The sequence below is a fragment of the Colwellia sp. SU-HH01217 genome, assembly GCF_057543495.1.
Genome location: NZ_BAAJLX010000001.1, coordinates 115,343 through 230,685, shown reverse-complemented (window position 1 = coordinate 230,685; position 115,343 = coordinate 115,343). Strand labels below are relative to the sequence as shown.

Annotated in this window: 100 protein-coding genes, 2 tRNA genes, 3 pseudogenes and 1 riboswitch (1 of these 106 cut by a window edge); of the genes and pseudogenes, 51 read left to right on the top strand and 54 right to left on the bottom strand. The window is 37.3% G+C overall.

The annotated features are described in order from the left end of the window. Window positions 1-620: 620 nt before the first annotated feature. From AC27G3_RS00925 to AC27G3_RS00890, 8 genes and pseudogenes are all read right to left on the bottom strand, one after another. On the bottom strand, window positions 621-1,427 hold the full coding sequence (locus tag AC27G3_RS00925) for an alpha/beta hydrolase (protein WP_487117942.1): 807 nt from the start codon (window positions 1,425-1,427) through the stop codon (window positions 621-623). Further along, window positions 1,428-2,570 (bottom strand): zinc metalloprotease, encoded by a 1,143-nt coding sequence (locus AC27G3_RS00920; RefSeq protein ID WP_487117941.1) that lies wholly within the window; start codon window positions 2,568-2,570, stop codon window positions 1,428-1,430. It lies immediately after the preceding gene. Continuing rightward, window positions 2,533-3,450: a hypothetical protein gene (locus tag AC27G3_RS00915; RefSeq protein ID WP_487117940.1), complete on the bottom strand. Its 918-nt coding sequence runs from the start codon at window positions 3,448-3,450 to the stop codon at window positions 2,533-2,535. The genes AC27G3_RS00920 and AC27G3_RS00915 overlap by 38 nt, the downstream gene beginning before the upstream one ends. Before the next feature lie 46 nt (window positions 3,451-3,496). After that, a complete protein-coding gene (locus tag AC27G3_RS00910) occupies window positions 3,497-3,631 on the bottom strand; it encodes a hypothetical protein (RefSeq protein ID WP_487117939.1) in 135 nt (44 codons plus the stop codon). Between the two features lie 14 nt (window positions 3,632-3,645). Further along, window positions 3,646-3,792: a hypothetical protein gene (locus AC27G3_RS00905; RefSeq protein WP_487117938.1), complete on the bottom strand. Its 147-nt coding sequence runs from the start codon at window positions 3,790-3,792 to the stop codon at window positions 3,646-3,648. A 621-nt stretch (window positions 3,793-4,413) separates the two neighbouring features. Then, window positions 4,414-4,485: pseudogene (locus AC27G3_RS00900) on the bottom strand (MYG1 family protein); the annotation flags it as partial. 93 nt (window positions 4,486-4,578) lie between these two features. Further along, window positions 4,579-5,094 (bottom strand): GNAT family N-acetyltransferase, encoded by a 516-nt coding sequence (locus tag AC27G3_RS00895; protein ID WP_487117937.1) that lies wholly within the window; start codon window positions 5,092-5,094, stop codon window positions 4,579-4,581. 94 nt (window positions 5,095-5,188) lie between these two features. Then, window positions 5,189-8,662 (bottom strand): hybrid sensor histidine kinase/response regulator, encoded by a 3,474-nt coding sequence (locus tag AC27G3_RS00890; RefSeq protein ID WP_487117936.1) that lies wholly within the window; start codon window positions 8,660-8,662, stop codon window positions 5,189-5,191. A 147-nt stretch (window positions 8,663-8,809) separates the two neighbouring features. On the opposite strand from AC27G3_RS00890, the gene AC27G3_RS00885 reads away from it, so the two are divergent. The 4 genes from AC27G3_RS00885 to AC27G3_RS00870 all read left to right on the top strand — a co-directional run bounded on the left by AC27G3_RS00885 (window position 8,810) and on the right by AC27G3_RS00870 (window position 15,014). Continuing rightward, entirely contained in the window at window positions 8,810-10,072 is a 1,263-nt protein-coding gene (locus AC27G3_RS00885; protein WP_487117935.1) for an MFS transporter, read from the top strand. After that, window positions 10,060-11,010 carry an alpha/beta hydrolase gene (locus AC27G3_RS00880; RefSeq protein WP_487117934.1) on the top strand — a complete coding sequence of 317 codons (951 nt, stop codon included), beginning with the start codon at window positions 10,060-10,062 and terminating at the stop codon, window positions 11,008-11,010. The genes AC27G3_RS00885 and AC27G3_RS00880 overlap by 13 nt, the downstream gene beginning before the upstream one ends. A 498-nt stretch (window positions 11,011-11,508) precedes the next feature. Continuing rightward, window positions 11,509-13,929, top strand: coding sequence for a thrombospondin type 3 repeat-containing protein (locus AC27G3_RS00875; RefSeq protein ID WP_487117933.1), 2,421 nt, complete (start codon window positions 11,509-11,511; stop codon window positions 13,927-13,929). A 5-nt stretch (window positions 13,930-13,934) separates the two neighbouring features. Continuing rightward, a complete protein-coding gene (locus tag AC27G3_RS00870; RefSeq protein ID WP_487117932.1) occupies window positions 13,935-15,014 on the top strand; it encodes a hypothetical protein in 1,080 nt (359 codons plus the stop codon). Between the two features lie 579 nt (window positions 15,015-15,593). On the opposite strand, the gene AC27G3_RS00865 is transcribed toward AC27G3_RS00870, so the two are convergent. The 4 genes from AC27G3_RS00865 to AC27G3_RS00850 form a co-directional block, all read right to left on the bottom strand. Next, entirely contained in the window at window positions 15,594-17,780 is a 2,187-nt protein-coding gene (locus tag AC27G3_RS00865; RefSeq protein WP_487117931.1) for an extracellular catalytic domain type 1 short-chain-length polyhydroxyalkanoate depolymerase, read from the bottom strand. 181 nt (window positions 17,781-17,961) lie between these two features. Continuing rightward, window positions 17,962-18,456 carry a GAF domain-containing protein gene (locus AC27G3_RS00860; RefSeq protein WP_487117930.1) on the bottom strand — a complete coding sequence of 165 codons (495 nt, stop codon included), beginning with the start codon at window positions 18,454-18,456 and terminating at the stop codon, window positions 17,962-17,964. A gap of 151 nt (window positions 18,457-18,607) precedes the next feature. Beyond that, complete coding sequence (gene fghA, locus AC27G3_RS00855; RefSeq protein WP_487117929.1) at window positions 18,608-19,453, bottom strand: S-formylglutathione hydrolase; 846 nt, start codon at window positions 19,451-19,453, stop codon at window positions 18,608-18,610. A 75-nt stretch (window positions 19,454-19,528) separates the two neighbouring features. Continuing rightward, window positions 19,529-20,653 carry an S-(hydroxymethyl)glutathione dehydrogenase/class III alcohol dehydrogenase gene (locus AC27G3_RS00850; protein ID WP_487117928.1) on the bottom strand — a complete coding sequence of 375 codons (1,125 nt, stop codon included), beginning with the start codon at window positions 20,651-20,653 and terminating at the stop codon, window positions 19,529-19,531. Between the two features lie 133 nt (window positions 20,654-20,786). Between AC27G3_RS00850 and AC27G3_RS00845 the strand changes: the two genes are divergently transcribed. Then, on the top strand, window positions 20,787-21,653 hold the full coding sequence (locus tag AC27G3_RS00845) for a LysR family transcriptional regulator (protein ID WP_487117927.1): 867 nt from the start codon (window positions 20,787-20,789) through the stop codon (window positions 21,651-21,653). Between the two features lie 89 nt (window positions 21,654-21,742). Here AC27G3_RS00845 and AC27G3_RS00840 read toward each other — a convergent pair whose 3' ends face one another. From AC27G3_RS00840 to moaA, 13 genes are all read right to left on the bottom strand, one after another. Then, on the bottom strand, window positions 21,743-22,099 hold the full coding sequence (locus tag AC27G3_RS00840; RefSeq protein ID WP_487117926.1) for a carboxymuconolactone decarboxylase family protein: 357 nt from the start codon (window positions 22,097-22,099) through the stop codon (window positions 21,743-21,745). A gap of 27 nt (window positions 22,100-22,126) precedes the next feature. Then, a complete protein-coding gene (locus tag AC27G3_RS00835; RefSeq protein ID WP_487117925.1) occupies window positions 22,127-23,323 on the bottom strand; it encodes a thiolase family protein in 1,197 nt (398 codons plus the stop codon). A gap of 95 nt (window positions 23,324-23,418) precedes the next feature. Continuing rightward, complete coding sequence (locus AC27G3_RS00830) at window positions 23,419-24,201, bottom strand: 3-hydroxybutyrate dehydrogenase (RefSeq protein WP_487117924.1); 783 nt, start codon at window positions 24,199-24,201, stop codon at window positions 23,419-23,421. Window positions 24,202-24,505: 304 nt separating this feature from the next. Further along, window positions 24,506-25,255: a HesA/MoeB/ThiF family protein gene (locus AC27G3_RS00825; RefSeq protein ID WP_487117923.1), complete on the bottom strand. Its 750-nt coding sequence runs from the start codon at window positions 25,253-25,255 to the stop codon at window positions 24,506-24,508. Between the two features lie 66 nt (window positions 25,256-25,321). After that, window positions 25,322-26,437 carry a molybdenum ABC transporter ATP-binding protein gene (gene modC / locus AC27G3_RS00820; RefSeq protein WP_487117922.1) on the bottom strand — a complete coding sequence of 372 codons (1,116 nt, stop codon included), beginning with the start codon at window positions 26,435-26,437 and terminating at the stop codon, window positions 25,322-25,324. Continuing rightward, on the bottom strand, window positions 26,437-27,174 hold the full coding sequence (gene modB / locus AC27G3_RS00815; RefSeq protein WP_487117921.1) for a molybdate ABC transporter permease subunit: 738 nt from the start codon (window positions 27,172-27,174) through the stop codon (window positions 26,437-26,439). The genes modC and modB overlap by 1 nt, the downstream gene beginning before the upstream one ends. Continuing rightward, window positions 27,171-27,974, bottom strand: coding sequence for a molybdate ABC transporter substrate-binding protein (gene modA, locus AC27G3_RS00810; RefSeq protein ID WP_487117920.1), 804 nt, complete (start codon window positions 27,972-27,974; stop codon window positions 27,171-27,173). Before modA ends, modB begins: the two co-directional genes overlap by 4 nt. Then, a complete protein-coding gene (gene moaE, locus AC27G3_RS00805) occupies window positions 27,965-28,420 on the bottom strand; it encodes a molybdopterin synthase catalytic subunit MoaE (RefSeq protein WP_487117919.1) in 456 nt (151 codons plus the stop codon). The genes modA and moaE overlap by 10 nt, the downstream gene beginning before the upstream one ends. A 4-nt stretch (window positions 28,421-28,424) precedes the next feature. After that, on the bottom strand, window positions 28,425-28,673 hold the full coding sequence (moaD, locus tag AC27G3_RS00800; protein WP_487117918.1) for a molybdopterin converting factor subunit 1: 249 nt from the start codon (window positions 28,671-28,673) through the stop codon (window positions 28,425-28,427). 27 nt (window positions 28,674-28,700) lie between these two features. Next, complete coding sequence (gene moaC, locus AC27G3_RS00795) at window positions 28,701-29,204, bottom strand: cyclic pyranopterin monophosphate synthase MoaC (protein WP_487117917.1); 504 nt, start codon at window positions 29,202-29,204, stop codon at window positions 28,701-28,703. Next, on the bottom strand, window positions 29,204-29,761 hold the full coding sequence (gene moaB / locus AC27G3_RS00790) for a molybdenum cofactor biosynthesis protein B (protein WP_487117916.1): 558 nt from the start codon (window positions 29,759-29,761) through the stop codon (window positions 29,204-29,206). Before moaB ends, moaC begins: the two co-directional genes overlap by 1 nt. A 52-nt stretch (window positions 29,762-29,813) precedes the next feature. Beyond that, a complete protein-coding gene (gene mobA, locus AC27G3_RS00785) occupies window positions 29,814-30,386 on the bottom strand; it encodes a molybdenum cofactor guanylyltransferase (protein ID WP_487117915.1) in 573 nt (190 codons plus the stop codon). A gap of 2 nt (window positions 30,387-30,388) precedes the next feature. Next, a complete protein-coding gene (moaA, locus tag AC27G3_RS00780; RefSeq protein ID WP_487117914.1) occupies window positions 30,389-31,360 on the bottom strand; it encodes a GTP 3',8-cyclase MoaA in 972 nt (323 codons plus the stop codon). Continuing rightward, a riboswitch (molybdenum cofactor riboswitch) is annotated at window positions 31,347-31,511 on the bottom strand. It overlaps the preceding gene by 14 nt. A gap of 176 nt (window positions 31,512-31,687) precedes the next feature. Between moaA and moeA the strand changes: the two genes are divergently transcribed. The 11 genes from moeA (at window position 31,688) to AC27G3_RS00725 (ending at window position 42,708) form a co-directional block, all read left to right on the top strand. Continuing rightward, complete coding sequence (moeA, locus tag AC27G3_RS00775) at window positions 31,688-32,923, top strand: molybdopterin molybdotransferase MoeA (protein ID WP_487117913.1); 1,236 nt, start codon at window positions 31,688-31,690, stop codon at window positions 32,921-32,923. Window positions 32,924-33,045: 122 nt separating this feature from the next. Continuing rightward, window positions 33,046-33,447 (top strand): YebG family protein, encoded by a 402-nt coding sequence (locus tag AC27G3_RS00770; protein ID WP_487117912.1) that lies wholly within the window; start codon window positions 33,046-33,048, stop codon window positions 33,445-33,447. A 38-nt stretch (window positions 33,448-33,485) separates the two neighbouring features. Beyond that, window positions 33,486-34,196: a M48 family metallopeptidase gene (locus AC27G3_RS00765; RefSeq protein ID WP_487117911.1), complete on the top strand. Its 711-nt coding sequence runs from the start codon at window positions 33,486-33,488 to the stop codon at window positions 34,194-34,196. Window positions 34,197-34,366: 170 nt separating this feature from the next. After that, the gene (locus AC27G3_RS00760; RefSeq protein ID WP_487117910.1) at window positions 34,367-34,735 is read left to right on the top strand and encodes a response regulator; all 369 of its coding nucleotides are present in this window, start codon (window positions 34,367-34,369) and stop codon (window positions 34,733-34,735) included. Then, window positions 34,735-35,340, top strand: coding sequence for a chemotaxis protein (locus AC27G3_RS00755; protein WP_487117909.1), 606 nt, complete (start codon window positions 34,735-34,737; stop codon window positions 35,338-35,340). The genes AC27G3_RS00760 and AC27G3_RS00755 overlap by 1 nt, the downstream gene beginning before the upstream one ends. A gap of 3 nt (window positions 35,341-35,343) precedes the next feature. Then, window positions 35,344-36,312, top strand: a complete 969-nt coding sequence (locus tag AC27G3_RS00750) for a GGDEF domain-containing protein (protein ID WP_487117908.1) — start codon at window positions 35,344-35,346, stop codon at window positions 36,310-36,312. Between the two features lie 250 nt (window positions 36,313-36,562). Then, the gene (gene thrA, locus AC27G3_RS00745; RefSeq protein ID WP_487117907.1) at window positions 36,563-39,019 is read left to right on the top strand and encodes a bifunctional aspartate kinase/homoserine dehydrogenase I; all 2,457 of its coding nucleotides are present in this window, start codon (window positions 36,563-36,565) and stop codon (window positions 39,017-39,019) included. Beyond that, window positions 39,019-39,999 (top strand): homoserine kinase, encoded by a 981-nt coding sequence (gene thrB / locus AC27G3_RS00740; RefSeq protein WP_487117906.1) that lies wholly within the window; start codon window positions 39,019-39,021, stop codon window positions 39,997-39,999. The genes thrA and thrB overlap by 1 nt, the downstream gene beginning before the upstream one ends. Window positions 40,000-40,048: 49 nt before the next feature. Beyond that, window positions 40,049-41,353, top strand: a complete 1,305-nt coding sequence (gene thrC / locus AC27G3_RS00735) for a threonine synthase (protein WP_487117905.1) — start codon at window positions 40,049-40,051, stop codon at window positions 41,351-41,353. A gap of 134 nt (window positions 41,354-41,487) precedes the next feature. After that, the gene (ung, locus tag AC27G3_RS00730) at window positions 41,488-42,162 is read left to right on the top strand and encodes a uracil-DNA glycosylase (RefSeq protein ID WP_487117904.1); all 675 of its coding nucleotides are present in this window, start codon (window positions 41,488-41,490) and stop codon (window positions 42,160-42,162) included. Between the two features lie 18 nt (window positions 42,163-42,180). After that, a complete protein-coding gene (locus AC27G3_RS00725) occupies window positions 42,181-42,708 on the top strand; it encodes a DUF6942 family protein (protein ID WP_487117903.1) in 528 nt (175 codons plus the stop codon). Window position 42,709: 1 nt separating this feature from the next. On the opposite strand, the gene AC27G3_RS00720 is transcribed toward AC27G3_RS00725, so the two are convergent. The 6 genes from AC27G3_RS00720 to AC27G3_RS00695 all read right to left on the bottom strand — a co-directional run bounded on the left by AC27G3_RS00720 (window position 42,710) and on the right by AC27G3_RS00695 (window position 49,026). Continuing rightward, on the bottom strand, window positions 42,710-44,035 hold the full coding sequence (locus tag AC27G3_RS00720) for a 3-oxoacyl-ACP reductase (RefSeq protein ID WP_487117902.1): 1,326 nt from the start codon (window positions 44,033-44,035) through the stop codon (window positions 42,710-42,712). Window positions 44,036-44,202: 167 nt separating this feature from the next. Next, on the bottom strand, window positions 44,203-45,408 hold the full coding sequence (arsJ, locus tag AC27G3_RS00715; protein WP_487117901.1) for an organoarsenical effux MFS transporter ArsJ: 1,206 nt from the start codon (window positions 45,406-45,408) through the stop codon (window positions 44,203-44,205). A gap of 6 nt (window positions 45,409-45,414) precedes the next feature. Beyond that, complete coding sequence (locus AC27G3_RS00710; protein WP_487117900.1) at window positions 45,415-46,425, bottom strand: ArsJ-associated glyceraldehyde-3-phosphate dehydrogenase; 1,011 nt, start codon at window positions 46,423-46,425, stop codon at window positions 45,415-45,417. A 46-nt stretch (window positions 46,426-46,471) separates the two neighbouring features. Continuing rightward, on the bottom strand, window positions 46,472-47,491 hold the full coding sequence (gene arsB, locus AC27G3_RS00705; protein ID WP_487117899.1) for an ACR3 family arsenite efflux transporter: 1,020 nt from the start codon (window positions 47,489-47,491) through the stop codon (window positions 46,472-46,474). Between the two features lie 32 nt (window positions 47,492-47,523). Further along, complete coding sequence (locus AC27G3_RS00700) at window positions 47,524-48,351, bottom strand: metalloregulator ArsR/SmtB family transcription factor (RefSeq protein WP_487117898.1); 828 nt, start codon at window positions 48,349-48,351, stop codon at window positions 47,524-47,526. A 105-nt stretch (window positions 48,352-48,456) separates the two neighbouring features. Further along, complete coding sequence (locus AC27G3_RS00695) at window positions 48,457-49,026, bottom strand: GNAT family N-acetyltransferase (RefSeq protein ID WP_487117897.1); 570 nt, start codon at window positions 49,024-49,026, stop codon at window positions 48,457-48,459. 91 nt (window positions 49,027-49,117) lie between these two features. Here AC27G3_RS00695 and AC27G3_RS00690 point away from each other — a divergent pair, with 91 nt between their 5' ends. The 3 genes from AC27G3_RS00690 (at window position 49,118) to AC27G3_RS00680 (ending at window position 51,460) form a co-directional block, all read left to right on the top strand. Beyond that, complete coding sequence (locus AC27G3_RS00690) at window positions 49,118-50,467, top strand: NAD(P)/FAD-dependent oxidoreductase (RefSeq protein WP_487117896.1); 1,350 nt, start codon at window positions 49,118-49,120, stop codon at window positions 50,465-50,467. Between the two features lie 121 nt (window positions 50,468-50,588). Continuing rightward, window positions 50,589-51,005 carry a hypothetical protein gene (locus AC27G3_RS00685; protein ID WP_487117895.1) on the top strand — a complete coding sequence of 139 codons (417 nt, stop codon included), beginning with the start codon at window positions 50,589-50,591 and terminating at the stop codon, window positions 51,003-51,005. A 2-nt stretch (window positions 51,006-51,007) separates the two neighbouring features. Further along, window positions 51,008-51,460, top strand: a complete 453-nt coding sequence (locus AC27G3_RS00680; RefSeq protein ID WP_487117894.1) for a hypothetical protein — start codon at window positions 51,008-51,010, stop codon at window positions 51,458-51,460. Window positions 51,461-51,622: 162 nt separating this feature from the next. On the opposite strand, the gene AC27G3_RS00675 is transcribed toward AC27G3_RS00680, so the two are convergent. Next, on the bottom strand, window positions 51,623-54,004 hold the full coding sequence (locus tag AC27G3_RS00675) for an Ig-like domain-containing protein (RefSeq protein ID WP_487117893.1): 2,382 nt from the start codon (window positions 54,002-54,004) through the stop codon (window positions 51,623-51,625). A 104-nt stretch (window positions 54,005-54,108) separates the two neighbouring features. After that, window positions 54,109-55,062: a D-2-hydroxyacid dehydrogenase gene (locus AC27G3_RS00670; RefSeq protein ID WP_487117892.1), complete on the bottom strand. Its 954-nt coding sequence runs from the start codon at window positions 55,060-55,062 to the stop codon at window positions 54,109-54,111. Between the two features lie 318 nt (window positions 55,063-55,380). On the opposite strand from AC27G3_RS00670, the gene AC27G3_RS00665 reads away from it, so the two are divergent. The 3 genes from AC27G3_RS00665 (at window position 55,381) to AC27G3_RS00655 (ending at window position 60,298) form a co-directional block, all read left to right on the top strand. Beyond that, window positions 55,381-57,405, top strand: a complete 2,025-nt coding sequence (locus AC27G3_RS00665; RefSeq protein WP_487117891.1) for an alkyl/aryl-sulfatase — start codon at window positions 55,381-55,383, stop codon at window positions 57,403-57,405. A gap of 109 nt (window positions 57,406-57,514) precedes the next feature. Further along, the gene (locus AC27G3_RS00660) at window positions 57,515-58,726 is read left to right on the top strand and encodes an iron-containing alcohol dehydrogenase (protein ID WP_487117890.1); all 1,212 of its coding nucleotides are present in this window, start codon (window positions 57,515-57,517) and stop codon (window positions 58,724-58,726) included. 72 nt (window positions 58,727-58,798) lie between these two features. Further along, a complete protein-coding gene (locus tag AC27G3_RS00655) occupies window positions 58,799-60,298 on the top strand; it encodes a DUF1254 domain-containing protein (protein ID WP_487117889.1) in 1,500 nt (499 codons plus the stop codon). 63 nt (window positions 60,299-60,361) lie between these two features. On the opposite strand, the gene AC27G3_RS00650 is transcribed toward AC27G3_RS00655, so the two are convergent. The 5 genes and pseudogenes from AC27G3_RS00650 to AC27G3_RS00630 form a co-directional block, all read right to left on the bottom strand. Continuing rightward, window positions 60,362-61,408: an AraC family transcriptional regulator gene (locus tag AC27G3_RS00650; protein WP_487117888.1), complete on the bottom strand. Its 1,047-nt coding sequence runs from the start codon at window positions 61,406-61,408 to the stop codon at window positions 60,362-60,364. Between the two features lie 228 nt (window positions 61,409-61,636). Beyond that, window positions 61,637-64,057 carry a TonB-dependent receptor gene (locus AC27G3_RS00645; protein ID WP_487117887.1) on the bottom strand — a complete coding sequence of 807 codons (2,421 nt, stop codon included), beginning with the start codon at window positions 64,055-64,057 and terminating at the stop codon, window positions 61,637-61,639. Window positions 64,058-64,361: 304 nt separating this feature from the next. Further along, window positions 64,362-64,835: pseudogene (locus AC27G3_RS00640) on the bottom strand (formyltransferase family protein); the annotation flags it as partial. Between the two features lie 15 nt (window positions 64,836-64,850). After that, window positions 64,851-65,186 carry a hypothetical protein gene (locus AC27G3_RS00635; protein WP_487117886.1) on the bottom strand — a complete coding sequence of 112 codons (336 nt, stop codon included), beginning with the start codon at window positions 65,184-65,186 and terminating at the stop codon, window positions 64,851-64,853. 89 nt (window positions 65,187-65,275) lie between these two features. Next, entirely contained in the window at window positions 65,276-66,478 is a 1,203-nt protein-coding gene (locus AC27G3_RS00630; RefSeq protein ID WP_487117885.1) for an NnrS family protein, read from the bottom strand. Between the two features lie 302 nt (window positions 66,479-66,780). On the opposite strand from AC27G3_RS00630, the gene AC27G3_RS00625 reads away from it, so the two are divergent. Beyond that, window positions 66,781-68,967, top strand: coding sequence for a M3 family metallopeptidase (locus tag AC27G3_RS00625; RefSeq protein ID WP_487117884.1), 2,187 nt, complete (start codon window positions 66,781-66,783; stop codon window positions 68,965-68,967). Window positions 68,968-69,065: 98 nt separating this feature from the next. Here the strand turns inward: AC27G3_RS00625 and AC27G3_RS00620 are convergent, their stop codons facing one another. Then, the gene (locus AC27G3_RS00620) at window positions 69,066-70,103 is read right to left on the bottom strand and encodes a WD40/YVTN/BNR-like repeat-containing protein (protein WP_487117883.1); all 1,038 of its coding nucleotides are present in this window, start codon (window positions 70,101-70,103) and stop codon (window positions 69,066-69,068) included. A 245-nt stretch (window positions 70,104-70,348) separates the two neighbouring features. On the opposite strand from AC27G3_RS00620, the gene AC27G3_RS00615 reads away from it, so the two are divergent. The 19 genes from AC27G3_RS00615 to AC27G3_RS00525 all read left to right on the top strand — a co-directional run bounded on the left by AC27G3_RS00615 (window position 70,349) and on the right by AC27G3_RS00525 (window position 88,587). Next, entirely contained in the window at window positions 70,349-70,819 is a 471-nt protein-coding gene (locus AC27G3_RS00615; RefSeq protein ID WP_487117882.1) for an Lrp/AsnC family transcriptional regulator, read from the top strand. A gap of 15 nt (window positions 70,820-70,834) precedes the next feature. After that, window positions 70,835-72,367: an aminotransferase class V-fold PLP-dependent enzyme gene (locus tag AC27G3_RS00610; RefSeq protein ID WP_487117881.1), complete on the top strand. Its 1,533-nt coding sequence runs from the start codon at window positions 70,835-70,837 to the stop codon at window positions 72,365-72,367. 265 nt (window positions 72,368-72,632) lie between these two features. Then, complete coding sequence (gene iscX, locus AC27G3_RS00605; RefSeq protein ID WP_487117880.1) at window positions 72,633-72,833, top strand: Fe-S cluster assembly protein IscX; 201 nt, start codon at window positions 72,633-72,635, stop codon at window positions 72,831-72,833. Window positions 72,834-72,862: 29 nt separating this feature from the next. Then, window positions 72,863-73,183, top strand: a complete 321-nt coding sequence (locus AC27G3_RS00600; RefSeq protein WP_487117879.1) for a hypothetical protein — start codon at window positions 72,863-72,865, stop codon at window positions 73,181-73,183. 75 nt (window positions 73,184-73,258) lie between these two features. Continuing rightward, window positions 73,259-73,450, top strand: coding sequence for a DUF3185 family protein (locus tag AC27G3_RS00595; RefSeq protein ID WP_487117878.1), 192 nt, complete (start codon window positions 73,259-73,261; stop codon window positions 73,448-73,450). 127 nt (window positions 73,451-73,577) lie between these two features. After that, window positions 73,578-73,940, top strand: coding sequence for a VOC family protein (locus tag AC27G3_RS00590; protein WP_487117877.1), 363 nt, complete (start codon window positions 73,578-73,580; stop codon window positions 73,938-73,940). Window positions 73,941-74,062: 122 nt separating this feature from the next. Continuing rightward, entirely contained in the window at window positions 74,063-74,317 is a 255-nt protein-coding gene (locus tag AC27G3_RS00585) for a hypothetical protein (protein ID WP_487117876.1), read from the top strand. Between the two features lie 71 nt (window positions 74,318-74,388). Next, entirely contained in the window at window positions 74,389-74,994 is a 606-nt protein-coding gene (locus tag AC27G3_RS00580) for a DUF998 domain-containing protein (protein WP_487117875.1), read from the top strand. 167 nt (window positions 74,995-75,161) lie between these two features. After that, a complete protein-coding gene (locus tag AC27G3_RS00575; RefSeq protein WP_487117874.1) occupies window positions 75,162-76,853 on the top strand; it encodes an NAD-dependent malic enzyme in 1,692 nt (563 codons plus the stop codon). A gap of 173 nt (window positions 76,854-77,026) precedes the next feature. Next, window positions 77,027-77,458 (top strand): nucleoside-diphosphate kinase, encoded by a 432-nt coding sequence (ndk, locus tag AC27G3_RS00570; protein ID WP_487117873.1) that lies wholly within the window; start codon window positions 77,027-77,029, stop codon window positions 77,456-77,458. A gap of 228 nt (window positions 77,459-77,686) precedes the next feature. After that, entirely contained in the window at window positions 77,687-78,871 is a 1,185-nt protein-coding gene (rlmN, locus tag AC27G3_RS00565) for a dual-specificity RNA methyltransferase RlmN (protein WP_487117872.1), read from the top strand. 138 nt (window positions 78,872-79,009) lie between these two features. Then, the gene (pilW, locus tag AC27G3_RS00560; protein WP_487117871.1) at window positions 79,010-80,656 is read left to right on the top strand and encodes a type IV pilus biogenesis/stability protein PilW; all 1,647 of its coding nucleotides are present in this window, start codon (window positions 79,010-79,012) and stop codon (window positions 80,654-80,656) included. Then, a complete protein-coding gene (locus tag AC27G3_RS00555) occupies window positions 80,649-81,608 on the top strand; it encodes a RodZ domain-containing protein (RefSeq protein WP_487117870.1) in 960 nt (319 codons plus the stop codon). The genes pilW and AC27G3_RS00555 overlap by 8 nt, the downstream gene beginning before the upstream one ends. Window positions 81,609-81,634: 26 nt before the next feature. Further along, window positions 81,635-82,750, top strand: a complete 1,116-nt coding sequence (gene ispG, locus AC27G3_RS00550; RefSeq protein ID WP_487117869.1) for a flavodoxin-dependent (E)-4-hydroxy-3-methylbut-2-enyl-diphosphate synthase — start codon at window positions 81,635-81,637, stop codon at window positions 82,748-82,750. A gap of 136 nt (window positions 82,751-82,886) precedes the next feature. Continuing rightward, window positions 82,887-84,170 (top strand): histidine--tRNA ligase, encoded by a 1,284-nt coding sequence (hisS, locus tag AC27G3_RS00545; protein WP_487117868.1) that lies wholly within the window; start codon window positions 82,887-82,889, stop codon window positions 84,168-84,170. Between the two features lie 9 nt (window positions 84,171-84,179). Continuing rightward, window positions 84,180-84,824 (top strand): YfgM family protein, encoded by a 645-nt coding sequence (locus AC27G3_RS00540; RefSeq protein WP_487117867.1) that lies wholly within the window; start codon window positions 84,180-84,182, stop codon window positions 84,822-84,824. Between the two features lie 28 nt (window positions 84,825-84,852). Further along, a complete protein-coding gene (gene bamB / locus AC27G3_RS00535) occupies window positions 84,853-86,064 on the top strand; it encodes an outer membrane protein assembly factor BamB (protein WP_487117866.1) in 1,212 nt (403 codons plus the stop codon). A 158-nt stretch (window positions 86,065-86,222) separates the two neighbouring features. Beyond that, entirely contained in the window at window positions 86,223-87,689 is a 1,467-nt protein-coding gene (gene der, locus AC27G3_RS00530) for a ribosome biogenesis GTPase Der (RefSeq protein WP_487117865.1), read from the top strand. A 241-nt stretch (window positions 87,690-87,930) separates the two neighbouring features. Then, complete coding sequence (locus tag AC27G3_RS00525; protein WP_487117864.1) at window positions 87,931-88,587, top strand: PilZ domain-containing protein; 657 nt, start codon at window positions 87,931-87,933, stop codon at window positions 88,585-88,587. Between the two features lie 11 nt (window positions 88,588-88,598). Here the strand turns inward: AC27G3_RS00525 and xseA are convergent, their stop codons facing one another. Then, a complete protein-coding gene (xseA, locus tag AC27G3_RS00520) occupies window positions 88,599-89,942 on the bottom strand; it encodes an exodeoxyribonuclease VII large subunit (RefSeq protein WP_487117863.1) in 1,344 nt (447 codons plus the stop codon). A 221-nt stretch (window positions 89,943-90,163) separates the two neighbouring features. Here xseA and guaB point away from each other — a divergent pair, with 221 nt between their 5' ends. The 6 genes from guaB to AC27G3_RS00490 all read left to right on the top strand — a co-directional run bounded on the left by guaB (window position 90,164) and on the right by AC27G3_RS00490 (window position 97,835). Next, window positions 90,164-91,636 carry an IMP dehydrogenase gene (guaB, locus tag AC27G3_RS00515; RefSeq protein WP_487117862.1) on the top strand — a complete coding sequence of 491 codons (1,473 nt, stop codon included), beginning with the start codon at window positions 90,164-90,166 and terminating at the stop codon, window positions 91,634-91,636. Between the two features lie 246 nt (window positions 91,637-91,882). Then, the gene (gene guaA / locus AC27G3_RS00510) at window positions 91,883-93,460 is read left to right on the top strand and encodes a glutamine-hydrolyzing GMP synthase (protein ID WP_487117861.1); all 1,578 of its coding nucleotides are present in this window, start codon (window positions 91,883-91,885) and stop codon (window positions 93,458-93,460) included. Between the two features lie 225 nt (window positions 93,461-93,685). After that, the gene (locus tag AC27G3_RS00505) at window positions 93,686-94,510 is read left to right on the top strand and encodes a nidogen-like domain-containing protein (RefSeq protein WP_487117860.1); all 825 of its coding nucleotides are present in this window, start codon (window positions 93,686-93,688) and stop codon (window positions 94,508-94,510) included. Window positions 94,511-94,604: 94 nt separating this feature from the next. Further along, window positions 94,605-94,961, top strand: a complete 357-nt coding sequence (locus AC27G3_RS00500; RefSeq protein WP_487117859.1) for a RidA family protein — start codon at window positions 94,605-94,607, stop codon at window positions 94,959-94,961. Window positions 94,962-95,084: 123 nt separating this feature from the next. After that, window positions 95,085-95,798 (top strand): glutathione S-transferase family protein, encoded by a 714-nt coding sequence (locus AC27G3_RS00495; RefSeq protein ID WP_487117858.1) that lies wholly within the window; start codon window positions 95,085-95,087, stop codon window positions 95,796-95,798. Between the two features lie 45 nt (window positions 95,799-95,843). Next, window positions 95,844-97,835, top strand: coding sequence for a RecQ family ATP-dependent DNA helicase (locus AC27G3_RS00490; protein ID WP_487117857.1), 1,992 nt, complete (start codon window positions 95,844-95,846; stop codon window positions 97,833-97,835). Window positions 97,836-98,093: 258 nt separating this feature from the next. Here AC27G3_RS00490 and AC27G3_RS00485 read toward each other — a convergent pair whose 3' ends face one another. From AC27G3_RS00485 to AC27G3_RS00465, 5 genes are all read right to left on the bottom strand, one after another. After that, a complete protein-coding gene (locus tag AC27G3_RS00485; protein WP_487117856.1) occupies window positions 98,094-99,701 on the bottom strand; it encodes an AmpG family muropeptide MFS transporter in 1,608 nt (535 codons plus the stop codon). Between the two features lie 90 nt (window positions 99,702-99,791). Beyond that, on the bottom strand, window positions 99,792-100,121 hold the full coding sequence (locus tag AC27G3_RS00480; RefSeq protein WP_487117855.1) for a hypothetical protein: 330 nt from the start codon (window positions 100,119-100,121) through the stop codon (window positions 99,792-99,794). A 250-nt stretch (window positions 100,122-100,371) separates the two neighbouring features. Continuing rightward, window positions 100,372-100,980, bottom strand: coding sequence for a peptidylprolyl isomerase (locus AC27G3_RS00475; RefSeq protein WP_487117854.1), 609 nt, complete (start codon window positions 100,978-100,980; stop codon window positions 100,372-100,374). Window positions 100,981-100,988: 8 nt separating this feature from the next. Continuing rightward, window positions 100,989-101,555: a YajG family lipoprotein gene (locus AC27G3_RS00470; protein WP_487117853.1), complete on the bottom strand. Its 567-nt coding sequence runs from the start codon at window positions 101,553-101,555 to the stop codon at window positions 100,989-100,991. A 43-nt stretch (window positions 101,556-101,598) separates the two neighbouring features. Then, window positions 101,599-102,759 (bottom strand): methyltransferase, encoded by a 1,161-nt coding sequence (locus AC27G3_RS00465; protein WP_487117852.1) that lies wholly within the window; start codon window positions 102,757-102,759, stop codon window positions 101,599-101,601. 76 nt (window positions 102,760-102,835) lie between these two features. On the opposite strand from AC27G3_RS00465, the gene AC27G3_RS00460 reads away from it, so the two are divergent. Further along, window positions 102,836-103,429: an alpha-ketoglutarate-dependent dioxygenase AlkB family protein gene (locus AC27G3_RS00460; protein WP_487118671.1), complete on the top strand. Its 594-nt coding sequence runs from the start codon at window positions 102,836-102,838 to the stop codon at window positions 103,427-103,429. Between the two features lie 102 nt (window positions 103,430-103,531). On the opposite strand, the gene AC27G3_RS00455 is transcribed toward AC27G3_RS00460, so the two are convergent. The 3 genes from AC27G3_RS00455 to AC27G3_RS00445 all read right to left on the bottom strand — a co-directional run bounded on the left by AC27G3_RS00455 (window position 103,532) and on the right by AC27G3_RS00445 (window position 108,986). Next, entirely contained in the window at window positions 103,532-104,044 is a 513-nt protein-coding gene (locus AC27G3_RS00455) for a DUF6702 family protein (protein WP_487117851.1), read from the bottom strand. After that, window positions 104,044-106,503: a M1 family metallopeptidase gene (locus AC27G3_RS00450; protein WP_487117850.1), complete on the bottom strand. Its 2,460-nt coding sequence runs from the start codon at window positions 106,501-106,503 to the stop codon at window positions 104,044-104,046. The genes AC27G3_RS00455 and AC27G3_RS00450 overlap by 1 nt, the downstream gene beginning before the upstream one ends. Before the next feature lie 305 nt (window positions 106,504-106,808). Further along, window positions 106,809-108,986: a S46 family peptidase gene (locus AC27G3_RS00445; protein WP_487117849.1), complete on the bottom strand. Its 2,178-nt coding sequence runs from the start codon at window positions 108,984-108,986 to the stop codon at window positions 106,809-106,811. A gap of 235 nt (window positions 108,987-109,221) precedes the next feature. On the opposite strand from AC27G3_RS00445, the gene AC27G3_RS00440 reads away from it, so the two are divergent. Both AC27G3_RS00440 and AC27G3_RS00435 read left to right on the top strand, forming a co-directional pair. Beyond that, window positions 109,222-109,497 (top strand): type II toxin-antitoxin system Phd/YefM family antitoxin, encoded by a 276-nt coding sequence (locus AC27G3_RS00440; protein ID WP_487117848.1) that lies wholly within the window; start codon window positions 109,222-109,224, stop codon window positions 109,495-109,497. An 87-nt stretch (window positions 109,498-109,584) separates the two neighbouring features. After that, window positions 109,585-112,836, top strand: a complete 3,252-nt coding sequence (locus tag AC27G3_RS00435) for a S41 family peptidase (protein ID WP_487117847.1) — start codon at window positions 109,585-109,587, stop codon at window positions 112,834-112,836. A gap of 108 nt (window positions 112,837-112,944) precedes the next feature. Here the strand turns inward: AC27G3_RS00435 and AC27G3_RS00430 are convergent. The 6 genes and pseudogenes from AC27G3_RS00430 to mutY form a co-directional block, all read right to left on the bottom strand. Further along, window positions 112,945-113,020 (bottom strand) — tRNA-Thr (locus AC27G3_RS00430). A gap of 96 nt (window positions 113,021-113,116) precedes the next feature. Beyond that, a tRNA-Phe gene (locus AC27G3_RS00425) sits at window positions 113,117-113,192 on the bottom strand. Window positions 113,193-113,414: 222 nt separating this feature from the next. Beyond that, window positions 113,415-113,531: pseudogene (locus tag AC27G3_RS00420) on the bottom strand (hypothetical protein); the annotation flags it as partial. A 24-nt stretch (window positions 113,532-113,555) separates the two neighbouring features. Beyond that, complete coding sequence (locus AC27G3_RS00415) at window positions 113,556-113,975, bottom strand: hypothetical protein (protein WP_487117846.1); 420 nt, start codon at window positions 113,973-113,975, stop codon at window positions 113,556-113,558. A 25-nt stretch (window positions 113,976-114,000) separates the two neighbouring features. Next, complete coding sequence (locus tag AC27G3_RS00410; RefSeq protein WP_487117845.1) at window positions 114,001-114,273, bottom strand: oxidative damage protection protein; 273 nt, start codon at window positions 114,271-114,273, stop codon at window positions 114,001-114,003. A 30-nt stretch (window positions 114,274-114,303) separates the two neighbouring features. Further along, window positions 114,304-115,343, bottom strand: partial view of an A/G-specific adenine glycosylase gene (mutY, locus tag AC27G3_RS00405; RefSeq protein WP_487117844.1) — the 3' portion only. The gene runs 55 nt beyond the window's last position; 1,040 of the gene's 1,095 nt are visible here — the last part of the coding sequence; its start codon lies off the right edge, out of view; it ends in the stop codon at window positions 114,304-114,306.

Below are 115,343 nucleotides of genomic sequence, written 5' to 3'. Positions count from 1 at the left end.
ACACGCGCAATAAAAGAAGTTGATTTAATTACTTTGAGGTAAGGTTAATTGGTATAAATGACTAAACTCGCCTACTATTACATTTTTTATAGTTTGAATGTATATAACTTAGGCCATTGTAAAATTGACTTAGTTTTAATTTAGCTGATATAAAAGTGTGAAATTTAATGGTGTAGTTAGGTTTTTCACATATTTTAGAATTATTTTAAATATCAAAATTATCTGAATTAGATTCGTTTCGTAATTAGTTATAGGTTAATCACACGGCTCCAGTATTTTAGTTTTTAGGAGGAATGCTTCTCGATAGTTGTGTAAGTGAGCTTCTACTAAATTATCTATTTTCTTTCTCAAACATTTTGTGTTTGCTTTATGTTCGATTAAGTAGAATTGATCCTTTTGATATTACACCATACTTTCGATATTGGAGTATGTGTCTCTGTAATCTACATCTCGATCTTTCTGATAATTAACTGTAGGTATAGATTTACAACTTGCTATCATTATAAGCGATAGACAAGCACAAATGACGCAAGTTTTATTATTGCTCATTAAAGCATATTCTTAATAAAGTGAGTGGTGCAGTGATATAAGGAATTATGCCACTGCATATTTAGATAATTTTAATTGATAAAAGCATTTAATCTTTCTAAATACTCATCCTTATCAACAGAAAATGTGTCACAATGACCACCGTTATCGACCAAAAACAATCTACTATCTGTATGGGTTGAAGCGTTAAAAATTGCTTTCCCCATACTTACGGGGATATTTTTATCTTGAGTACCGTGAATAACAAGTAGTGGTGTTTGGTGGCTTTTAATTAGCTTAGGTGTATCAAATTTAAGGTTTTCATCAAGTTCAACGGTAAATAAAGAGCCAAATGTTTTTCTAGACTTAAATAGGTCAATCATTTCATTTTGGTTTGTGATCCCACCTTCAATGATGACGCCTTTTACTCTCTTATCTGTCATAACTTCAGTTGCCATGACAGAACCAAGCGATAGGCCATAAACATAAACATCTTGATCATTAGGCACAATACTCAGTGTAGACAGTGCATCTTCTTTCATGTGGCTAAAACTTGCTTTTCCCTCACTCTCCCCAAACCCTCTATAATCAATAGCTAGAATATTAATGTTTAGTTCATTCAAAGTATTGAGTGTGCCAAACCAAGGCTGTAGGGTAAGATTCAAAGCATTACCATGAAATACAACAAGTGTTGTTTTGATGTTAGGGTTATATTTTTTTAGAGCGAAGAGTTTTGAACCATCCTTTGCGTATAGTTCAACAATGTTATATGCCTTAGATAAAACTTCAAGATTTTGGGAGTTGATATCTTTTGAAGGAGACGCGATCATGTCTTCATTAACAGTGACGGAGCATGCGGTAACACATAAAATAAAGATAATGGTTATAATTTTTTTCATCTAACTAGCCTTTGTGGTTGTAAGCTTGAGTTTCTGGGTTATTTTTTTGTAAATGCTGTTTAGCAGCATCCAAACTGAAATTGTGATCACTATATAATGAAATGCTACTAACACTGCCTTTAGATAGATCGAAAAATTACGACTTTGGTGATTAACTATTTCTGTAATTATTGATGGGCCTCTATTTATCACAAAATTAAACATTAGCAATATAGCAACTGTAAAAAATATTATGATTAAAGTGCCGTAGATAACATGTATGGTTTGAATATGCTTAAAGCTTTTAAGCCGTATCATTGTTTCTTTCAGCAAGTCTTCTTTTTTAAGTAAATCATTTAGAAGCCAGTATCCATCATTTCTAAAAAATGGGATGGAATTGAATAACATCCCAATCAAGTTAAGGACTATGTATTTTTCTATTTCAGGGAATATTGGAATTAGGAAAATAAGGCTAGTAGCTAATATTAACTGAAAGTAAACTCCAGATATAGCAATCGCAGCTTTTTGATTGCTAGATAATATGTGGACATTTGATACATTTGCGTAAAATACAGGTATAAAGAAATTCACACCAAAACCTATATCTCCAGCTTTTCCAGACAGTTTTTTGCAACAAGTTGCGTGACCTAATTCATGAAATAGAGAGGTAGTAATAGACAAGCAGAGAACAAAAATTATCTCTGAAGGTGTGTAAGAAAATATATATTCATAAGAAAACACATGAGAGTGTTGCTCAAAATACTTAAGGTTTATTAATAATGATGAAATGACAAAAGAACACACTACAAAAGGAGTAAACATCCACATAAAAAAACTACATATTTTAGTCACAAAAGAAGAACTAAATAATTCAACATGTAATGTTAATTTTGGCTTTTTAGGTAAGTAATTCTTTTTAGTACCTTGTAGCTGGTATAAGCCTTTAGGTAGTAATACATTATTAATGAATAGTTCAAGTTTATTTTCTTGATGCTCATCTACGACAATATTACTTTTAAGGGCATTTAATAAATCAATTGATTCATTACCGAACTTAAAAAAACGACCATCTATAGTTCTAATGATAAAATTACCATTTAACTCAGTAACTGACTCTATTAAAGAATCATATTGCTCGTTGAATGTTGAAATTAGTTTGTTCATTTATCTGTCTTTTATAGTGTTCGAATAGTTTATTGTTTGCTTTTTCAATAGTTTTTAAATCATATAATTTTTTATAAAATGTATCGTTAATCTTATGTACCTGATTACTGGATACATCTAGCGTAAAATATTCATTTTGCAACTTGAAAGGAATGTATATACCTTGTTCGATGGAGCTTTCATAAAATTTAAAAACATCCATCACTTTATCCCACATATAGGGATGTTTATCGACAAAAGAACTAAAAATGTTGAAGATGGAGTCAATATCATTTACTGAATAGCTATTTATAGGCACATTGTTCGTCTTGATATCTAGACTAGAAATTATAAAGCGAACAGGTAATTTTAATTTTTTGGCGATTTTCAACAAACCTGTTTTGACTTTAATATTTCCATTTAAGAATGGTAGCCATTGTTCATTTTTATCAGAAATCCCTAAAGGAATATCTATCAGTGATAAAAAGATCACGCCCTTCTTGTTAAGCCTAATGAGTCTTCTAAAAAACATTAGGGAATCGCCTACTTCGATATACTTGACATTTAAACTTAAAATTTTAGTTAGATGTGTAATGCCTTGAATTGATTTTTGTTTACCAACTAAACAAATAATTTCTCTTTCTGGGAATATATTTGATAGGTACTTAATGATTAGTGGGTACATACCAAAGTGAGCTGTAACGAAAAATCTATTTTCAATATCACAGCTTTCATCAGATGGTTCGAGGCTAAATTGGTTTATAGATTGAGTAGCTAAAATTCCTTGCAATTTTTTTTGATATTGTAGCCACTTTCTTAAATGAGAGTAAACCTCACTTGAAGAAGATGCCCCTAATCGAAGAAAATTAGATAAGACTGTTAATTTGATTGTTTTTTGCATGATTAAAAAGTAGTGACAGGTAACCTATCACTACGACCTTTTATTCTTAAAAGTGTACGGTGTATCGGCAAAGCCAAACCGTTTCATCATACTCATAACGTTGTTCTAACTCTTCAACATCGTTAATTGACTCTATAACTAATAACTCACAGTTTTCACATGAAATATCATTACTTTCCATAAGAGTTCCCTTATCTAGTGCCATTCATAATGACAAATAGTGATATTTGTATCGTATTCGAAGCGTTGTTCCAGCTCTACAACGTCATGAGTCGAAATTACCTCAAGGTTTTCAACACTACTTTCATTGGTGTCATATTCTTTTGAATGAATCAAATCCATTATTATTCTCCAATTTATTATTAATAAAATGCAGTTTTTTGAACTCAAGGGAATGGAATAAATTAAATGGTAGGAATCATCCTAGAGCAACTTTTCCATTCCTTTGGAATATTAAATAAAACAATATTTAATCTGCATCATTTACGCTACCATTGCCTATAAGGCGTTGTCAATATGTATGCGTTTAAGTTTATTCTATTTAAACCGAGACTTTCTTTAATAAATTTCCCATGTATACCTTGTTCGATAAATTTTTTGGCCTTACTTTTAAACATTTATGTGCGGTAAGACGGAGAAAATTAGCTTGCGGATAGGACTTTTCCTCAAACCCTAACCTGCCTTTAGTATCAGTTTCACAAGCAACTAAGAAGTCTTCAAATTCTTGTGGTTTTTGCTATACATCAAGTTGGTTGAATAAGGTTAAAATAGTGCTTGGTTTAAGCTCAAAAAATTTATGGCTATGTAAGTGAAATTGGCATACTTTTAATGGCAATTTTTTGTATTCATTGGAGACTTTAAAATGGTTGCAGGAGATTTCAACCAAAGGAAGCCCTTTTAGTTCGTGCTGTTTATGACTAGGTAGTTCGTATTTTGGAATGATACCTTACCAAGGTCATGACAAAGTGCTGCAACGCTGAAAACATCATCAGCATGAAAATTACCATTGTGCGTTACTATTGTTATATCAGTCATTTATTGAGTGTCGCTTTTGAAAGGAGGTGAATTGGCTATCAGTAAAATTTAAAGGTGGATTCTATAGCAACACGCGCAATAAAAGAAGTTGATTTAATTACTTTGAGGTAAGGTTAATTGGTATAAATGACTAAACTCGCCGTACATTTCGAGTGTACCTTTTAAGCTAAAGCCTAATTTTTCAAGTAAGCTTATTGAGCCAATATTACTCGGTAAAGTTGCCGCAAGTACAGTAGTTAAATGATGAGTTTTATGTGCGTAATCAAGTACTGCTATTGCTGCTTCTTTAGCATAGCCCTTAGACCAAAAGGCTTCTAATAGAGAGTAGCCTATGTCGGCATACTCAAAATCATCCCTTTTGAGAAAACCACACATGCCAATAGGAGTCTTAGTGTCTTTTAGTTGCACTAAATACAAGCCGTAACCATATTTTTGATAGCTGGCCATTGGCCCACTGCGAAGATAATTAATCGCATCGCTAGTGTTTCTTACTTGCTTATCGTTTATGTTTTGAATAAAGGCTTCTTCGTTTAAAAGTTCGAGGATAAATTCAGCGTCACTTTCTTTAAATTGCCTAATACTGAGCCTTTGGGTTTGACAAACGTCCATGTGTTCTCCGATAAAACTGCTAATTATGTAGTTGAATTAACTGTTAATGATCTTATCACTTATCGAACCAATACAACTATAAAATCCACGGCCCTTAGGTTAATTGTTTGATTAACCTTCTCAAGGCCAGTGGTTTAACTGGCTTGCGAATAAAACTAAACTTTGCGTTACTTGTGTGCTGGCGTACAGTTTCCGAAGGATCAGCTGAATTGATAATACAAGGAACAGCCCATTGCTTTTCTTTAACTATTTCAAGCACTAAATCAACACCGTTTACTTGATTATCTAGGTGGTAATCAGCAACAATGAGTAATGGCGCTTTGCTTAACGTTAATTGTTCAAAGGCGAGTTTATCGTTTACTCCTAGCACTTGATAATGCCAATTCTCCAACAAAGAAGTCATTGCTTTTAGTACTAAGGGATCGTTATCAATCACTAAAATCACGTCTTGATTATTGGTATTTTCATTGGCAGATTCAGCCATAGCGATATTTGGCTCAAGCAACTTATTAGTTTGCTCAATAATACTTTGAGCATCTTCTTTTGAACTTAAAGAAACATTAACTTGAAAACAGCTACCTTTATTAACAACTGATTGAAGGGCTATCGGGGTATTGATGAGCTGCGATATTTGTTGAGAAATTGCTAAACCTAACCCTAGTCCCGGTTGATCATGATTCACAGACAGGCGTTCAAATTCTTTAAAAATTAATTGTTGTTTATCTTGAGCAATACCGGGGCCTGTATCCCAAACCTCTACTGAAATACTCGTTTTATGTCGCCTAACTCCTAATAAAATCTTACCTTGTTGGCAATAATTAAACGCGTTACTGAGGAAGTTTTGAATAATACGGCGCAATAAATTTTTATCAGAATGCACAATGCAGTGTGACGTTTGGTAAGAAAATGCCACCTTTTTATTTAAAGCAATCGCGGTAAACTCTTGTGCTAAAGGAGCTAACAATTCATTAATATCAAATGAAGAGTGCTCAACGGGTTGTGAGCCACCATCTAGTTTTGATATTTCAACTAAATCAGACAAAAGTGCTTCTGCGGCGACTAAAGAATCACTGATATTGTTGGTAATTGCTTCTAAATTTGAGCCTTGTGCCTTTTGTTTAAGAACAGAAGTAAATAAACTTAACGCATTAAAAGGTTGCATTAAATCATGGCTGGCGGCAGCTAAAAACCGAGTTTTACTGCGATTGGCAGCTTCAGCTTCGGCTTTAGCAAGGGTTAATTCTAGCGTGCGCTCTTCGACTCTTTTTTCAAGTGTTTCATTGGTTTTTTGTAAATATTTTTCTGCTTCAATATGCGCGGTAATATCAGAAAATGTACTTACAAAACCACCCCCTGGCATGGCTTGACCACGTATCTCTAAGACAATGCCATTAGGCATTTGTCGCTGAAAATAATGATTATTACCCGCGCGCATATAATTGAGACGTCGCTCAATTAATGCATCAATATTATTATTTTCTTTGTTCGTCGCTATAACCCCTCGTTCAGTATTAAAGCGGATTAACTCAGCAATAGGAGTACCAACTGTAACCATCTCGCTAGGGTAATCAAGTAGGGTTACATAGCGGTTATTCCAAGCAACTAGGCGCATATCAGCATCAATTACGCTGATACCTTGCTCAATGTTTTCAACACCTGCTTGAAGTAATTCACGGTTAAACTGAAAGAGTTGGTTTGCTTCATCAACAATACTTACCACATCTTCTAAAGGCATAGCTTGTTGTTGAGTTGCTGCCTTCATAACCATACGTGTGGAAGCGGATCCTAATACACTGGAAAGCTGTAATCGTGTGGAATTAATTAATGACTGTTCAGCTGCTTGATTATTGATTTTTGCTAATGTTTTAGCGTTCGATTGATTATTATTGCGATGTAGAAACAATTGCTCTGCTGCTTCTTTATTAACAAAACGCTGAAGAAGCTGGTAGAGATCTTTATTGGTTAGGTTTTGTTCAAAAGCGTTTTGCTGTTTATTGATAAATAATTCTGTTTGAATTCTTTCGCCAACACTTCTGTGTGTCAGTAACGAGATGATGAAATAGCACGCGCAATTAACGAATAAGCTAAAAAATAAACCATGGGTAATATTATCAAGTGTCGTTACGCCAAACAGCGCGTCTGGTTTTAACCAGTTTATTTGAAAAGGACCTGTTGCAATCCAGTTAGCGTTAGGGATTAATGCGGGTAACAATAAGGTGTAAATCCAAAGTAAACTACCGGCAATTAAACTAATTAGTGCTGCTTTCGTGGTCGCTTTTCGCCAATAAAGTGCACCGATAAATAATGGTCCGAGTTGGGCGAGTAAAACAAAAGAGAGTAAACCAATGGTGGATAAATGATTTTGTTGGTCAATAATTCTTTCAAAAACAAAGGCTAATAATAAAAGTAGGGCAATAAAAATACGGCGAATATTTAACAGCACATGAGATATTTGAGTTTTTTGTTTACTGATAAATCCGTTGTAGTGCAGTAATAATGGGTTAACAATTTCAGTGGTTACCATAGTACTTAATACAATGGTTGCGACAATTACCATGCTCGTTGCTGCGGCTAACCCACCAATATAGGCAAAACCTGCTAGCCAAGATTGTTGAAAAAATAATGGAATAGTTAATACGTACGTATCGGCGTCAACGCTGCCACCTGGAAATAAATTTTGACCTGCCAAGGCAATGGGTAACACAAATAAATTGATTAAAATTAAATAGAAAGGGTATAACCAACGAGCGGTTTTCAGCTCATTCTCATGATGATTTTCTATCATCAACATATGATATTGCTGAGGTAAAATAAATACGGTAAACATACCTAGTAAAGCTTGGGATATGGCAAAGAAAATACTTGTTGTTTGTGATGTCGCTGTAATACTTTCGCTTTGAATGAACAGATCATTAAGACCGTCAAAAACAAAAAATGTGGCAAAAATTCCTATGGCAGTTAACGAAAATAATTTAATAATAGAGCTAAAAGCAATAGCCAAAACAAGGCCTTGGTTTTGCTTATTTACCGCGACTTGTCGAGCACCAAATAAAATACTAAAAACAGTAAGCACAATAGTAACAATAAATGTGGTACTAATGCCTGATTGATAAGAGCCGGTCAGTAAATCAAAGCTTTTACTAATGGCACGTAATTGTAAGGCAATATAAGGAATTGTGCCCAGTAAAGCGACAATGGTCACAGTAGTAGCAATAATAGGAGAGCGGTCATAACGACAAGCAATAAAGTCGGCAATTGAGGTTAAGTTTTGTTGTTTGGTGATGCGCAATATTCTTAGCATCATTGGCCAAGCAAGAACAAAGCATAAAATAGTGCCAATATAAAGCGGTGCCAACCAAGCACCTGTTGCTGCAGCTTGACCAACAGTGCCGTAAAAAGCCCAAGAGCTACAACTTACACCAATAGATAAGCCATATACCCAAGGGCGATTAAACCATTTCTTGTCGGCTTTTTCTTGTCCCCAATAAGCCACTACAAAAAGTAATAATAAGTACACGACTGAAAGTAGTGAAATTAACCATACATCTAAAGAAAGCCAAACTAACAAATTATAATCCAACCCTAGGTAAGTACATCAACACGCTTTAGCATATCACGAGGATAAATTAAACGCAGTGCACCAAGGTAGTACATCATTGTATTTTTCATTCGGTTAAGCTAAATAAATGGATTATCACAAGCTGAATTAACTTATATGAATGTATCGTCGACCAAGCTCCCTGCTATCAATAACAAATATCTAGTAGCTGTTATTGTTTTTATTAGTTACACCCTTTTTGCTATGGCTTGGGTGGGTGGCACCGCAAGTATGAATCAAATTATGTCAGCGATGGAAATTGACAGTTTAGCATCAGCGAGTTTCATCAGTGGGGCTGTTACTTTAGCTAAAATAGTGGGAACTTTTATCGCCGCGTGGTTAGCGTTAAAGTTAGGAATTAAATATGCTTTTTTCGTCTCTGGTTTACTTATTTCAATAGGCTTATTGACCCCTCTTTCGCCCAATTACGAGCTACTATTAGTGAGTCGTTTTTTGATGGGATTAGGAGGCGCTTTTATGATTGTCTACTTCAACCCCATTGTCATGGCGTGGTTTGAGCCTGACGAGCGGCCAACCGTTAATGGTATAAATGCCGTAGCATTTAATGTTGGTACCGGCATTATTTTGTGGCAAATGGCAAACTTTAATAGCTTAACGGGTAATTGGCAAAATACCTTAATTATTTTCTCTCTAGCAAGTGTTGCTTTTAGTTTTTCTTGGTTATTAGTTGTTAACAAAGAGAAATTATCAACAGCTAATGACCAAAATGCAAAACAGCAAAGCGCTATTGAAAAAGAGCAAGTACTTGATACGCATTATTCGTATCTTGATGGCTTAAAAGACAAATTTAATTGGGTGTACGCACTAACTTATTCTGGCATCCTAGCTTTTTATATATGCTTGTTTACTTTTTACCCTAAAGCAGGCATAAGTCAAAGTGCTTTGGTGATTGGTGCTGGTATTGTTGGCACAATTGCTGGCATTATTTATAGTAAAAAGATCCCTGCGCGTTTGCCTGTTATTCGTTGGTCAGGTTTATTGGTGACCGCTACGGTTGTAGGATTATCTTTTAGCTCTTCAACAGCATTGCAAACCGTTTCTGCGATGCTATTAGGCTTTTTTATATTTTTCCCAATTACTGCTTTAGTCACTATCCCCCATGAATTACCTAAAATGAACAGCCAACGAATTACCGTGATCTTTAGTTTGTTTTACTCAATAAGCTACCTTGTCGCTACAGCAGTATTATGGTTTTTTGGTAAGTTAGTTGACATCAATCAAGGGGATTTTTCTTTCGCATTTATACTTATTTGTATCGTCAGCAGTACGTTTTTCATTGGCAGTTTCTTTTTGCCTGAAACGGCAGCAACATTAGTGCAAAATAAACCTATTAAGGAAGTTGAACCATGCGAGGGGTAATATCTGAAAAACTTAAAGACTTTATTGAACAAGCAAATAAAGCTGGCGCAGAAGCGAAGAAAAATGGGGTAAAACTTACCCCACAATTAGTGCGAGGCAATCTTGATAAATTAGAAGCATTAATAGGAGAAGGGCCAGAGCTTAATTATGTTGAAGAAAAAATACTAACGGTTGAAAAAAGCAGTAGCTCGAATGTTACAGTGAGGGTTTATAGTCCAGCTCCAAGTGAAGAATTACCCGTTGTAGTACACTTACATGGCGGCGGACATATGTGTGGCAGTATCGCTTTATACGACACGATTAGTCGTAAAGTTGCCAAAGCAGGACACTGTATTGTTATTGCGGTTGAGTATCGTTTAGCGCCTGAATACCCTTATCCTATGGGGATTAACGACTGTCAGTTTGTTTTAGCGAATTATAAAAAATTATTAACAGAAGTGAAATACTCTAATCAGTTAATGACATTAGGAGATAGTGGTGGAGGAGCGCTTTGTACAACGTTAGCGAGTAATAACTTAACCAATGCTGATGTGAATATTAATAAACAAATTTTGATTTATCCTAGTGTTGATTACACTATGTGCAGCGCCTCAATCGATGAAAATGGCACGGGATTTTTGTTAGAGAAAGAGAAAATACGCTGGTATTTCGACAATTACTTTGGCCATGATTTTTATGCTAATAAATCTGTGGAAAACGTTTCACCGCTTTACATGCCAATGAATAATAACATGCCTGAAACCTTTATTATTACCGCAGGTTGTGACCCATTAAGAGACGAAGGACTTGCTTATAAAAGAGCACTGTTAAACTTGGGTGTACCTGTTGAACACCACAAATTTGATGGCATGATACACGCTTATATGTTGCTCGATAGTTTAGTTAAACAAGAGTGTGCAGAAACTTATCAACTTATTGGTAAATTTATTAAAAGTTAAAACGTAAGGTTATTATTTTTGTATTATTAAGGTAGCATTCTAGCTACCTTTTTTATGGGTGAATTAAACGGTTTTTATCTCTTATTTCCTATTCATAATCACTAGTCGTTGTTTCTTAATTGGCGGAGCGAGTGTTTCTGTATAGCGTGAATACATCAATACAATGGGCGGTGTTTTTACTAAACGAAAAGACCAACCAATTAAGCTTGCCCATGACGCATTATTGGATACTGAAATAGGTTAATGTAAAGTTGGCGTTTTGTGATAACTTGGAGTTCTGTAAATAACTGTACTGTTTACTAGTAATGTATGTACAACTTAAAAGCACGTGCCTTTGACAAGTAAATTAAAAAATATGTTATGAAGTGGTTTGTTTAATGTTAACCAGTTGAAAATAAAGCAATAAAATTAGATGTATGTACAATGATTAACTTGCTAATGTTGAAAGGTTATCAGATAATCTTAATATATTCATAAGGTTAAATTTTGGAGTCATGGATGACGGTTAATAACCATCTTCGTTCTGTATTTGTATCACTTTCGTTAAGCGTTTTAATTTCTTGTGGTGGAGGAGGTTCATCTGAGCCAACAACAAGCCCTCAACTGCCACCTCAAGCTACCACGCAAACATATTCTGTTACTGTTATCGATGGTTACTTACGATCAGCTACAGTTTGGTTAGACATAAATAATAATGGCATACAAGATTCAGATGAACCAACTACTGTTACTCAAGATAATGGGAAAGGAACTATTACTCTTTCTTCTGAAACTGATCCTACAAAATATAGTGTTCTCGTTTTTGCCGAAGCAGGAAAAACTTTTGATGAAAGTTTAAGTAACTTTGTTGAAAAAGATTTCATATTAGCTTCTCCTGAAGGTGAACAAATCATTACCCCTTTAACAACTCTTGTTTACTTAAAAAGTAGAAAAGTCTTTGATAAAGAAGGAGCAGCATCTCTAATAAGTATGAAATTAGACTTAATGTTTCAAAGCCTATTCGAAGACTTTATTGCCACTGGTAATACTGAACAGACAGCTTTAGCTGCAGATTTAGTCCGTCTTTCTTTAATGCCAGAATCCAAAGAAAAGCTTCTTAATTTGATTGATGATTCTCAGAGTGTTTTTGACAGTATTGATGAGTACTTAGCCTTAAGAACTAGAGGTGATAACCAAGTAAGAGTGATTAGAGATAGTAGTGGTAAATTATCAGGTGATACAGATCTTGACGGTATGGCTGATACAGAAGATCAAGATATAGATGGTGATAGCATCCTTAATAGTCAGGATGCTTTTCCTTATAACTCAACAGAATGGGAAGATTTAGATAATGATGGTATAGGAAATAACAGTGATCCTGATATAGATGGTGATAATGTAGAAAATAATATAGACATATTTCCACTTAACCCGACTGAATGGGAAGATCTCGATAATGACGGCATTGGTAACAATAGCGATCCTGACATAGACGGAGACGGCATTCTTAATGATATTGATGAAAGCCCATACTTAGCTGAATATAATACGATTCATAACCCAGGTATATTAAATATTTCACAAGTAATTGAAGGTAATGTTACTCGTGGCCAATGGCAATACTTTACCGTTGAGCCATCAGAGAATGCAATGCTGGATATTACATTATCTAACTTATCTGGTGATGCTGATTTATATATAAAACAGGGGGACTTCCCTACAAAATTTGATTATCAATGCCGTTCTAATTTAAGTAATAACCAAACAGAAAAGTGTGTAGAGCGTACACAGCAAATAACGACTTACTATATAGGAATATTAGCAAGGCAGGATTCAAGTTTTCATTTGTCAGCTACGGCAGAAGCTGTTGTATATAAAAAAGCTATTTTGTTATTACATGGTTTAGCCTCAAGCCCTGACACATGGAATTCTATGATTAATGATGACAGTTTCTTTAATGGTAAGTGCCAAATATTAACGGTTGATAATGATGAATTAACAGAGGTAGATGCTAATAGCGATGGCATTAGTTGCTTTAATTTGGAGTTCGGTGCTTTTGACCGAGGCACGAATTTTTCAGCATCTGGTTTAGATAATAAAGCATGTAATAATGTTTCAGGTTGTGATGGTGATTACACTACTTTTGAAGGTTTAGGATATGAAGTTGAAGCAGCTATAGAGCGCATTGTTGGGCATTTAGGACAAGATACAGAAATATTTATGTTTGGTCATAGTCGTGGAGGTTTAGCAGCACGTTTTTATTTACAAAATAATCAAACAACCAATAAATCATTTGTAAAAGGCTTTGCTACTACAGGCACACCACATCAAGGTTCACCGTTAGGGCGCTTCTATCAATACATGGATGATAACTGCATACCTAAAAGTGCTTATCGCCAAGATGGAAGTAAGTGCGAAGATAACTGGGAAGTTATTGAGATGCTATATGGAAGCAGAACATATTTTGGATTTGATATTGGGTTAGAATATCAAATGGATTTACAGGCACCTAGTGTTGATTATTTATCACCTGAGTCTTCATCGATACAAGGTTTAAATCTGAACTTGTTAAGCCTTAGCCAGTTAGTAATAGGTCAATTAACGTATGAAGGAACAAGTTTTGGTATATTAAGTAAAGATGCAGGCTTATCTGATTTTTATGACTTGTATGCATATAACACATGGTTTGCGGGGGATCACCCACACCCTGAAACGTTAAGGTATATTGAAAATGGTCAAACTAGAGCGTCATTTATTGGTGACGGTATAGTGCCAGTGTATAGTCAAAAATTAAGTTTGTTGTTGGAAAATGAAGGGGTAGGAGTAACCAAAAAAGGTACTCAAAATGCTCCTAATATATTGCACACTGAACAAACAAAACAAGTGTCAGATATTAATTGGTTATTTGAAGGCTTATACATAAACTTAGGATGGAAGTAAGTCCAATGAAAAAACTCACTCTTATTTCTGTTATTATTTTGGTCATCTTTGGTGTTTTTGTTTGGTTGTTTATACCTTCCCCTACACCATCGTCTGTTCGGTTAGAAACATCATCTGTAAACACAATTAAGTCTGTTACAGATGAGGTATTACGTACAAACGCTTCTCAAAAAGCTACAGTCAAAACATCAGCGTCTAAAATAGAAACTTCACTGATAGTCGAAGACAAAGGGATTAATGATAAAGTTGAGTTAAAAGTGCTTAAAGAAGGTGAAGCTCTACAAATAGCCGAAATGCTTTTAAGTAATATTTACAACAACCAAACAATAGATTTTTCAGCTGAAAAATCGTTATTAAATTACTTAAAAGAAACTAATAATGAACAAGTCTATCAATTCATTATTGAACAACTGCAAGTTGCTAATATTGGTAATGAGAGTGATGATAGGTTAATTGAATATAGTTTAAGTCTATTAGCGGCTGTAGATTCTTCAAGAGCAAGTGAAATATTCTTTGATTTTGTAGCAAAAGATAATTGGCAAGGATCTCATGCCATTTATTCTGTTAGAAAGTCTATCGAAAAATTAAATCGTAGTGGAAATTACACTGATTTAGCACAACAAACATTTACTCAATCCGAAGATGAAAACCCCTTTATAGGTGAATTAGCTGAAAGCATTGCTCATCATGCAAACGTCGAACAGGTTGATTATTTAATTAGCTATATTGATAGTGAGTCAAAAAATAAAAGTACAGTCGCAAGTGGTGCTATGACAAAAATTCAAACGGAATCTTTAGTACCTCATCTCACTAGTTATTTATCTAATAGCTCAACAAAAAATGTTCAAAACACGGTGCTTAGTACATTAGCTAATATGGGACAATATGAAGCAGCATCAGCCTTGATAAAATGGAGTTCAAAGCAACCGAAAGGTGCCACAGAACAGGTTGTTCAACTATTAAACGTTGCGATAAGTAGAAGCCCATCAACTAAAAGAGCAATAGAAAAAGAATTAGTATCTCTGGACTTTACTAGTGAAGAGCTAAAAGAGTTAATTAATAATATTTCAAAGAAAGGGTTATAAGATATATTTCATGTTAAAACCTAACGCATATATAGTGTCTACACATAGAGGTTCGTGGTAGCTACATGGTTGTTGTGTATGTGAAATTTAATGTTTAAAAATCAATAAGCTGCTTGGTGGATGGCGTTTATCAATTATATTTGTACTTATCAATGAATATTTGGATAGAATTCATAGGGAAAAATTGAATGAACTATTTTTATTTTTAGTGTTGTATCATACTTTCAAACAATCAGTATTCTTAATATAGCTATAACAGGTATAGATACTTACCTTGAAATAAATACTTAGCAGAAGAAATCTCTGAACAATCACAGCGCTAATCAAAAGATTCACCTACTAAGTGCTCAAGCAGTCACATTTAGTTTATTCGCCCCTCTATTTTGTAGCCTATTTGCTTATTGGATAGTATTTTTTTAGTTGGTTAATGTCGGTTTTGGAGGCTTTCCTGCCTGTCAGCAAGCAAGTGTTTTTTAAGTTACTTGCTACCTAATTCTTGTTGAGACAGGAAAATATTAAATAAGCGCTTCGGTACTCTTTGCTATTAACAAAGAATGCCGAAGCGTGATAATTCTAAGACTATGGACAACTACCCACTTCAAAGTAATTGGCTGATGTTTCAGCTAACGTAGACGTATAGAAAATATTATAAAAGCCCATACTCTCTCCTGAACCAACGGCAAATACATACGCGCCATTGGTGGTTGCTCTGTTGGCTTGCACGTGTGCGTAATTGCTCGATGTAGTTTCAGTACAACTAGTGACGGGATCTGGCGTGCTGTCACAAACATTACCTAAACCATCGTTATCATTATCAGCTTGATCGGCGTTTGCAATGCTTGGGCAGTTATCAACGCCGTCAGCGATACCATCACCATCAGTGTCAACAATTGTTCCGTCTGGCGTGCTGTCACAAACATTACCTAAACCATCATTATCATTGTCAGCTTGGTTAGCGTTCGCATCATTCGGACAGTTATCTATGCTGTCGGCAACACCGTCATTATCACTGTCTGGATCGCCGCTACCACCGCCAACACAAGATTGACTTAAGCCTGCACAACTTGGTTCACCGTCTGCAATCCATTGGCATTGATTGGTGCCAGAAGGGTATTCACGCATAGTGAAATCAGCCGTACCAAAAGCTAAATAACAAGCAGAATAACCATTACCCCAAGTAATATGACCTTCATTAATATGTAGGTTGTAGTCACCTGTTACGCCTGCATCAATGGAGAATTGTACGCTGTCAGTACTTGATAGCGAGGTTGCATCACTCGCGGTGACTGTTGCGTTATTATCGCCACCAGGTAAGTTACATTGCTCTGCAGAGTAGTGGTTAGCATTTACCGTGGCATTTACTGTGCCATTTGTAAAACTAACCGTAACCGTTGAAAGGTTTTGATTCGCATCAACAACAGTTCCTGTAATCGTGGCACATTGCCCTGAAATTGCTGCACTTATGCCAGATAATACTGGGGCAGTAGCAGGAGGCTCAGGGCCAACGCGGGTCGTTACCGAAACAGCATCACCGGCTTTATTTTCGTTATCTAATGCAAATACTGTCACTTGATATAAACCATCAGTTAATGTGCTTGAGTTAGCTGAATATGCGCCATCGCTAGCTGCTGCATTTGTATTGATTGTTTCAACGAGTATCGCTGAACCAGTATCAAGTGAAGAAATTGTTAACGTTACTGAGCTTACACTGCCTTCTTCGTCAACTGCATTACCTGAAATTGATAAACTGTTATTTATATCACTTGCTGCGTGATTACTAATAACAGGACCCGAATTACGGTCAACACGTTGATTGTTTTCGGTAAAAAACGTCCCTAAATAATCAGCGAAATTAATGCTGTTATCATCGATATAATCACCCGATGCGCCAGCTCCGCCCGACCATGAATGATCAAGGTTATCAAACCATAACATAGCAACTCTGTTGTCCGTCCAAAGTGTTTGAGCAGCGGTATGACCTGCGCTATCACTTAGGTTGGTTGTGCCTGACAGTTGATTAACGCCATAAACATTAGCAAAACCATCAGCATTTTGTTGGTTATAACAAGTGTTTACTGTGCTATCTGCTGTGCCGTGACCTATGGCAGCAATTTGGGTATTAAAGTGAGTTTTAGCTGAACCTGCATAACCTTCACAGCGCGATTTAAAGGTAGAGGTTGAAACTGTTTCACAAGTGGTGATTGCGCCACTTGAACTAGTGCCAATTGTCGGCCCAGCACTTGGGGCAACCCCTGCGAAAATATCAGGTGCTAAACAAGCGGTTTGTGCTGACATTGCAGCTCCTGAAGACAAGCCAGTAATGTAAACTTGTTTATCGTCGATGTTTCTATTGCTGTCGCCGCTCATGGTATTAGCTAAATTGATTAAATTTTTATAATCGCCAGAATTTCTAGAAATACTGCCTTGCCAATAAGACCAACAGCTATAACCTGCTTTATTCATAGCATCAGGCACGGCTATTACCATGCCATGGGCTTCTGCTGCGCTTTCTAATTGTGCCGTTAAGTAGTTATTAATTGGTTGAACGCAGCCATGTAAAACGATAAGTAATGACTTACCTGTACCGATGGCTGAATTACTGTCTGGAGTGTAAATGTGAACATTGTTAAAACCGCCAATGGAGACATTTTGTTGCCAACTACCTGCGCTGCTGTTTACTGAAAATAACAGTAAAAAGGCGCCAAGGTAAGTAGGAATGAGTTTTGAGTGTTGTTTTAACGCTTGTGTAAATAAAATATGTTTCATAAAAAGCCTATTTGTTATTTATTATATAATTTGACTTATCCTGAGTTGTACTTTCCATTTAGTGTTCAAAATTCGAACACATAAACAGTAGCTAATTAAAGGGGATAAATAAGTGGTTCTTTAGTAGCAGGAGGTAATGATTAGCTCATAAAGCCACGCTAAGCAGGCAACTTTGAAGTGTTTAACTATTTACTTGAAAGTAAAAAGAACTAATGTTTGAAATGCGGCGTAGAATTTCAATATCCTCATCGGTCCATTGCGTTTCTTTACCAATACTTTCACAACAAATGATGCCGATAGGTTCAAAATCTTTATGTAAAATAAAATCTAGTAAAGAGTAAATATTGAGGGGTTCAAAATAGGTTTCATTAAAGCACAGGGTAAATAAGTTTTCTCTGGCTTGTGGTGCATAAATAACATCTTTATTTAATATGGCATCAAAGTAATCGTTGTAGTCTTCACGCGTTAATTCATGACCCGAGGTAAAACTGCCAGAAGTTGAGTCGTAGCATAAAATAGATGTGATTTTGTTAAAGTCTTTGGAAAATACCCATAAACTTACTCGATCTGAGCCTTCAATTAATTGATGTGTGCGTTGGCAAATTTCAATTAACTTATCGTGAATTGAAATCTTAGGGTTGGTTAGTTTTGCAGTTAATGTGGTAATTGCATCCATAATAGTTTAACGGCGTTCTATACCTAGTTATTGATAGGGCTCATAATTAAATATAGTAAGTTATAATTTTTACGCTAGTTACAAAGTAAAATTATTTAAATAACATGTAAATAACCGCCTAATTGCTAGGCGGTTAACAGTTTTGTGTGAGTTAGCGTTTTAAGTACTTTGCATGAAAGCGCAGATGTTCTTCAATAAAAGAAGAAATAAAATAATAGCTATGATCATAGCCTTCATGAATAGTTAACGTTAACGGATAATTGTTCGCTATTGCTGCCGCTTCTAATGTTTCAGGTTTTAATTGCTCAGTTAAAAAATTATCGCCACCGCCTTGATCAACTTTAGCCGGCACAAATTGCGTTGCTTGTCGCATTAATTCACTGGCATCATGATTAGACCATGTCGCTATATTTTTACCTAAATAAGCAGTAAAGGCTTTTTTCCCCCAAGGAACATTTATTGGGTTACAAATAGGACTAAATGCAGACATTGAACAGTACTTCTCTGGATTTAACATCGCAATTGTTAAAGCGCCATGCCCACCCATTGAGTGACCACTAATGGCACGTTTTTCTGTCACAGGAAACATGCTTTCAATGATTTGTGGCAGTTCACTAACCACATAGTCGTACATTTGGTAGTGACGGTTCCAAGGAGCTTGTGTCGCATTAACATAAAAACCTGCGCCCTTGCCTAGATCGTAGTTGTCGTCATCTGCGACATCATCACCTCTAGGGCTAGTATCAGGTGCAACAATAGCAATACCTAACTCAGCTGCTATTCGCTGTGCTCCCGCTTTTTGCATGAAGTTTTCATCGGTGCAAGTTAAGCCTGACAACCAATACAAAACCGGCACCTTTTCGCCTTTTGATACCTGCGGAGGTAAATATATCGCAAATCGCATTGTACAGTTAAGCGATTTAGATTGGTGACTGTACTGTTTGTGCCAGCCTCCAAAGCTTTTGTTTACACTAAGATTTTCAATTAAATGGTTCATTGTTTAGCAACCTACTTTGTAACTCCCTTGATTCTTGAACGCTATATTTAAGAATAAAGGGAGGCTATAGTCTTGTTAAAAGTGAATGACAGTGCGAATACTTTCGCCTTTGTGCATTAATTCAAACGACTCATTAATGTCTTCAAGTGACATTGTGTGGGTAATAAAGTCACTTAATTTAAACTCACCTGCCAAATAGCGTTCAACGTAATCAGGCAATTCTGAACGACCTTTTACGCCGCCAAATGCACTGCCGCGCCATACTCGACCAGTCACTAGTTGGAATGGACGGGTCGATATTTCTTGTCCTGCGCCAGCAACACCAATAACTACAGATTCGCCCCAACCTTTATGGCAACACTCTAACGCCGAACGCATAAGGTTAACATTGCCCACACACTCAAAAGAGTAATCAACGCCGCCGTCGGTCAATTCAACAATGACATCTTGAATGGGTTTGTCGAAGTTTTTAGGATTAATACAGTCGGTTGCACCAAGTTTTTTGGCTAAATCGAATTTACTTTCGTTAATGTCGATAGCAATAATACGACTCGCTTTGGCCATGGCTGCACCAATAACTGCGGATAAACCAATGCCGCCAAGACCAAATATAGCGACCGTTGCCCCTTCTTCTACTTTTGCGGTATTCATTACTGCGCCCATACCTGTAGTTACACCACAGCCTAGTAAGCAGACTTCTTCTAAAGGCGCTTCTTTATTCACTTTCGCTAATGAAATTTCAGGTAATACTGTGTATTCAGAAAACGTTGAACAGCCCATGTAATGAAAAATTGGTTCGCCGTCTTTATAAAAACGTGTCGTGCCGTCAGGCATTAAGCCTTTACCTTGAGTTTCGCGAATTTTTTGGCAAAGGTTAGTTTTCCCAGAAAGGCAAAACTTACACTCACCACATTCTGGCGTGTACAACGGAATAACGTGATCGCCAACCTGAACACTTGTAACGCCTTCGCCTACTTGCTCAACTATACCACCGCCTTCATGGCCTAAAATAACAGGAAAAATACCTTCAGGATCTTCACCTGAAAGGGTAAAAGCATCGGTATGACAAACGCCGGAAGCAATAACTTTTACTAACACTTCTCCTTTGCGCGGAAGCATTACATCAACTTCTTCGATAGATAATGGCTGCTTAGGTCCCCAAGCAATGGCTGCTTTTGATTTAATAAATTGATCAGACATGGAATTTCTCACTTTCAGTAATGAATGTTATCGGTTTAACGTAAGTAACTTGTTATGACGTAAGTCTACACGAGTTAAGTAAATATGATAATGTGCTCGATAAGTAATTCACTTTTACATATAGGTAACAATCATGCAGTGGGATGGTATTAGCGAATTTGTCTATGTTGCAGAAAACGAGAGCTTTACATTGGCTTCAAAAAAATTGGCAATATCTACCGCTCAAGTAAGTCGTCAGATAACTGCCTTGGAAATACGGCTTAATATTAAGTTGTTTTACCGCACAACACGCAAAGTATCTTTAACCGAAGAAGGGCGTATTTTTTATCAACATTGTCGTAGTGTGCTCGACGGCTTAGATGCGGCAGAGCGCGCTATTACTAACTTACAATCTAAACCTCAAGGAAAAATTAAATTTACTGCGCCGGTAACCTATGGTGAAAAACAAATCTTACCCTTAGTGAATAATTTCATAAAAAAATATAGCGATGTTGAAGTGTCGGCATATTTAAGTAATCGAAATATTGATCTAGTCGAAGAGGGCTATGATTTAGCGATACGACTAGGTAAGTTAACAGACTCATCGATGATGGCTAAAAAGCTAGGTAAACGGATAAAATATGTATGTGCTTCTCCACAATACTTAGATAAATACGGTATTCCTCATGCAATTTCTGAGCTTACTGCTCATAGCTGTTTGTTAGGAACTCTCGATTATTGGCAGTTTAGTGAATCGGGTAAAGAAAGAAGCATACGGGTAACTGGTCGATTGCGGTACAACAATGGCTATAGCTTAACTGATGCGGCATTAAAAGGTTTAGGCATAGTTCAACTACCTGATTACTATGTGCAATCCTACATCGAAAGTGGGGAATTAGTCACTTTATTAGACACTTACCGCGCACCGGATGAAGGTATCTGGGCTGTTTATCCACATAATCGCCACTTATCACCTAAAATAAGGTTGTTGGTTGATTATTTTGCAGAACAATTGTTGTAGTTAATTTTAGCTATTAAAGGTAATAAGCGGTGTGTTTATCACTTAAAAGCACCGCTTAGCTTTTGATATGGTCTAAATATGGCCTAAGCTTAAAAGACTTCTTTAGCCGCCCTAAAAGCTTCTTGAGCAGCAGGCGCACCACAATATACTGCGCTGTGAAGTAACACTTCTTGAATTTCTTCTTTGGTTGCTCCGTTATTAAGTGCACCGCGAATATGGCCTTTTAATTCTTGAGGCGCTTTAAGTGCAGCTAACATGGCTATGGTAATAAGGCTACGGGTTTTAAGATCAATCCCCGTTCGCTGCCATGTAGATCCCCAGCCATGATCGTTAATAAAATCTTGCATTGGTTGAGTAAAATTATCGGCATTAGTTAATGCGCGATCAACAAACTCATCGCCCATTACTTGTCGTCTAATTTGTTCACCTTTATTTGTGTCATTCATAACTTTCTTATATCTCAATCGGGTTAATTACATAAGTTCTATCGCAATAGCAACTGCCTCACCACCACCAATACATAAAGAAGCTACACCTTTGCTTACTTGTTTCTGAGTTAATGTGTGGGTTAACGCATGAATAAGTGTAGTGACAATACGTGCGCCACTTGCTCCTAAGGGATGACCTAAAGCACAAGCTCCACCATGAATGTTGACCTTTTGTGGTGCTATGTTCAATTCATCTATTGCTAGCATAGTGACCATAGCAAATGCTTCATTAATTTCCCACAAGTCAACATCATCCACATGCCAATTTGCTTTTTGCAACAGCGATTTAATAGCGCCAATCGGTGCTAACGTAAAATCGCTCGGTGCTTGAGAACAGCTAGCATGTGCAACAATTTTTGCTAATGGCTTTAGGTCTTTTTTCTTTGCTGTTGACTGCTTCATTAATACCACTGCTGCCGCACCGTCAGAAATACAAGAGGCATTGGCCGCAGTTATCGAACCATTTTTAGCAAAAGCAGGACGTAATCTTGGGATTTTTTCTTGATGAATTGATGCCGGCGCTTCATCGGTCGTTATCGTGACTGATGCTTTACGATTTGGCACTATAACAGGCGTTATTTCATGACTAAAACTGCCGTTTTTAATAGCGGCGTTAGCTTTGGTTAACGAGTTAATGGCAAACTCATCCATAGCTTCACGGGTTAAATTTTTACTATCTGCGGTTGATTGTGCAAAGCAACCCATTGCTTTGTGTTCGTAGGCATCTTCAAGACCATCAATCATCATATGATCGTTAATGCTACCATGTCCCATACGGTAACCATCTCGTGCTTTTTCTAACATATATGGCGCGTTACTCATGCTTTCCATACCGCCTGCCACAGCAATGTTAATACTTCCTGCTTTAATTAAATCGTGAGCAAACATTATGGCTTTAATACCTGAACCACACACTTTGTTAATAGTAGTAGCTGATGTTTTCTGAGCTAGCCCAGCCTTTAATGCTGCTTGTCTTGCTGGTGCTTGTCCAAGACCTGCGGGGAGCACACAGCCAAAAATTACTTCGTCGATATCATTCACTTGTACATTAGCGCTTTCTACAACGGCTTTTATTGCACAAGCACCTAAATCGGTTGCGGTGAGGTTTTTAAAACCACCTAAAAAGCTGCCCATTGGGGTACGTTTTGCCCCAACAATTACCATTGGATCTTGAATTGTCATAATACTTGGTATCTTCTGTTTGAAAGTTTGTATTGATATTTAGTCTAACCTTTCATGCACAGTTGAAAGGTTAGAAAAAGTGGAGTGTCTGTTGATTATTGCGCGGTCCAAGCACCATCCATGGGTAAAGATGAACCAGTAATACTGCGAGCACTGTCACTGCATAGAAATAAAATAAACTCACCAATTTGTCTTGGGTCCATCATCTCTGGTAACGGCTGTTTAGCGGTAACTAAGTTATATTTAGCTTGTTCAAAGGCTACATTATCATTTTTAGCAATATCTGAGATCTGATCATTAATTAATGGCGTATCAACCCAGCCTGGACAAATAGAGTTGGCGGTTATTCCACGTTCAGCACACTCTAAAGCAACAACTTTGGTTAAACCTATAATGCCGTGTTTTGCTGCGCAATAAGCGGCTTTATTTTTTGAAGCGACTAAACCATGTACTGAAGCAATATTAATAATGCGACCCCATTTGTTTTTGGTCATGCTAGGTAGTGATTGTTGAATGGTGTGAAAGGCAGCGGATAAGTTAATGGCGATAATGGCATTCCATTTATTTAGAGGAAAGCTATCTACCGCTTCGGTATGCTGTATGCCTGCATTATTCACTAAAATATCGATTGAGCCGAACGAACCCAGTGCTTTAGCCATAAAAGTGTTTATCTCAGCTTCTTCCATCAAATTTGCATTGCTGAATAATGTGCTAATTTGATACTTTTTTGCAAAGTTTATGGCAAGTTCAGTGCCTTCTTCATCAGACATTAAACCATGCAATACGATATTAATGCCTTGCTCTGCAAGCACATGGGCGGTAGCTAAACCAATACCACTGGTTGAACCGGTAATTAATGCTGTTTTGCCTTTTAACATGAGTTGTCCTTCAAATTAGAGAGTTGAGTTTTTCGTTAGTCTGTAATGTTGACGTAACTTCCACCTAGGCTTTGTGTCGATATATTTTTATTGGCTAAAAAAATTCAGCATGTCCTTATGCTGATAAATTGGGTAGGAAGGCCCATTTACTTCGCACAGTAATCAAAATTAATGTGTTATACCTAGTTGGCTATGTATAATTTATTGCTTTAGCTTAAGCTAAATAAGAGGGGATTTAATTACTACCTTAGTGCCATTTATTGAGCTAAAAGAATCGATATGGGAAGAAAGTTGAATAAACTGATTACCTTTGACTACAAACAGGACAGTTGTTTTGCTTTTTCAAATTAAATTGTTGCCATTGGTTAGCTAAGCCATCAAATAAACTTAGTTGATTGAGTTGCACTTTATTTCCGGTTAATAATTTGATCGCTTGAAGTGATTGCATGCCAGCAACTATAGCTAAAACAGGACCAACAATACCTATGGTTTGACAGTTATTCGCTGGCGCTTTTTCACTGGCAGGAAATAAACATTGATAACACGCACTGGTTGGCTCTCTCGGGTCAACAACCAATTGCTGGCCGTCAAATCCAGTGGCGGCACCAACAACCAGTGGCACTTTATGTTCAATACACGATTGATTAATTAAATACCGTGTGGCGATATTGTCTGAGCAATCGAGTACGCAATCAACTTGGTTAACATAATAGTCGCATAATTCTTTATCGAGCATTTCATCGATTACTTCAATGGTAACTTCTGGGTTTTGCTGTTGCAGTTTTTCTGCGGCTACATCTGCTTTATTTAAATCAATATCTTTTTCGTTAAATAACACTTGTCGTTGTAAGTTGGTAATTTCTATATTGTCGCCATCAGCTAAATATAAAGTACCAACACCGGCCGCCGCTAAATACATACTGACAGGGTTACCTAAACCGCCAACTCCTACAATCAGCACTTTGGCTTCGGATAAAGATAATTGTCCTTGCTCACCTATATTGTTAAGCATAATTTGTCGGCTGTATCTGAGCTGTTCTTTGCTGGTGAGCATGTACTTTTCCTAGTCAATCTTAAGTGGGTTGTTATAAATTTATTGTTTAGTTAACTTTAATCCTAGTCAATTTAATTGCGTACGCACAGCGCTGGCTTTAAATTGTAAATATACTGATAAATCAACAGCTAACGATAGTTTTTCTAATGAATAAGATGAAATACTTATATAAAAGGGCTGTTGTTGACAAAGTACGGTAATTAAAACTTGGTGTTGGTATTGTTCAATAGCGCTTATTTTCCCAAAGAGTTGATTAACAATAGAGCTGTCTGTAGGCTCTGTTAAACAAATACTAATATCGGTAGCGAGTATAAAACAGCGAATAGTTTTGTGTTTACCTTGAGCGGCCATTTGAGCTGATAAGTATGTGCTGTGAGGCAAATGAATTGCTTGCTTATCGCCAAGTGATAAGGTGACTAATTGATGCTTTTCATCAATGCTTTTTATCGGGAGTGACAAACTGGTTTGTTGATAACTCGCTTGAAGAGCATTGGCCTGTTCAAGATGATTTAACCGATGAATCACCTGATGAATATCTCCCAAACTTATTACTTTTCCATTATCGAGCAATAATAAATTATCAGCAACTTGTTGGAGCTCTGCTAAGCTATGGCTGACATAAAAAATAGCTAAATTTAATTGCTGACTTATTTTATTTAATAAGAGTAATAATGCATTTTTACTTGTGTGATCGAGTGCGCTTAGCGGTTCGTCGAGTAACAAAAGTTTAGGTTCAAATAAAATAGCTCTGGCAAGTGCTACACGTTGTTGCTCTCCACCCGATAAAGCACTGACTGGGGTATTAATGAGTGGACTTATTTCAGTGAGCGTAATAATTTCTTCAAGGGTTAACTGGTGTGTTCGACGCCTTTTAAGGGCAAATTGTAAATTCTCTAAAACAGTTAAGTGCGGGAATAAACGACTATCTTGAAATACTAAGGCTATTTGACGTTGTTCAGTCTTAATAAAGCAATTGTCTTTTGTTGATAATAACGGGATTTCCCCAAATAATATTTGTCCTGTCGCTTGCGTATTTAAACCGGTGATTATGCGCAGTAATGTTGATTTTCCAGATCCTGAACGTCCATAAATTCCGGTAATACCGTTTAAGGGAAGTGTTTCCTTGATTGATAATTCAAAGGCATCGAGTTGACAATGTATATCGAGTGAAAGCGTCGTCATTATTTCACTCCTTTAGCGGTGGCAACATCATTATTGTTCAAGCGCTTTGTTAGAGTCGATTGCTTTTGTTTACTAGGATGGTTAAGTAAATATATTAATGACAGTAAAACCATAGAGGCAATTAATAAACTGGCCGCCAATATATGAGCTTGGTCATAATTAAACGCTTCAACATGATCAAAAAGTGCAACGGATAACACCCGTGTTTCACCTGGTATATTGCCACCAATCATTAAAACCACACCAAATTCGCCCACGGTATGGGCAAAGCCTAAACTTGCTGCAGTAATAAAACTAGCTTTAGTTAGCGGCAAAACAACATTGAAAAAACGATCAATGGGCCCAGCCCCTAAAACTGCGGCGGCTTCGGTTAAATTATCGCCTAACTGCTCGAAGGCTTTTTGCAGAGGTTGTACAACAAAAGGCAAAGAATAAAATATTGATCCTATGACGATAGCGCTAAAGCTAAAGGCGAGTTGTTGTCCTGTTGCTTGTTGCCACAATTGCCCCGGTAAATGTTGTGGCGAAAAAGCAATCAGTAAATAAAAACCTAAAACGGTTGGCGGTAAAATTAAAGGCAGAGCAACAAAGGCTTCTATAACTACTTTAAAACGGCTTTGCATTTTGGCCAACATCCAAGCTAAAGGAGTGCCAATAATTAATAACAAAACAGTGGTTAACCCTGCCATTTTTAATGTAGTCATTAGCGCGATTAAATCAGGATTAGTCGATATCATATTGCTGGCTCAGTAAGTGATGTTGCTATTGCCTGATAACCGTAATCTTGGATCTGTTTTTGGATAGGGGAACTTAATAAAAATTGACTTAACTTTTGCGCTTGGTTTATTTGACGGCTTGATTTTAAAATTACTAATTGTTGTTTAATTGGCTGATATAAGTGATGCGGGATAACTGTGCCATTAAGTTGATTTAAAACCAGCTGACTATTAGCGACAATACCGACAGGAACAGCTTGAGAGCGTATTTGTTGAAAGGTTTGATTGATGTTTATCCCTGTGACTAATTGACCTTGTACTTGTTGCCATAGGTTCAGAGAGAGCAATACTTCTTTCGCTGCTTTACCATAAGGAGCTGTGTCAGGATTGGCTATCGCAAAGCGTTGCTTATCAATAATATGAGCTAATGAGCTAATAGAAACTGTTTGGTTATTTGACCACAACGCGAGTTGCCCTAGCGCATACGTTTGTAAACTGTTGTCAGCTATTAACTGTTGCTCTGCAAGAGCTTGCGGTCTAACACTATCAGCGCTAAGAAAAATATCAAAAGGAGCACCGTGCTTTATTTGTAAAAACAAAGTGCCTGTTGAGCCACTAATTATTTGAACAGCAATATCATGCTTTTGGGTAAACTGGGGCAGTATCTGTTCGAGAATTGGGGCAAAATTTGCTGCAACCGCTACACGTATTGGTGTCTTGCTAGCCGACAATGCTTTGTGACTACTTAACATCGTTAAGAGAATCAACAAAAAGCAACGTAAAATAGACATTAAACGAGATGTTTTTAAAGTTATTTCCATTGCTCTGCTTTGTTACTATCACTGCTTTTAGCGTCTAGCCAATGCTCGCCATCTTCGGTTAGTTCTTTTTTCCAAAACGGGGCGTTAACTTTTAAATAATCCATAATAAACTCGTTGGCGGCAAACGCATCTTTACGATGTTTACTGGTAACCCCTACAAAGACAATTTGATCGCCTATGGCTAGTTTTCCTATTCGATGAATCACTTTTACACGGCCAATATCCCATCGTGTTTTTGCTTCAACAATAATCTTTTTTAACGACTTTTCTGTCATTCCTGGATAATGTTCCAAGGTAAGTGCGTTAACATTTAATCCTTCATTTTTATTGCGAACTCGCCCAGTAAAAGTAACAACAGCGCCATCAATGTCATTGTCTTGTTCTAATAAATTAACTTCATCAGCTAAATTAAAATCATCTTGTTGAATAATAACTTCTGGTTTCATTGGCTTAGCCACCTGTTACTGGAGGAAAAAAGGCAACTTCATCACCTGCCTTAATAGTGAACGCTTCATTTACCATTTCTTGATTAACCGCATAGAGTAATGTGCTATTTTCAAGGTGTGGTTGCCAACTTGGCTGCTCTGCGATTAATGCGGCTTTTAATTGCTTGATAGTACTAATGTTAACAGCTGATAAAGACAACTCATTACAAGAAAGTTGTTCCCGTAATGCAGCAAAAAATACAACTTTGATCATAAATAACTCCTATTTATAGTGCCAAGGTTAACACTTGTGTTGCCAATGGCCTGATTTACCGCCTTCTTTAGTTAATACTTTTATACCATGAATTTCCATAGCTGGATCTGCTGCTTTACACATATCAAACAAGGTTAAACAGGCAACAGACACCGCAGTAAGAGCTTCCATTTCTACACCTGTTTGCCCCGTTAACCGACATAAGCTAACAACTTTAACTTGGTTGTTTGCGTTATCTACTTCAAAATCAACCTGCACTTTACTCAGCATTAATGGATGACACAGTGGAATTAAATCACTGCATTTTTTGGCCGCTTGTATACCTGCAATACGTGCTACTGCAAACACATCCCCTTTTTTGTGCTTACCTGTGGTAATTAAGGCAAGCGTTTCGGCAGTCATCTTTATAAAGCCTTGAGCAGTAGCCGTGCGCGATGTCATGGCTTTTTCGGTTACATCAACCATATTGGCTTCACCTTGCTGATTAAGATGGCTTAACGATGGAGATGCTATTGTGGTTTGATCGCTCATTAGTTACGAGTCTCACATGCTTGTACGTCTGTATTGACAGAAGAAATATTTAAATGCGGCACAAAATTACAAGGACGGTGACTTGCATCAAGTTGCTCTTTAATAACTTTATCCCAAGCAGTTTTACATGCATTGGTTGAGCCCGGTACGCATAGCACAACCGTTTTATTTGCTATGCCGGCAAAGGCACGTGATTGAATAGTTGAGGTGCCAATTTCATGCAGTGACACATGACGAAAAATTTCACCAAAACCTTCTACGGCCTTGTCAAACAGTGGCATTAAAGCTTCAGGAGTATTATCGCGCTCAGTAAAACCCGTGCCGCCAGTTGAAATAATCGCGTGAATATTATCATCAGCAATCCACTGTGAAACTATTGACCTAAGTTGATAAATATCATCTTTGGAAATAGCTTTAGCAGCTAAGTTATGACCCGATGCAAGTAAGCGTTCAGCTAACGCTTGACCTGATGTATCGTTTGATTCATCACGTGTATCTGAAACCGTTAATACGGCAATATTTAATGGGACGAAAATTTTTCCACCGTGACTCGACATTATTTTTCCTTAACTCATAATTGATATAAATATTTGTTTGCTAGGGTAAACCTCAGCACATTGTTTTAGCCTGTTCCCATTGCTCGGGGGTATTACTATTAAATAGCCAATGACTTTGTTGTGGCTTAATACTCATGTGAGGGGTTTGATTTAACAGCGCTTTAATAGAAGGCCCACTTTTTTTAGTATGACACTCGCTGGCGTTAAACTGACGAAATGCCTTTGATAAAAATAGTTCAAGGTAGCCGTTGTTTGGCAAATATAAAGGGATGTTATTATCTTCAAAAAAACACGCTTTTTGACTCATTTCACCTGTTAAGCGTAATTGTCTTAAACCACTGGGCTTCATTAAAGGTAAATCAACAGGTAATACTAAAATGGCAGACGGCTGATACTGCTCAATAACACTATAAATTCCGCCGACAGGACCTGCGTTTTTGACTTTGTCGGGGACTTGATAGTGATTGCCGCTAATTACGACATTGTTAATGCCGGAATCTAGCAATAATTGCTGACTAAAGTTGAGCATATCAGTATTTTTATAAGCTAACTTTGCCTTATCTTGCCCCATTCTTGTAGATAAACCACCTGCTAATACAACGCCTAAACATTCATTATTTAACATGGTTAACCTCCTAACATTGATAAATTAGTGGTAGCGCCACTTAATTTTTCATGAAGGTAATGTGTCGCTTGTTTATCGTCTAATAAGGACACGATTTGTTTTTTCAAAGGAGTGAGATCATCATTTTGTAAATGTTCTTTTAATGATAATCCTTGTTCGCCAAATAAACACAAATGTAACTTACCTAAAGAGCTTACTCGTAAACGGTTACAGGTATTACAAAAGTCTTTTGAATACGGCATGATCAAGCCGACTTTTCCTTGATAGTCAGGATGATAAAACTCTTGCGCTGGGCCTGCCGATTTATTTTGAATAACAGGCAACCAACCATCTAATATAAGGTTTTGTTTGATACGAGCGCCTTGGACATGCTGAGCATCAAAAAACGCTTGATTATCGCCCGTTTGCATTAATTCAATAAAACGTAAAGTGATAGGTGTGTCTTTAAGCCAATCCAAATAAGATTGAATATCGTAAGCGTTATATTCTCGCATTAATACGGTATTGACTTTTATCTTGGGGCGGCCGTCAGCTATCGCCATATCAATACCCTTTAAAATAGTATAGAGCTTATCGTGACCAGTAATCGCATGAAATTGCCTTGGATCTAAGCTATCAATACTAATGTTAATAGCATCAATACCCGCATCTAACCATTGGGGTAAATGTTGGGGCAATTTATAGCCATTGGTGGTAATCGCGACTTTTTTTATGCCGGGCGTTTGTTTGCATAAGCGAATAACTTCAGGCAGATCTTTTCTTAAAGAAGGTTCTCCTCCGGTAATTCGAATTTTTTCCGTACCCAAATCAGCAAAAGCACTAGCCACGCGCTTTATTTCAGCAAGTGATAAAAATTCACGATCGTTATTGCATTGATAACCATCAGGCAGGCAGTAATCGCAACTAAAGTTGCATACGTCAGTAATAGATAGGCGCAGATAATAAAACCTACGGCCAAAATTGTCAGTTAACATGTCACCTTTCCAAATGTCGGGAGGCTAACGTGTTTCCTTGTTAACCCTGGTAACACTAACCCTCATTGGTTAGTGTTACGGCTTAAAACAACGTGTCATTAAAGTCGTACTTTAATGAGTTAGCTGCAGTAGCTCGGTGTAATCTTTTAGTAGCGAGTTTTCGTTACTAAAATAAGTATATAGTATTTTAATGTAAATATTATAATTTAATATCTTGTAAGTAATTTTGATCTTAATCAAGGTGTTTTCTGTTAAAAAACTATTATTTATATCGTGATTTAAGTGATAATAACCCTATTAACTTATCTCATATTAAGCGAAATTTTTATGTCTGACTGTTGCTCTGCTCCTGGATTAATGCCTTTTGAACAAGCGTTATCAGCTATGTTGGCCCAAGTGACTCCTATCACTGAAACTATATCACTACCGATTGAACAAGCACTTTCTTATGTGTTAGCAACCGATATCCAAAGTCCACTTAATGTACCTCCCCACGATAATTCAGCGATGGATGGCTATGCCTTTGATGTTAAAAGTTTGGCAGAAAATAAAACATTAACCTTAGTAGGCCGGTCAATGGCAGGTGCACCTTTTCAAGGGCAATGTAAGCTAGGTGAATGTATTCGCATAATGACAGGTGCTAAAATACCTCAAGGGTGTAATAGCGTTGAAATGCAAGAAAATACTCAAGTAGATGAGCACAAAGTGACTTTTTCACAAGAGAAAACACTTGGTTCTCATGTTCGACTTGCCGGCGAAGATATTCAGAAAGGTCAGCAAGTATTAAAAAAAGGACATAGGCTTACCACGATAGATATAGGTGTTTTAGCATCGTTGGGTGTTGCACAAGTTGAGGTTTATCGCCAATTAACCGTTGCTTTAATTGCAACGGGTGATGAATTAAAATTACCGCACCAAACATTAACAGAGGGCGATATTTACGAGAGTAATAGTTTTGTGCTTTGTGCAATGCTAAAAAAACTGAATGTTAAGGTCATCGATTTTGGGGTGATTAACGATGACTACCAAGCGATTAAATCTGCATTTGAACAAGCTGACCAGCAAGCCGATGCTGTTATTTCGAGTGGCGGAGTGTCGGTAGGGGAAGCCGATTATACTAAAGATGTTTTAGATGAACTTGGCAAAATAGAGTTTTGGAAAATAGCCATTAAACCAGGTAAGCCATTTGCGTTTGGTCATCTACCTAATAGTCTATTTTTTGGATTACCGGGAAATCCTGTTTCTGCTTTAGTGACTTTTCATCAACTTGCTTTAGTGGCATTAACTCAACTTCAAAATGCAACTGCGCTTAATCGCACACTGTTAACGGTAAAAACAACAACTGAGTTACGAAAATCGCCGGGTCGTATGGATTTTCAGCGAGGAATTTTGTCAGTAAATGAACAAGGTGAAAACGTAGTTACTTCAACTGGTTCGCAAGGATCAGGGATATTATCGAGCTTAGCAAGCGCTAATTGTTATATTATTTTACCTGCAGAGCAGGGACGTGTAGCGAAAGGCGAGCATGTAAAAGTGCAGTTGTTTGATGAATATTTACGCTAATTATTGCTAAAACAAACAATGTACTGTTGTTGTGTACAGTGCCTTGTTTGTTGTGTTAAAGTGTAACCAGCAAATAATTATTTGCTGGTATATAACTAAATTTGATGAATTAAGGAAAACCAATGGCAGTTGAAAGTCGATTTGTCGTAATTAGACATGGGGTGGAGGCAAAAACATTTATGGATAAGAAATCAGCAGATGAATACGATAAAATGTTGGATATGGCTGATAACTTAGCTGAGGTCTTTGCTCAATCACCTGTTGAATTAACAGAAAGTATCTCAGAAGAGCTTTGTGTCTACTTAGCGCAAAATCGAGATGATGTTTTAGTTGCTTTATTAGCAAAAAAAGCCGCTAAACCTACTGTTAATAAAACTCCTAAGTTAGCTGATGTTAACGATATCGCCAAAGAAAAAGAAAATGCTGATGAAGTATCAGATAAACCTCTTAAAAAGGCTGTTAGTAAAACGACAAAGGCAAAAAAGAGTAAAGCAGTAGAAGATACTGTCAGCGAAGCTAGTTAGATACTGAGTTAATAAGTTTATGGTAAAATTTACGTTAAATGCTTGAATATCAACTGGTTCGTAGTGCTAAACGGAAAACTTTGGGGTTACAAGTTAAGCAAGGCGAAATTATTGTTCGAGCGCCTCACTTTTTAACTGAAAAGCAAATTCATCGTTTTGTTAATGAAAAGTCAGCTTGGTTATTGTCGAAAGTCGCCCAACAAAATTCAATACCCACTATCGAGCCGATGTCTTTTACATCGGGCAGTCTAATTTGGATTGGTGGTGAGAAAAAAAAACTGTCAGTTACATTTCAATCCGTCGCGCAAGTGATCAATCTCAAAGATGAAATTAAAGTTATCTTGCCGCTTAAAAAACGTAAAGCAGATAATGATGTTTCTTCTGCGCAATACCTTAAAGATGCAGTAAAAAAACAGTTAGAAAATTGGTTTAAAGTAGAAATAAACCATTATTTGACAACTCGTTTAGCTCAACTGAGTGCTAAAACACAGTTAGTGCCTAAATCATTTATCGTAAAACGATATAAAGCACGATGGGGGAGTTGTAACAGTCGTGGTGAGCTTAGTTTTAATTATTTGTTAATGATGGTGCCGAGTTGGGTGATTGATTACGTGATCGTGCATGAGCTTTGTCATCTTAAACATTTAGATCATTCAACAGCATTTTGGCGTTTAGTCACTTTGCACGATTCTAATGTTGAAAAGGCTAAATGTTGGCTAAAAACACATCAAAGTCAGTTGGTTTGGTAATCACTTTGACGCAATAAACTTACCATTATGGTTATTATTTAGTGAGTATTATTGATCATTATCAAGTATAACTAAGATAATTTTCGATATAACATGATTATGATTAACAAATACCTCAATTTAGGGTAAATTATCGCCATAATAATAAAAATTAAAGGATACCCCTCTTTATGAACCCATCGGTTCTCATTTGTGATGACTCTAATATGGCGCGTAAACAAGTATTACGAAGCCTTCCTGAAGAGTTGTCGCTAGATGTAACACTAGCAAAGAATGGTTTAGAAGCATTAGAAGTGTTAAATAATCAATCCATTGATATTATGTTTCTTGATTTAACCATGCCAGAACTTGATGGCGTTGGTGTACTCCAAAATTTGAAAGATAACAATAAACACAACTGCGCTGTTTTTGTTATTTCTGCTGATGTACAACCTGAAATGCAAAATAAAGTATTAGCGCTAGGTGCTAAAGCTTTTATGAGAAAACCAGTTCAAGTAGATGTGTTAATTAATAACTTAAAAGAACATGGATTTTTATAATGCCGTTTAGTTTAGATGAAGATCAACTTGATTGTTTACAAGAACTAATAAATGTTGCTATGGGACAAGCAAGTGATCAGCTGGCTCGTTATTTAGATACCTTTGTTTTTTTGCAAGTACCCAATATTGAATTGGTTAATGCGAAAAACTTCTCTCAATCTTTAACGGAAGACCAACTGTCTACTGCTGTTGTTAGCCAAGGATTTTTTGGTTATGAAGGCATCCGCGGTGAAGCTTTGTTGATGTATCAACATAAAGATTCTGATCATATTGCTGATTTATTGGGCTATGAGCCGGGTGAATTGTCTGATGAAGAACAATTAATCGATATTAGTTCGATCCTCACGACAACCTTTTTAAATGTGTTCGCTAGTCAGATAGAAAATCAAATGTCATATAATGCGCCTAAATTGCTTTCCAATGGTCAAGCATCTGTAAGTGAGTATTTAGATAACTTATCCTTTAATTGGGATATGGCACTAAAAGTTAATATTACTTATCAGGTAACTGACTATTCGTTTAATTGTGACATGATTTTATTAATTCCAGAGTCAGCAATTATTAATATTAAGACGGTTATTGATCGTATTTTAGAAGAATTGTAATTAATGCAAGAATTACCTAAATTAGATAACCTTTGCGCATCCATTACAGATAAATTGAATTCGGGCGTATTATTGCTTGATCTTGATTTGAATGTTGTCATGTGGAATCAGTTTTTAGATGTTCATGCGAATAGAAAGCTTGCTCAAGTATCGGGGCAATCAATTTTTACGGTATTTCCTGAATTACCTCAAAGATGGTTTGAACGTAAAGTTGCTGGAGTAGTCCAATTAGATACTCCATCATTTTGCTCTTGGGAGCAGCGACATCATTTATTTAAATTACCTCATACTCGCCCGATTACGACTGGTAGTGAGTATATGGCGCAAAACTGTACTTTTCTGCCCATTAAGCAAAATAATGAAATTAAGCATATTTGCATCTTGATAGAAGACGTAACCGACGTTTGCTATTACCAAACCATGTTAAAAGCAACGATGGAAGATTTGGCCTTGTCTAATCGTATTGATGGGTTAACTCAAATATACAACCGTAAACATTGGGAAGAATGTTTAAGCCAAGAGTTTGCAAGAGCACGACGCTATAAACATGATTTGTCGTTAATTATGTTCGATTTAGATCACTTTAAATCACTTAACGATACTTACGGTCATCAAGGTGGCGACCAAGTTCTTATTGAATTGGCTAAAAATATTACTAGCTTATTACGATTGGGCGATATATTTGGCCGTTATGGTGGTGAAGAGTTTGCCATTATTTTACCAGAAACAAACCTTGAAGGTGCTGCAGAGTTGGCCGAACGCTTAAGAACCTCAATTAATAATATGAATATTGAATTTCAAGATAAAATTATTAAGACTTCTGTCAGCATTGGTGTAGCACAACTAACTTTCGATGATAAGCGCTATGAAGATTTGATTACGACCACTGATCTTGCTTTGTATCAAGCAAAAACACTAGGGCGTAATCAGTTTTGTATTGCAGAAGGTAACTCTACTTCAATTAACTTGTAAAACGTCATGTTAAATTTTTATGCATAAATTATAACTTTTTATTCGTTAAGCTGCATAAATTAACGGTTGACAGTTCATCTGACATCAGGCATTTTATACCCCATGAATATATTAAACCTCGGCACCATTATTATTATTACCACTACCACCCGCACTGGGATGGTTGTCGCTGGCTGATATGTAAAAAAAGATTTTATCAAAGCCCGTGATTAACCCTCACGGGCTTTTTTGTTTTAAAGAGGAATAAAAAATGCGTGTATTAAAATTTGGTGGTTCATCATTAGCATCAGCAGAGCGGTTTGTTACCGTTGCTAATATCATCAAAGATCAAAGCAAAACAACTCAAGTTGCTGTTGTTGTTTCTGCGCCTCAAGGTGTAACAAATCACTTGGTGGCGATGGCTGAAAACATTAGCGATGAAGCAAAACTTGAAACTGATTTAGGACACTTTAAACACGCAATTGAAACCATTATTGATGATTTATCTGCCAGCTCTACAGATTTTAATCGCCAACATAGCGAACAAGTGCTGGCAAATTGCGAAGGACAATTAGCCCGTTATTTAAAAGGGGCAACTATGTTGTCTTATTGTCCTGAGCATATACGCGCACGAATTATTAGTATGGGTGAGCGTTTAAGTGTTGCATTACTTTCATCAGTATTAGCTACCAAAGGCGAGACAGTTACAGAGTTAGAGCCAGAAAAGTTTTTACATACTAGTGATGAATGGCTAAATGCTGTTGCAGATTTAGTTTTGTGTAAAGAAAACTTTCAAAATGTTTACAGCGATCTTAATCAAATATCACTCATGCCTGGCTTTATCGGTGTGAACTCAAATGACCAAGTAACAACATTAGGACGTAATGGCTCTGATTATTCAGCAGCAGTGCTAGCAGTTTGTGCTCAAGCACAATGTTGTGAAATTTGGACCGATGTTGATGGTATTTATAATGCGGATCCAAGAGTGATCAAAGATGCAACCTTACTCGATTACTTATCGTATCAAGAAGCAATGGAGTTATCGTATTTTGGTGCAAGTGTACTTCACCCTAAAACGATAGGGCCAATCGCTCAATACCATATTCCATGTTTGATCAAAAATACCGGTAATCCTTCAGCGCCAGGCACATTAATTGACAACGAAAACGATCAACAAAAACGTGTAAAAGCTATATCGAATCTCGATGATCTAACGATGGTTAATGTTTCAGGTCCAGGCATGAAAGGCATGGTTGGTATGGCAAGTCGTGTGTTTGCAACCATGAGTCGTGAAAGTGTTTCTATGGTGCTTATTAGTCAGTCTTCAAGCGAATATTGTATTAGTTTTTGTATATATTCTGCCGATGCCGAGCGTGCTGAACAAAGTTTAAAAGAAGAATTTGAACTTGAATTGTTAAATGGTTTATTAGAGCCAGTGTCATTGAAAAAAGAATTATCAATTGTTTCATTAGTTGGTGATGGTATGCACCATCAACAAGGTGTTGCAGCAAAATTCTTTAGTTCACTTGCTCAAGCTCGTGTCAATGTTGTTGCTATAGCACAAGACTCATCAGAGCGCAGTATTTCAGTGGTTATTGAACAAAGAAAATGTACAGACGCTCTAAAAGTGAGTCATCAAAATTTCTTCTCTCACAAGCCGACAATCGATGTGTTTTTAGTGGGATGTGGTGTTGTAGGAAGCGAATTAATCGCTCAAATAGCACGACAACAGCCTAGTTTGAAATCGCAAAATATTGATTTAAAAGTCTATGGATTAGCAAATTCAAAAGGTATGGTTTTTAATGCTGAAGGTATTGATTTAGACAATTGGCAACAAGCTCAGCAACAAGAGCCTGTTGAAGTAACCGTTGAAAATATCAAAGCTTTTGTTCGTGATAATCATTTAATCAATCCAGTATTGGTAGATTCTACTTCAAACGAAGATTTAGCGATGAGTTATGTTGGCTTTTTAGAGGAAGGTTTCCATGTGGTTACACCTAATAAAAAGGCTAATACAGATTCGTGGGAATATTATCAAGCATTACGAACTGCAGCACAAAAAACTAATCGTCGATTTTTATACGAAACAACTGTTGGTGCTGGTTTACCGGTAATCGATACACTTCAAAGCTTGATAAAAGCTGGAGATGAGTTACAGCGCTTTGAAGGAATATTATCTGGCTCGCTTTCTTACATTTTTGGTAAACTAGACGAAGGTATGCCTTTATCACAAGCTACTGCTATTGCTAAAGAGAATGGCTTTACAGAACCTGATCCTCGCGACGATCTTAGCGGAATGGATGTGGCTCGTAAGCTATTAATCATGGCACGTGAAGCTGGTATGCAGTTAGAGTTAACCGACATTACTATTGAATCTGTTTTACCTGCTGGATTCGATGATAGTGGCGATGTTGCAACATTTATGAAAAATATTGAAAGTATTGATCAAGCTTTTGGTCAACGTGTATCTGACGCTAAAGCCGAAGGTAAGGTTCTGCGATATATTGGCAACATTATTGACGGTAAGTGTCAGGTTTCTATTGAAGCAGTTGCTCAAGATCATCCTTTATACAGCATTAAAGATGGTGAAAATGCACTCGCTGTTCATAGTCGTTATTATCAGCCATTACCTTTCGTATTGCGTGGCTATGGCGCAGGTGCAGCGGTGACGGCTGCAGGGGTATTTGGTGATTTATTACGTACGCTTGCGTGGGAGCAACAACACTAATGACAAGTTCACATAAAGTATCGGTATTTGCACCAGCTTCAATTGGCAATGTAAGTGTTGGGTTTGATGTATTAGGCTTAGCGGTTAAACCTATAGATGGTACTTTGCTAGGCGATGTAGTGACTATTGAAAGTGCACAATGCGATATTATAGAAGTTATTGGAAAGTTTGCGCATAAACTGCCAAGCGATCCTAAAGACAATATTGTTTGGCATTGTCTACAGCTATTTAACAAGGCGTTAATTAAGGTAGGGGTTTGTGTAGAGCCAATTAAACTTTCTTTAGATAAAAAAATGCCTGTTGGCAGCGGCTTAGGCTCAAGCGCTTGCTCTGTTGTGGCTGCACTCGAAGCATTAAATGCCTATTATCAACAATCGCAAGGTCATTGTTTTAATGAAGAAACCATGCTGTTAATGATGGGGCAGATGGAAGCTCAAATAAGTGGTAGTTTACACTATGATAATGTTGCACCATGTTATTTAGGCGGGTTACAGTTAATGGTGCCTGATGCGCAAATTATTACCCGCAACTTACCTGTATTCGATGATTGTTATTATGTAATGGCGTATCCTGGTATTGAAGTTTCTACCAAAGCAGCACGCGATGTGTTGCCGAAAAGCTACACTCGGGCAGACTTAATTACTTACGGGCAAAATCTAGCTACGTTTGTCGACGCTTGTCACAGACAAGATAAACAGCAAGCTTTTAACGTATTAGAAGATGTGGTTGCCGAGTCTTACCGAGAGCATTTGTTACCCGGTTATAGCCAAGCTAAAAGCTATTTAATGGCACAAGGTAGTTTAGCGGTAGGTATTTCAGGCTCAGGCCCTACACTATTTTGTATTTGCGACAGTTTAGAGTTAGCTCAACAAAGTGCTCAATGGTTGCAAGATAATTATTTAAAAACGGTTAACAATGAAACTGACGGATTTGTTCATGTTTGCCAAGCTGATAACACAGGTGCAGGACTATTAGACTAAGTCCAATAACCTTGTTAAATACCAAAGAATTGATAGATAGGAAAATTTCGTGAAATTTTATAATTTAAAAGAAAATGATGAAGTCGTTAGTTTTGCTGATGCAGTCAAACAAGGCTTAGGAAAAAACCAAGGTTTGTTCTTTCCACAAAGCATGCCAAAGTTTGACAATATTGATGAACTTTTAGCATTACCATTGGTTGAGCGCAGCGTTAAAATCCTTCAACCCTTTGTGGAAGAAAGCTTGACCACTAAAGAGTTAACTGAAATTGTTACTGATGCATTTAATTTTCCAGCATTATTACAACCAATCAATAGCGAACGCGCTATTTTAGAATTATTTCATGGGCCTACCTTAGCGTTTAAAGATTTTGGCGCACGCTTTATGGCAAAATGTTTACAAGCTTTTTGTGCCAAAGATAGTAAAGAGTCGGGCGTAGAGAAAAAGCTAACCATTTTAACTGCAACATCGGGTGATACTGGTGCGGCGGTTGCGCATGCTTTTCATGGCATTGATAATATACGCGTTGTGATCATGTACCCTAAAGGTAAAATTAGCCTGTTACAGGAAAAAATGTTTACTACCTTAGGCGGGAACATTGAAACATTAGCTGTTGATGGTGATTTTGATGATTGTCAGGCACTTGTTAAACAATCTTTCGACGACAAAGAGCTTGCTAATACTATTGGCTTAAATTCAGCTAACTCGATTAATATTAGCCGTTTACTTGCACAAATTTGTTATTACTTTGAAGCCGTTGCGCAACTTTCTCGTGCAAAAACTGAGTTAGGTGAAGTGGTTTTTTCTATCCCAAGTGGTAATTTTGGTAATTTAACCGCAGGTTTATTTGCTAAAGCGATGGGGCTACCTATTAAGCGTTTTATTGCGGCTACCAATGAAAATGATACGGTACCGCGCTATTTAGCAACAGGTGAATGGTCACCAAATGATACGGTTGCAACCATTTCTAATGCGATGGATGTGAGTAATCCCAATAATTGGCCACGCGTTGAGCATATGCTTAAATCAGGCATTGTTGATAAAGATTGCGTTAGCTCAGTATCTATTGATGAAGAACAAACACAATCAACACTTATCGGTTTAAGCAAATTAGGCTACATAAGTGAACCGCATGCCGCTGTTGCTTATAAAGCTCTGCAGTACAGTGCAGAAGAAGGCGAATTTGGTGTATTCCTAGGTACAGCTCATCCAGCTAAGTTTAAAGATGTAGTTGAAAGTATTTTAGGTCAGATGATTAGTTTACCTAAAGAACTTGCTGATTGTGCTGGTGAACCCATTCTATCAAAAGATTTGGCGGCAGATTTTACTGAGTTACGTGCTTATTTGCTTGGTTAATTTATTCGATATATTGGTATAAATTGCACAATGCAGATCATATAATTTAAAGCTGATAGTATCTCTATCAGCTTTTTTTATGGCTGTTAAAGAACGGTTAAGCTTAGTTAGTTAAACACCAACCAAGGATATATATGTCTTTACCCCCTTTGTGGCAAGCATTGCTAAATCAAGAAAAAGCCAAACCCTATTTTCAAGCATTAACAAGCGAAATTGCTGAACAACGCAGTAGCGGAGAAGTTATATATCCGCCAGCAGAACAGGTTTTTAACGCATTTAACGGTGTTGATTTGAATGAGGTTAAAGTCGTTATTCTAGGACAAGATCCTTATCATGGTGAAGGACAAGCGCATGGCTTAGCTTTTTCAGTATTACCTGATGTCAAAGTGCCGCCTTCATTAGTTAATATTTATAAAGAATTATCGACTGATATTGACGGCTTCATTACGCCAAACCACGGCTTTCTTGAACCATGGGCGAAGCAGGGCGTATTACTACTTAATACGGTATTAACGGTTAAACAAGCTAGCGCGCATTCACATGCTAAGTTAGGTTGGGAAACCTTTACTGATGCTGTCATTGCTAAATTAAATGAAGACAATGAACATTGCGTATTTATTTTATGGGGGGCTCATGCACAAAAGAAAGGCAGGGATATCAACACAGATAAACATTTAGTGTTAGCTGGACCTCATCCTTCACCATTATCTTCGTATCGAGGGTTTTTCGGTAGTAAACCTTTTTCACAAGCTAACCAATGGTTAGCAAGTAAAAATGAAACTATTATTGATTGGCGTTTAGATAAATAATTAGGTGGGCTATCAACTGTGAGCTATGAAGTAGGGTTAGGTTGTGAAAATTACACGATTGCGGTTTATATCGAAAATCGTCCGCCTCTATACGAATACCAAGCATTGGAAGAAATAACGACTGTAACAACAGGTGAGATTAGCGCTATCGGTCAACAATGCGGTAATGGTTGGCGAAAAGTTTTTAATGTGTATGCCAAATTGTTATTCGCCTTAGACAAAGAGCAATTTGGATTTACGAAATTGGCCGCTACTTGGCAAGCCTATCGTGACCGCTTTTTATTACAGAAAAACTCAAACACGGCTTTATTGTTTAATGCGCCCTTGAATTGTTCTACCCATAATGCCATTCATATTATTATTGGCCGAACGTATGCAAAAAAGTTAGCTAATGCCAATCAGCTCAAAGGTGATTTAACTTGGCTTGATGAAGAGTTTGCTATTAACCATCAGCACCGAATGATTGTTTGTCCCTATTTCGATTATCGACAATTATCCAATATCAAAATTGAACGCTTAGCTAACCTGATGAAAGACTTTAACTAATCTAACCGCCAATAAAGTTAAGACCACACACTCTTACTGTTTGTCCTGACACACCATAGCTTGCCTTTTGTGAGAAGAAGGCAACCGCTTCGGCTACATCTTGTGGAGTACCGCCTTGAGAAAGGGCATTCATTCTTCGTCCCATTTCACGGGTCATAAAAGGAATTTGTTCGGTCATTTTTGTTTCAATAAAGCCGGGTGCAACGGCATTAATGGTGATATTACTCGAATGGCCGTCAGCATCTGTCTTGTTTAACTCTTGCGATAAACTTGAGACATAACCAATTAATCCTGCTTTAGAGGTCGCGTAATTCGTTTGCCCTACTTGTCCAGCAAAACCATTCATTGACGACATACAGACAATTCTGCCGTCAGTGTTTACTGCATTATTTTCAAGCAAACATTGGTTGATTTTTATGACCGACAGCAAGTTAATATTCAGAGTGCTTGTCCACCAATGCTCAGGCATTTTAGCGAGAGTTTTATCTCGAGTGATCCCTGCGTTATGCACGATAACATCAAATCCTGTAAAGTGATTATCGGTTAAATATTGAAGTAGTTGTTTTCCTGCATCGTCGCCACTAATATCAAGTGATATAGCATCACCTTCAATGTGTTTCATGTTTTTTATCAACTCATTTTCAGCTTGAGGAATATCAACACCAACGACTTTAAACCCATCTCGCGCTAAGGTTTTTGAAATGGCTAAGCCAATGCCTTGGGCAGCACCTGTAACTAACGCTATTTTTTGTGATTGATTGATATTGCACTGTTGTTTAATTGCTGAAACTTCAAAAGATTGACCACTAATGAACGTGGATTTTGAGGAGAGTAAAAAATTCAACGCTCCATCTAGCTCAAGTTCTACCTTGTTTTGCATATAAATAATATTAACGGTTGAACCTTTGCGTCCCACTTCTTTAGCAAGACTTTTAGTAAAACCAAGCAAGCTTCGACTAAACGCTTTCCCTTGGTGGGATTGGGCATCAGTATAAGATTGTGCAATTAATACAATACGAGCATTTGCTTGAAGTGATGGTAAGACTGGACTTATTTGATGATACAGATCATTAAAGCTATTCTCTTCGCTAAATTGACTGGCATCTATTACTAGCGCAGGAATTTTAGTTTCGCTTAATGGAGAAAACTCCCCCAATACTTTTACTGATAAACGTTTTAAACAATCGGTGATAACAGGTGAAATATCTGAACTAATTGATAGCGCTAAAACAGACTCAGGCAATAAATTAGTACCGTTAAACCGTAACAAATTAACAGGTTGAGGAAAGCCTAATAGTGAAAATATTTTATTGGTAATTGCTGTCATGGAAGTCGGTTTCTTATGTCTATGATGATAAAAGTACGGTTATCTGGCTACTATGAATTAGCTTGAGTGTTATTACTAGGTTTCTGCGATTATAGCGGCAATTAATAGGGTAAATGTTTATGTTTCTCTATTATTTGATTTTTTAAGCTATATAACAATTTGAGAATCTAGCGTTTTAGATTTAATGATAACAGTGATGCTATCGCTAAAAATAAACTAGAGATCCATAAACAGGCTTCTAAACCATAAATTTGATATACCCAGCCAGAAAGCATAGTGCCTATTAATCTGCCCATGGCATTTGCCATATAATAAAAGCCAACATCAAGTGATACGCCATCCTTACCAGCATAACTGACAATTAAATAACTGTGCAGTGATGAGTTAATGGCAAAAACAGCACCAAACAAAAGTAAACCAATGATGATTGACGGTTGAATGTGAAAATTAAAATGTAAAGCGAGCGCAATTAATAGCGGGATAAATGTCAGGTAGCTTGCCCAAAGCACTGCTGCTTGTCCTGTGGGCACTTTACCTTGTTTTTTACCTGTAAAGTAGGGAGCAAGCGATTGAACAACACCATAGCCAATCACCCAAGTTGCCATGAATGTGCCAACTCGCCAATGATCCCAATTAAAAGTTACTGCTAAAAAAACAGGTAAGGCGACAACAAACCAAACATCTCTAGCGCCGAATAAAAACATACGTGCAGCTGACAAAGTATTGATAGAGGAGCTTTTTGAAAAAATGTCCTTAAATTTTGGGGTGAATTTTGCCTTTCCTAAATCTTCCTTTAACATCATTAAACTAAACAGCCACACAAGTGTTAATAGCGAGGCCATTAATATTACAGCTCCTTTAAATTCTAGTAGGGTAAGTAATAAGCCACCAAGAAAAAAACCAACACCTTTTAAAGCGTTTTTCGAACCTGTTAAAATAGCTACCCATTGATAGAGTTTATTGTCAGCGTTATCGGGAACTAAGAGTTTTATCGAGCTTTTCGCACTCATTTTATTTAAATCTTTGGCAATACCTGATAGAGCTTGAACCGCCATAACATAAACTACGGTTAACATTTCTGCAGGGACAGCTAACATACTCAGCGCAATTATTTGCAGCGCTAAACCGATATTCATGGTTTTATTTAAACCAAGCTTTGTTCCTAGCCAACCGCCAACAAGGTTAGTAATAACACCAAAGACTTCATAAAAAACAAACAACATGGCAATGCTTAATGGGTTATAACCAAGCTGATGAAAATACAGTACAACTAACATACGCAATGCGCCGTCAGTTAAAGTAAATGCCCAATAGTTGCCTGTTATTACTAGATATTGTTTAACTTGTAATGACAAGCCAGATAAAATCGCCATTTATCACTATTCCTTGTCGGCTAAGCCAACCATACGGGCTAGCTCTGCGGTTCTGTTGGCATACCCCCATTCGTTGTCATACCAAACATATAACTTAATCTGAGTACCGTTAACCACCATAGTTGATAGCGCATCAATAATGCTAGAGCGCGGATCTGTTTTATAATCAATCGATACCAATGGTCTTTCTTCATAGCCCAGAATATTGTTTAGCTCGTTGTCAGCTGCTTGCTTAAGTAATTGATTCACTTCCTCAACACTTGTGCTGCGAGATACTTCAAATACACAGTCGGTAAGTGAAGCGTTAGCAAGAGGAACACGGATAGCATGACCATTTAATTTACCTTTAAGCTCAGGAAAAATATGAGTGATAGCGGTTGCCGAACCTGTGGTTGTTGGGATTAAACTCATACCGCAGGCGCGTGCTCTGCGTAAATCTTTATGGGGCGCATCTAATATTGTTTGGGTGTTAGTGATGTCATGAATCGTTGTCATTGAGCCATGTTTGATGCCTAATTTTTCATGAATAACTTTTACAACAGGAGCCAAGCAGTTGGTTGTACACGAAGCTGCGGTGACTATTGGGTGGATGCTTTTGTCGTATAGGTTTTCATTAACGCCCATAACCACATTTAATACACCGTCTTCTTTTACTGGTGCGGTAACGACCACTCGTTTAACACCTTGTTCTAAATACGCTTGCAATAACGCTTTCGTTTTAATTTTTCCTGACGCTTCAATTACCACATCACAGCCTGACCAATCTGTCTCATTGGTGGCTTTATTTTGTGTACATGGGATTACTTTGTCATTAATGACGATTGCATCACCTTGATGAGTTGCCTCATGGTGCCAGCGACCGTGTACTGAATCAAAAGTCATTAAATGAGCAAGTGTTTCTGCGTTGCCAGCCGGATCATTGATGTGAACAATCTCAACATCTTGCCAGTCGAATGCTGCACGCATAGATAATCGTCCCATACGGCCAAAGCCATTAATACCAATTTTAATCGTCATTATGTCGTCCTAAAAATATTATTGTTGGTGTTTGTTCGCACTACTGTTATAAGTTTTGCTGTAGTTGACGCTGTTTATAATTTATGAAATAAACTAATGACAACATCACAGGTACTTCTACTAATACGCCAACCACTGTTGCTAAGGCGGCGCCAGAATGTAAACCGAAAAGTGAGATAGCTACGGCAACAGCTAATTCAAAAAAATTTGATGTGCCAATTAAGCATGCAGGTGCTGCGATATTGCTAGGCAATTTCATCCACGTAGCTGCGAGGTAAGCGATAAGGAAAATACCATAAGTTTGTAGCATCAACGGAATAGCAATTAATACAATGGTTTGAGGATCTGCGATTATAGTATTGGCTTGAAAACCAAACAATAAAACAACAGTGGCCAGTAAGCCTATCATTGACCAAGGCTTTAATATCGTTAATAAATGGTTCAGTGTTTTTTCGTTATTATTGAGTAGCTTTCGGGTAATAATGCCGGCAACTAAGGGAAGTAACACATATAAAACCACAGAGGTAATTAATGTTTCCCAAGGAACGGTAATGTCGCTAACACCTAGTAAAAGGGCAGAAATAGGTGCAAAGGCAAAGATCATAATAACGTTATTTACAGAGACTTGAACTAAGGTGTAATTAGGATCCCCTTTGGTTAATTGTGACCAAACAAAAACCATGGCAGTACAAGGTGCAACGCCAAGTAAAATCATGCCTGCAATATATTCTTGTGCTGAAGACGGATCGACAAAATCAACAAACAAAGTATTAAAAAACAGCCAACCTAAAGCGGCCATAGTAAAAGGTTTAATTAACCAGTTAATGATGATTGTGAGCACTAAGCCTTTTGGATTTTTACCAACATCTTTGATTGCTGAAAAATCAATTTGTACCATCATTGGATAAATCATTACCCAAATAAATACAGCGACGGCAATGTTAACGTGAGCAATTTCAAAGTTGGCAATTGCTTGAAAAGCATTAGGTTGCCATAAGCCTAATGTTACCCCTAGCATGATGCTTAATGCTACCCAGAGTGATAAATAGCGTTCGAAAATTCCCATGACTTAATCCTTAATTGATTATTATTAATTAATTATTTGCAGAAGCTTTCTTTGTTAGGTCTGTTAGTCATCTCGTTTAAACGATGAAGCTCAGGTTCGATTAAACCAACATTATTTTCTGTGGTTTGAGCAATTACCGTTTTTGCCCATAAAGGAAGTTTAGGGTTAATGCGATAAAAAACCCATTGTCCATGTTTTCTGTCTGTTATAACTTGGGCTTTTTTTAACACGGCTAAATTACGAGATACTTTGGGCTGGCTATCTTCATCAAGGGCAATCATTAATTCACACACACATAACTCTCCATGATAATGAGCTAGGAGTAGCGTTTTTAATCGAATTTCATCTGAAAGGCTTTTATAAAAAGTAATAGGATCAATAATGCTGCTTGGTTCATTGTTTTTTCCAACAGGGTTAGTATTAGGTTTTGGGCTAGTATTAACAGTTCTACCTTCCACTAATAAAAACATAGATAAACGATTATTTAACTCGTTTAAAGTAATTGAAAAAGGATTATCACCTGCACGTGATTTAGGATCTGGAAAATCCCAAGCTAATTGTTTACCTGCGTTAGGGTAACTTCTACATTCTGCATTGGCTTTATCACAAAGTGTAATAACATAATCAAAGGATTGATTTTCAAAGACAGATACATTTTTAGCAATTAAGCTTTCAGTGCTTAAGCCAAATTTACTTAATGCTTTTATTGCTCTTTTATCAACAGCTTCTGGATGTGTTCCGGCACTGAAAACAGTGTATTGATCGCTCGCTTTGTGTCGCAATAAAGCTTCAGCCATTTGTGATCTAGCTGAGTTCCCTGTACAGAGAAAAAGTACGGTACTCTTTTTTGGGCTTTTCATAAATTGTCACTAAATGCATAAAAACGTATATATGAAATATTATATATACATAAAGTGATATGTAAATTGATTGTTATAGTTAAAGCTTAAATTGATTGACTAAGGTTAGCAATCAAAGTGAATTATCATTTCTGCTGCTTCACAATGGCAGTCGTGGCCACATAAAATACAGTTGTAACCTTCTTTACTCGCTTGGTTCCACTTGTCAGGATGAGAGGTTACTAATTTGCCGCCACATTTTGTGAAATACTTCACTGCGCTATTGCCTGGGCTTTGTTTCCATAAATGACTCACTCCCGCTAATGCCCCTTGTTTTTTCGCTGCATCAATAGATAGTTGTAACAATTGTCCACCAATACCGTGTCCGCGATAATTTTCATCTACGGTATTACATTTAAAGTAACAAACATTTTCGCTAGGTACTTGCCAAAGCTTAGGGCTGCACCATTGATCTATATCCCATTGACCTATAGCGTAAGTAATACGAAAACCTACCAATTTATCCTGATCATAAACAACAAAGCCGGCATTTATTTCATTAAAAATGCCTTTTAAATACCACTGCATAAGGTTTTCTGGAGTTAAATAACCATCACCATGAACAAAGTTTCCGAGCGCAATAACAGCTGAAAAATCAGCGGGGGTTAAATTTTGATAGTTGAAGTATTTTGACATAATAAGCGTTTAGTTTAGTTTCTCTGATGTAAGTTTAGCGCTTTAATGGCATAGTTTGCCAGTGTGTTAGTTGATGTTTTTTGGAGTAAATATGTACGATCCTTTGCACGATTCTTCACCGGGGTGTGGTGAAAAATACCCTGATAGCTATTGGGCCTCTATTTCTGGGGGGAATTCGGGTAAAAAACCTCAAGATGACGGTCAATTGATGCAAGATATTGACGTTGATGTTGCTATTATCGGGGCAGGTTACACAGGTTTGTCTACTGCACTGCATTTAGCTAAAGAGCATGGTATTAAAGCGCATGTTCTAGAAGCTAATCAAACCGCTTGGGGCTGTAGCGGTCGAAATGCAGGATTTATTTTAAAGTCATCTGGGCGTAAAGCTTATTCCACTATGCAAAAGCAATGGGGAGAAGAAGTAATGCGCGGTATTTATGCTGAAATGTGTGAAGGTGTTGATACGGTAAAAAGCTTAATTAGTGAAGGTATTGATTGTGATCAGCAAGAAGCGGGGTTTATAAAAGTTGCTCATAAACCTAACATGTTTAAACAATTAATTGCTCAAGCTAAGCTACAACAGCAAATGTTTGGTTATGATGTTCAGGTGTTAACTCAGCAAGAAGTTCGTCAGCAATATATGGATGATAGAAATGCCTATGGTGCGATACGCTATCAAGATGGTTTTGGCATTAACCCATTAAAACTTTCTTGGGGTTATCAAAAGCTTGCCCGCGAAGCTGGCGTTAAAATTCATACGTCTTCACCTGTTGAAAATTGGCGAGAAGAAGGAGGTTTTCAATTATTACAAACACCGAAAGGGCAAGTTAAAGCGAAGAAGGTAGTTATTGCCACTAACGGTTATACGCCAAAAGGTTTCCATGGTTTAATTAAAAATAGAACCTTACCTGTATTGTCTCAAATTATAGTGACTGAGCCATTAACAGAGCAGCAATTAGCCGAATGTAACTTTTTAACCAGTAACGTTGTTATGGACACTCGTGCGTTAAAATATTATTACCGAAAACTACCTGATAACCGCATTCTTTTTGGTGGTAGAGGAGCAATTACAGGTAAAGGCGCTGAAGACCCTTACTACGCTAATCGCTTGTTAGAAGTTTTAAAAACAAGCTTTCCTCCTTTAGCACAATTAAAATATACCTATGCATGGTCAGGCTGGATTTGCATGGCGCTAGATGATTTACCTCATGTTTATGAGAATGAAAAAAATTCCGTTTTTTATAGTATGGGCTATTGTGGTAGCGGCGTGTCTTTTTCAGTACAAGCAGGTAAAAGGCTCGCACAAAAAGTGGCAGGGCAATCAACGCCTAACTTGCCTTTATATCAAAAAGCGCTGCCAAAATTTCCTTTTGCACCATTAAGAAGAGTCGGGCAATGGGGCTATTTTCATTATGGGAAGATTAAAGATAGTTACTTTTAACTTTTTAATTAATTGAATTTATGGCATATTTAGCAATCAACAATAAAAAACTTGGATAGGGCATTAGTGAAAATCCCTATCAGTAAACTGTTAGCTAAATTCCATGCAAGGAAGCATAAGAATGCCATTAATTCCTCAGTCTATAAATGCTGTAACCATAAGATATGCAAACTCGGTAAATTTAAATGTCGAACAAACCCTTTTGACAGCATTGCAATATTGCATTAAAAAGGATATCGCCAAAGGGTATACGCTTTCACAAATTTATATTTCTTCTGCAAATGATTCTCATAAATTTCCTAGTCGTCATGTCCAAGGTAATGGAAAGGCTGTAGATATTTCAAGAATTAATGGAAAAAAGATGTCTGTAAATTACGGGACGGATAAAGAAGTAACAGCTATAGTTGATGCTATGCAGCAAAAATTTGAAACCGCTCCTGCTAGAAGAGAGAACTTTGGTCCTTTTACAAAGAAAAAACTTGGTGGGGCACACTCAGTCTCAGGACATAAAGATCACATACATTTTTCGGTAAATTAATAATGAAAATTTATTTATTACTTGTAGCCTTGATCCCCGGCTATTGCTTTTCTGAGACATTGAAAAGCTTACCAGTAGTGACAGGCATATCAAGCGAAGTATTTGCTCTTGGTAATATTTATGACCTGAATAAAAAAATTGTCACAAAATTTGATAAACAACATTGGATTAAATATATAGAAGCTGCTGATTATTCATCTACTTGTATTGCTGAAACTGATATTATTTGTAATTATGATTATTATTTTTCAATTTCAGGGCTTGATAATTCAGCTGACTACAATGTTTATAAAGTATCTAATCTTGGTGAAATTACTAAAGTAGAATGGTTAACCGAAAACATTTTAGAAAGTAAGTTACTTCTAACATTCAGAAGCTACAAAAAATCAAAAGCGATAACTTTAGTTAAAGAGCTATTAATAAAACCATCTGGCGCATATTTAGCTAACAAGTGACTATTATTTGACTTAACATTTTTTGATGCTTAACAATGGCTTTGATTATTTATTAAGTTGAATATTCTTTATTATAGCCCACATAACGCATTAATTTCAGACAATAAAAAGCCCTAAATCATCAAACTTAGGGCTTTTAAATAAGGCTTAAAAGTAAAGTCGTTATTCAAGCTCAATCGCTTTAAAGAAGGAAGTGATAATGCCAGATGGCGAGGTTATTGTGAAAGTTAAAAAGCCACTTTCTGCATCACCACCTACAGTGTTTTGAACCGTAAAATTCATACGAGTGGGTTCGTTCGTGTTTGGAATTGAACTACTGGTTACGCCAATTAAGTCACCCGCGGTTGTTGAAATCGACACGCTGGTTCCTGCTGGCATTGCCTGTCCTGCTAAATCCGCTACGGTAAATGTTAATGCTTGGCTGCCACCATCAACAATGACAGGGATGGCGGTTTCAATATTTTGAATACTGTCTTCAAAAACAGTTGCACCATTAAACAATACATAACTTGCCGATGAACTCGACATAATAAGGGTTAAAGATTTACGTACATGAATAGAGTTACTTGAGCTACATTTATCCCCTTGACACTGCGGACCATTAAACTTGTCATCTTCATGGGTAAATAATTGGTCGTTATCGAAGTCTAGAAATACTTCACCACTGTCATATAAGTTATTCTCATTATCGTCACGCCAAGCTTCAGACATATCAATAAAGCCAGACGCTTGAGCATTAAAACGACCACGACCTGAGGATACTTCTTGGCTAACAATCGCATCACCATCATTATCAAAGGTATTATTACCATTGGTATCAAAAAAGGTTTCATGGCCAACGGCTGTCGCTAAAATAGTGATGCGATGATCATCAACTCTTGGTTGTGCACTGGTCCAGGTTACCGTGCAATAACCTGCTGTTGTAATACAGCTTGGCTCAATAACACCACCTTCAGTGGTGAAGTTAACTGTGGTGCCATCGGGTACAGGGTTATTAAAGTTATCGGCTAGCCATACACTAATCTCAGAAGTTGTCCCGTTGAGGCTTGCTTCTGGATTTAACGGGTTGGCGGCGATAGTTAATGAGCGTTGTTCTGGTAAGCCAGTATTCACGGAAAGCAAGTCTGATTGTGTTTGAACACTGACTTCATTTCCATCAACTGTCATTAGAGCTTTTGCCGACACTCTTACAGCGGTAGGCACAGTACCTGCCGCTACTTGAGTGGTGATAAGTCCTTGGCTATTAGTGTGTCCACTAGTGCGACTTAGTGTAATACCACCGACAGTAGTATTTAAGATAAATTCTACTTCTTGATGAGTTAATAAGTTACCGAGGTCACTTTTCACCATAAACGTTAAGGTAGAAGTTTCTTGTCCGCCTGTTCCTTTTAAAACGATTGACTCAGGTTCAGCTGAAACAAATTCAATAGAACCCAGTTGCTCGCCAGAAATATTAATGTTTGCTGTGGCCGTATTTGTTAAGCCGTTAACAGTAATTGAAGCGATAATAATATCTTGTGTACCAGAAGTACCTGCACAAGCCACATCTTCATAAGTGGCTTTGGCACTACCTTTAATGCTATAGACGGTATCGTCGATATTGGCCTGATTACTTTGCACGCAGTTAGAACTAAAAGTAACTAAAGCAGGGCTATTAATTAAACTGTTAGTACTGTCAACTAAGTCAACACTCAGGCCTAATGTGCCACCAGCACTTATTGTGTTAGTGGGCAGGGATAACTGAATTTCACCTTCTATAAATTCGTTATCAGCATTGAAGTATCCTAATCTAATCTCGTCATTTATTGCTGAAGTATCGCTTGGTAATATTTCATAATTAAGGCGATTAATTATAGGTGTTGAGCTTGAATCGCTTGCTAGTGTTGCAGTAATGACCCCTGCACCGATATTATCATCATCGCTGGTTAATGTGGTATGAGCAATACCATTGATGGTCATTGCCGAAGCGGTTTTAAGGTTACCAATATCTGCAGTAAATGTGACAATTTCGCCATCAACTGGTTCGCCGTCGTTGTTTTTTATGGTGGTGCTGATAGTAACGAGTTGGTCTGACTTAAATTGATTAACTTCATTTCCGTTTACGAGAAGCTGTGTCGACATAGAGGTTAGTTGGCTATCATCGCTACTGCTAAGGTATTCATAGTCTTTTTCACTCATTAGCTCAGAAATGGTTGCTGTAGCAGTTGCCGCGCCCAGTGCTAAATCGCTATTTGTTACAGTAACTACTGCAACACCGTCAGCATTAGTTAATTTACTGCTAGGCGTTAAAGAGCCAATATCAACACTAAAGTTAACCGATTTGTTGCTAACGCGCCTACCATTTTCATCAAGCACTAATGCTGATAACGTTATAATATCATTAACATTAAAGCTTTGTTGAGTTTCTCCGTCAGCATTAATTATTGATAAACTAATGCTGTCTGGTGTTAAGTCCACACCAGTATCATTTTCACCTGAACTTCCATTACAGCCTGTTAACGCTAATAGAAAAACAAATACAAATGCGGTTAAAATTTTGTTCATTGGCGTAGGCCCTTAATGATAGTACAAAAACTAGCGTTCAATTATTTCAAGTCATTTAAGGATAAAAGTCTCGTAGCTAAATGTCCATGAATATCAAGCAGCTTTTAATTAATTCGATTTAAATTTTGCTTGTTTTGATAACTGGCAATATTGTCAGCTAATATATTGATCAGTTTTTGTTGAGCTTCAATGCTTGCCCAAGCGATATGAGCGGTAATTTTTAAGTTTGGTAACTGGTTAGCGATAAGTAAATGATCGGCAGGCGGAGGCTCTTGCTCTAATACATCTAAAACCGCATAAGCAATAACCTGTTGCTGCAAAGCATTATATAATGCTTGATTATCAATTAAAGCGCCTCTTGCGCTGTTAATCAGCATGGCATTGCTTTTCATCTTCGATAAAAATTGTTGGTCAACAAGTTTTTCTGTGTCATGAGTGAATGGGCAATGCAAGGTTATAATATCCGCTTGTTCAACTAACTGCTCAAAGGCAACTCGACCAGAGCGAATAACGGTTTCACCTTGTCTTTCAGCTATCAGCACTTTCATATCAAAAGCATAAGCAATTTTCGCTACGGCTTTACCTAAATCACCGTAACCAATAATCCCTAATGTTTTACCTGCTAACTCTGTAATGCCATTGCCGTGATAACAAAAAATAGGGCTTAACTGCCATAAACCTTGCGCAGTATTTTGTTGATGGTGATGTGTTTGAGAATAGTATTCACAAATTTGTGAAAACACATACTGTGACACTGAATTATTGGCGTAACCACTGACATTAGTAACGGCGATATTTAAACGAATAGCCGCCGTAATATCTATATTATTTGTACCTGTGGCGGCAATACAGACAAGTTTTAATTTAGGAAGTTGCTCCAAAATTTCAGCCGTTAATAATACTTTATTGGTAATAATTATCTCTGCATGAAGACAGCGGGTCACTATTTCTGCCGAAACTGTGGTTTGGTAACAAGTCAGTTGACTAACTTGCTCACCTATACATTGAAGTACAATATCTGCGCTAAAGGTTTGTTTATCAAGAAATACTGCGTTCATAGTTGATTTTTATTTGTCAATATTAGTTAGGTTACATTAGATATTGATACTACAGCAAGCTTAACCTAAAGGATGCTTTGCCAAAGCATCGATAGAAAACTGCCAAGGTCAACTGTATTAAATTGGTAGTAATAATATTATTTTTTAATCACGGTAATTAGTTATTAAAAACAACTAACCCAGAAATTATTTAAATAAAGGATCTTCACTACTAAAACTGTCGTTTGATAACTAATTGTTGTCAGTTAAAGACAGTAAATAGTTATCGATAGCCTATATGATAATCGAAAGATAGTAATAAAGGTAGAGGCGAAAAGGATGCAAAAATCATTGTTAAAAACGACATCTATAAAAGTGATGTTTGTATGGGTGTTGTTAATGTTAATTAGTATGTTATCAGCATGTCAGCCTCAGCTATTACCAATTGATAAAAGGTTAAATCAAAGTGAAAATATTACTTCTACAACTCAGCAAGTTCAACAAAGTGTAAGACAAAAATTAGATTTATCTAATAAAGTCGATTTTGAACAAGCGAACAAAGGCTTAATTGCCAAAGCTCCCATGGAAGCGATTTTAAACTCGGCAGGTGAAGTTATTTGGGATAATTCTGCTTATAGCTTCATTAAAGGTGACGCCCCTGACAGCGTAAATCCTAGCTTATGGAGACAAGAAAAATTAAATAATATTCGCGGCTTATTTAAAGTTAGCGATGGTGTTTATCAAGTCCGTGGTTTTGATTTTGCTAATATGTCGATTATTGAAAGTGACAACGGTTGGATAATAGTTGATCCGCTTACGGCAAAAGAAACAGCACAAGCTGCACTCAAATTTGCTCAGCAATATTTGGGGGTAAAGCCTATTAAAGCCGTTATTCTTACCCATGCGCATATGGATCATTTTGGAGGTGTTTTAGGTATTGTTTCTCCTGAAGAAGTAAAAGAACAGGGGATTCGGGTAATTGCACCTGAAGGGTTTATGGAAGCAGCGACCAGTGAAAATATCATTGCTGGTATTGCTATGGCACGTCGGTCTGCTTATATGTACGGAAAAAACTTACCAAGAAATAATGAGGGACATATAGGCTCAGGATTAGGAACAGGCCCTGCTTTTGGAACCTTTGGTATTATTACACCAACCGAACTCATTTCTGTAAACAACACGGTAAAAACAATTGACGGTATTGAGTTTATTTTTCAAAATGCTTCAGGTACTGAATCTATAGCAGAACTAACTTTTTATTTGCCAAAACTGAATATATTTTGTGGGGCAGAACTCGTTTCCCGCAATATGCATAATCTTTATACTTTACGGGGCGCTCAAGTGCGTAACGCTTTGGATTGGAGTAGCTCTATAGATCAAGCATTACAGATGTTTGGGGAGTCTAGAGTGTATTTTGGTAGCCATCATTGGCCAATTTGGGGCAACGAGAATGTAATAACTTTTTTAACTAATCAAAGAGATTTATATAAATATATACATGATCAAAGTGTACGTTTACTTAATCAGGGCTTAACGGCAGATGAAATTGCAGAACAAATGGCCTTACCAGAGTCTTTAGCTAATTATTTCTCTAATAGAGGTTATTACGGAAGTTTGTCACACAATGCTAAAGCAGTTTATCAATATTATATGGGATGGTTTGATGCTAATCCTGCTCATTTAAATCCTCTGCCAAAATCTCTGTCATCAAGTAAGTACATAGCTTTGATGGGAGGAGAGGATCATATACTTGTTCAAGCTAAAGTCTCTTTTGATAAAGGAGAATATCGTTGGGTAGCAGAGTTACTAAACCATGTGGTATTCGCAAATCCTGACAATAGTAAAGCTAGTGCTTTACTCGCCGACACCTATGAGCAATTAGGTTATCAATCTGAATCAGCGGCCTGGAGGAATTTCTATTTAATGGGAGCAATAGAATTAGAAAAAGGGGTGTCAAATAGAGGCATTGACTTAGCATCCATGGAAGAGATTTTAAAAAACACACCAGTGTCTAAATTCTTTGAATCTATGTCGGTCCGTTTAAACAGTGAAAAAGCAAAAGATGAAACTTTTAAAATAGTTTTGAATTTTACCGATATCAATGAAAGCTACTTATTAATACTAAACAATTCAGTTTTGCATCATTATAAAAGGGAGAAAGGTGCAAAACTAACAAAAGGTGAGGTTAGCGCAACCTTATCGCTGACACATAGCCTTTTTGTAAAAATTCTTATTGGTAAAGCAGGTATTAAAAATACCTTGTTTTCAAATGACCTTTCAGTTGACGGCAGTATTATAGATTTGATTAGCTTTTTTAGGTTGTTCGATACACCAAGTGGAAAATTTAATATTGTAACGTCTTAAAGAACACATTGAAAATTGTCACTTTAAACACAGCTTTTGTCATTTAATGAACAGTAAAGTTATTTCAGTAATGCCAAGATAAAGTTATTGGTAAATGAAAGGAAAATATATGTTTTTCATTAAAGTTGTGTTTTATAAAGTGTTAATGACTGGTCTTAAACTTGCCGTTAAATTTATTCCTCAGCCACCCCCTCTTATTTTTTCGGGAAAAGAGTCATCTTTAGAGCTCGTACAGTTAATAATAAACCAAAACTTTAAGCGTGTATTACTTGTTACTGATTCAGTACTTTATCAACTTGGTATCGCTGATGACATTTGTCAATTACTAAAAGAACATAATATTCAACTCTCTATTTATGACAAAGTTTTACCAGACCCTAATGAAATTATTGTAGAGAATGGAGTGAAATGGGCAAAAGAACATCATTGTGATGCTGTACTTGGCCTAGGCGGAGGCTCTTCTTTAGATGCTGCTAAAATGATCGCCGTGTTAGTAAATTCCTCTAAAGCGGTTAGTAATGTTGCTGGATTTTTAAAAATCAAGCAAAACGGTTTACCTTTGTTTTTATTACCAACTACATCAGGTACAGGGTCTGAAGTGACTATGGCTGCGGTAATAACTGACAGTGTTAATACGGAAAAGTTACTTGTTATTTCACCAAAAATTATGCCTTTAGCAACGGCACTTGATCCTGTATTAATGGTAGGTATGCCAGCTAAAATCACTGCGGATACTGGATTTGACGCATTAACTCATGCGATTGAAGCCTATTTATCAACGCATGCCAATGAACACACCAACCGTTATGCACTTACGGCTATTCAACTTATTTTTAAAAAATTACCTATTGCTTATCAACAAGGTGATGACTTTGAAGCTAGACAAGCATTAGCGTTAGCCTCTTGTTATGCAGGCTTGGCTTTTACAAAAGCGGGGTTGGGATATGTACATGCAATATCTCATCAAATAGGTGCTAAATACCATCTGCCTCATGGCATGACAAATGCGGCTGTGTTGCCATTAGTGCTCTCTTTTACAGCGAAGGCTTCAGAGCAACGTTTAGCTAATCTAGCCAAAGAGATAGGCTTATCTACGGCAGGGTTAACAACCAGTGAAATGGCTGAATTGTTTATAGAAGAGGTCAAGGAGTTGAGGAAAGTTGTCGCTATCGAAGAAACTTTACCTTCGATAATAAATGAAGATGTTACCACCTTAGCAAAAGCAGCGCTTAAAGAAGCTCATTATTTATATCCAGTACCTAAATACTTAACTTTATCAGGTTGTGAAAAACTGATTAGACAATTGATCCCTGTGAGCTAAAAAGTGGTCAATATTATTTCCATGAACAGGGTAAGAAATATTAAAAAACAATCCGCTAAGAAGGAGCAGAATATGTTTAAAGCAGTAACGTGTAACATAAAACCAATCGTAACTATGGTGTTATTTTCAAGTGTTTTCGCACTAAGTACTTCAGCCGTAGCTAATAATATACTTAAAGTTTTTAAAGTGAATAATAATCTGTCTATGGAGGCTATAAAGGCGGCAGATAATAAAGCAAAAGAAGAATGGGCATACAGTGTGGGGATTCAAGCTTTTATGTTTACTGTTCCAATGGTAATGCATGACGTGCAACGTGATATTCGAATGAATTTACCTTTGATTGAAAAAATTAAAGGTAAATGTCCTTGTGCACCAGTGGGGCAGTGGGGGCATTCAAGTAATTTAGCAACTGCTGATGATGTAATGCCATATACACCTAACAGAGATACTGTCTATTCTGGGCTTTCCGCTTCTTTAGCTAAAGAGCCTATTATTCTTGTAGTTCCACCAATCAAAGATAGATATTACTCGTTACAAATTGGTGATGCTTATATTATAAACCAACATTATATAGGAACAAGAGCTACAGGAAATAATGGGGGGAACTATGCCCTTGTTGGACCTACCTGGCAGGGTAAATTACCTGCGGGAGTGGTTGAGCTGAGAATGCCTAATGACTCTGCCTTAGTTGCCTTGCGTATTGCTACGTATACGGAGACTGATGAAGATGTTGCACTGATTAAAGAGTATCAGAAGCAATTTGATGCAGTGCCATTATCTCAGTGGGGCTTGCCTAAAGATAAGCGCACTTATGATTTACCTAAACTTGCTAACACTAGTATGGGGAAGGGAGATTTAGGGTATTTTATTTATGCGGCTGAACTATTGAAAGAGAATCCACCGGTTGGGGCTGATAGAGTGCTACTAAATACTTTTAAACATATTGGCTTATCTGATACTGAAGCTTTTAACCCTAAATCTTTAGACCCTGCTATCCAACGTGGTTTGGCTCGTTCTGTCCAAGCGGGTATTAACATTATTAAATGGAAAGTGAAGTTTCGAGGGACGCAAAGTGAAAACAAATGGAATGTCGACTTTATTGGCGGTGATTATGGTACAGATTATTTAGCGCGTGCTGAAGGTGCGGTCCAAGGTTTATTTGTTCATTCACCAGAAGAAGCGCTATATTTTCATAGTTATTCGGACAGTGAAAACGAACCATTAGTTGGTAATAGTAACTATAAGCTGCACTTTGATAAAGGAGAACTACCTAGCACTGCTGAATATGGTTTTTGGTCAATTACTATGTATGGTGATGATTATCAATTAGTCAGTAATGAACTAAACCGTTATTCCATCAGGAAAAGTACCCAGGGGTTAAAATTTAATGAAGATGGTTCACTTGACATATATATTCAAGCTGAACCGCCAGAAGGACTAGAATCAAACTGGCTACCAACCCCGAAAGAAGGTATTTTTAGACTCAATTATCGTGTTTATTTACCTAATCAGGAAGTTCGTCAGTGGGATACGGTAGAGCATTATTTACCTGGTATTGTTAAGCAAAAGTAAAAGAATCATACAAATAATTAATAAAAAACCTAGTAACCATATGAAGTTACTAGGTTTTTATGATTAATCAATGAGGAGTTTATGTCCATGTTGATCTCGGTAACTTTTGGGGCTGGTATTTGTCCAGCGTCGAAAAGCTCGAGTAAAGCCACTTTGATCGGAAAAACCTAACATGTAGGATATTTCAATTAAAGGTACTCGTTGTTCTGACAATAATTTAATGGCCATGTGATGTCGGCATTCATCCAGCAATTCATTAAAACTTTTACCTTCAGCTTTTAGTTTTCGCTGTAGAGTACGTAACCCTAAATTAAGCGAGCTGGCGATCTTGTCAAGCTCGATATCCCCCTTAAGAATATTGTCAAGAATATGAGCTTTTACCTTGGTTGATATTAAATCTTGGCTGAAACGATTTAAATGCTCATCAATCCACTTTTCTAATGTATTCGCAAGAGCTGGGTTTGCTAGCATTTGTGGTTGTTGAACATCAGCAAGAGAAAAGCTAATTTTATGATGGGATTGATTAAATAAAACCGGACACCTAAAAAACGTTTCATATGTTCTTTTATATTGTGCTTTATCGTGTTTAAAATGAACTTCTAGAGGACTAAAGTTTTCGGTGGTCATAACTCTAGAAAGAGAAACTAAAGTCGCCATAAAAGCTTCAATGGCCTCTGTTGAAACAGGTTCGTTTTCTTTAGGAATATCAATATGTAAAATGACTTGGTCGTCGTCTATTTCTAACGAATGCATAGCAGCATCGGTAGTCATTTTAAAATAACGAATACAATGTTTAAAGCCTTCTAGAATATTTCGACTTGAAGCAAAAGCTAATCCAACTGCGCTGTACGTATTTGGTTGAAAAAATTTGGTCAATCGTAAAGAAAAACATTGATCTTCTGTTTCTTTAACAGCGAGTTGCCATAACACAGCCATTTGTTTTACCGGTAAGCGAACTTCAGGATTATTTTGAATAGCAGTTAAATCAATATTACTTTGTGCAAATAAAGTGTGGCTATCAAGCCCATAGCTTTCAATCGCTTTAGCAATTAATAGTGCCCAACTTCCTATAGTTGTTGGGGTATTGGGAATTAAGGTGCTGCTGTTCATGGTTGTATAAGCACATGACTATTCAAGATAAATATGATTATATACTAGGTGAAAGTTTGTATTATGTCTACGCTATACAACGTGGATATATTTTTAACTGCGTAACTGTGTCCGTTAACTTAGTTACCTCACTTTTGATTGATTAATTGATAACATTTTAAGTTATTCATAAAAAAAACCTTAGGTTACGACAACCTAAGGTTTATTTAACCGAACGGTGATTATGGCTTAATAAAATGTGTAACTAAATTGCACTCCAATATTCCGTCCAGGTTCTACCATGTTAGCATAACCTCCTGTAGTAAAAGGTAAGTCAAAACTAAAATTCTTGGTTATCTCATTAGTTAAGTTTTTACCCACTAATGCAACTCTCCAGGTTTCCTCATAAGCTAAAGCAATACTAAGGTTTATTTTTGTATAGGCACTTTGTATCGTAAAAGGGTTCAAATCTGTTGAAGTATAAAACTCAGAACTGTGATTAACAGCTAAGTTAGTGATTAATTCAAAGTTATTGAAAATGAATGTGGCATGTTCAACACCTATATTTGCAGTGACTTTAGGAACTAAAGCATTTGTCTCTCCACTTAAATCACAAGAAGTACCAGTTTCATCGAGATCGTCAGAAACTGCAACATTACTTGTAAAGCATTTAGCTCCCTTGAATTCATCCCATTTAAAATCAAGTAAGCCAAGTCCCCCTGTTAGGGTTATTTCGTCTGCTACAGCCCAGCGCCCATCTAACTCTATGCCCGAAGTTGTTGCTTGACCAGCATTCTCGACACTATAACCCACTTGTCCATCAAAGACAGACGTTTGTAAATCATCAAATTTCATTTGAAATATTGCAATATTAAGTTCTGCTGCACCTTCATCTAATGTCATTTTGCTACCAAGTTCATATGAGAGAACTTCTTCGTCTTTAAACTCGAAGTTGCCTCCTAAATTAGATCTGGCATCAAAACCACCTGATTTAAAGCCTTGGGCACTTTTAGCGTAAAGCATAATATCATCGTCTAATTGATAGCTTAGAGTTAACGAAGGTGTCACACTTTTTTCTGTGATCGTACCCGAGATTAAATGTTCATCTATCGTCGCAAAAATAGGGTTGGGAATGTTTTGTGTTGGAGTACCTAATAATAAAGGATCCAAATATGGAAATTTATCCCCTAACATTAATGCATATGCATTACCTGGTAAGCCAGTTAAGCCAAAATTATTTAACGCAGGCATTAAAGCTGGCGGTTTCACTAAGACAGATTCTTGAATGCGTTGACCTGTTAAAGGGTCAATAATAACCATTTCTCTTTGACCTTTTTTTCGCTCCTCGGTATAACGAACTCCAAGTGAGACAGTAAATTCATCAGTAAATTTATAATCTAATTGGCTAAAAAGTGCCCATAAGTCAGAGTTTGTTTTAAATTCACGCTCTCCACGTATTGCTAATGGGTATACTTTTGAACTTTCAGAATACTCTAAATCGGAAGTTTGAAAGTAGGCGCCAATAATATAGTCAAGGGTTTCTCCGCCAGGCGATGTTAACCGAATTTCTTGACTAAACTGTTCATAGTTTTCGTTAAAGGCAGGGGAATAAATTAATGGGCGGGCAGTATTGTCTTGATCCTTTGCACCGTCTAAGTTGTAATTTTGCCAACCAGTAACTGAGTTAATTGTATGTTCTCCTAACTCATAAGAAACATTTAGCGTCGCATGATCAGCTGTAGATTTTTCAAATTGTTTCTCACCTAAGGCAGGGGTGGTATTTGCTGTCTTAAAATCTAAGTTATACTCTCTTAAGCTAGCTAGTAATGCATTTGTTTGAGGAGTGTTAGCTTCAATAAGATAAGGTTCAACGGTAACAACCGAATTTCGACCATTAATTTCATCACTATCATGTTGAATTTTTAGATTAGCATTTAATTTATCAGTGATATCCCAATCGAGAGTGAGTCTTGCTGCAATATTTTCTCTTTTTGGCTCATTGTCACCAGTGACTACATTTTGAATATAGCCGTCATCTTTCTCAGATTTGAGTGCGAGACGAGCACGCAAGTCATCAGTTAGACCTCCAGATACCGTGAATTCCATATCTTGTTTATTAAATTCAGGTACATAATATCCTTTTATTGTCGCTTCAAATTCATCGGTGGCATTTTTAGAGGTAATATTCAAGGCGCCAGCAGTGGTATTCATACCAAATAAAGTACCTTGTGGACCTCGAAGAACTTCAATCATATCAATATCTAAAAAAGCAGTGCGCATTAAAACTGCACGACCACGATAGATACCATCAACGTAAGTACCAACAGTTTGCTCAAAGCCTTGATTAGGGCCTGAGCCTAAACCGCGCATATAAACATTAAAGCTTTGTCCTGATTTTGTTACTGTAAAGTTAGGTACGTATTCAGACATTTCTTCAACTTGATTAATGCCTGCATTGTCTAATCTGTTACCATCTAAAGTTGTAATAGAGGCTGGAACATCCTGTAAACTTTGTACACGTTTTTGTGAGGTAACTTCTATCACCTCTAAAGCAGCGATTTTTTCTTTTTGTGCATTATCTTCATCTGCAGAAATGGCTGTTTGATGATTAAAGGCAGTTAACAAAGCGAGTGTAACTGCAGTTTTATTAAATTTTTTTGTAATATTCATAGAATCCCCATGTATTTTATACACTTAGTTTTACTTGTTATTCTCTAAACTACTGCAAGGCAGCTGGTTTATGAATAATTAGCTTATTATAGTAACTACAAACATACATAAGGGGGGGCAAGTGAAGCTTGAATATAAGCGTCAATTAGTATCCATGATACGACAGTGGTAAATAAGAACGATATGATTTTGTCTTGTACGATTAGTCTCTGAAGTTGTGCTTAAATTGATTTACTACAATAATGTAGTCGTATTGAATGATTTGCTCTAAGCTAGTGTTATTAGCGTGTTTTATAAATTTTTATTATAAATAGTTATTTTTGACAAAGTTGATGTAGTCTTGCTCTCCCACAAAACTAAATCCGCTATTTTCAAATTCTAGGCATTGTGCTTCAGTAGGAAAAGTAAAATATTCATCGCTCTTTATTTGAGGCGCTGCTTTGAGTAGTTTATTGTTATTTAACAATTTAATGGCATTGAGTATATCTAAAGCAACTTGTTTATAGAGTGCTAATACATGCCAAAGATAAGATTTACCAGGGTCAGCTTGCTGTTTAGAGATAGTGATAATTTGCCTCTTATCAATTGTGCCGTCTTCAATAGTATGTAATGTAGTGCCTATCTCGGAGTCATTATTTTTTAATGCCCAAAAAGTTGCCATTACGCCTTTATATTTAGGGAATATGCCAGAATGTAAGTTTATAACCCCTTTGCTAGGAATGTTAATAACAGGTGTTTTTAAAATTCCGCCATAATCAATTGATACGATTAAATCAGGAGAGAGTTCGTTTAATTACTCAATACTTTCTGGAGAGTTTACTTGATTAACTTCAATAGGCTTTGCCCTTAAAAAACAGCTTAAATCATCAAAGTTTTTAAAAGATTGGATTGACTGTTCGCTTGATTGAACATTGGATTGCTCGTTTGACAGAAGAGGGCTAATAAGTTGATTAAAGAGATTTTGTTCAAAAAATTTAAGCGTGGCGAGCTGTTTCGGTAATGTACTGTTATTGCCAACCTTAGCAGATAACCAAAGATAATTATCATGGTTTTTAAAAACCTGAGGGAGAATTTGATTGAGCGCAAAATTACTGGCGATATCTTTATTGGCCAAAAATAAAGTTTTCATTAATTTACCAGTGAAAGTTGGAGCTTTAAGGTTGAGCAAATATTAAGAAGTAGCGTTCACTTTTTAGTGTTATAAGTAAACGCTACTTCTTAACCTGGATGACCGTCTTTACGTGCTTTTAATAACATAGGGCCGTAGTTGAAAGCAAAAATACCAAAAGCAATTAGCCAACACATTGCACTAATATCGTAAAAAATAAAACTTTTAGCGGGCATTCCCCAAGGACCAAATACTCGGATCATAGCCGCAAGCGTTATCATAATAAAAGCGACATTCATCGATTTTGGCGGTGTTAGTGGGCGCCCAGTATGACCTAAAGATACCCGTGAAATCATCGCTAAAATTAAGCCGCCCATACCACCTATGGTTAATAAGTGCCAGATATGGTTACTTGGGATGGAAGGTATTAAATAGCTAATACCTAGCATAATTAAACCAAACCAAATAAATTTCAGCGCAATATGTAATGACCAAAGTAGCGGTACAGATAAAGTGATCCACGGGCGCCATCTTATCCAGCGCAAGACTTGTCCGATCCCAGCAATGATTAATAAAATGCCGAATAACTGTTCATTAAAGCCTATTACAGGGTGAAACAATAAAATAAACATAATCAATGCTAAGCTGCCATTGGTTAATTTTTCTAACCACGGAATGGGGAGCGCTTTTTGTGTTTGTGTACCGTTAGCGGTAAACATAGGAACTACGCGACCAGCCATAACCGACATTAAAAAGGTCACTAGCATTACACCCGCGTAACCACTAATTTTTAAAGAAAAAACATCAGGAAAAGCAACAGACAAATACATCTCAATGTTAGCCAAGGTAAATAGCACTAACAAAGGTACAAAAAATAAATTGCGGTATTGTTTAATCGCCAAAATGGGCTTCGCTAGGACAATAGCGACAACGGGTAGAAAACTAACATCAATAATGGCTGTTAACATAGGGCCTAATAATGTCGGCATTAGTAAAAGCACACGGCCAATTAGCCATAAAGCAAACAAGCCTATTAATACATTACCTTGTGCACCTTTTACGCCTGTCCAGTTTTGCACTGCAGTTAGAAGAAAACCGGCAATAATAGCGCTGGCAAAACCGAAGACCATTTCATGGATATGCCACCAATAACCACCGCCAAGCGGTGAAAAAGGCAGAGTCCCCCTTAATATAAGTAACCAAAGAATAATCGGTACTATGCTAAATAGCGCACCACCAAGGAAAAAAGGTCTAAAGCCTAAACGAAAGAAAGGAGGAATTTTTTGTTCTTTTTTTAGATCGGTAATTTGCATTACGATACCTATTTTTAATAAAAATAAAATCGAGTTTATTGTAAATAAAATAATGCCTTTATACCTGATTAAGATCAATAAATAGGCTTATATTTATCCATCAGGGCTATTTAGTTTTTTTTGTAAACAACTCTTACATATCAGCGCTAGTATTTTTCTTATTAACAATATACCGTAATGGGGTTTAACGCTGGTTTATAACCAGTGAGTTTATAAAAATTAAAAAGCCAGAGTAACCATTGAAAAGACGAATACAGTCTTATTACTCGCAGCTTGTGTAATCCAGACAGAGGAATAATTACATGAAACAAAAGAGTTTAATTTTAGCCGCAGTTACTTCAAGTATATTAATGGCCTGTAGTAATGGTAGTGACAGCCCAGCAAGTGGTATTAAAGCTATTGAAGAGCGACCGTCAGCACAACATATGAATGATGTTGAAAAATCAAAAGCCCAATTAATCGCTAAGTGGACAGGGCCTTATCAAGGAGTTCCTGCCTTTGACAAAGTGTCGTTAGATGGCTTGGTAGCAGCAATTGAAGAGGGGATGAAGCAAAACCTAGCAGAAGTAGAGGCTATTGCTAATAATCCAGCACCAGCTAATTTTGAAAATACTATTGTAGCAATGGAGCGTACAGGTGAAGTTTTAGATCGCGTATTCACTTACTGGGGAATATGGAGTTCGAATATGTCTTCGCCAGAATTTCGTAAAATTCAGGCTGAAATGGCACCTAAATTGGCAGACTTTAGTTCTAAGATTAGACAAAACACAAAATTGTTTGAGCGCGTATCAGCAGTTTATAACGGTGAAGAAGTCAAAACATTACGTGAAGACCAACAGCGTTTAGTGCTTTTAACTTACAATGGTTTTGCAAGAAATGGCGCAACACTTAAAGGTGAAGCTAAAGAACGTTATGCACAAATTAATAAACGTTTAGCCGAGCTACACACCGCATTTTCAAACAATGTGTTATCAGATGAAGAAAGCTACGTGCTTTATTTAACAAAAGAGCAATTAAACGGCTTACCGCAATCTGTAATTAACTCTGCAGCTTCTGCAGCAAAAGATCGTGATCATGACGGCAAGTATGCGATCACCAATACTCGTTCATCTATGGATCCGTTTTTAACTTATTCAACAGAGCGTAAACTGCGTAAACAAGTATGGGAAACATATTATAATCGTGGTGATAACGGCGACGAACATGATAATAACGCTATTATTGCAGAAATTTTAAAGCTGCGTCACGAGCGTGTTGGCTTATTAGGTTATAAAAACTATGCGTCTTGGCGTTTAGAAGATCGCATGGCAAAAGCGCCTGAAAATGCGATTAATTTAATGGAATCGGTATGGCCTGCAGCTATCGCTCGTGTCGACGAAGAAGTTAAAGATATGCTAGTTATCGCTAAAGCTGAAGATGGTTTAAAAGAAATTAAAGCTTGGGATTACCGCTTTTATGCTGAAAAAGTTAGAAAAGCAAAATATGACTTAAACTCAGATGAAGTAAAACAGTATTTACAATTAGATAAACTTAGAGAAGCCATGTTTTATGTCGCAGGGCGTTTATTTAACTTTGGGTTTACTGAAGTAACCGATGGCTCAGTACCTGTTTTTCAAGAAGATGTCAGAGTTTGGGAAGTTAAAGATAAAACTTCAGGAGAACACATTGGTTTATGGTACTTAGACCCATTTGCTCGTCAAGGTAAGCGTTCAGGTGCTTGGGCAACTATGTATCGCAGCCACACAACTTTTGATGGTAAAACTAATGTTTTATCGTCAAACAACTCTAACTTTAGTAAAGGTGCTCCGGGTGAACCTGCGCTAATTTCTTGGGATGATGCTGAAACTTACTTCCACGAATTTGGACATGCTTTACACTTTTTATCATCAAACGTTGTTTATCCAACACTTAACGGTGGCGTTCGTGATTACACTGAATTCCAATCTCAACTTTTAGAGCGTTGGTTATCCACTGATGAAGTAATCAATAATTACCTAGTACATTACAAAACAGGTAAACCTATGCCAGCAGATTTGGTGGCTAAAATAAAAGCAGCAGCGACTTTTAATGAAGGTTTTAAAACTACTGAATATCTAGCCTCTGCATTAATTGACATGAAACTTCATACTGTAGATCCTACTAATATTGATGCAGACAAGTTTGAACGTGAAACCTTAGCCGGGCTAAATATGCCAGAGCAAATTGTTATGCGTCATCGTACGCCGCATTTTGGTCATGTATTTAGTGGAGAAGGCTATTCTGCTAGCTATTACGGTTATATGTGGGCTGAAGTACTAACCTCTGATGCGGCTGAAGCCTTTGCTGAAGCGCCAGATGGTTTTTATGATGAAGAGGTTGCTAATAAATTAGTTGAACATTTATTTAGCGTTAGAAATGCGGTTGATCCAGCAAAAGCATATCGCGCCTTTAGAGGACGCGATGCGAAAGTTGAAGCATTAATGCGAGATCGTGGCTTTCCAATAAAATAATGTTAATAAATTCAATCTTTGAATTTAGTTATTAAAAGAGAATCCCTTGTAAGCAGTATCGTCTGACTACAGGGGATTTTTAATATTGCCACTTGTACTTAATAGTTATGGTTAATAGTTAATACCGCTACCTTGCCTTCACTGCCAGCAGCTAAAATATGAGTATTATCGCTAGCCAAAGTGTAAAACCCCTCATTCGCAAACACTTGCCAATTTTTGCCATTATCCATCGAAATATCACTACTTAATTTACCTGTACTTACACAAATATGCTTAGCACAACTTAATGCTGTTCTTAAGCCGTACTTACCGTTGTTTACTACTTGCCATCGGCTGTTTTTAAACGTAGTCAGATTGTTATAATGACCTTCTCGATTAAGGTAGTTACCACCAAGAGCAAATACTTGTTTGTGTGTATTTATCCCAAGAGCATACCCCCCTGAGGTTTCAGTGCTACTTTCAAGTGGAATGCTTGATTTACTCCACGACTGACCAAAATCTGGCGAGTAATAAATGCTGGCAGATAAGCCACCTGTAGTGAACCAAGCTTCCCCTATAGCGCCAGTTATTAAAGTATTACCACTGGCAGCAAACGCCGCCTCTTTATTAGTCATAGCAGGCAGTTTATTTATGGGAACTCGCTGCCAGCTTTGCCCTTGATCTTGAGTTACCTCCACCACAAAATGACCATCGACAGGATCGCCTAGTAGTATCCCGTTGTTTTCATCCCAAAAATCAATGGAGTCATAAAATCCTAAGGAATTTTTATTGGTTCTCAGTATTTGCCAGGTTTTCCCTTGGTTGTGTGTTATTTGTAAAGTCGACTCTTCTGCACTTCCTACAGACATAACAATTGCTGTTGTGTTATTAATTACTTCAATATCTCTGAAGTTGTAATCAATATTGTGATCGTATTTCGGTGATATATCTTGCCAGTTTTTGCCCTTATCAAGACTAATAAATACTGCACTTTTATCACCTGCTACCCATAGTGTATTTTGCCTAACAGCACTTGCACGTAACTCTGTTTTTATTGGCAGTTGGGTTTTATGCCACGCTAATGGTTTTATTTCGTTGGCATAAGTAACCAAGGTGGGAATAAAAGTAAGAAGTAAAGTTAAAAATAGTTTTTTCATTACAATGGAATTTATTTTGTTATCAAGGAGTCGTTAATATCTACATTCAAGATGAAAATAACAATAATTTTAGTCAATTTTCTTCTCGTTGATGTTTTTTTATAAAAAAACACAAATAATCGTGACTTATTTGAGAAACATAGTTTCATAAAACAGAGGTAAATCGAGATAAATTTTTATTTGGCTTGCGATAAATGTATTTAATGAGTATTTTGTTTTTAAATATTGTTAATTTTGAGTACAAGATGCACTTAAATGAGATTGATTTGCGACTTATTGCTATTTTGCAGCAAGATGCTAGTATCGCCGTTGAAGAACTCGCTAAGCAAGTAGGACTTACTAAAACTCCCTGTTGGCGTAGACTTCAAAAACTAGAAAAAAGCGGAATTATTAAGCGCAAAGTGGCGTTATTAGATGCTGCTATGCTTGATCTGAGTGTTTCTGTTTTTGTTCGTGTGAAAACTAGCCGACACGACAGTGCATGGTTAGCTGAATTTTCCACAACAGTTTCAGCGTTTCCTGAGGTTGTCGACTTTTATCGCATGAGTGGTGAATACGATTATTTACTTAGGGTCGTCGTGAAGGATATTGCTAGTTACGATGCTTTTTATAAACGATTTATCGACGCAACTAGCTTAACCGATGTCACTTCTAGTTTTGCCATGGAGGAGATCAAAAGTTCAACTGAACTGCCTCTTAAAGTTAATTTATCCTGATAAGGGCAATATGATATGTCTTCACTATTAGAACAACATTTTTTACCTTTTCGCCAACAAATTATTGGCCAAGGGTTAACACATAAAATAGCAGATAAAGTGCAAGACATTATTTACGCAGACTGGACAGCAAGCGGTCGACTTTATCAACCGATAGAAAATTACATTAGCCACACTCTCGGCCCTTATATTGCCAATACACATACTGAAACTAATTTAACCGGCAGTACTATGACCTTGGCTTATCATCAAGCACAAAAGCTCATTAAACATCATGTTAACGCTTGCGATAATGATATTTTAATTACCTCAGGCGCTGGAATGACGGATGTGGTGAATAAATTTCAGCGCATTTTAGGGCTTCGAATTCCAGAGCGTATGCAGGGACAAGTAAAGTTTGAAGAAGCAGAAAAGCCTGTAGTTTTTATCACTCATATGGAACACCACTCTAATCAAACTACTTGGTATGAATGTGATGTTACTCTAGAAATAGTTAACCCAGACGACAATGGTTTACCTTCGTTAGCTCACCTTGAAGAGTTACTAGTTAAATACCAAGATCGCCCACTTAAAATTGGCTCGTTTTCAGCGTGCTCAAATGTCACCGGCATAAAAACGCCGTATTATCAGTTAGCGGAAATTATGCACAAACATAATGGTGTTTGTTTTGTCGATTTTGCTTGTTCAGCACCTTATGTTGATATTGATATGCACCCAACAAATAAAGCGCAAACTCTGGATGCGATATTTTTCTCTCCACATAAGTTTTTAGGTGGCCCAGGCAGTTCAGGTGTATTGGTGTTTAATAAAACTTTATATAAAAATAAAGTGCCTGATCACCCAGGAGGAGGAACAGTTACTTGGACAAACCCTTGGGGAGAGCATAGTTTTTTCAATAATATTGAAGTGAGAGAAGATGGAGGAACTCCAGGATTTTTACAATGCATACGCACTGCCTTAGCGATTAAAGTTAAAGATGCCATGGGGGTTGAAAAAATTACCGCGAGGGAGAAAGAATTAACTTTATTAGTGATGAATGGTTTAAGTAAAAATAATCAAGTTAAGATATTAGAGCCCAATGTGACTGATCGTTTAAGTATAGTCTCGTTTTATATTGAAAGTGTGCATTACAATTTAGTGGTGCGTTTACTGAACGATAAGTTTGGCATTCAAACCCGAGGAGGCTGTTCTTGTGCCGGGACTTACGGCCATATTTTATTAAATGTAGATCAGGGTACATCTCAAAAAATAACCCAACAAATAGATGCTGGTGATTATTGTGAAAAACCCGGCTGGATACGTGCCTCTTTTCACCCAACGACAACTGACCAAGAAGCCCAGTTTGTCGTTGATGCTATCCATTCGATTACAGAAAATATTACTGAATGGGCAAAAGAGTATCGATTTAATCCTGCAACGGGAGATTTTGAGCACACAAGCTTGACAATAAATTATCTTGGCTTGGACGATTTTAAAGTGTTTAATGACGAGCAGCTTGATAACAATCCTATTGAGTCTAAAGGTTTATTAAGTAAAATTTTTGGTTAACTTATGTAGATTATTGCGCTTCGTGCGTAACTTGTTACTATAAATTTTACTTAAGTTAATTTGAACATTGGCCCTTGAAAAAGCTTATACGTCCTTGGTGGCAAACTCAGTGTCCGTATTGTCGAAAAATCCGGCTGTTACTGCTATGGTTAATTATCATGCTAGTGGCTGATTACTATTGGTTTCAGTTGTTGTTTTAAGCACGCAAACTAATTTTACGGCTTAGGGAACACCAATAAAGCCTATCGTAGCTTTGGAGAAAAACATGACTTTACGTTGGAGCGATTCATTAGAAATAGCGTTAGACTTAATTGAAGTGCATCCAGAAGTGGACCCTTTAAAAATAAGCTTTACTGATTTAAGGCAATGGATTTTAGACTTAGAAAGGTTTAGTGATGACCCTGCACATTGCGGTGAACGTGTATTGGAAGCAGTTCAATTAGCTTGGATTGATGAAATGGATTAATAACATTTTAGCCAAAATGGAGTTTTGCTTTGAAACAATCTAGTTTCGAATACGGTGTGATCGCCCGAGGTATTTTCACTGCCATGATTTGGTTGGTGGTTTTAATCACTTTTACTTCGCCCGTATTATTAATTATCTACATACCTTTTTTGCTGTTTGTTGGTCTAGGGTTAAAACCTTTGCTAATTAAAACAGGGTTAGCTAGCCACTATCAGGCATTTGCTGCTCGGCTTGCCGAACGCAAAAATAAACAATTAAGAAAAAGCTATTACGCACAAAATTCCCAAAAAGTGATTGTGCGTAAACAGCACCTTGAAAGCATGAGAAAAAAGATGCAACCTAAAGACTAATATTGAGTAAGACTCTAATAGTATGGTAGAAAGTGATAGTTAATCTACGTTCATGAATAAAATTTTGGAGATACAATGAATAATAAAATTATTGGTATTGTGCTAATTGTATTGGGTATCGCTTTAGCGCTGTGGGGTTACAATATTTATGACTCAGCAAGCTCTCAAGTAACTTTAGCGCTAAATGGTGATGCACCAATTGAAGCATGGGCTGGAATGGTGGGTGGTGCTATTGTCGCACTTATTGGTATTACTAAGCTAAAATAGGCACAAAATTACAGGTATATTAAAAGCTAAACATTCAATATAGCTGTTCTTTTTTCGCCTTTTGTTACTCGCTTGAGTTTTTATTTTTAGGTCTTTACGGCGGCGGTAAGCCCCTATGGTCGATGATATGTCACCAAATTTAAAATTAAACTATGTAGAATTCCCAGCTAAAAACATTACAGCAACTAAACATTTTTTTGAACAGGCTTTTGCTTGGACATTTGAAGATTATGGGCCTGAATATACAGCGTTTAGCGGTCAAGGTTTAGATGGGGGCTTTTACAAGTCTGACTTAACCTCTGTTGCCAGTAAAGGAGCTGCTTTATTGGTATTACTCAGTGAAGATTTAGAGAGTACACAAGCAATCGTTGAGCGCGCAGGTGGAGTAATATCAACGGCTATTTTTTCATTTCCCGGTGGGCGGCGATTTCACTTTGTCGAACCTAGCGGTAATGAATTTGCAGTGTGGTCATTAACAGGTGCTAACTAAATAAAATACAATGAACCTAGGGTCATGTATTAGTTTAATTTAGTCTGTTATCATTTATTTTAGTATGATGGTAATTTTAGGAATACTGCATGAAATAAGGCAGTTTATAAGGAAGTAGTGATATGTCATTCATTAAATTGTCAGTTGTCTTGTTAGTTATTTTGCTTTTTGGTTGTAGCTCAAAAAATGACAACAGATTACCGGGTTGCTCTCCTCATGGTCCGGGGGCGCTGTTATGTTTATCTTCAGTCGTAGTTGAGGCTGTTGATACCAGTCCGTCTCAGCAATGTTCTGATATGAGAGGCGAGAAAAAACAATCTTGTGATGCCCAAGTAGCTTCATTAAAAAAACATATTAGTGACGCAAGTCGCAAGTAGTCAATTGTTTATTAACCTCAACTTTCATAAGTTGCTGATGATAAAAATTCATTAGATAGGGATATCGGAAAGTGCTCGAAAATATCGCGGTCTATTCAGGAGTTATTGCAAGCCTTTGGATTTGTATTGGTGTTTATATCGCAAGTCTATTTTATACAGGTTACAGTCATTCTAAACAATTTTGCAGTGAATTGGGTGCTGCAGGTAGTCCAACAGAGAAACTGTCTCCGTTAATTAATAATTACCCTTTAGGTTTTTTCTTTTGTTTGTTCGGTTGGTATTTAGTTCAGCTTGCAGATGTTTCTTTTTTAGTGAACTTATCAGGTTGGTTAGTCATTATTCATGGAATAGGAACTTGGGTTGCTGGCTACTATCCTATGGATGCAGATCCACTTACCAAGGACCCTTCGCTAAACTGTAAAATACATTCGTGGGCAGGTTTTATTATGCTGCTTTCGCTTGTGATAGCGCCAATATTAATTGCGTTCACTCCAACGAGTGAGATAACACCCTTATCTTTTCGTGTATTTTCAGTGGTTTGTGTTATCACTGCATTATACTTTTTATACGCCATGGCAAAAGCAGTTAAAGCGCAAACTAACCCTGGTTTACATCAACGTGTTTCATACGCCATTCAGCTAGTTTGGCTTAGTGTGTTTTCGTTAACGTTAGCTTAAAAGTGTTAAACAGCCTTTAAACATTAATAAAAGACGCTGTCGACTAACTTTTTACTATAAATGTCACTTATTTTCATTATTTTTGATGGTGATGGGTTGTTGTTGTCACAGCTTAATTTATAATTCTAGCCAGACTTCTTTTAATCCTAGTTTAGCGACGCCAAATTATGCCATCAGATCACAAAAAACCACTTTATATTTCATACTCAGGTCCTACCTTATTAGAAACACCTTTACTTAATAAAGGCAGTGCTTTTACAGCCGAAGAACGAGGAAGTTTCAACTTAATGGGCTTACTGCCGCCACGCTATGAAAATATTGAAGAGCAAGTTGAGCGTGCTTATATGCAATATTGTAGTTTTAAAGGGAGTTTGAATAAGCATATTTATCTGCGTGCAATTCACGATAACAATGAAACGCTATTTTATAAATTAGTACAGGCACACTTAAGTGAAATGATGCCAATAATTTATACGCCGACCGTAGGGGATGCGTGTGAACAGTTTTCTGATATTTATCGCAGCTCACGTGGTTTATTTATTTCTTATGAAGAACGTCATAACATTGATGATATTTTACGCAATGCAACGAAAAACAAAGTTAAAGTTATTGTAGTTACTGATGGAGAGAGGATTTTAGGTTTAGGTGATCAGGGGATTGGCGGCATGGGGATCCCTATTGGTAAGTTGTCTTTATATACTGCTTGTGGGGGGATTAGCCCTGCTTACACCCTGCCAGTTATGTTAGATGTTGGCACAAATAATCAAAAACTATTAGACGATCCTATGTACATGGGATCGCGCCATAAACGTATAAACCAAGAAGAATATAACGAATTTGTTGATCTATTTATCAAGGCGATTAATCGCAGATGGCCACATGTTATGTTGCAATTTGAAGATTTTGCACAGCCTAATGCGATGCCTTTACTTAAACGCTATAAAGATGAAATTTGCTGTTTTAATGATGATATTCAAGGGACTGCATCTGTAACCGTAGGAACCTTACTTGCTGCTTGCCGAAGCCGTGGCGTTAAATTGTCGCAATTGAAAGTGGCTTTTGTAGGAGCAGGTTCAGCAGGTTGTGGTATTGCAGAGCAAATTATTACACAAATGATTAGCGAAGGTATTACGCCGTTACAAGCACGAAGCCAAGTGTTTATGGTTGACAGATTTGGTTTACTTACCCAAGGTATGAAAGGGTTGAGAGACTTTCAAGAAAACTTGGTGCAAAAAAAGCTATCTATCGCTGATTGGCAAATAGAAGGCGAATATGCTTCTTTATTAGAAGTTATGCACGGCGCTCAACCTGATATATTAATTGGGGTATCTGGACAAGCAGGCTTGTTTAGCGAGCAAGTTATTAAAGCAATGAAACAGCATTGCCGTAAGCCTATTATTTTTCCATTAAGTAACCCATCACGACAAGTTGAAGCTACTCCTGAAGATGTTATTAAATGGACAGATGGTGAAGTCGTTATCGCCACTGGTAGCCCATTTAAACCGGTAGAGTATCAAGGAAAAACTTACCCAATAGCGCAATGTAACAACAGTTATATTTTCCCTGGGATTGGTTTAGGTGTTGTTGCAGCGAATATTAATCGCATAACCGACGAAATGCTAATGGCTGCTAGTGCCACACTTGCTGCTGCATCACCGCTTGCTAATACCGGTAAGGGGGAGTTATTACCACCATTAACAGGAATTAGTGAATTAAGTAAAGAAATCGCCTTTAATGTGGCTAAAGTTGCTTATTCACAAGGTTTAGCTTTAGTGATTTCAGATGAAATGCTAAGAGAGAAGATAGAAAGAAATTTCTGGAAAGCTGAATATCGTCAATACCGTCGAATTAGCTACTAATTTGTGATTATTATTCGCGATAATCAGCTCAATTGTTGATTAACTTAATTGCTTAGTTGTCTAGCTAAGTTAACTCGTTTATAATGCGCCCAAAATTTATCCTGTGGTTTTTTTAATAAACGCTGCGGGATAGTCATTAACTTAATTTATTATTAACTTTTAGAGGGCTTATCATGGCTATCGAACGTACTTTTTCAATTTTAAAGCCTGATGCAGTAGCACAAAATGCAATTGGTCAAATCTATAACCGTTTTGAAACTGCTGGTTTTAAAATTGTTGCGTCTAAAATGGTTCACTTAAGCAAAGAAAAAGCTGAAGGTTTTTACGCTGAACATAGCGAACGTCCTTTCTTTGGTGCTTTAGTTGAATTCATGACTTCTGGTCCTGTAATGGTTCAAGTATTAGAAGGCGAAAACGCTGTTCTTAGACATCGTGAAATCATGGGTGCGACTAACCCAGCTGAAGCGTTAGCAGGTACTTTACGTGCTGATTACGCTACTTCAATTGATGAAAACGCATGTCACGGTAGCGATGCATTAGAATCTGCTGCTCGTGAAATTGCTTATTTCTTCTCTGATGACGAAATTTGCCCACGCACTCGTTAATTTGACTGCGTATAAAAATGTAAGTTAACCATTCATTTTATGAATGTTAGTTTTCAGCTTAAGGATTTTACTGAAAAGTCAGTAAAATCCTTTTGTATTTATAGCCAAGTAACTTTTAGCAAGAAAAATAAGGTTCTTTGGTTATAAATTCTATGTCAAATTGTCACTGATGATTAAAAAGTGTACAATTTATCCCCTTTGAAAATGTGTAGTTTGGAAAGCCCTATCATGAGTGAAGTCATCGTCGAGTCTGCAAAAAGTAGTGAAGTTAAACCGATAGAAAAGTCTAAAGGGAAAATTAACTTACTCAACTTTGATCATCAAATGATGCGTGAATACTTTGCTTCTATTGGAGAAAAGCCATTTCGCGCAGATCAAATTATGAAGTGGATTTACCACTTTGGTTATGATGATTTCGAGCAAATGACTAATTTAAATAAAAAATTGCGTGAAAAACTACAACGCAATTGTGAAATTAGTGCACCAACGATTGCCGAGAAACAAGTCTCTAGTGACGGTACGATAAAATACGCCTTGAAGCTTGAAGGTGGGCAAGAAGTTGAAACTGTTTGGATCCCTGAAAATGGCAGAGCGACTTTGTGCGTGTCGTCACAAGTGGGGTGTGCATTAGAATGTACGTTTTGTGCGACGGCTCAACAAGGCTTTAACCGTAATTTAAACATGTCTGAAATTATTGGCCAAGTATGGCGAGTAGCCAACGATATTGGCGCGACACGTATTGCTGGTACTCGACCTATTACTAATATTGTGATGATGGGAATGGGCGAACCGTTATTGAATATGAAAAACTTAATTCCAGCGCTAGATACTATGTTAAATGATTTAGGTTATGGATTATCAAAGCGTCGTGTAACGGTAAGTACTTCTGGTGTTGTCCCAGCATTAGACATGTTGAAGGAAAAAATTGATTGCGCATTAGCGATTTCAATTCATGCGCCCAACAACACTTTGCGCGACGAATTAGTGCCTATTAATAAAAAATATCCGCTAGAGGATTTTATTAAAGCATCAGCACGATACATCGACGGTTCAAAAGCGAATAAACAAGCGACTATTGAATACGTCATGTTAGATCACGTGAATGACAGCACGGAGCAAGCACACGAGTTAGCCATTGCGTTAAAAGACTTACCGAGTAAAATTAATTTAATTCCATTTAATCCTTACCCAGGCTCTCCTTATAAACGATCAAGTAACTCGCGTATTGATCGCTTTGATAAAGTATTACAAAGCTACGGTTTAACGGTTATTACTCGCCGCACCAGAGGTGATGATATCGATGCTGCTTGTGGTCAACTTGCCGGTGATGTTTTAGATAGAACTAAACGTAAATCTCAGCAAAATCCTAAAAAAGAGATGAAAGGTGAAGAGATTTCAGTAAAATTGGTCTGATTACGTTCATCTTATAAAAGAACGTGTTATAACAGATGGTGCAAAAAAGGATGCTGCCGATCTTCTGCTGTATTTTGATGGCTAAATTGGTTGTTCGGCAAATATTATAATAATTAAGTTAAGTGATTTCTGACTCTTATGGTTAAATTCGTTCAAAAAGTAGTTGTACTAACAACAGGCATTTTGCTTAGTGCGTGTGTTACCCAAAATTTTGATAAAGATACACCTGTTGTTGAACAGAATGCTTCTAATAAAGAACTCGCCATGACGCGTGTTTCATTAGGCTTGGGTTATTTAAAAATGGGCAACACGACTCAGGCTAAATTTAACCTAGAAAAAGCGAAGAAGTTTGGTCCGAATTTAGTGGCTGTTTATACGGCATTTGCTCATTATTATGAAACAGTTGATGAACCTGAATTAACGATTAAATCTTATGAAAAAGCGCTTTCTATTCAATCGGATGATGCCAATACACTGAACAACTATGGTGTATTTTTGTGTCGTCAAGAGCGTTACGAAGCTGCCGAAAAACAATTCTTAAAAGCTATCGCTATTCCAAGCTATTTGCTCGTATCAGAAAGCTATGAAAACCTAGCGTCCTGTCAATTAAAAGCAGATAATTTTGATAAAGCCGAACAGTACTTGTCAAAATCTATTACTCATAGCCCAAACAGAGGTTCGGCACTATTTCAAATGGTTCGCTTAGAGTACGCCATGGGAAATTATAAAAAAGCACGTCGTTACACTCAAAAATTTGAAAAAGTGACGCGCCGCTTTAAACCTGAATCTTTAGCACTTGCATTAAAAGTTTATGAACAACTAGGTAATCAGAAAACAGCAAGAAATTACGGCACGATGTTAGTTAACATGTACCCTGAATCGTGGGAAGCTAAACAGTATGTGCTTAATGGTTTAGATCGAATAGAAGCAGATGATCTTGCTGAGCAATATCGCGAAATTCAAAATAAAAACAATGGTAGTAAACCTAAAAAGCGTGTCATTGTATTATCACCAAATAAAGACTCGTCTATTCAAATGGCGCCATTAGTTAAGAAAGATGATGAACCTATTACAGCGCCTGTTTCTCAAACTGCACCAAAGCAAGTCACCACTTATACACCTGATGCGTCAACAGCCGTTATTGTTAACCCTGTTGCTGCTCAATCAACTATGGCGACACCTGTAGAAACTAAACCTGACAATAGCATTGAGGAAAATTATGCAGCGACAAGCGAAAATACCCCTTACGCTAATGTTGAATCAGCCGAACAATTGAGCGCATCAGCAGCACAGCTTGAAGCCGAAAAGTCTGCCGCCATTGCTGCTGAGGTTGCCGCAAGCGAGGCGATTGTCATTGCAAAAGACGATAATGAATTAATGACTGAAGTGCCAACCGCCAAGGAGAGTAAAGTACCAGCAGCTTACGACGATAATGATGTAAATACTGCTCAAAGCGATAATGAGCTGGTTAATCAAGCCTTGCCTGAAAATACTGAATTTGTTCCGGCAACCGAAATTATTGAGTCAACACCCGTAATAGCTCAAGCTGATTCGGTGGACCCTGATAGTGACTTTGAATCAACAGATATCACTCAAGAAGAGCCAAAAGAACAAGCTTTTCACGTCGTGGTAAAAGGCGATAACTTGTATGGAATTTCAGTGAAATATAATATTCAAATAAAAGCGTTGAGACGTTGGAATGCACTGGATGATAAAGCAAGTATCCGAATCGGCGACAAAATTTATATTGAAAAACCTGTAACGGAAATTAGCTCAGATGAGTAAAAAAGATACACCGTTTGATGGCTCTGAGTTATTTGAAGATATGGAAATTGTTGGCCCAGGCGAAATGCTGTCTCAAGCCCGAGAAAAGCTAGGACTTAGCCAACAAGATATCGCGACTAAACTGAATTTTCGTTTAGCTTTAGTAAAAAACATTGAAGCAGATATATTTGATGCTAACCTGCCTGAAACCTATAACCGTGGCTACCTTTGTAGTTACGCGAAATTGGTAGCGATTGACAGTAAAGATATTTTAAATAGCTATGAAACGCTTAGCACTGCAAAAATCCAGTGCGCTCAGATGCAAAGTTTTTCAAAAAGCACTCAAAAAGAAGCACAAAATAGTTTGTTAACATGGATTAGCTACCTTATTGTTGCCATTTTAATTGGCTCAACTGTAATGTGGTGGCTGCAAGATGTTAAAAGTAGCGAACAAACAATTAATAAATCAACTACACAAACAACAGGCTCTTCTTTAAATGAGGAGTCAACCTTAGATTCTGCTCTTGTCAAAGATAACACCGAAGCGGTTGTTACTGAGACTGTTGAGGTTGTAGAAAATGCGCCTATTGCACCTTTAAGTTTAAGCAGTGAAGGCAGTGTAAACAATCAAGCGAGCGATAAAGTTGATGAGACTGCGAATCAATTAGCAGCGCTTGTGGAAAATACAACAAAAGAGCAAAACGAGTTAACTGAAGTGCCTGAAATATCAACCGCTATCTTTACTTTTGCTGGTGATTGCTGGGTAAGTATTTACGACGCTACCGGTGAAAGAATTGCTTATGGCGTTAAAAAACCAGGTTATGTTATGACGATTACTGGTCAAGCGCCTTTTAAAGTAGATGTGGGTAGACCTGCATTAACAAGTATAGAATTTAATGGTGAAACCATTGATATGTCTCAATTTGATAAAGACAATATCGCTAAATTTACTTTGCCCATTGTCGTTGAATAAACCTCTTAATAGTGTGTTAAATTTTTATGTTTAAAGAATCTCCAATTATTCGTCGAATTTCTCGTCAAATTATGGTCGGTAATGTTCCTGTTGGCGGAGATGCCCCCATTACTGTGCAATCGATGACTAACACCTTAACGACAGATGTTGCTGCAACTGTCGCCCAAATTAAATCGTTGGAAGCTGTAGGTGCGGATATTGTTCGCGTAAGTGTTCCTACCATGGACGCTGCTGAGGCTTTTAAAGAAATAAAAAAACAAGTCAATGTACCTTTAGTGACAGATATTCATTTTGATTATCGCATTGCATTAAAAGTTGCTGAATATGGCGCAGACTGTTTACGTATTAATCCTGGCAATATTGGACGAGAAGATCGTGTTCGTGCTGTTGTAGAGTGTGCACGCGATAACAATATACCTATTCGTATTGGTGTTAATGGCGGCTCTTTAGAGAAAGACATTCAAGAAAAATATACCGAGCCAACACCTGAAGCTTTGCTTGAATCAGCAATGCGTCATGTTGATATTCTCGATCGTTTGAACTTTGACCAATTTAAAGTCAGCGTTAAAGCCTCTGATGTGTTTTTAGCCGTTGGAGCTTATCGCTTATTAGCTAAGCAAATCGATAACCCATTGCATTTAGGAATTACCGAAGCCGGCGGTTTACGTTCAGGCTCAGTTAAATCTTCAGTAGGTCTAGGTTTATTACTTTCAGAAGGTATTGGCGATACTTTACGTGTTTCTTTAGCGGCCGATCCGGTTGAAGAAATTAAAGTTGGTTTTGATATATTAAAATCCCTTAAATTGCGTAGTAGAGGGATTAATTTAATTGCATGCCCAAGTTGTTCTCGCCAAGAGTTTGATGTTATTGCAACCGTGAATGAGTTAGAGCAACGCTTAGAAGATATTATTACACCAATGGATGTATCAATTATTGGATGTATTGTTAACGGACCTGGTGAAGCGATGGTTTCCGACTTAGGGTTAACAGGTAGCAGTAAAAAAAGTGGTTATTATCTTGATGGCATACGTCAAAAAGAGCGTTTCGATAACACAAATTTAGTGGAACAGTTAGAACAACGTATTCGCGCCAAAGCAAAAATGATGGACAGTGAAAATAAAATCGATATTCAAGAAGTTTAATTGCATTTTATGATAACAAGGCAATTAAGTTTAAATTTGATGGCTATCAGCCTATAATGCGCGCTGCGTATTTTATCGCATTGTTTATATTAGATAGTTTATTACCCGTTTTTAGAAGATAGAGAGAATTACATTCGTGGCTAAAGCAAGTAAGGCACTTCAAGCAGTAAGAGGCATGAATGATTGCCTTCCAAGTGATACCAATATGTGGCAAATGGTAGAGTCAGTATTACGCCGAGTAGCGAGTAGTTACGGCTTTGCTGAAATTCGTATGCCTATTGTTGAGCCTACGGCACTCTTTAAACGCTCTATTGGTGAAGTTACCGATATTGTTGAAAAAGAAATGTACACTTTTGATGATCGAAATGGCGACAGTCTGACGTTGCGTCCAGAAGGCACTGCGAGTTGTATCCGAGCTGCTAATCAGCATGGTTTGTTGTATAACCAAGAACAACGACTTTGGTACATGGGACCGATGTTTCGTCATGAGCGTCCACAAAAAGGTCGTTATCGTCAATTTCACCAATTTGGCCTTGAAGCCTTTGGTATAGCGACTCCTGATATTGACGCAGAAATTATTATGCTTACTGCGCGTTTATGGCGGGAACTTGGCATTAAAGATGTTGTCACACTAGAGCTAAACTCATTAGGCTCTAATGAAGAGCGTGCTGCCTATCGTGATGCTTTGGTTGTTTATTTAACCGAACGTGAAGAGCAGCTTGATGATGACTCTAAACGTCGTATGCTAACGAACCCATTACGTGTATTAGATAGTAAAAACCCAGCGGTACAAGAAGCTTTGGTTGATGCGCCGAAGTTATCAGATTATTTTGGTGAAGAAACTCAAGACCATTTTAATCAGTTGTGTCGTCGTTTAGATGCTGCTGGTATTAAGTACGTTTTAAATGAACGTTTAGTACGTGGATTAGATTATTATAATCGCACCGTATTTGAATGGGTAACTGATAGCTTAGGTGCACAAGGTACTATTTGTGCCGGTGGTCGTTACGATGGTTTAGTTGAACAGTTAGGCGGAAAATCAACGCCGGGCTTTGGTTTTGCATTAGGTATTGAGCGTTTAGTGTTGATGTTAGAAAACTTGGCACAAGTTGATAATATTCGTCCTCAAGTCGATGCTTATATAATTGCTTTAGGAGACGAAGCTGAGCTTAAAGCCGCAATGCTTGCTGAGCAGTGGCGTGATGAAGAGCCTAATAGTCGAGTTCAATGTCACTGTGGCGGTGGCAACATGAAGAAACAAATGAAGCGTGCGGATAAATCAGGTGCGCAAATAGCAATAATTTTAGGTGAGAACGAACTTGCCGAACAAAAGGTTATGGTGAAATACCTCCGTGGCCAACAAGAACAGCAAAACTTGGCATTTGATCAAGTGGCAAGTTTATTAACAAGTTTAATTTAAGGGTATATTGTGGAAGTTTATCAAACAGAAGAACAACAGGTTGATGCGATTAAAGGCTACTGGAAAGAAAACGGTAGTATGATTATCACTGGTTTAGTGGTTGGTTTGGCAGGTTATGTCGGCTTTAACTTCTACAAAGACAGTCAATTTGCTGAAGAAGTTGCTCGTTCAGAAGCTTATCAAGTTGTTATGGAAAAAAGTGATAAAGAAGCTGAATTTACTCAAGCAGGCGAAACCTTTATTGCTGAAAATGCGCAAACTTCTTATGCCGCATTAACTGCTTTATCGTTGGCGAAAGAGTCGGCAAGCCATCAAGACTGGGCTCAAACAGCAACTTATTTAACAACCGCTATTGAAAACGCACCTAATGATGGTATTAAAGCGATTGCCAGTGTACGTTTAGCACGTGTGCAAATTCAATTATCAGAATTTGATAAAGCCCTTGCAACACTTAACAACCCTTTACCTGAGTCGTTTACATCATCTGTTGAAGAAACTAAAGGGGATGCTTACTTAAAACAAGGTAAAACAGACCTTGCTCGTAGTGCTTACCAGGCCGCTCTTGCCGTTGAAGGCGAAGCAGCTAATCCGGTACTGCAAATGAAATTAGATGACTTAGCTCAAGCTGTTAACTTACCCGGCGATGCTAAATAAACATTGCGACTAAGTGAGGTTTGATCGGATGATCTTTAATAAAAAATTATTTAGCACCAAATTATTGGTAGTTATTGCATTAACCACAGGTGTTTTTGCTTGTTCGTCAAGCGACGATGAAGATCCTCGTGAAGTTGTTGCTGAACTAATAGAGTTTGAACCACTATTTGAACCTGAAGTTATTTGGGATGCTAGTGTCGGATACGGGGTCGAGGACCACTTTTCTCGGATCAAGCCTGCTGTTGCCTATGGTAAAGTTTTTAGTGCAAGCCGAGAGGGTGATGTTATCGCCTTTGACCAAGCTTCTGGCGATGAACTTTGGGATGTTGATTTAAGCGATATTAACAACGAGCGTAGCTTTTTTGAAAGCCGAAAATCAGCACAGTTAGCTGGTGGAATGACGACAGGCATGAATAAAGTTTTCATAGGTAATGAAAACGGTAATATTTATGCACTCGATGCCGAAACTGGCGAGTTGGTTTGGCAAAATACCATTAAAGGTGAAATTATTAATGCGCCTGCAATGGACTCTGGCATTTTAGTTGTTAATAGTGCCTCAGGCGTTTTACAAGCATTTAACGCGACTACTGGTGAAAGCTTATGGAAAGTAGAACAAGATGTTCCAGCATTAACACTTCGTGGCATGAGCTCTCCTGTTATCGCTTCTGGCGGTGTTTTAATTGGTCAAGCTAACGGCGATGTGAGTGTTTATCTTTTAGATAAAGGTCAAAAGGGCTGGTCAACCACAATTGGTGAAGCAAGCGGCAGTACCGAGCTTCAACGTGTCATTGATGTTGATACTTCTCCTGTTGTTTTTGGTGATAAGGTTTACTCAGTGTCTTCTCGCGGCAATCTTGCAGCTATCGAGTTACGTACAGGTAATATATTATGGAAACGCCAATACTCTTCTTACCGTCAAATCTCTATAGATGGTAATAGCATTTTCTTTACTACGGACCGAGGTCATGTATTTTCTGTTAACCGTAACGATGGGCTGGAGCAATGGAGTAATTTAACAATGAGTAACCGTGGCGTCACCGGTCCTGTTATTTATAATGATTATATTGTTGTAGGCGATTTTGAAGGTTATTTACATTGGTTAAGCCAAGAAACGGGTGAAGTAGTTGCACGTCATCATGTTGATGGTAGTGGTATTCACAGTACACCAACGGTAGTAGACGGTGTCTTGTATAGCCAAGCAAGAGATGGTGAATTAGAAGCAATTCAATTACCTAAATAGCTTGTAGCTAAACTTAAAAGCTACTTTATTAAGTACACAGGTTTAAATTAAAATTATTACGGCCCCTCTGTTAATCACAGGTGGGCCGTTATTTGTTATTAAATATGAACTATTATTAAGTTATTAATTTTAGTTGTTCAATAAATATTGAGGTTTTCATGCTTCCAGTTGTTGCATTAGTTGGTCGTCCCAATGTAGGTAAATCAACACTTTTTAATCGTTTAACACGCTCTCGTAATGCATTGGTTGCCGATTACCCAGGCTTAACTCGTGATCGCCAATACGGCAAAGCACAAGTGGAAGAGCACCCGTTTATCGTTATCGATACCGGCGGTATTCATGGTGACGAAGAAGGTATTGATGCATTAATGGCTGAACAGTCGTTAATTGCAGTTGATGAAGCTGACGCAGTTTTATTTATGGTTGATGCACGTGCCGGATTAACATCAGCGGATCAAGGGCTTGCGAGTTACTTAAGAAAGCAAAATAAAAAAGTTTTCTTAGTGGCTAATAAGGTTGACGGTATCGATGCAGACAGCGCTATTGCAGAGTTTTATTCGTTAGGTTTAGAAGGTGACGTACATCAAATTGCAGCAGCTCATGGCCGTGGTGTTACTCAGTTACTTACTTTAGCGTTAACACCTCACATTGAAGCACTTTCACAGCCGACAGCACATGAAAATGATGAGTTCGATGGTGATTACTTTGAAGACTCGCTTTCTGATGAAGAACGAATTGCAGAAGCTCCAGTTGAAAACGACCGTATTAAACTTGCCATTATTGGTAAACCTAATGTAGGTAAGTCAACACTAACTAACCGTATATTGGGTGAAGACCGTGTTGTCGTTTTTGATGCCCCAGGAACCACTCGTGATAGTGTGTATATTCCAATGGAGCATGACGGTCGTGAATATACCTTAATAGACACTGCAGGTATTCGGCGTCGTAAAAATGTGACAGATGTTGTTGAGAAATACTCCGTTATTAAAACATTGCGTGCGATAGAAGATGCGAATGTTTGTTTATTAATAATAGATGCCCGTGAAGGCATAAGTGATCAAGATCTATCCTTACTCGGATTTATTCTAGAGGCAGGGCGCTCGTTAGTTTTAGCCGTAAATAAGTGGGATGGTTTAGAAGAGCATGCTAAAGATCGCATTAAAACTGAACTAGATAGACGTTTAGGGTTTATTGATTTTGCCCGAATTCACTTTATTTCTGCGCTTCATGGCACGGGTGTTGGTCATTTATACGAGTCAGTTGAAGAGGCATTTGTTTCTGCGACTAAGCGTATATCTACCTCAATGGTTACTAAAATTCTTGATATGGCAGTATTTGATCATCAACCACCAATGAGCAATGGCAGCCGCATTAAATTAAAATACGCGCATGCAGGGGGCTATAATCCACCAATTATTGTTATTCACGGGAATTTAGCCAAAAAGCTTCCTGTTTCTTACAAACGCTATTTAATGAATTACTATCGTAAATCTTTAAAAATAATGGGTACACCAATTCGCATCGAATTTAGAGAAACGAGTAATCCTTTTGCAGGCAAGAAAAAGCTTAACTTTACCCAACAGAAGAAATTGGCAAGAGCAACTCAAGGTTACAAAAAAGATTAGTCATTATTTAGTGTGTGGTTAATTACTTTTATTAATCACACATTAATCACACATTAATCACCAATTTTCTTTACTTTGGTCCCTCAAAAATACGTAAGAGAAATTATAATACAAAGATAAACTTAGGTGCTGTAAGGTAAACTTATAGCGACTATTTGCATATCCTTCTATACTTAGTTAATGTTAAATTACTCTCAGTTAATTATTCGTTGCTATGTCAAATAATTCATCAAGTATTGATATGAATAGTCGCCTCAAACGTAATTTAGGGTTATTACGGGCTGGAGCAACAGTTACCGTTGATATTTCTACTCCAGCGGGGCAGAAAAAAAAATTTAGAACCACCTTTATAGGCTATCTGTTAAAGCAATATGTCTTAATTCAATTTCCAGAATCTAATAAATTAGGGAACTTTTCACAGCATATTACCCAAGGCACCGGTGTTACTGTTCGTGGTTTAATTGAAGGTCATGAAGGTTCTGTGGTCGCATTTGTGAGTAATATTAAACAAACCATACAAATTCCTTCTCGTATTATGGTGTTAGATTTCCCTACATCGGTGAGCTTACAAAGCTTGCGGACATCAATACGTATTGATACTGAAATAAACGCTAAAGTTAAAATTGAAAAAGATTATTGGAAAGCAACGATTAATGACCTGTCGATAAACGGTTGCCACTTAACAATTAATGATGGCGAGTCTTTAGTTTTGGCCGATACCAAAATCGTTGAAGTGATTATTGAAAACTTTAAAGGCTTGCAAAATATAAAATTATCAGCAGCTATTTGTAACACGAAACAGCACAATACAGGGGTGTCTTTTGGTGTGAAATTTATGCCTGAAAGTAAAAAATCAGTCACTGAACTATTGCATCATGCCGTATCTTTTGAAGGGTAGTGCAGAACTTATTAATCTTTCACATGAGACTTTTCAATTACGCAAGTTGTGATTAAGCCATCATTTACTTGCAATGTAAGGTTTTGTCCTTTTGTAACTTGGCCAACCGTTTTAATGATTTTTGATCGTTCATCTCTTATAACACTATAACCACGAGCGATGGTAGCCAAAGGGCTAACCAAGTGTAGTTGGCTTATGGTGTGTGTAAACTTATCAGTGCTTTGTTGTTGAGACAGTTTAATCGATTTTACTAGTCTTGGTTTTAATTGCGCTAATGTCTCAATACTACGCTCTATATCCGTTATCGGCGATACACGTTGTAAACGTTGGTTGAGATGTTCGGGGCGAAGGGCGAAACGCTGTCTTTCTCGATTGATAGCTTGTTTTAGCCGAGCAGTTAGTTCGTCCGAGCGTTGTTGTTGATTTTGTAGATGTTGCTCAGGGTGTACTAAAGATAAACGATGCACCAAGTACGCTAAACCTTGTTTATTTTCTCGCAACTCTTGTTTTGCTGCATGAACGAGTCTTTGCTTACCGGTAATTATTTTATCAATTAGTTCGCGGTTATCTACTGAGACAAGCTCTGCTGCTGCAGAGGGGGTTGCTGCGCGTAAGTCAGCCACATAATCACTTAGAGTCGTGTCAATTTCATGACCAACAGCGCTGATTACTGGAATTGCGCAGTGATAAATAGCTCTAACTACTGCTTCTTCGTTAAAGTTCCATAGATCCTCTAATGAACCACCACCGCGGCCAACGATTAATACCTGACACTCATCTCTTTTATTCGCAGTATTTATGGCACTTACAATACTTTGAGTGCCTTGTTGACCCTGTACAAGTGCAGGGTAAATTATCACGTTAATATGAGGGTTTCGTCGTTTAAGCACAGTTAAAATGTCTTTAACTGCCGCACCTGTTGGTGAAGTAATAACACCTATAGTAGTTATATGGGGCGGTATGTTTTTTTTTCCTAATTGAGTAAACAGTCCTTCAGCATTAAGCTGCTGTTTTAATTGCTCATATTTTTGACGAAGTAAACCTTCGCCAGCATCTTCCATTTGCTCAATAATTAATTGAAAATCACCACGAGGTTCATACAAAGACACTTTCGCTCTGACTAAAACTTGCTGACCATTTCGAGGTGTTAAGCGGACATTGCGATTTGCCCCTTTAAACATTGCGCAGCGTATTTGTGATTTACTGTCTTTTAATGATAAATACCAATGTCCAGAACTGGCCGCAACAAAGTTTGAAATTTCACCACATAACCACACTCGATTAATCTCGTTTTCTAAAATAAAACGAACTTTTTTAGTGAGCTCACTTACTTGTAAAATATGTTGTTGTTGCATAAACGGTTGAGGTTGCTTTTTTATATAGGGAAAATCAAGGGCTATTATTTAATGATTCGATTGGCGATTCAATCCATTTTATTACTTTAAGAATAATTAACCGTATTTAACGACAATTAACGTAAAAAATAGGTTTACCTAAAACAATAAAACGGTTAAAATTCTGCCGCAATATTACTTCCAATCCTTAACCGAATCCCGAACTAAGGTAACATATTGCGATGCTTAGAATTGCCCAAGAAGCTTTAACTTTTGATGATGTACTATTAGTACCTGCTCACTCAGAAGTACTACCACACACAGCTGATTTAAAAACTAAATTAACACGTAAAATTGATTTAAATGTGCCAATGATTTCTGCATCTATGGATACAGTGACAGAATCACGTCTAGCTATTACCCTTGCTCAAGAAGGCGGTCTAGGGTTTATCCACAAAAACATGACTATCGCTGAACAAGCGAATAATGTTGCTCAAGTTAAAAACTATGAATCTGGCATTGTATCTTTTCCTAAAACGGTACGTGCAACAGATACGCTTGAACAAATTATGCAAAAAGCTGACGACATGGGCTTTTCTGGTTTTCCTGTTGTTGATGCCGATAATAATTTAGTGGGCATTATTACTGGTCGAGATTTACGTTTTGAAAATGATTTAAGTCAACCTGCTTCTGCGTTAATGACCAAAAAAGAAAACTTGATCACAGTAAAAGAAGGCGCAGCTCGTGAAGAAATTTTAGGATTAATGCATGAAAACCGCATTGAAAAAATCCTAGTTGTTGATGATGCTTTTAAATTATGTGGCTTGATTACAGCTAAAGATTATCAAAAGGCAGAAAGCAAACCTAATGCATGTAAGGATGAATTAGGTCGTTTACGAGTTGGTGCTGCTGTTGGTGTTGGTGCAGGAACTGATGAGCGTATTGATGCTTTAGTGCTTGCTGGTGTTGATGTATTGCTTATTGATACGTCCCATGGTCACTCACAAGGCGTTTTAGATAGAGTAAAAGAAACACGTAACAAATACCCTGATTTACAAATTGTTGCAGGTAATGTAGCGACAGGTGCTGGCGCAAAAGCTTTAGCTGATGCGGGCGTTGATGCAGTAAAGGTGGGGATTGGCCCAGGCTCAATTTGTACTACTCGTATTGTAACAGGTGTGGGTGTTCCTCAATTAACTGCTATTTCAAATGCAGTTGAAGCATTAAAAGGTACTGGAATCCCAGTGATTGCTGATGGCGGTATTCGTTTCTCAGGCGATATTGCAAAAGCCTTAGTTGCTGGCGCACATTGCGTCATGGTAGGCAGCATGTTAGCAGGTACAGAAGAGTCTCCTGGTGAAGTAGAGTTGTATCAAGGACGTTATTATAAATCGTACCGTGGTATGGGCTCATTAGGCGCAATGAACCAAAAAGAAGGCTCAAGCGATCGTTACTTCCAAAAAACAGATGGCGAAGCCGATAAATTAGTACCAGAAGGTATTGAAGGTCGTGTTGCTTATAAAGGTCCTGTTGCGGCGATTATTCATCAGCAAATGGGCGGTTTACGTTCATCAATGGGGCTAACTGGTTCAAAAGATATTGAAACAATGCGAACTAAACCTGAGTTTATGAAAATAACGTCAGCAGGCATGGGTGAGTCGCATGTACATGATGTGACCATCACAAAAGAAGCCCCTAATTATAGAATGGGATAAACTCGGTTGAGTTATTTTAGCTCAATTTCGGCGTTGCAAGTGCTCACCTAGTAAATTAGGCTCCGCGCTAGCGCCTTGAACCAGCACTAAAATATTCTCAAGTTGATGTAACGAGAAACATTCTTAGTTACTTCTAATAAAAGATAAAAATTCAAACACCCTGTGTTAATTAACAGCCCAGGGTGTTGTTATTTATAACTAGACCTTTAAGTGACACCTTTTAGGTAATAAAGTAGGAAAACAACCATGAGTAAAGACATTCATGATCACCGCATACTGATATTAGATTTTGGTTCTCAATATACGCAACTTATTGCACGTCGTGTACGTGAAATTGGCGTTTACTGTGAACTTTGGTCTTGGGATGTAACTCAAGACCAAATTAAAGACTTTAACCCGACAGGGATTATTCTTGCTGGCGGGCCAGAATCAGTTACTGAAGAAAACTCTCCACGTGCTCCTGAGTATGTATTTAATGCTGGCGTTCCTGTATTAGGTATTTGTTACGGTATGCAAACCATGGCTGAACAACTTGGTGGTGGCGTTGAAAGTTCTGATCATAAAGAATTTGGTTATGCCTCGGTTGAACTAATTGCCCAAGCTTCGTTATTTAACAAAGTAGAAGATAGTATTAGCGCAAATGGTAATGCATTGCTTGATGTTTGGATGAGTCATGGTGATAAGGTATCTGCTATTCCTGACGGTTTTGTTACTGTTGCACAAACACCAAGTTGTGCGTATGCAGCTATGGCAAATGAAGAGAAAAAATTCTACGGAGTGCAATTTCATCCAGAAGTTACTCACACTAAGCAAGGCTTACGTATTTTAGAGAACTTTGTCATAGATATTTGTCAATGTGAGAAGTTATGGACTTCAGCGTCTATTATTGAAGATGCTATTGCTAAAATGAAAGAACAAGTTGGTGACGATGAAGTTATTCTAGGGCTTTCTGGTGGTGTCGATTCTTCTGTTGTTGCTATGCTATTACATCGCGCTATTGGCAGTAAATTAACCTGTGTTTTTGTTGATAACGGCTTACTTCGTTTAAACGAAGGTCAGCAAGTTATGGAGATGTTTGGCGATCACTTTGGTTTAAATATTATTAAAATTGATGCCGAAGCAAGGTTTCTTGATCGCTTAGCGGGTGAGAGTGAGCCAGAAGCTAAGCGTAAAATTATCGGTAATGTGTTTATCGATGTTTTTGAAGAAGAATCTAACAAACTTGAAAATGCAAAATGGTTAGCACAAGGGACTATTTACCCTGATGTTATTGAATCTGCAGCTTCGGCAACAGGCAAGGCACATGTTATTAAGTCACACCATAATGTTGGCGGTTTACCTGATTACATGAAATTAGGTTTAGTTGAACCTTTACGTGAACTATTTAAAGATGAAGTCCGTAAAATTGGTTTAGAACTTGGTTTACCTTACGACATGCTTTATCGCCACCCGTTCCCTGGACCTGGTTTAGGTGTACGTATTTTAGGTGAAGTGAAAAAAGAATATGCCGACTTATTACGTCGTGCAGATGCAATTTTTATCGAAGAATTACATAAACATGATTTATACACTAAAGTAAGCCAAGCGTTTACCGTGTTTTTACCTGTACGTTCAGTTGGTGTTATGGGGGATGCACGTAAATACGATTGGGTTGTGTCACTACGTTGTGTTGAAACGATTGATTTTATGACTGCTCGATGGTCACACCTACCGTACGACTTCTTAGGTTTAGTCTCTAATCGTATCATCAACGAAATTGATGGTATTTCTCGTGTTGTTTACGATATTTCAGGTAAACCACCAGCGACAATTGAGTGGGAGTAATTACCACTAATGTGAATTACTGTTAATTTTTAAGGCCTTACAACTCTGTTGTAAGGCTTTTTTTTGTCAGATATTTTTACAACTTATTATGTACGTTGAATTTTGTTAAGTTTGTCTTTTTTAAGTTACTGTTTTTAAAGTGTTATATTTAATTTTTATTTTGGCTTGATATTTGCCTTTAGCGGTTGAAATATAATATTACTTTACAAATAAAAAGGATTTACTATGCATTTTAAAAACTTACTGCTTGCGACAACGTTAACGTTGGGCTCTTTTGCTTCATCTGCAACTATGTTAACTAATGGTTTAGGCGGTAGTGTTGGTTTTGGTGAAAACTCACTATCAGCCAATGACGATGCTTCAACAGCTTTTCTAGACTTATCAAGTGTCTTTACTGGCGGTTTGGATTTTTTTGGCACTAATTACACAGGTTTATATTTAAATAATAATGGTAATGTAACATTCGTTGATGAATTGAGTGCTTTTACTCCGTACTCGTTAATTGATGCGACTTCTAACCCAATTATCGCGCCATTTTTTGCTGATGTTGATACAAGAGGGGGTGCGGTAGCAGCATCTCCTGGTGGCAACTCAACTGGTAGCAATTTAGTTTATTGGGATCTTGATACAACAAATAATATCTTTACTGCTACTTGGGATGATGTTGGTTATTATGATAGTGAGTCAGACTTATTAAACAGCTTTCAATTAGCCTTAATTGATCAAGGTAATGGAGACTTTGATATTGAATTTCGTTATGAAGATTTAAATTGGACCACAGGTGAAGCGAGTGATGGAGTAGGTGGCTTGGGTGGAACAATTGCTCGTGCCGGTTGGAATTCGGGTAATGGCAGTAATTTTTCAGAGCTAAGTGCTGCTGGTAATCAATCAGCAATGTTAGGTTTAACTAACACATCAAACGTTGGTGTTGATGGCTTATACCGTTTTAGTGTACGTAATGGTGAAGTTGTCAGTGATATCCCAGAGCCAACTACAGTGGCTTTATTTGGTTTAGCACTTGTTGGTTTTGCAGCGAGACGTAAAAAATAACCGAACTAGCTAATTGTAAATTAGTTATACTAAGAAACCTTTTAGTGTGAGCTAAAAGGTTTTTTTATGTGCTGAATAAAGGTAGTTGAGCAAAATGACAATAGAAAGAATTGAAACCAAAACACGTATGAGTCGAATTGTTAAGCACAATGGTACGATTTATTTGTGCGGACAAGTGTGCAAAGACGCCACTAAGGGAATTCGCGAGCAAACTAGTTCGATGCTCGAAAAAGTTGATGAACTTTTAATTAGTGCAGGCAGCGATCGTAAGCACATTTTATCCGCCACTATTTATGTGAAAGATATGAGTTATTTTAGTGAAATGAACGAAGTTTGGGATCATTGGGTGCCAGAAGGTTATGCGCCAGCAAGAGCCTGCGTAGCAGCCCCTATGGCAAGAGATGTTTTATTAGTTGAAATCAGTGTTGTTGCCGCAGAAATTTCTTCATAGATTAACGGTAAACTCTTTACAATAAATTGAATAACCTTTACCGTTCAGGTAATTATATTGTTTAACCATAATACGTTGATCAAAATTCACGTTATTGGAAATATAGCGCTTTAAGGAAGATAAATGATTAAGTTATGTGGTTTTGGACAAGCACTAGGTGTACCTGATGCTAGCCCCTTTGTGGTAAAGGTTGATCTTTTTCTGCGAATAACTCAGCTTGAATTTGTCAGTAACTCGAACCCTAATAACCTAAAAAGATCCCCCAAAGGCAAGCTCCCTTTTATTGTTGATAATTCAAATAATAAAGAAGTCACTATTGCTGATTCTGAAAGTATTATTGACTATTTAACAGAAACTTATCAGCTTACGATTGATGATAAGTTAACTGAAGAACAAAAAGCTCAAGCACATTTAATCACCAAATCTTTAGATGAAAATCTTTATTGGTGTTTAGTGTATTCACGTTGGGTATTAGAAGATACTTGGCCATTAATGAATCAAAGTTTCTTTGGTGACATGCCATTCCCTTTTAAAACATTTATCCCTAAACTTATTCGTAAAAGTGTTCTTAAAAACTTACATGGCCAAGGCACGGGTCGCCATTCAACTTATGAAATAAAAGCAATTGCCGAGAAGAGCTTCTCAGCTTTGTCTGTACTTTTAGCTGATAAAGACTACATTTTCGGTTCAAGTATCTGCCGTTTAGACGCTGCTATATATGCGCATTTATGTGAATTTATTTTAGTTAATTACGATAATGAGTTTAATGTACTTGCCAGAAAATATGAGAATTTAGTTGCTTATTGCCAGCGGATCCAACAGCGCTACTATGATTAAATATTTATATACTAACGTTAGTGTTTTTTTACTTTTTACATAAAATTGGGAAGTCATATTTCTTTAAATAACACGTTAAAGCAACGTTTTGGTTTTGACTCTTTTCGACAAGGGCAAGAGCAAACCGTGAGTCAATTGTTAAGCGGTCATTCCTCATTAGCTATTTTTCCTACTGGCTCTGGTAAGTCGTTATGTTACCAGTTTACAGCCTTACATTTACCACATGTCACTTTAGTGGTTTCACCTTTGTTGGCGTTAATGAAAGATCAGTTAGCTTTTCTAAGTAAAAAAGGGATCCCCGCAGCCAGTATTGATTCAACGTTAAAAGGTCATCAAGTTCAAGAGATAATGACAAAGGTAAGAAATGGTCATATTAAAATATTAATGGTGTCAGTAGAGCGTTTTAAAAATGAGCGCTTTCGTCACTTTATTCAGTCGATTACTGTGTCCATGTTAGTGGTAGATGAAGCACATTGTATTTCTGAATGGGGGCATAATTTTCGTCCTGATTACTTAAAGCTACCGAAATACCGTCAAGAGCTAAATATTCCCTTGGTGCTGTTGTTAACCGCCACAGCAACCAAACAAGTGAAGCTTGATATGGCAGCAAAATTTGCTATTGAGTTGCCACATATCGTACAAACAGGATTTTACCGAAAAAACCTCGATTTATCGGTAAAACCGATCAGTAGCGCTGATAAGAACGAACAATTACTGTCCCTTATTAGAGCACAATCTGGCGCAGGTATAGTTTATGTTACTTTGCAACAAACGGCTGAACAAGTTGCTCAATATTTATTAGCGCAAAATATTAATGCACAAGCCTATCATGCAGGATTTGATAGTGATAAACGTGAGCATACTCAAGAAAGTTTTATGCAAGGCGAAGTGCAAGTTATTGTCGCGACTATTGCTTTTGGTATGGGAATTGATAAAGCGGATATCCGCTTTGTTATCCACTATGACTTACCGAAATCGATTGAAAACTATAGTCAAGAAATTGGACGTGCAGGACGAGACGGGCTTTCTTCCGCTTGTTTTACTTTAGCTAATTTAGATGGCTTAAATACTGTTGAAAATTTTGTGTATGGTGATACGCCTGAATTAACTGGTATAGAAACAGTTATAAACACGATTAAACTTGAGTCACAGCATCATCAAAATCAGCATCGCTGGGAATTACAAGGCAATCAATTAGCCAATGTAAGTAACATCAGACAATTACCACTTAAAACTTTACTCGTACAACTTGAAATTTATGGCGTTATTGAGCCGTTATATACTTATTTTGCTGATTTTAAAATTAAGTTGTTACAGCCCCAAGAAAAAATTATCGCGGGCTTTAACGTTGACCGACAAAACTTTTTAACTTCCGTTTTCAAGCATATAGCTTTTAAAAAAGTGTGGGGCAGCTTGAATTTTGAAAGTCTTGTGGCGGACAACATAGATCGTTCTCGTGTTATTGCTGCATTAGAATATTTACATGAACAGCAACTTATAGTACTGGAAACTAAAGGGATGACAGAAGTCTTTAATGTTGATTTGTTAAAGTTAGCTGAACCTCAATTAGCTGTACGTTTAGGACAATACTTCACAGAGAAAGAAGAGAAAGAAATTAAGCGAATTGCTGCATTAATTAGTTTTTTTGAGTCAGCAGGTTGTTTAACAGCTAACTTAGCTAACTACTTTGATGATCCTTACTTTGAAAATCAAGCAGGTGAAAATCATTGTGGCCACTGCTCTGTGTGTCGTGGCTTTTCTGCGACGCTTGAATATTCAGTAACCCCGACATGGCCAAGTGATGAACAATTAGTGCAAGTGTTAGCTACTTTTATTGAAAAACTTACAGAAAAGACTAATCAAGCAATCAGTGTAGAAACTTGCTGTCGTTTTCTTAGTGGTATGAGCTTGCCAATTTTTGCACGTAATAAAGTGCGACAAATGGCAGGTTTCGCTTTATGTGAACAACTTAGGTATGCAGACATTCGAAATAAAATTCAGTCACTTATAGAGACTGAACAAATAAACATACCTTAGTGTTATTACGTCACCGAGTAAGAAAAATCATCATGACAAAGAAAGCGATAATCACACTATTAAAAATTAAAATATAAACAAAGCCTTTCATCCCTTCTTTAAGGGTATAGCCTTTAATGTCGAGGTATTTCCACCAAATGAAAGACATGATGATAGGTAAAAGAAAGAAAAATTTAATCATTAATATTTTAATCTAATTAATATGGTTATCAATATGATAGGTTAAAAGCTAGTAAAGTGCCATTAGTTAATGCTTTCCTAGGATTTCGTTTTATCACTATCTTGTTTGTCTATTAAAATGGTTAAGGGCTTTCGTATTGAGTATAAAAATAACAAGCTAGGTATAACCATTAATGAAGTAGCAATAAAAAATAACGACCAGTCACCATTTAGCCAATCGACTATAATGCCAGAATACGAGCCTAACATTACCCGACCAAAAGTACCGAGCGAGGCCATTAAGGCGTATTGACTTGCCGTAAACGTTTGATTGCAAAGCACTGACAGTAGGGCAACAAAAGCGACAGAGCCCCAAGCTGAAGTGAAACCATCAACAAATACAGTAAAAGCAAATAATGCTTTGTCAGGGCCAACAACCGCCATTAGGGCAAACAATAAATTACTTGATGCCATGGCAATGCCGCCAATAAATAAACCTTTTAAAATTCCATATCGAATCGTAAACACACTGCCAATAAGCGAGAAAACTATTGTTACTCCCCAATTGATCATTTTGGAATAATAGGCAATATCCTCATTACTAAAGCCAACCTCTCGATAGAACACAATCGACATTCGTCCAAGGTAAGCTTCACCGAGTTTAAATAAGAAAATAAACAATAAAATTGAGATTGAAAGCCGCTTACCATTGCGGTCAAAAAACTCTTGTATCGGCGCGACTAGAGTCGTTAACAGCCAAGCAGTTAGGTTATAGACTTTATTGGTTGTTATTGCTTTCACTGTAGATGTTGTTTGAGCAATAGTACGGTTTAAATGACTGAGCTGTTTACTAAAAACGATCAATAACGTCACTATAAAAATAGTGATACTGGTAAACCTATACTCAGGTGAAATAATATTATCAGGCCAAGCAGGATAACCGATATTGGCATATAAGATGCTGGCTAATATCAATGGCAGAATTAATAAAATAATTAAAGGGCGATGGCCTTGAGAGGGGAGCGCTTGTAAATAGGTCGTTTCAATTTGATCATGTACTTTAGCTCTATTGCTTTTAGGCTCAGCCACTAAAAATGCGGTGATCATTAGCAAGACTGTTATGCATGCCAAAACAAAGTAAACTTCAGACCATTGCCAGTTGGGTTTATCAACCAAAATAAATGGAATAGCGCCTAAACCAGCATACCCTGTCCACCAACCTGCAGTAGCCATTGCTGCACCTGCTGCCATGGAGTTGCTGCCATTACTTGAAAGTAAATCAATACGGTAGGCATCAATTGAAATATCTTGTGTAGCACCTGCAATGGCAATAATAAGGCCGAACATTGCCATCATATTCAGCTGGTTACTGGCATCTAATGTTGTTAATTGCAAAGCTGATAAAACAATAACTATTTGAGTGGCGACAATCCAACTTCTTCTTTGCCCAAGCCTGTTAGTAAGTAATGGAATTTTTAGGCGATCGATTAAAGGCGACCAGAGAAAATTAATACTATAAGCAACAAAGATTAAACCAAATAAACCAATACTTGAGCGGCTTAATCCTTCGTCAGTTAACCAGCCACTCATTGCGGAGCCTATCATTACCCATGGAAAGCCGCTGGCAATACCAAAGAAGAATACACTGAGAAGCCGAGGATCTTTAAAATAGTTAATTGTTTCGCGAATAGTATGGGGAGATGACATTAAATGGCTAAGTTTATCTAGAATAAAAAGCTAGACTAACAAAGAGAGCAGCACTACAGAAGAGAAAGTTACAATAAATTTACTGGTCATTTATGCAATAGGGCGCCAGCCAATACAGTCGATTGGGTAACTCCCTGAGCCAGTAAAAAAGTCTAAACAGGTATTTATTTCACTTTTAAAATACAAGTCGTGATCTAAAGCTTGTGCGCCGTGTAAACTAATTTCATGCATTAAATGCCAAAAAACCCGTTCTTTTGCAGTGTTAGGACTTTCATCTGTGACGGCAAGTAAAGTCCATTCCCCCATGGTTTCTGAAATAAACTGATCTAATTCGGTATAGTGTAATTTTTGACTAATAACTGCGCTTATATAGGCTTCTAACTGGTTTGTTTTTTCATTGATAAACTGCTCGATTATCATAAAAAATCCTTAAAATATTCAAAGAACTTCTGCTTAAATCTTATCTGAAAATTTTTATTTTTATTGTTGTGATGTCTACGAGATAAAACACTGATATTCGAAGTATAGTCAGAAAGTACGAGGAAAGGCGTAAATAATTTGGATCTTTGTATAAATAATTTGTAACTATAATAATGTCAATAGCTTGGCTTTACTGGTTGAACAGTATACTTGACAATAAAGCCAACTATTTTAGTGATTATCTGAATCTTTAATCGTTTTGAGGTAATAAAGTTGCCTTAATTAATAATACAGGTTCAACGGGTACATCGTCCCAATTTAAGCCTTCATCGTAATGAGTTTTTACATTAGCCATCGCTTGCATAACTTCTTCTCCTTCGATGATTTCACCAAACACTGCGTAGCCCCACTGTCTGCCAGGATCTAAATTAGTATTGTCGCCCGCATTAAAAAAGAACTGACTATTGGCTGTATGAGGGCGGTTTTCTTTTGCCATAGCGATAGTGCCTAATGTGTTTTTAGAGCCGTTGCCTGATTCATTAACAATATCGTCATATAATTTGATAGGCCCGAATTCTTTATCGTAGCCGCCACCTTGCACTATAAAGTCAGGCATAATGCGATGAAAAAGTGTGTTGTTATAACGGCCATTGACGACATACATAAGAAAATTATCAACGGTAATTGGCGCTTTTACTCGATCAAGTTCTACGATAATGTCGCCCATCGAGGTTTCAAATTTTACTTTAGGGTAAATGTTGGTTGGGTCTATCGCTAAATTAGCAGAGACCTTTTGAGCTGAAGCCAAAGTGCTTGCCACTAAAAAGACAAGCGATAATATCAAGGGGATAAGTTTCATATAAACCTCTATTTAATAAATTGAGCGATTTCTTCGTTGGTAATAATACTTGCTAACGCACTCGATAATTGCTGTGAAAAGTCACGCTCTAGCACCGCAATGTCAGCGGTTAACGGTCCTGAGCTAGTACTACGGCTATTGAAAGTTTGTGTTAACGTTTGCTGGGTATTATTAACTTTTACGCGAAAGCTAATTGTGCTGTTAGCTTCATAAGACAGTGTGTCTTGTTTGACATTAATGAGTGCTTTATCAATTAACACATCGATTGAGTTAGTTGACGATTGATTAAACAACATACCTTGCTTTTTATACTCACTTTGAAGTGCTTGACTAACTACATCGACTAACTTCTTTTGTGATGTCATTAACTTTGCCGCTTCATCCTCTTTTATTATTTGAATCAGATGATGTGCTGTGCGTAAATCGGTGACATGAAATTGGGCATTTTTTCCTTGGTAATTGTTTTGTGTAGGAGTTGTAACTTCCGGAGAAATGATAATATGGCTCGGTGCATTACTACAATTTGATAAACTTAAAATGACGACGAAACCTAATAAACTTTTTATCATTTTCATTGTTTAATTCCTTATGGAGAGTGTTATGAACAGCTTACTAAAACTACCGCTTTATTGCTGATAATGTTACAAATTTATTGTTGGTTGCAATTTCTTTGCAATTTCCAAAAATTCTTTTTAATTTAATATGATAGGCAAGTTGTCTATTACCTATAATTCTCAATTCCCCGCCTTTTTTTAAGGCTCTAAAAGCATCGTTGAACATTTGCCATGCAATATGATCCGTTGTTGCTGTTTGCTGATGAAAAGGAGGATTGCATAAAACAAGGTCAATATCTTGTTCGTTTAAATCAGTTAAACAATCATTAACAATAAACTGACATTGCGAGGTTTGCTCGGGCAAATTTTTCTCTATATTGGCTTTAGCTGAGGCAATAGCCATGTAGGATTCATCTACAAAGCTGATGTTAGCAAGAGGTTGTGCGGCAAGTAGTGTTAGCCCTAAAACCCCATTACCACAACCTAAATCAATTACTTTTGTACCAGCTGAAATTCTTGGCAAACTTTGTAAAAAGTAACGAGCGCCTAAGTCAAGTTTATCTCTTGCATACACATTGGCGTGGTTGCTGATTGAAAAATGCGTTGTTGCAGGATAAGTTGGCGCTAAGTCCCATACAGTCGGAAAAGGGGACTGATAAGCTTGTTTGTTGTCTAACTGACAAAATACTAAACGGGCTTTTTTAACCGCTAAAGAGGTCGTCGTCGTTCCTAAGTATTTTTCAAATACTTTTAAGGTTGAAGAATGTATTTCTTTGGCGCGATCTGCTGCAATAAAAAGTAAATCTTTGTGATATGTATTTTTAATTTGGATAAGCTGTTCAGCGAGCAACGATTTACTTTTAGGTATTTTAAATATCACTAAATCGATACCTTCAGGGAGCTCAGCTAAGCTAGTCAGCTGGCTAATATTCGTATTGTCTAAATGATTTTGCTCAAGGTTATGTTTAATCCCTTGCTCACTAAGATAAGAGTCATTAATGCAATACACCTGATTACCATTAATGGATAAATTAGCCGTTAATGCACCAAAAGTATCATTAAAAATAAGCACTTTACTGCTTTGTTTAATAAGTGCTTGCTCATTAACATAATTAATTAAGTATTCATCGGCGGCATCCCAAGCTTGTAAACTCCGATTAACTTGAGCAACGGGAAATCGGTCTAAAAATAAATTTTTATCGTTAATAATGAATGGGCTGAGCATAAAGGGTAGACTTAATTTGTGATACCAAGTTGAATGAAATTGGTATGTGTGAAAATTTAATGGCTATTGTGACAAAATTACTGCTAACTCGCTAGGAGGCTTTATCAAAATACCAGCAAAAAATGCCGATTTATCCTATTTCCCTTCCTTTATCCCTGTTGCTGAAAGAAAAGCTATTTTTACGCAATTAATGGCAGAAATAAATTGGCAACAAGATCACTTATCTATGTACGGTAAACTAGTAAATATCCCCCGATTACAAGCTTGGTATGGTGAGTTTATTTATAGTTATTCAGGCTTAACGATGCAGCCGCAGGCATTCACTCCATTATTAAGTCATATAAAAGAGCGAATAGAAACGCATACGAGGCATCAGTTTAATGGTTTATTAGCAAACTGCTATCGTAATCAACACGACACGGTAGGCTGGCATAGTGATGATGAAGTAGAGTTAGGGGCTAACCCTGTTATTGCGTCGTTATCTTTAGGGGAAGAGCGCAACTTCCAGCTAAAACATAAAATCACCGGAGAAAAACTTAGCTTTCCTTTAAAATCAGGAAGTCTTTTAATGATGGCTGGCGAAACTCAACATTACTGGCAACACTGTTTACCACGCACTAAAAAAGAGAAAGCTGCACGAATAAATCTAACGTTTAGATGGATTAATTAACAGGAAGTATTAAGTAAAGGGAAGTCTTAGGTCAGGTAATGAAAAAATAGGTTAGCGTTAAAATAACGCTAACCTATTAATAGTAAACAGCAAACCAAGGAGTTAAAATTTTGTGATTAACCAATCTTTATTATCACTAAAGTATAAGGTACGAACTTCACCTTTTCCTTCAATATTAACCATATTAATTTGCGTCGGCCATAACTCACGTAATGTACCGTTATACAGCTTCACCCCTTCTAGTGTCTTTGGTATGTTTGTTTCTTGATAAACCCAAAAAAATTTACCTTCTACTTCAAAACCCACACTAGCTAGTGGCAATGTTTCATTTGTTAACGTACGAACAAGAAACTGTTTAGCGACATAATTAGCAAATTCTTGCTGTGTTTTTTCTGAACCAATAATGTCAGCATTCTTATCAAATAAAGATTGCACGGCATGTTCAGTGTCATGCATGTAAAATCTATGTGATACCTCTAATTGACCAGAACGTTTGTTAAACAATACTGTGGTTTCTGCCGCTTTTTGTTGGTGAGCAAACGCTAAGTTTGTTGCTACTATGTTTGCTACCAACAACAATAGTAATACTAGAGCATTGAATAAGTGCTTAGACATTACTTGTCCTTTTTATCTTCATCAGTTTTAAGCTCAGTTTTGATATCTTGCATGATATCGCGATGCACTTTTGCAGTAGATTTCTTCGCTTTATAAGCTTCAACACGTGTAGGGATTATTTGACGAGGATAATGGTTATTTTCAACATCAACGTCAGCAGTTTCCCAACCTGGATCTACAGCAACACTTACTAACTCTTTGTCTTTATCAGTAACAATAAGTTTTTGAACCTGTTTAGGTGTGCGGCGCCATATTTCAGCAGGAATATATTGGCTTTGTTTTGAACCATCTTTATATGTTAGCTCTAACAATATAGGCATAACCAAGCCACCTACGTTTGAAAACTCTAAAACATAGTAATTTTTATCTTCTTTAACTGCGCGATCTAATACTTTTCGTTCCCAAGGCTTCAAGCTTTTTAAGAATTTATTATATTTATTGCGCTCTTTATTAGTTACTGTAAAGCGATCATTTTCGTCATAAAAATCTGTAATGTCAGGATTACGATCACGCCATAACTCTTTTCCTTCCGCTTTGTTTCGTTCAACAAATAATGATGAAGGTTTGTTTGCTTCAATTTGACGTAAACGGCCGTAGTCAATATCTGGGTTATGTGTATCTAAACGCATTTGATACACTTTATCGATAGAGATATCTACATGATCAGTAGAGTAAAACCAGCCACGCCAGAACCAATCTAAATCAACACCAGAAGCTTCCTCCATTGTGCGGAAAAAATCTGAAGGCGTTGGGCGTTTAAACATCCAACGCTCTGAATACTCTTTAAAGGCGAAATCAAATAATTCACGACCTAAAATCACTTCACGTAAAATGTTCAGTGCAGCAGCAGGCTTAGTATAAGCATTAGGACCTAAACGTAAAACGCTGTCTGACTGGGTCATAATTGGTACTTGGTTTTGAGATTTCATATAACCGACAATATCTCGAGGTTCAACGCCCCAAGGAATTGTTGGATCCCATTCTCGACCAGCAATACCGTCTAAAAAGCTGTTTAAACCTTCGTCCATCCATGTCCATTGGCGCTCATCCGAATTAACTACCATTGGGAAGTAAATATGGCCTACTTCGTGGATAACAACACCAATTAGGAAGCGTTTTTCAGCCTGAGAGTAAGTACGAGAACCGTCATCTTGTAGTTCAGTTCGAGGGCCGTTGAAAGTGATCATTGGATACTCCATGCCACCAACAGGTCCATTTACCGATTGAGCTGTAGGGTATGGGTAGTCAAACGAATAACGAGAATATACTTCCATGGTGTGAACTACTGACTCGGTAGAGTATTTTTTCCATAAATCACCACCTTCTTTAGGGTAAAAAGACATCGCCATAACAAATGGCATATCATCACCACCTTGTTGGTAACCTTTTGCATCCCACATAAATTTACGCGATGAAGCCCAAGCGAAATCACGAACATTATCGGCTTTAAATTTCCATGTTTTACGCTTACTTGTGCCTTCTTTTTCGTTGGCTAGAGCTTCTTCTTCTGTAACAACAAACACAGGACGTTTAGCGGTTTTTGCTTTGTCTAAGCGTTGACGTTGTGTTTTAGTTAAGACACTTTTAGGGTTCGTTAAAACACCTGTTGCACTAACAATATGATCGGCAGGTACGTCAATTTCTACTTCGTAATCACCAAATTCTAAAGTAAATTCACCACGACCTAAAAATTCTTTATTGTTCCAACCTTCATAGTCAGTATAAGCATGTAATCGAGGAAACCACTGTGCTAGTAAGAAAATGTCATTGCCGCCTTTACGCGCATCTTTTTCAAAGTGTTCATAACCTGAACGCGCTGATACAGCATCTTCTTCAACAATATTAAAAGCAAAATCAATAGAGAATTCTACATCATCACCTGCCTTTAACGGTTTTGGTAAATCAATACGCATTTGTGTACCAACCACGGTAAACGTTAGCTTTTTACCTCGGCTGTCTTTAATCGCACTAATTTCATAGCCTAATTCGTTATCAGCCATAAATTGTTGACGACGCAACTCACCTAGACTAATTTTTGCTGGTGTTTGGTTGTCACCAGTTTTTGTGTATGGGCCTCGACGACCTATACCGCCAAAATTATTGGCAGCATTAGCAATTGAATCGTCTTTAAAAATATTCTGATCTAACTGTACCCATAAATATTTTAGCTGGTAAGGCGAGTTATTTTGATAAGTGATTTTCTCATGACCAGATAAACGACGTTTTTCCTCATCAAGCGAGACTTTAATTTTGTAATCGACTTGTTGTTGCCAATAATTTTCACCCGGCTCACCAGAAGCATTACGATAAACATTGGGTGTAGGAAGTACTTCTTCTAGTTGACGGAATTTGTCTTCAAAATCGCCTTTTGTTTGTTTAATGGCTGACGCATTTGCAGTTGTTGCTATTGCCAGGGGCAGTAGTAATACAGCGATACCTTTTTTAATTTCAATTCTCATGGGTTCCGATTCTTATGTTATTTTATAAATTGATATATTATTACAGTGTATAATATTTTAATGTATTGCATTGTGATCTGCAATAATCAAACAGCGCGTGCTTTGCAATGAGCAATTTGGAATAAATTTTTAATAAAGCATGCCTAATTGTTAGCAATAAAAAATTGTTAGCAATAAAAAAGCCTCACATTGCTACTGAGGCTTTGACAGTATTCGTAATCGACTAACTTAACTTATTTGTAAAACAAAAAAGCCATGTATTAGTGCTAATTTTTTTTGTGTAAGCATTCATTTCAAATAAAGCGTTACTTGACTACTGTCATTTCATCTACAATATTACCAGCGCCATCGATATGTTCCATTGTCCAAAGCATAAATGGTACGCTTGTATGTATTGCACGCTTGAATTTAGGATCGTAATCCCAGTCACCAATGATAGACTCGTAAACACCGTCAAACACTAAACCAACAAATTCTCCGTTGCCATTTAATGTGGGAGAGCCTGAATTCCCGCCGGTGATATCAAGGGTAGATAAATAGTTAACAGGCACTGAACCTAAACTTTTACGTTGGTATGAGCCAAAGTCTTTATTAGCAATAGCGGTGCGAATATTTTTAAATAGATCAAATTCGTGATCGCCTGCGACGTACTTAGCTAACATGCCTTCTAGTGTGGTAAAAGGTGTAGCTGTTAAGCCATCTTGTGGTGAATAGCCTTTAACATTACCATAAGTAATACGTAATGAGCTGTTTGCATCAGCATATACAGGTTCACCTTTGCTTTTCTTGTATGCGATCATCGCGCTCATAAATTGTGGACGAATTTGCGCTAATTGCCCTGCAAGATCTTCTGCTTCTTGTTCAAGTTTTAAATCGTTTTCATATTGCGAAACGGCAAATTGAATGTATGGATCTTTACTACTTTTAAACTCTTCAACTGATTTATCCATCCATGCAAGTCGAACACTTTCTTGATCAAGTTTAGTTTCGCTGTGCATTTTATTTAATTGCTCTGTAAGCTTTTTAGCATCAAAGGTGTTATTTAAACCAAAAAATTCATCAAAAGTTTTATTGCGCTCTGACATTGGGAACTGTGCATATTGCGCCATAAAGTGTGATAAAACGGCTTTGTCTACATTTGCATCGTAACGGCGATTAACTCGTTTCATACCTTGAGTAAAACGGTTCATATCACGTTCTTGATAACCTTGCTTTCGCTCAGTGCTTGGTTTGTTTTTCTCATTAGCCAAACGATATAAACGCTTTGAAACTCCCATTAAATTAGTGCGACCGATATAAGCTAAAATCAAATCCACTTCTTGATTCTCTTGCTCTTGTATTATTAATTCGTTGAGTTTGGTTAAGGTTTTACCATACTTTTCTTTACGTTTTTTAGAGGTGTTAATCCACGCTTGCAGCGCTCTAAGCTCTTGCTTTTTACGTGCTAACATATCCCCTTTGTGGAAGCTTTCAATCATAGAACCATAGTTTTTTGCATAGTTAGCCAAGCCAGCTAAAGTACTTTCATATTTAATACGAGCTTCACTGCCTGCAGGCGCTGTCGATTTAATGGTTGCTATATATTCTTCGCGGTAACGTTTTGCTGTTGGATAGATTAAATTAAACTGGTTTTCTACTTCTTGGGCAGTACGGTAACGGTTAGTTCTACCTGGGTAGCCTAACACCATCACATAATCATTTTCTTCAACACCGTTAGCATTTACTTTTAAGTAGGCTTTAGGTTCAAATGGTACATTGTCTTTAGCGTAATCTGCTGGTTTACCTTCTTTGTTGACATAAGCTCGGTAGAAAGACCAATCGCCGGTGTGACGCGGCCACATCCAGTTATCGGTATCACCACCAAATTTACCAATGCTTGACGGCGGTGCGTAAACTAAACGTACGTCACGTATAGCGAGCTGCTTAATAAGAAAATACTCTAAACCGCCATGAAAACTGTACACTTCACAACGATAATCTTGTGATGTTTCACATTGCTCAACTAATACTTTTTCATTTTTCTCTATCGCTTTAAAATAAGCTTTACCAGTAACCGATTTAGCAATAGAGCCAGTCACCTTATCGGTAACATTGGTTAATGACTCTGTAACATAAACACGAGAGCCGGGAGCTGCTTGTAGTTCATCAGACATCTTTTTTGCAACAAAGCCTTGTTTTAACAAGTTTTCTTTTTCGCTTGAATTGTACTGAATTGACCCATAAGCACAATGATGATTGGTTACCACTAAGCCTTTATCAGATAAAAAAGAAGCAGTACATCCTCCTAAGCTAATGATTGCATTCATTGGAAATTGGTCTAAATTTTCCATTTGCGTCGGGTCGAGCTTTAAGCCCGCTTTTTTTAGCTTGCCACTTATTTCTTGTAATTGGTGTGGTTGCCACATACCTTCGTCAGCTGTTGCTGCGCCAATAAATAGCAGTGATGTTAAAGACAAAGCCTTAAACACTTTTTTATATAACATGTTAATTCTTCCTAGGATAAATTCCGGCTGGATATTATTTTCTATAGCATTAAACCCTAGATAATAAGAAAAGTAAAAGTGTTGTTATATTGTCACATTAAATCTGTGAGAGTTTTGTAAAGATATGAAAACGAATGATCACTATACTAATAATAATTTACAGTCCTAATGTAGAGTAACTTCTTTCTTTAATGTTATCGTTCGATTTGACTGTTTCGTTTGGTTTTAGTGCTTTATGGATAAATTAGATGAGGATATTAAAATGTTCACTTTAAATGCAAACGAAGCAAAAACCAATTTTGGGCAGATGCTCCTAAAAGTACAATCTGAACCCATTGAAATAGAAAAGAACGGAAACCCAGTCGTAGTAGTTCTTTCTAGTGAAGAGTATAGCCGTATTGAAGAACTAAAAATGGAGCTTGTAAAATCTCGATTTGAAAGTATAGATGAAAATGATCTAATGGATGGTAATGCTTTCTTAGATGAGCTTGATTCTGGAAAATATGATTAATGAGCGATATGGACTTCATGGCTTATGCTGGCCAATTGCAGTCATTCTATTTAGTCAGGAAAAAACAATAATTAACAAGGAATTCACATGAAATTTTTTACGTTCCTGCTGTACGGCTTATTTCTAGCTTTTAGCTATTCAAGTAACGCGACACAGCTTTTACGCGAGCCTACATTAAACAATAACTTACTTGTCTTTACCTATGCTAACGATATTTGGAAAGTCTCATTAAAGGGGGGGAATGCAACTCGAATTACCAGCTTTCAAGGGCAGGAGTCTTCACCAAAAATTTCACCCGACGGCAAGTGGATAGCATTTACTGGTGAGTATAACGGAAATAATGATGTTTATTTAGTCAGTAGCTCTGGGGGGGAAGTTAAACGGCTAACTTACCATCCAACGAATGACCAAGCTGTTGGTTGGTCACCTGACAGTAAACGTGTGTTGTTTAATACCGGAAGAAACAATGCCCCAAGAGGTTGGCAGCGACTTTACACTATTAGTATTAACGGCGGAAATCCAAAGTTACTTCCTATGAATAGAGCTTACAGTGGTAGTTATTCGCCTGACGGAAAACAGTTGGTATTTCGTCGTGCGGGTTTTTGGGATAAAGGCTGGCGTAATTATCGTGGAGGACAAAATCAAGCCCTACGGGTAATTAAATTGGATGATATGGCTGAATACGATTTGCCATTTGATAATGATTTTGACATAGAGCCTCACTGGCAAGGTGACGACATCTATTATTTATCTAACCGTAAAAAAGTCACTAATGTCTTTAAATATTCGACAAGCTCAAAGCAAGTATCACAAGTTACTCAATCCAAAAAGTTTGATGTAATGGGATATACCATTGACGGTAATAACCTTGTTTATGAATACCATGGTGATCTTTATTTGCAAGCGGGTGATGCTAAACCACAGAAAATAGCCATTAATGTGCAAGGTGATTTTTATTGGGCAAGAAATAAATATGTTAATGCCGAGAATCATCTTACCGAATTTGATGTTTCACCTAATGCTAAACGCGCTGTATTTGCAGCCCGTGGTGATATTTTTACCGTGCCAGTTGAGCATGGTAGCCCACGTAATTTAACCGATAGTTCGGCAAGCCGTCAGGTTTCACCAGCATGGTCTCACGATGGTCAATCCATTGCTTGGTTGAGTGATGACTCTGGTGAGTACCGTCTTATTATTGCAGATCAGCGAGGCAAAATTGCGAAAGAGATCAAACTAGCAGAAAAAGGGTTTTACGGTGAATTATACTGGTCACCAGATAATAATCGTTTAATTTTTAGCGATAATTTTCAGCAGCTTTGGGTCGCTAATGTAGAAAATGGCAGCACTAAAATTATTGACCAAAATACTATTACTCACCTAGAACCATCCGCAATGGCGTCTTGGTCACCTGACAGTAAATGGGTTGCCTATACTAAACAAACCAATAATATGTTTCGCCAACTCTTTATTTACTCTGTTGATGACAGAAAAAGTTATACAGTAACTGAAGGTATTGCCGAAGTACGCTCACCCGTGTGGGATAAAAAAGGCGAACGCTTATATTTTCTAGCAAGTATAGATTACGGTCCTAAAGCGGCATGGTTAGATATGTCAACTATTGCTTTTAACCCTAAGTTTCAAATTTATTATGCACTATTAACGAGTAAACATGACTCTCCTTTATTAGAAAAGTCTGATGAGGAAGAAGCCGCTACGGATTCAAAAGAAGAAAAGTCTTCAAAAGATGGCAGTGAAGATAAAGAGAAAGAAACTGTTACCGTTGCCATTGATTTTAACGGTTTAACAAAGCGAGTGTTGCCTTTATCTAAAGAGCTAGGGCACTTTAGTCAGCTACAAGCAGGGAAGTCGGGAGAGTTATTTTACTTATCCCAATTTACCAATAATTCAGGTGAAACTAAAACAGATTTGATTCGGTATGAGTTGGAAAAAAGAGAGTTAAAAACTATCGCCAGTGATGTAGAGTCGTACAAATTATCAAGCAATGGTGAATCTTTGTTATCAAAAGCGAACGCTAGCTGGAGTGTATTTAGTAGTTCAGCAGGTTCAGGAAAAGACGATAAAGTACTAAAGTTGAACTTACCAAAATTGGTTGATTATCAACAAGAATGGCAACAAATTTTTAGAGAAGCATGGCGATATCAGCGTGACTATTTATATGTTGATAATTATCACGGAGCTAACTGGAATGAAGTTTACCAACTATACAGCCCACTCGTGCAATCGGTTAAGCACCCAGCCGACCTTACTTACCTACTCGATAATATTGGCGCCGAAGTTTCAATTGGTCACTCATATACCAGCACAGGAGAATTACCACAAAAAGGTAAAAATTATGTTGGTTTACTCGGTGTTGATTTTGAAATTAACAACAAAGGCGTACGTTTAGCTAAAATTTATACAGGTGAAAACTATTTTGCGGAACAAAATAATCAGGCACCATTAGCCAAAGTCGCTCATAAAATTAATGAGGGTGACTACTTGCTTGAGGTGAATGGCAATAAGATAGATTTAAAACAAAATATTTATCAGTATTTTCAAGGCACGTTAGGGCAACAAACGAGCATAACCGTAGGTAACTCTAAAAAGGACAAAGCTGTTCAAACATTCAATGTTATTCCTATTGCCAATGAAACTAATCTTCGAAGAAATGATTGGGTTGAACAAAACCGTCAATATGTTGAAAAACAATCGGGTGGCAAATTGGCGTATGTTTGGGTGCCTAATACAGCAGAAGATGGCTACCACACTTTTAATCGCTATTTTTATTCACAATCCGACAAACAAGGGGTGATTATTGATGAGCGCTTTAATCATGGTGGGTATATTGCTAATTATATTATTGATGTTTTAAGGCGTGAACTTAATGGTTTTTTCAATAATCCGTTCGCTAAAGCTAATCCTATGACCAGCCCTGGTGCTGGTATTTGGGGGACTCAGGTCATGTTAATTAATGAAGTCTCAGGCTCTGGTGGTGATATGCTGCCTTATATGTTCAGACACTATAAATTAGGTAAGCTAATAGGCAAACGCACATGGGGAGGATTAGTAGGTATATGGGGCGTACCTCCGCTTATTGATGGTGGTCATATTACGGCACCAAGATCAGGTTTCTATGATATGCAAGGGCAGTGGAAAGTAGAAAATGAAGGTGTCGCTCCAGACATTAATGTGGAGCAATGGACAAAATATACGATAAAAGGGCAAGACCCTCAGTTAGATCGTGCGATAACAGAAGCTTTACATGGCCTAAAAGATTTTAAATCGCCGATAAAAGCACAGCCAGCACCACCCGTACGAGTGCCTAACCCAGCCAACTAGTTTTTTAAACAACAACTTGGGAGGCAATTGTCTGAGTTGAAAACCATTAAACGATAGAAACAAAAAAGCCCTAACCGAAGTTAGGGCTTGATGCTTCCTACGAAGGAATGGTGCCGACTGCCGGAGTCGAACTGGCGACCTACTGATTACAAGTCAGTTGCTCTACCAACTGAGCTAAGTCGGCACACAAAGTTGTGTGCGATAAATATAATGTACTTATTTATCTTGGCACCAAGTTAATGTTTATGGTTAAACAGTAACTCTGAAGTCTTATTAAAAATGGTGCCCCGACCCGGATTTGAACCAGGGACACGAGGATTTTCAATCCTCTGCTCTACCAACTGAGCTATCGGGGCGCTATCTTTAATTTGTCTTTTTTGGCTTTGCCTTGAAGACGGGCGCTATTAGACTGTTTTTCTCTTTCTACGTCAACCCTTTTTTTTTAATAATTTATCGTTTGGCGTTTTTTTCATCTTTTCGTTGGTTTTAGCGGCAAAAGTTGGCTGATTTTTAATGTTTGCAATTAAAATAGCGTGGGGTGAAAGTCAGGAAGGAGAAAAGTAACTAACGTGTATTAGTTAGTATCTCGATTTATTTACCGTTAAATTGTCATACTTTAATTGCATGCTAATGCTATAAGGTAAAATTAACGTGTCAGCGAGGGTTGACCAAAGCATATCGTATACTACATAAGGAACCCCATTAAGTGTCGATGCTTCTTAAAGGCTAGTCCAGGTTTGTTTTAAACCAATTAAATGGATAATGCCAAAACTAAGGCAAATTGCAGAGCTCCATAACCAAAACTCGGGGCTGCGTCCAAGTGGGTTGTTAATTAATAAAAAGCCGAGTATGCCTCTAAGTAGGTAAATAGCTGTTATTGCACAAAGTGCCCATTTTAATAATGGCATTTTTGCGACGACTCCTGCGCCTGATAATGCGTAAAAAGACCAGAGATACAGTACTAGAGTAATAAAAGAAGTAATTATGGTGGGCTGCAAACTGCCTTTCTCGGCAAGTAATGCCATTTGTTCGCCTGCGCCAAAAAAACGATACCAAGGTGCACCATAAATAATGCACCCGATATGTAGTGTTGCCACAATAGCGCTTAAAGCAGCGCCGAGTAATAGAAAAACATTCATTACACGTCCTTGTTTTGTAGTGTTTTTACTTACTTGGTGGAACGTAACCGTCTATTACAGGTTCTTTTCCTTCAAAAAGGTAAGCAATCATGGCCGCTTCTAAAAAAGCACGATCGTCGGCATTCATCATGTTCATTTTCTTTTCGTTAATGAGCATGGTTTGCTTTTTTTGCCAAACGCCCCATGCTTCTTTAGAAATATTGTCAAAAATACGCTTACCCACTTCGCCAGGGTATAGTTGAAAGTCTAATCCTTCGCCTTCTTTTTTTAGGCTTTGGCAAAATACAGTTCTGCTCATAATATTGTCTCTTTATTAAATTGAGTAAGTTTATGCTTTAAGCAAGCTAATTAATTTTTGTGTTGAGGCTGCAAGGCCTACTGATTCTTCAATGTTGAGATCATACCATTGTTGATGGTTGTTTTCGTTTATTTCTTGGGGATTTAATAAATTACAATCAACAACGATTGGCTGAATATCTAAATGAAAGTGGCTAAAGGTATGTCTAAAAGAAGGTAAATCTTGTTGGTCAATTGCTGCTAAGCCACGTGTTGTTAACAGTGATCCTATTTCAGCGCGATTTTCAACTTCTAAAAAGCACCACAATCCGCCCCAAATACCTGTGGGTGGTCTTTTTTCCATTAATAATTGCTCGCCTTTTTTTGATGTTAAACGCGGAATAATCATAATGGTTGACTTCACAGGCGTTACTTTTTTAGGTTTCTTTTGTGGAAAGTTAGACTGCTCATTACCTGCATTTGCTAAACAAGTCGTTTGTAAAGGGCATTGCTCACACAATGGTTTACTACGAGTACAGATCATCGCACCTAAGTCCATCATCGACTGATTAAAGAAATTTACCTCTTTACTCGGTGTTAAGACTTCTGCAATTGGCCATAAAGCTTTTTCAAATTTTGCTTGAGCATTGTGACCTTCAACTAGGTAGCACCTTGCCAATACGCGTTTTACGTTACCGTCTAAAATGGCATGGTGCTTATTTAACGATAAACTTAAAATAGCACCAGCAGTTGAGCGACCAATGCCTGGTAAGGCAATGACTTGTTCAATGTCTTCAGGAAATTGTCCTTGATGGTCCGTTGAAATAATTTTTGCGGCTTTATGTAAGTTACGTGCTCTAGCGTAATACCCTAAACCTGTCCAGTGATGTAAAACATTGTCTTCATCAGCATTAGCTAACGCTTCAATGCTAGGAAAACTTTTCATAAATCGTTGATAATAAGGAATAACGGTAGCGACTTGCGTTTGTTGCAGCATTATTTCTGAAACCCAAACTCGATAAGGTGTCTTATTTTGCTGCCAAGGCAGGTGTTTACGTCCTTGTTTATGATACCAGTTAAGCATGTTATCGC

Excerpts from the sequence above, each read along its gene's own strand:
- AC27G3_RS00925 (WP_487117942.1), bottom strand. The coding sequence starts at position 1,427 with ATGAAAAAAATTATAACCATTATCTTTATTTTATGTGTTACCGCATGC.
- AC27G3_RS00920 (WP_487117941.1), bottom strand. The coding sequence starts at position 2,570 with ATGAACAAACTAATTTCAACATTCAACGAGCAATATGATTCTTTAATA.
- AC27G3_RS00915 (WP_487117940.1), bottom strand. The coding sequence starts at position 3,450 with ATGCAAAAAACAATCAAATTAACAGTCTTATCTAATTTTCTTCGATTA.
- AC27G3_RS00910 (WP_487117939.1), bottom strand. The coding sequence starts at position 3,631 with ATGGAAAGTAATGATATTTCATGTGAAAACTGTGAGTTATTAGTTATA.
- AC27G3_RS00905 (WP_487117938.1), bottom strand. The coding sequence starts at position 3,792 with ATGGATTTGATTCATTCAAAAGAATATGACACCAATGAAAGTAGTGTT.
- AC27G3_RS00895 (WP_487117937.1), bottom strand. The coding sequence starts at position 5,094 with ATGGACGTTTGTCAAACCCAAAGGCTCAGTATTAGGCAATTTAAAGAA.
- AC27G3_RS00885 (WP_487117935.1), top strand. The coding sequence starts at position 8,810 with ATGAATGTATCGTCGACCAAGCTCCCTGCTATCAATAACAAATATCTA.
- AC27G3_RS00880 (WP_487117934.1), top strand. The coding sequence starts at position 10,060 with ATGCGAGGGGTAATATCTGAAAAACTTAAAGACTTTATTGAACAAGCA.
- AC27G3_RS00875 (WP_487117933.1), top strand. The coding sequence starts at position 11,509 with ATGACGGTTAATAACCATCTTCGTTCTGTATTTGTATCACTTTCGTTA.
- AC27G3_RS00870 (WP_487117932.1), top strand. The coding sequence starts at position 13,935 with ATGAAAAAACTCACTCTTATTTCTGTTATTATTTTGGTCATCTTTGGT.
- AC27G3_RS00865 (WP_487117931.1), bottom strand. The coding sequence starts at position 17,780 with ATGAAACATATTTTATTTACACAAGCGTTAAAACAACACTCAAAACTC.
- AC27G3_RS00860 (WP_487117930.1), bottom strand. The coding sequence starts at position 18,456 with ATGGATGCAATTACCACATTAACTGCAAAACTAACCAACCCTAAGATT.
- fghA (WP_487117929.1), bottom strand. The coding sequence starts at position 19,453 with ATGAACCATTTAATTGAAAATCTTAGTGTAAACAAAAGCTTTGGAGGC.
- AC27G3_RS00850 (WP_487117928.1), bottom strand. The coding sequence starts at position 20,653 with ATGTCTGATCAATTTATTAAATCAAAAGCAGCCATTGCTTGGGGACCT.
- AC27G3_RS00845 (WP_487117927.1), top strand. The coding sequence starts at position 20,787 with ATGCAGTGGGATGGTATTAGCGAATTTGTCTATGTTGCAGAAAACGAG.
- AC27G3_RS00840 (WP_487117926.1), bottom strand. The coding sequence starts at position 22,099 with ATGAATGACACAAATAAAGGTGAACAAATTAGACGACAAGTAATGGGC.
- AC27G3_RS00835 (WP_487117925.1), bottom strand. The coding sequence starts at position 23,323 with ATGACAATTCAAGATCCAATGGTAATTGTTGGGGCAAAACGTACCCCA.
- AC27G3_RS00830 (WP_487117924.1), bottom strand. The coding sequence starts at position 24,201 with ATGTTAAAAGGCAAAACAGCATTAATTACCGGTTCAACCAGTGGTATT.
- AC27G3_RS00825 (WP_487117923.1), bottom strand. The coding sequence starts at position 25,255 with ATGCTCACCAGCAAAGAACAGCTCAGATACAGCCGACAAATTATGCTT.
- modC (WP_487117922.1), bottom strand. The coding sequence starts at position 26,437 with ATGACGACGCTTTCACTCGATATACATTGTCAACTCGATGCCTTTGAA.
- modB (WP_487117921.1), bottom strand. The coding sequence starts at position 27,174 with ATGATATCGACTAATCCTGATTTAATCGCGCTAATGACTACATTAAAA.
- modA (WP_487117920.1), bottom strand. The coding sequence starts at position 27,974 with ATGGAAATAACTTTAAAAACATCTCGTTTAATGTCTATTTTACGTTGC.
- moaE (WP_487117919.1), bottom strand. The coding sequence starts at position 28,420 with ATGAAACCAGAAGTTATTATTCAACAAGATGATTTTAATTTAGCTGAT.
- moaD (WP_487117918.1), bottom strand. The coding sequence starts at position 28,673 with ATGATCAAAGTTGTATTTTTTGCTGCATTACGGGAACAACTTTCTTGT.
- moaC (WP_487117917.1), bottom strand. The coding sequence starts at position 29,204 with ATGAGCGATCAAACCACAATAGCATCTCCATCGTTAAGCCATCTTAAT.
- moaB (WP_487117916.1), bottom strand. The coding sequence starts at position 29,761 with ATGTCGAGTCACGGTGGAAAAATTTTCGTCCCATTAAATATTGCCGTA.
- mobA (WP_487117915.1), bottom strand. The coding sequence starts at position 30,386 with ATGTTAAATAATGAATGTTTAGGCGTTGTATTAGCAGGTGGTTTATCT.
- moaA (WP_487117914.1), bottom strand. The coding sequence starts at position 31,360 with ATGTTAACTGACAATTTTGGCCGTAGGTTTTATTATCTGCGCCTATCT.
- moeA (WP_487117913.1), top strand. The coding sequence starts at position 31,688 with ATGTCTGACTGTTGCTCTGCTCCTGGATTAATGCCTTTTGAACAAGCG.
- AC27G3_RS00770 (WP_487117912.1), top strand. The coding sequence starts at position 33,046 with ATGGCAGTTGAAAGTCGATTTGTCGTAATTAGACATGGGGTGGAGGCA.
- AC27G3_RS00765 (WP_487117911.1), top strand. The coding sequence starts at position 33,486 with ATGCTTGAATATCAACTGGTTCGTAGTGCTAAACGGAAAACTTTGGGG.
- AC27G3_RS00760 (WP_487117910.1), top strand. The coding sequence starts at position 34,367 with ATGAACCCATCGGTTCTCATTTGTGATGACTCTAATATGGCGCGTAAA.
- AC27G3_RS00755 (WP_487117909.1), top strand. The coding sequence starts at position 34,735 with ATGCCGTTTAGTTTAGATGAAGATCAACTTGATTGTTTACAAGAACTA.
- AC27G3_RS00750 (WP_487117908.1), top strand. The coding sequence starts at position 35,344 with ATGCAAGAATTACCTAAATTAGATAACCTTTGCGCATCCATTACAGAT.
- thrA (WP_487117907.1), top strand. The coding sequence starts at position 36,563 with ATGCGTGTATTAAAATTTGGTGGTTCATCATTAGCATCAGCAGAGCGG.
- thrB (WP_487117906.1), top strand. The coding sequence starts at position 39,019 with ATGACAAGTTCACATAAAGTATCGGTATTTGCACCAGCTTCAATTGGC.
- ung (WP_487117904.1), top strand. The coding sequence starts at position 41,488 with ATGTCTTTACCCCCTTTGTGGCAAGCATTGCTAAATCAAGAAAAAGCC.
- AC27G3_RS00720 (WP_487117902.1), bottom strand. The coding sequence starts at position 44,035 with ATGACAGCAATTACCAATAAAATATTTTCACTATTAGGCTTTCCTCAA.
- arsJ (WP_487117901.1), bottom strand. The coding sequence starts at position 45,408 with ATGGCGATTTTATCTGGCTTGTCATTACAAGTTAAACAATATCTAGTA.
- AC27G3_RS00710 (WP_487117900.1), bottom strand. The coding sequence starts at position 46,425 with ATGACGATTAAAATTGGTATTAATGGCTTTGGCCGTATGGGACGATTA.
- arsB (WP_487117899.1), bottom strand. The coding sequence starts at position 47,491 with ATGGGAATTTTCGAACGCTATTTATCACTCTGGGTAGCATTAAGCATC.
- AC27G3_RS00700 (WP_487117898.1), bottom strand. The coding sequence starts at position 48,351 with ATGAAAAGCCCAAAAAAGAGTACCGTACTTTTTCTCTGTACAGGGAAC.
- AC27G3_RS00695 (WP_487117897.1), bottom strand. The coding sequence starts at position 49,026 with ATGTCAAAATACTTCAACTATCAAAATTTAACCCCCGCTGATTTTTCA.
- AC27G3_RS00690 (WP_487117896.1), top strand. The coding sequence starts at position 49,118 with ATGTACGATCCTTTGCACGATTCTTCACCGGGGTGTGGTGAAAAATAC.
- AC27G3_RS00685 (WP_487117895.1), top strand. The coding sequence starts at position 50,589 with ATGCCATTAATTCCTCAGTCTATAAATGCTGTAACCATAAGATATGCA.
- AC27G3_RS00680 (WP_487117894.1), top strand. The coding sequence starts at position 51,008 with ATGAAAATTTATTTATTACTTGTAGCCTTGATCCCCGGCTATTGCTTT.
- AC27G3_RS00675 (WP_487117893.1), bottom strand. The coding sequence starts at position 54,004 with ATGAACAAAATTTTAACCGCATTTGTATTTGTTTTTCTATTAGCGTTA.
- AC27G3_RS00670 (WP_487117892.1), bottom strand. The coding sequence starts at position 55,062 with ATGAACGCAGTATTTCTTGATAAACAAACCTTTAGCGCAGATATTGTA.
- AC27G3_RS00665 (WP_487117891.1), top strand. The coding sequence starts at position 55,381 with ATGCAAAAATCATTGTTAAAAACGACATCTATAAAAGTGATGTTTGTA.
- AC27G3_RS00660 (WP_487117890.1), top strand. The coding sequence starts at position 57,515 with ATGTTTTTCATTAAAGTTGTGTTTTATAAAGTGTTAATGACTGGTCTT.
- AC27G3_RS00655 (WP_487117889.1), top strand. The coding sequence starts at position 58,799 with ATGTTTAAAGCAGTAACGTGTAACATAAAACCAATCGTAACTATGGTG.
- AC27G3_RS00650 (WP_487117888.1), bottom strand. The coding sequence starts at position 61,408 with ATGAACAGCAGCACCTTAATTCCCAATACCCCAACAACTATAGGAAGT.
- AC27G3_RS00645 (WP_487117887.1), bottom strand. The coding sequence starts at position 64,057 with ATGAATATTACAAAAAAATTTAATAAAACTGCAGTTACACTCGCTTTG.
- AC27G3_RS00635 (WP_487117886.1), bottom strand. The coding sequence starts at position 65,186 with ATGAAAACTTTATTTTTGGCCAATAAAGATATCGCCAGTAATTTTGCG.
- AC27G3_RS00630 (WP_487117885.1), bottom strand. The coding sequence starts at position 66,478 with ATGCAAATTACCGATCTAAAAAAAGAACAAAAAATTCCTCCTTTCTTT.
- AC27G3_RS00625 (WP_487117884.1), top strand. The coding sequence starts at position 66,781 with ATGAAACAAAAGAGTTTAATTTTAGCCGCAGTTACTTCAAGTATATTA.
- AC27G3_RS00620 (WP_487117883.1), bottom strand. The coding sequence starts at position 70,103 with ATGAAAAAACTATTTTTAACTTTACTTCTTACTTTTATTCCCACCTTG.
- AC27G3_RS00615 (WP_487117882.1), top strand. The coding sequence starts at position 70,349 with ATGCACTTAAATGAGATTGATTTGCGACTTATTGCTATTTTGCAGCAA.
- AC27G3_RS00610 (WP_487117881.1), top strand. The coding sequence starts at position 70,835 with ATGTCTTCACTATTAGAACAACATTTTTTACCTTTTCGCCAACAAATT.
- iscX (WP_487117880.1), top strand. The coding sequence starts at position 72,633 with ATGACTTTACGTTGGAGCGATTCATTAGAAATAGCGTTAGACTTAATT.
- AC27G3_RS00595 (WP_487117878.1), top strand. The coding sequence starts at position 73,259 with ATGAATAATAAAATTATTGGTATTGTGCTAATTGTATTGGGTATCGCT.
- AC27G3_RS00590 (WP_487117877.1), top strand. The coding sequence starts at position 73,578 with ATGTCACCAAATTTAAAATTAAACTATGTAGAATTCCCAGCTAAAAAC.
- AC27G3_RS00585 (WP_487117876.1), top strand. The coding sequence starts at position 74,063 with ATGTCATTCATTAAATTGTCAGTTGTCTTGTTAGTTATTTTGCTTTTT.
- AC27G3_RS00575 (WP_487117874.1), top strand. The coding sequence starts at position 75,162 with ATGCCATCAGATCACAAAAAACCACTTTATATTTCATACTCAGGTCCT.
- ndk (WP_487117873.1), top strand. The coding sequence starts at position 77,027 with ATGGCTATCGAACGTACTTTTTCAATTTTAAAGCCTGATGCAGTAGCA.
- rlmN (WP_487117872.1), top strand. The coding sequence starts at position 77,687 with ATGAGTGAAGTCATCGTCGAGTCTGCAAAAAGTAGTGAAGTTAAACCG.
- pilW (WP_487117871.1), top strand. The coding sequence starts at position 79,010 with ATGGTTAAATTCGTTCAAAAAGTAGTTGTACTAACAACAGGCATTTTG.
- AC27G3_RS00555 (WP_487117870.1), top strand. The coding sequence starts at position 80,649 with ATGAGTAAAAAAGATACACCGTTTGATGGCTCTGAGTTATTTGAAGAT.
- ispG (WP_487117869.1), top strand. The coding sequence starts at position 81,635 with ATGTTTAAAGAATCTCCAATTATTCGTCGAATTTCTCGTCAAATTATG.
- bamB (WP_487117866.1), top strand. The coding sequence starts at position 84,853 with ATGATCTTTAATAAAAAATTATTTAGCACCAAATTATTGGTAGTTATT.
- der (WP_487117865.1), top strand. The coding sequence starts at position 86,223 with ATGCTTCCAGTTGTTGCATTAGTTGGTCGTCCCAATGTAGGTAAATCA.
- AC27G3_RS00525 (WP_487117864.1), top strand. The coding sequence starts at position 87,931 with ATGAATAGTCGCCTCAAACGTAATTTAGGGTTATTACGGGCTGGAGCA.
- xseA (WP_487117863.1), bottom strand. The coding sequence starts at position 89,942 with ATGCAACAACAACATATTTTACAAGTAAGTGAGCTCACTAAAAAAGTT.
- guaB (WP_487117862.1), top strand. The coding sequence starts at position 90,164 with ATGCTTAGAATTGCCCAAGAAGCTTTAACTTTTGATGATGTACTATTA.
- guaA (WP_487117861.1), top strand. The coding sequence starts at position 91,883 with ATGAGTAAAGACATTCATGATCACCGCATACTGATATTAGATTTTGGT.
- AC27G3_RS00505 (WP_487117860.1), top strand. The coding sequence starts at position 93,686 with ATGCATTTTAAAAACTTACTGCTTGCGACAACGTTAACGTTGGGCTCT.
- AC27G3_RS00500 (WP_487117859.1), top strand. The coding sequence starts at position 94,605 with ATGACAATAGAAAGAATTGAAACCAAAACACGTATGAGTCGAATTGTT.
- AC27G3_RS00495 (WP_487117858.1), top strand. The coding sequence starts at position 95,085 with ATGATTAAGTTATGTGGTTTTGGACAAGCACTAGGTGTACCTGATGCT.
- AC27G3_RS00485 (WP_487117856.1), bottom strand. The coding sequence starts at position 99,701 with ATGTCATCTCCCCATACTATTCGCGAAACAATTAACTATTTTAAAGAT.
- AC27G3_RS00480 (WP_487117855.1), bottom strand. The coding sequence starts at position 100,121 with ATGATAATCGAGCAGTTTATCAATGAAAAAACAAACCAGTTAGAAGCC.
- AC27G3_RS00475 (WP_487117854.1), bottom strand. The coding sequence starts at position 100,980 with ATGAAACTTATCCCCTTGATATTATCGCTTGTCTTTTTAGTGGCAAGC.
- AC27G3_RS00470 (WP_487117853.1), bottom strand. The coding sequence starts at position 101,555 with ATGAAAATGATAAAAAGTTTATTAGGTTTCGTCGTCATTTTAAGTTTA.
- AC27G3_RS00465 (WP_487117852.1), bottom strand. The coding sequence starts at position 102,759 with ATGCTCAGCCCATTCATTATTAACGATAAAAATTTATTTTTAGACCGA.
- AC27G3_RS00455 (WP_487117851.1), bottom strand. The coding sequence starts at position 104,044 with ATGTCTAAGCACTTATTCAATGCTCTAGTATTACTATTGTTGTTGGTA.
- AC27G3_RS00450 (WP_487117850.1), bottom strand. The coding sequence starts at position 106,503 with ATGAGAATTGAAATTAAAAAAGGTATCGCTGTATTACTACTGCCCCTG.
- AC27G3_RS00445 (WP_487117849.1), bottom strand. The coding sequence starts at position 108,986 with ATGTTATATAAAAAAGTGTTTAAGGCTTTGTCTTTAACATCACTGCTA.
- AC27G3_RS00440 (WP_487117848.1), top strand. The coding sequence starts at position 109,222 with ATGGATAAATTAGATGAGGATATTAAAATGTTCACTTTAAATGCAAAC.
- AC27G3_RS00435 (WP_487117847.1), top strand. The coding sequence starts at position 109,585 with ATGAAATTTTTTACGTTCCTGCTGTACGGCTTATTTCTAGCTTTTAGC.
- AC27G3_RS00415 (WP_487117846.1), bottom strand. The coding sequence starts at position 113,975 with ATGAATGTTTTTCTATTACTCGGCGCTGCTTTAAGCGCTATTGTGGCA.
- AC27G3_RS00410 (WP_487117845.1), bottom strand. The coding sequence starts at position 114,273 with ATGAGCAGAACTGTATTTTGCCAAAGCCTAAAAAAAGAAGGCGAAGGA.